The 115,343-nt window shown below is 42.3% G+C and carries 100 protein-coding genes, 3 tRNA genes, 1 other RNA gene and 1 pseudogene (2 of these 105 running past the window's edge); 54 read left to right on the forward strand and 51 right to left on the reverse strand.

Translation table 11 applies throughout. The features are described from left to right. Positions 1–855, reverse strand: the 5' portion of a protein-coding gene (locus AAEY88_RS06545; RefSeq protein WP_350560667.1) for a UDP-2,3-diacylglucosamine diphosphatase. It extends 12 nt beyond the left edge of the window; the window shows 855 of its 867 coding nt (coding positions 1–855); the start codon lies at positions 853–855; its stop codon lies off the left edge, out of view. A 46-nt stretch (positions 856–901) separates the two neighbouring features. Continuing rightward, on the reverse strand, positions 902–1,414 hold the full coding sequence (locus AAEY88_RS06550; RefSeq protein ID WP_350560669.1) for a peptidylprolyl isomerase: 513 nt from the start codon (positions 1,412–1,414) through the stop codon (positions 902–904). Positions 1,415–1,641: 227 nt separating this feature from the next. Between AAEY88_RS06550 and AAEY88_RS06555 the strand changes: the two genes are divergently transcribed. From AAEY88_RS06555 to AAEY88_RS06575, 5 genes are all read left to right on the forward strand, one after another. Continuing rightward, complete coding sequence (locus AAEY88_RS06555) at positions 1,642–3,369, forward strand: glutamine--tRNA ligase/YqeY domain fusion protein (RefSeq protein WP_350560671.1); 1,728 nt, start codon at positions 1,642–1,644, stop codon at positions 3,367–3,369. Between the two features lie 160 nt (positions 3,370–3,529). After that, positions 3,530–4,258, forward strand: a complete 729-nt coding sequence (locus AAEY88_RS06560; RefSeq protein WP_350560673.1) for a phospholipase D family protein — start codon at positions 3,530–3,532, stop codon at positions 4,256–4,258. A gap of 253 nt (positions 4,259–4,511) precedes the next feature. Continuing rightward, positions 4,512–5,150, forward strand: coding sequence for a peroxiredoxin (locus AAEY88_RS06565; protein ID WP_350560675.1), 639 nt, complete (start codon positions 4,512–4,514; stop codon positions 5,148–5,150). A gap of 272 nt (positions 5,151–5,422) precedes the next feature. Beyond that, positions 5,423–6,085, forward strand: a complete 663-nt coding sequence (locus tag AAEY88_RS06570; RefSeq protein ID WP_350560677.1) for a glutathione S-transferase family protein — start codon at positions 5,423–5,425, stop codon at positions 6,083–6,085. A gap of 373 nt (positions 6,086–6,458) precedes the next feature. Next, on the forward strand, positions 6,459–7,355 hold the full coding sequence (locus tag AAEY88_RS06575; RefSeq protein WP_350560679.1) for an META domain-containing protein: 897 nt from the start codon (positions 6,459–6,461) through the stop codon (positions 7,353–7,355). Between the two features lie 183 nt (positions 7,356–7,538). On the opposite strand, the gene ruvC is transcribed toward AAEY88_RS06575, so the two are convergent. After that, positions 7,539–8,123 (reverse strand): crossover junction endodeoxyribonuclease RuvC, encoded by a 585-nt coding sequence (gene ruvC / locus AAEY88_RS06580; RefSeq protein WP_350560681.1) that lies wholly within the window; start codon positions 8,121–8,123, stop codon positions 7,539–7,541. Positions 8,124–8,258: 135 nt separating this feature from the next. Between ruvC and AAEY88_RS06585 the strand changes: the two genes are divergently transcribed. After that, positions 8,259–8,885: an FxsA family protein gene (locus tag AAEY88_RS06585; RefSeq protein WP_350560683.1), complete on the forward strand. Its 627-nt coding sequence runs from the start codon at positions 8,259–8,261 to the stop codon at positions 8,883–8,885. Positions 8,886–9,180: 295 nt separating this feature from the next. On the opposite strand, the gene ssrS is transcribed toward AAEY88_RS06585, so the two are convergent. Then, positions 9,181–9,375: non-coding RNA, 6S RNA (gene ssrS / locus AAEY88_RS06590), on the reverse strand. Positions 9,376–9,706: 331 nt separating this feature from the next. Between ssrS and gpmI the strand changes: the two genes are divergently transcribed. Together gpmI and AAEY88_RS06600 are read left to right on the forward strand one after the other, a co-directional pair. Then, positions 9,707–11,350 (forward strand): 2,3-bisphosphoglycerate-independent phosphoglycerate mutase, encoded by a 1,644-nt coding sequence (gene gpmI, locus AAEY88_RS06595; protein WP_350560685.1) that lies wholly within the window; start codon positions 9,707–9,709, stop codon positions 11,348–11,350. 217 nt (positions 11,351–11,567) lie between these two features. Further along, entirely contained in the window at positions 11,568–13,073 is a 1,506-nt protein-coding gene (locus AAEY88_RS06600) for a S41 family peptidase (protein ID WP_350560687.1), read from the forward strand. 89 nt (positions 13,074–13,162) lie between these two features. Here AAEY88_RS06600 and AAEY88_RS06605 read toward each other — a convergent pair whose 3' ends face one another. The 3 genes from AAEY88_RS06605 to AAEY88_RS06615 all read right to left on the reverse strand — a co-directional run bounded on the left by AAEY88_RS06605 (position 13,163) and on the right by AAEY88_RS06615 (position 17,416). Beyond that, positions 13,163–14,851, reverse strand: coding sequence for a sigma-54 dependent transcriptional regulator (locus tag AAEY88_RS06605; protein ID WP_350560689.1), 1,689 nt, complete (start codon positions 14,849–14,851; stop codon positions 13,163–13,165). 73 nt (positions 14,852–14,924) lie between these two features. Then, on the reverse strand, positions 14,925–16,724 hold the full coding sequence (locus AAEY88_RS06610) for a HAMP domain-containing sensor histidine kinase (protein ID WP_350560691.1): 1,800 nt from the start codon (positions 16,722–16,724) through the stop codon (positions 14,925–14,927). 56 nt (positions 16,725–16,780) lie between these two features. Continuing rightward, positions 16,781–17,416, reverse strand: a complete 636-nt coding sequence (locus AAEY88_RS06615) for a response regulator (RefSeq protein ID WP_350560692.1) — start codon at positions 17,414–17,416, stop codon at positions 16,781–16,783. Between the two features lie 428 nt (positions 17,417–17,844). Between AAEY88_RS06615 and AAEY88_RS06620 the strand changes: the two genes are divergently transcribed. After that, a complete protein-coding gene (locus AAEY88_RS06620; protein ID WP_350560694.1) occupies positions 17,845–18,915 on the forward strand; it encodes a serine hydrolase in 1,071 nt (356 codons plus the stop codon). A 116-nt stretch (positions 18,916–19,031) separates the two neighbouring features. Beyond that, positions 19,032–19,715 carry a thiamine phosphate synthase gene (locus tag AAEY88_RS06625; protein WP_350560696.1) on the forward strand — a complete coding sequence of 228 codons (684 nt, stop codon included), beginning with the start codon at positions 19,032–19,034 and terminating at the stop codon, positions 19,713–19,715. A 180-nt stretch (positions 19,716–19,895) separates the two neighbouring features. Here AAEY88_RS06625 and AAEY88_RS06630 read toward each other — a convergent pair whose 3' ends face one another. Continuing rightward, positions 19,896–20,225 (reverse strand): TraR/DksA C4-type zinc finger protein, encoded by a 330-nt coding sequence (locus AAEY88_RS06630; RefSeq protein WP_350560698.1) that lies wholly within the window; start codon positions 20,223–20,225, stop codon positions 19,896–19,898. 361 nt (positions 20,226–20,586) lie between these two features. Between AAEY88_RS06630 and AAEY88_RS06635 the strand changes: the two genes are divergently transcribed. The 5 genes from AAEY88_RS06635 (at position 20,587) to ruvB (ending at position 25,761) form a co-directional block, all read left to right on the forward strand. Continuing rightward, a complete protein-coding gene (locus AAEY88_RS06635; protein ID WP_350560700.1) occupies positions 20,587–21,801 on the forward strand; it encodes a phosphoglycerate kinase in 1,215 nt (404 codons plus the stop codon). Positions 21,802–22,052: 251 nt separating this feature from the next. Then, entirely contained in the window at positions 22,053–22,451 is a 399-nt protein-coding gene (locus AAEY88_RS06640) for a hypothetical protein (RefSeq protein ID WP_350560702.1), read from the forward strand. 330 nt (positions 22,452–22,781) lie between these two features. Then, positions 22,782–23,819 (forward strand): class II fructose-bisphosphate aldolase, encoded by a 1,038-nt coding sequence (fba, locus tag AAEY88_RS06645; RefSeq protein ID WP_350560704.1) that lies wholly within the window; start codon positions 22,782–22,784, stop codon positions 23,817–23,819. A 182-nt stretch (positions 23,820–24,001) separates the two neighbouring features. Continuing rightward, a complete protein-coding gene (gene ruvA / locus AAEY88_RS06650; protein WP_350560706.1) occupies positions 24,002–24,622 on the forward strand; it encodes a Holliday junction branch migration protein RuvA in 621 nt (206 codons plus the stop codon). 158 nt (positions 24,623–24,780) lie between these two features. Continuing rightward, a complete protein-coding gene (gene ruvB, locus AAEY88_RS06655; protein ID WP_350560708.1) occupies positions 24,781–25,761 on the forward strand; it encodes a Holliday junction branch migration DNA helicase RuvB in 981 nt (326 codons plus the stop codon). A gap of 76 nt (positions 25,762–25,837) precedes the next feature. Here the strand turns inward: ruvB and AAEY88_RS06660 are convergent, their stop codons facing one another. The 5 genes from AAEY88_RS06660 to AAEY88_RS06680 all read right to left on the reverse strand — a co-directional run bounded on the left by AAEY88_RS06660 (position 25,838) and on the right by AAEY88_RS06680 (position 31,880). Continuing rightward, positions 25,838–27,250 carry an FAD-linked oxidase C-terminal domain-containing protein gene (locus AAEY88_RS06660; RefSeq protein ID WP_350560710.1) on the reverse strand — a complete coding sequence of 471 codons (1,413 nt, stop codon included), beginning with the start codon at positions 27,248–27,250 and terminating at the stop codon, positions 25,838–25,840. A 128-nt stretch (positions 27,251–27,378) separates the two neighbouring features. Next, positions 27,379–29,040 (reverse strand): AarF/UbiB family protein, encoded by a 1,662-nt coding sequence (locus AAEY88_RS06665; RefSeq protein ID WP_350560712.1) that lies wholly within the window; start codon positions 29,038–29,040, stop codon positions 27,379–27,381. A 61-nt stretch (positions 29,041–29,101) separates the two neighbouring features. Further along, complete coding sequence (locus AAEY88_RS06670) at positions 29,102–29,800, reverse strand: hypothetical protein (RefSeq protein ID WP_350560714.1); 699 nt, start codon at positions 29,798–29,800, stop codon at positions 29,102–29,104. Positions 29,801–29,868: 68 nt separating this feature from the next. After that, positions 29,869–30,975 (reverse strand): bifunctional demethylmenaquinone methyltransferase/2-methoxy-6-polyprenyl-1,4-benzoquinol methylase UbiE, encoded by a 1,107-nt coding sequence (gene ubiE / locus AAEY88_RS06675; protein WP_350560716.1) that lies wholly within the window; start codon positions 30,973–30,975, stop codon positions 29,869–29,871. 191 nt (positions 30,976–31,166) lie between these two features. Continuing rightward, positions 31,167–31,880, reverse strand: a complete 714-nt coding sequence (locus AAEY88_RS06680) for an FFLEELY motif protein (RefSeq protein ID WP_350560717.1) — start codon at positions 31,878–31,880, stop codon at positions 31,167–31,169. Positions 31,881–32,255: 375 nt separating this feature from the next. Between AAEY88_RS06680 and AAEY88_RS06685 the strand changes: the two genes are divergently transcribed. Both AAEY88_RS06685 and AAEY88_RS06690 read left to right on the forward strand, forming a co-directional pair. Continuing rightward, positions 32,256–33,986, forward strand: coding sequence for an ATPase (locus AAEY88_RS06685; RefSeq protein ID WP_350560719.1), 1,731 nt, complete (start codon positions 32,256–32,258; stop codon positions 33,984–33,986). Between the two features lie 804 nt (positions 33,987–34,790). Continuing rightward, a complete protein-coding gene (locus tag AAEY88_RS06690; RefSeq protein ID WP_350560721.1) occupies positions 34,791–36,398 on the forward strand; it encodes an inorganic phosphate transporter in 1,608 nt (535 codons plus the stop codon). Positions 36,399–36,530: 132 nt separating this feature from the next. On the opposite strand, the gene AAEY88_RS06695 is transcribed toward AAEY88_RS06690, so the two are convergent. Next, positions 36,531–38,174 carry an aminotransferase class I/II-fold pyridoxal phosphate-dependent enzyme gene (locus AAEY88_RS06695; RefSeq protein ID WP_350560723.1) on the reverse strand — a complete coding sequence of 548 codons (1,644 nt, stop codon included), beginning with the start codon at positions 38,172–38,174 and terminating at the stop codon, positions 36,531–36,533. A 492-nt stretch (positions 38,175–38,666) separates the two neighbouring features. Here AAEY88_RS06695 and msrB point away from each other — a divergent pair, with 492 nt between their 5' ends. The 5 genes from msrB to AAEY88_RS06720 all read left to right on the forward strand — a co-directional run bounded on the left by msrB (position 38,667) and on the right by AAEY88_RS06720 (position 41,646). Beyond that, on the forward strand, positions 38,667–39,092 hold the full coding sequence (gene msrB / locus AAEY88_RS06700; protein WP_350560725.1) for a peptide-methionine (R)-S-oxide reductase MsrB: 426 nt from the start codon (positions 38,667–38,669) through the stop codon (positions 39,090–39,092). Between the two features lie 121 nt (positions 39,093–39,213). Continuing rightward, entirely contained in the window at positions 39,214–39,702 is a 489-nt protein-coding gene (locus tag AAEY88_RS06705) for a glutathione peroxidase (RefSeq protein ID WP_350560727.1), read from the forward strand. A 380-nt stretch (positions 39,703–40,082) separates the two neighbouring features. Beyond that, positions 40,083–40,158 (forward strand) — tRNA-Val (locus tag AAEY88_RS06710). Positions 40,159–40,199: 41 nt separating this feature from the next. Next, a tRNA-Asp gene (locus AAEY88_RS06715) sits at positions 40,200–40,276 on the forward strand. A gap of 173 nt (positions 40,277–40,449) precedes the next feature. After that, a complete protein-coding gene (locus AAEY88_RS06720; protein WP_350560729.1) occupies positions 40,450–41,646 on the forward strand; it encodes a leucine-rich repeat domain-containing protein in 1,197 nt (398 codons plus the stop codon). Positions 41,647–41,890: 244 nt separating this feature from the next. Here the strand turns inward: AAEY88_RS06720 and AAEY88_RS06725 are convergent, their stop codons facing one another. Both AAEY88_RS06725 and AAEY88_RS06730 read right to left on the reverse strand, forming a co-directional pair. After that, positions 41,891–42,280 (reverse strand): DUF6122 family protein, encoded by a 390-nt coding sequence (locus tag AAEY88_RS06725; RefSeq protein ID WP_350560731.1) that lies wholly within the window; start codon positions 42,278–42,280, stop codon positions 41,891–41,893. 82 nt (positions 42,281–42,362) lie between these two features. Then, a complete protein-coding gene (locus AAEY88_RS06730) occupies positions 42,363–42,497 on the reverse strand; it encodes a hypothetical protein (protein WP_350560733.1) in 135 nt (44 codons plus the stop codon). A 166-nt stretch (positions 42,498–42,663) separates the two neighbouring features. Here AAEY88_RS06730 and AAEY88_RS06735 point away from each other — a divergent pair, with 166 nt between their 5' ends. Continuing rightward, positions 42,664–43,026 carry a hypothetical protein gene (locus AAEY88_RS06735; protein ID WP_350560735.1) on the forward strand — a complete coding sequence of 121 codons (363 nt, stop codon included), beginning with the start codon at positions 42,664–42,666 and terminating at the stop codon, positions 43,024–43,026. 102 nt (positions 43,027–43,128) lie between these two features. On the opposite strand, the gene AAEY88_RS06740 is transcribed toward AAEY88_RS06735, so the two are convergent. The 16 genes from AAEY88_RS06740 to AAEY88_RS06815 all read right to left on the reverse strand — a co-directional run bounded on the left by AAEY88_RS06740 (position 43,129) and on the right by AAEY88_RS06815 (position 57,641). Next, on the reverse strand, positions 43,129–44,421 hold the full coding sequence (locus AAEY88_RS06740; protein ID WP_350560737.1) for a hypothetical protein: 1,293 nt from the start codon (positions 44,419–44,421) through the stop codon (positions 43,129–43,131). A gap of 91 nt (positions 44,422–44,512) precedes the next feature. Further along, positions 44,513–45,382 (reverse strand): twin-arginine translocase subunit TatC, encoded by an 870-nt coding sequence (gene tatC / locus AAEY88_RS06745; protein ID WP_350560739.1) that lies wholly within the window; start codon positions 45,380–45,382, stop codon positions 44,513–44,515. After that, complete coding sequence (gene tatB, locus AAEY88_RS06750) at positions 45,379–45,735, reverse strand: Sec-independent protein translocase protein TatB (protein WP_350560741.1); 357 nt, start codon at positions 45,733–45,735, stop codon at positions 45,379–45,381. The genes tatC and tatB overlap by 4 nt, the downstream gene beginning before the upstream one ends. 59 nt (positions 45,736–45,794) lie before the next feature. Further along, on the reverse strand, positions 45,795–46,073 hold the full coding sequence (gene tatA / locus AAEY88_RS06755) for a Sec-independent protein translocase subunit TatA (protein ID WP_350560743.1): 279 nt from the start codon (positions 46,071–46,073) through the stop codon (positions 45,795–45,797). A gap of 84 nt (positions 46,074–46,157) precedes the next feature. Beyond that, positions 46,158–49,082, reverse strand: a complete 2,925-nt coding sequence (locus tag AAEY88_RS06760) for a copper-translocating P-type ATPase (RefSeq protein ID WP_350560745.1) — start codon at positions 49,080–49,082, stop codon at positions 46,158–46,160. A 147-nt stretch (positions 49,083–49,229) separates the two neighbouring features. Then, positions 49,230–49,505, reverse strand: a complete 276-nt coding sequence (locus AAEY88_RS06765; RefSeq protein WP_350560747.1) for a DUF5676 family membrane protein — start codon at positions 49,503–49,505, stop codon at positions 49,230–49,232. Between the two features lie 115 nt (positions 49,506–49,620). Then, entirely contained in the window at positions 49,621–50,274 is a 654-nt protein-coding gene (locus AAEY88_RS06770; protein ID WP_350560749.1) for an isoprenylcysteine carboxylmethyltransferase family protein, read from the reverse strand. A 142-nt stretch (positions 50,275–50,416) separates the two neighbouring features. Further along, on the reverse strand, positions 50,417–50,563 hold the full coding sequence (locus tag AAEY88_RS06775; protein ID WP_350560751.1) for a hypothetical protein: 147 nt from the start codon (positions 50,561–50,563) through the stop codon (positions 50,417–50,419). Positions 50,564–50,592: 29 nt separating this feature from the next. Next, complete coding sequence (locus AAEY88_RS06780; protein ID WP_350560753.1) at positions 50,593–51,936, reverse strand: APC family permease; 1,344 nt, start codon at positions 51,934–51,936, stop codon at positions 50,593–50,595. A 166-nt stretch (positions 51,937–52,102) separates the two neighbouring features. Continuing rightward, positions 52,103–52,588, reverse strand: a complete 486-nt coding sequence (locus AAEY88_RS06785) for a DUF305 domain-containing protein (protein WP_350560755.1) — start codon at positions 52,586–52,588, stop codon at positions 52,103–52,105. Between the two features lie 27 nt (positions 52,589–52,615). Then, positions 52,616–53,575, reverse strand: coding sequence for a copper resistance protein B (locus tag AAEY88_RS06790; RefSeq protein WP_350560757.1), 960 nt, complete (start codon positions 53,573–53,575; stop codon positions 52,616–52,618). Positions 53,576–53,602: 27 nt separating this feature from the next. Continuing rightward, on the reverse strand, positions 53,603–55,300 hold the full coding sequence (locus tag AAEY88_RS06795; protein WP_350560759.1) for a copper resistance system multicopper oxidase: 1,698 nt from the start codon (positions 55,298–55,300) through the stop codon (positions 53,603–53,605). Positions 55,301–55,423: 123 nt separating this feature from the next. Next, positions 55,424–56,062 (reverse strand): DUF411 domain-containing protein, encoded by a 639-nt coding sequence (locus AAEY88_RS06800; RefSeq protein ID WP_350560761.1) that lies wholly within the window; start codon positions 56,060–56,062, stop codon positions 55,424–55,426. A gap of 138 nt (positions 56,063–56,200) precedes the next feature. Next, positions 56,201–56,797, reverse strand: a complete 597-nt coding sequence (locus AAEY88_RS06805) for a cytochrome c (RefSeq protein WP_350560763.1) — start codon at positions 56,795–56,797, stop codon at positions 56,201–56,203. 95 nt (positions 56,798–56,892) lie between these two features. Beyond that, positions 56,893–57,165, reverse strand: a complete 273-nt coding sequence (locus AAEY88_RS06810; protein WP_350560765.1) for a hypothetical protein — start codon at positions 57,163–57,165, stop codon at positions 56,893–56,895. A gap of 149 nt (positions 57,166–57,314) precedes the next feature. Beyond that, positions 57,315–57,641, reverse strand: a complete 327-nt coding sequence (locus tag AAEY88_RS06815; RefSeq protein WP_350560767.1) for a hypothetical protein — start codon at positions 57,639–57,641, stop codon at positions 57,315–57,317. A 336-nt stretch (positions 57,642–57,977) separates the two neighbouring features. Here AAEY88_RS06815 and AAEY88_RS06820 point away from each other — a divergent pair, with 336 nt between their 5' ends. The 6 genes from AAEY88_RS06820 (at position 57,978) to AAEY88_RS06845 (ending at position 65,197) form a co-directional block, all read left to right on the forward strand. Continuing rightward, positions 57,978–58,730: a heavy metal response regulator transcription factor gene (locus AAEY88_RS06820; protein ID WP_350560769.1), complete on the forward strand. Its 753-nt coding sequence runs from the start codon at positions 57,978–57,980 to the stop codon at positions 58,728–58,730. 1 nt (position 58,731) lies between these two features. Then, entirely contained in the window at positions 58,732–60,234 is a 1,503-nt protein-coding gene (locus AAEY88_RS06825; protein ID WP_350560771.1) for an ATP-binding protein, read from the forward strand. A 338-nt stretch (positions 60,235–60,572) separates the two neighbouring features. Next, positions 60,573–61,202, forward strand: a complete 630-nt coding sequence (locus AAEY88_RS06830; RefSeq protein ID WP_350560773.1) for a DedA family protein — start codon at positions 60,573–60,575, stop codon at positions 61,200–61,202. Positions 61,203–61,365: 163 nt separating this feature from the next. Further along, positions 61,366–63,039, forward strand: a complete 1,674-nt coding sequence (locus tag AAEY88_RS06835) for a phosphoethanolamine--lipid A transferase (protein ID WP_350560775.1) — start codon at positions 61,366–61,368, stop codon at positions 63,037–63,039. 44 nt (positions 63,040–63,083) lie between these two features. Further along, positions 63,084–63,770 (forward strand): response regulator transcription factor, encoded by a 687-nt coding sequence (locus tag AAEY88_RS06840; RefSeq protein ID WP_350560777.1) that lies wholly within the window; start codon positions 63,084–63,086, stop codon positions 63,768–63,770. Positions 63,771–63,838: 68 nt separating this feature from the next. Then, the gene (locus AAEY88_RS06845) at positions 63,839–65,197 is read left to right on the forward strand and encodes a HAMP domain-containing sensor histidine kinase (RefSeq protein WP_350560779.1); all 1,359 of its coding nucleotides are present in this window, start codon (positions 63,839–63,841) and stop codon (positions 65,195–65,197) included. 66 nt (positions 65,198–65,263) lie between these two features. Here the strand turns inward: AAEY88_RS06845 and AAEY88_RS06850 are convergent, their stop codons facing one another. From AAEY88_RS06850 to AAEY88_RS06860, 3 genes are all read right to left on the reverse strand, one after another. Beyond that, positions 65,264–65,956 carry a DUF1345 domain-containing protein gene (locus AAEY88_RS06850; RefSeq protein ID WP_350560781.1) on the reverse strand — a complete coding sequence of 231 codons (693 nt, stop codon included), beginning with the start codon at positions 65,954–65,956 and terminating at the stop codon, positions 65,264–65,266. 54 nt (positions 65,957–66,010) lie between these two features. Beyond that, on the reverse strand, positions 66,011–68,719 hold the full coding sequence (gene mprF / locus AAEY88_RS06855) for a bifunctional lysylphosphatidylglycerol flippase/synthetase MprF (protein WP_350560783.1): 2,709 nt from the start codon (positions 68,717–68,719) through the stop codon (positions 66,011–66,013). A 152-nt stretch (positions 68,720–68,871) separates the two neighbouring features. Then, the gene (locus tag AAEY88_RS06860) at positions 68,872–69,678 is read right to left on the reverse strand and encodes a hypothetical protein (protein WP_350560785.1); all 807 of its coding nucleotides are present in this window, start codon (positions 69,676–69,678) and stop codon (positions 68,872–68,874) included. 320 nt (positions 69,679–69,998) lie between these two features. On the opposite strand from AAEY88_RS06860, the gene AAEY88_RS06865 reads away from it, so the two are divergent. The 7 genes from AAEY88_RS06865 to AAEY88_RS06895 all read left to right on the forward strand — a co-directional run bounded on the left by AAEY88_RS06865 (position 69,999) and on the right by AAEY88_RS06895 (position 78,127). Then, complete coding sequence (locus tag AAEY88_RS06865; protein ID WP_350560787.1) at positions 69,999–70,586, forward strand: PepSY domain-containing protein; 588 nt, start codon at positions 69,999–70,001, stop codon at positions 70,584–70,586. A 300-nt stretch (positions 70,587–70,886) separates the two neighbouring features. Then, complete coding sequence (locus AAEY88_RS06870) at positions 70,887–71,360, forward strand: diacylglycerol kinase (protein WP_350560789.1); 474 nt, start codon at positions 70,887–70,889, stop codon at positions 71,358–71,360. A 382-nt stretch (positions 71,361–71,742) separates the two neighbouring features. Further along, positions 71,743–73,077: a cytochrome c gene (locus AAEY88_RS06875; protein ID WP_350560791.1), complete on the forward strand. Its 1,335-nt coding sequence runs from the start codon at positions 71,743–71,745 to the stop codon at positions 73,075–73,077. Positions 73,078–73,227: 150 nt separating this feature from the next. Continuing rightward, entirely contained in the window at positions 73,228–74,829 is a 1,602-nt protein-coding gene (locus tag AAEY88_RS06880) for a flavin monoamine oxidase family protein (protein WP_350560793.1), read from the forward strand. A gap of 66 nt (positions 74,830–74,895) precedes the next feature. Beyond that, positions 74,896–75,552, forward strand: coding sequence for a c-type cytochrome (locus AAEY88_RS06885; RefSeq protein ID WP_407074430.1), 657 nt, complete (start codon positions 74,896–74,898; stop codon positions 75,550–75,552). A gap of 171 nt (positions 75,553–75,723) precedes the next feature. Continuing rightward, positions 75,724–76,407: a response regulator gene (locus tag AAEY88_RS06890; protein WP_350560797.1), complete on the forward strand. Its 684-nt coding sequence runs from the start codon at positions 75,724–75,726 to the stop codon at positions 76,405–76,407. Between the two features lie 100 nt (positions 76,408–76,507). Beyond that, positions 76,508–78,127 (forward strand): ATP-binding protein, encoded by a 1,620-nt coding sequence (locus AAEY88_RS06895; protein ID WP_350560799.1) that lies wholly within the window; start codon positions 76,508–76,510, stop codon positions 78,125–78,127. 40 nt (positions 78,128–78,167) lie between these two features. On the opposite strand, the gene AAEY88_RS06900 is transcribed toward AAEY88_RS06895, so the two are convergent. The 3 genes from AAEY88_RS06900 to AAEY88_RS06910 all read right to left on the reverse strand — a co-directional run bounded on the left by AAEY88_RS06900 (position 78,168) and on the right by AAEY88_RS06910 (position 83,621). Continuing rightward, entirely contained in the window at positions 78,168–78,425 is a 258-nt protein-coding gene (locus tag AAEY88_RS06900; RefSeq protein WP_350560801.1) for a DUF2164 family protein, read from the reverse strand. A gap of 432 nt (positions 78,426–78,857) precedes the next feature. Continuing rightward, positions 78,858–81,509, reverse strand: coding sequence for a restriction endonuclease-like protein (locus AAEY88_RS06905; RefSeq protein ID WP_350560803.1), 2,652 nt, complete (start codon positions 81,507–81,509; stop codon positions 78,858–78,860). 114 nt (positions 81,510–81,623) lie between these two features. Continuing rightward, the gene (locus tag AAEY88_RS06910) at positions 81,624–83,621 is read right to left on the reverse strand and encodes an MrcB family domain-containing protein (RefSeq protein WP_350560805.1); all 1,998 of its coding nucleotides are present in this window, start codon (positions 83,619–83,621) and stop codon (positions 81,624–81,626) included. 343 nt (positions 83,622–83,964) lie between these two features. Between AAEY88_RS06910 and AAEY88_RS06915 the strand changes: the two genes are divergently transcribed. After that, complete coding sequence (locus AAEY88_RS06915; RefSeq protein WP_350560807.1) at positions 83,965–84,648, forward strand: hypothetical protein; 684 nt, start codon at positions 83,965–83,967, stop codon at positions 84,646–84,648. A gap of 254 nt (positions 84,649–84,902) precedes the next feature. Here AAEY88_RS06915 and AAEY88_RS06920 read toward each other — a convergent pair whose 3' ends face one another. Beyond that, positions 84,903–85,034: a hypothetical protein gene (locus tag AAEY88_RS06920; protein WP_350560809.1), complete on the reverse strand. Its 132-nt coding sequence runs from the start codon at positions 85,032–85,034 to the stop codon at positions 84,903–84,905. A 162-nt stretch (positions 85,035–85,196) separates the two neighbouring features. Further along, positions 85,197–86,042, reverse strand: coding sequence for a hypothetical protein (locus tag AAEY88_RS06925; RefSeq protein WP_350560811.1), 846 nt, complete (start codon positions 86,040–86,042; stop codon positions 85,197–85,199). 546 nt (positions 86,043–86,588) lie between these two features. Between AAEY88_RS06925 and AAEY88_RS06930 the strand changes: the two genes are divergently transcribed. The 6 genes from AAEY88_RS06930 to AAEY88_RS06955 all read left to right on the forward strand — a co-directional run bounded on the left by AAEY88_RS06930 (position 86,589) and on the right by AAEY88_RS06955 (position 92,354). Further along, positions 86,589–87,581, forward strand: coding sequence for a DUF1852 domain-containing protein (locus AAEY88_RS06930; protein ID WP_350560813.1), 993 nt, complete (start codon positions 86,589–86,591; stop codon positions 87,579–87,581). Positions 87,582–87,779: 198 nt separating this feature from the next. Continuing rightward, positions 87,780–88,838, forward strand: coding sequence for a methionine synthase (locus AAEY88_RS06935; protein ID WP_350560815.1), 1,059 nt, complete (start codon positions 87,780–87,782; stop codon positions 88,836–88,838). A gap of 232 nt (positions 88,839–89,070) precedes the next feature. Continuing rightward, the gene (locus AAEY88_RS06940; protein ID WP_350560817.1) at positions 89,071–89,583 is read left to right on the forward strand and encodes a flavin reductase; all 513 of its coding nucleotides are present in this window, start codon (positions 89,071–89,073) and stop codon (positions 89,581–89,583) included. A gap of 199 nt (positions 89,584–89,782) precedes the next feature. Continuing rightward, on the forward strand, positions 89,783–90,607 hold the full coding sequence (locus AAEY88_RS06945; RefSeq protein WP_350560819.1) for a sulfite exporter TauE/SafE family protein: 825 nt from the start codon (positions 89,783–89,785) through the stop codon (positions 90,605–90,607). 376 nt (positions 90,608–90,983) lie between these two features. Beyond that, entirely contained in the window at positions 90,984–91,946 is a 963-nt protein-coding gene (locus tag AAEY88_RS06950; RefSeq protein ID WP_350560821.1) for an EamA family transporter, read from the forward strand. 267 nt (positions 91,947–92,213) lie between these two features. Then, entirely contained in the window at positions 92,214–92,354 is a 141-nt protein-coding gene (locus AAEY88_RS06955) for an SEL1-like repeat protein (RefSeq protein WP_350560823.1), read from the forward strand. Positions 92,355–92,804: 450 nt separating this feature from the next. Here the strand turns inward: AAEY88_RS06955 and AAEY88_RS06960 are convergent, their stop codons facing one another. Continuing rightward, positions 92,805–94,619 carry an NAD(P)/FAD-dependent oxidoreductase gene (locus AAEY88_RS06960; RefSeq protein ID WP_350560825.1) on the reverse strand — a complete coding sequence of 605 codons (1,815 nt, stop codon included), beginning with the start codon at positions 94,617–94,619 and terminating at the stop codon, positions 92,805–92,807. A gap of 217 nt (positions 94,620–94,836) precedes the next feature. Beyond that, positions 94,837–95,202, reverse strand: a pseudogene (locus AAEY88_RS06965) (transposase); the annotation flags it as partial. A gap of 219 nt (positions 95,203–95,421) precedes the next feature. On the opposite strand from AAEY88_RS06965, the gene AAEY88_RS06970 reads away from it, so the two are divergent. Both AAEY88_RS06970 and AAEY88_RS06975 read left to right on the forward strand, forming a co-directional pair. Further along, positions 95,422–96,471, forward strand: a complete 1,050-nt coding sequence (locus tag AAEY88_RS06970; protein ID WP_350560827.1) for a TRAP transporter substrate-binding protein — start codon at positions 95,422–95,424, stop codon at positions 96,469–96,471. Between the two features lie 208 nt (positions 96,472–96,679). Then, positions 96,680–97,843, forward strand: a complete 1,164-nt coding sequence (locus tag AAEY88_RS06975) for an iron-containing alcohol dehydrogenase (protein ID WP_350560829.1) — start codon at positions 96,680–96,682, stop codon at positions 97,841–97,843. Positions 97,844–98,129: 286 nt separating this feature from the next. On the opposite strand, the gene AAEY88_RS06980 is transcribed toward AAEY88_RS06975, so the two are convergent. Together AAEY88_RS06980 and AAEY88_RS06985 are read right to left on the reverse strand one after the other, a co-directional pair. Further along, positions 98,130–98,216 (reverse strand) — tRNA-Leu (locus AAEY88_RS06980). A 126-nt stretch (positions 98,217–98,342) separates the two neighbouring features. Next, positions 98,343–99,116, reverse strand: coding sequence for a ferredoxin--NADP reductase (locus AAEY88_RS06985; RefSeq protein ID WP_350560831.1), 774 nt, complete (start codon positions 99,114–99,116; stop codon positions 98,343–98,345). Between the two features lie 352 nt (positions 99,117–99,468). On the opposite strand from AAEY88_RS06985, the gene AAEY88_RS06990 reads away from it, so the two are divergent. From AAEY88_RS06990 to gspK, 7 genes are all read left to right on the forward strand, one after another. Beyond that, on the forward strand, positions 99,469–100,314 hold the full coding sequence (locus tag AAEY88_RS06990) for a TrmO family methyltransferase (protein ID WP_350560833.1): 846 nt from the start codon (positions 99,469–99,471) through the stop codon (positions 100,312–100,314). A gap of 124 nt (positions 100,315–100,438) precedes the next feature. Beyond that, on the forward strand, positions 100,439–101,227 hold the full coding sequence (locus AAEY88_RS06995) for a TatD family hydrolase (RefSeq protein ID WP_350560835.1): 789 nt from the start codon (positions 100,439–100,441) through the stop codon (positions 101,225–101,227). 186 nt (positions 101,228–101,413) lie between these two features. Then, on the forward strand, positions 101,414–102,103 hold the full coding sequence (locus AAEY88_RS07000; RefSeq protein ID WP_350560837.1) for a TetR/AcrR family transcriptional regulator: 690 nt from the start codon (positions 101,414–101,416) through the stop codon (positions 102,101–102,103). Between the two features lie 174 nt (positions 102,104–102,277). Next, the gene (locus AAEY88_RS07005; RefSeq protein ID WP_350560839.1) at positions 102,278–103,048 is read left to right on the forward strand and encodes a prepilin-type N-terminal cleavage/methylation domain-containing protein; all 771 of its coding nucleotides are present in this window, start codon (positions 102,278–102,280) and stop codon (positions 103,046–103,048) included. A gap of 3 nt (positions 103,049–103,051) precedes the next feature. Continuing rightward, positions 103,052–103,531 carry a type II secretion system minor pseudopilin GspI gene (gene gspI / locus AAEY88_RS07010; RefSeq protein ID WP_350560841.1) on the forward strand — a complete coding sequence of 160 codons (480 nt, stop codon included), beginning with the start codon at positions 103,052–103,054 and terminating at the stop codon, positions 103,529–103,531. Then, on the forward strand, positions 103,528–104,274 hold the full coding sequence (locus AAEY88_RS07015; RefSeq protein WP_350560843.1) for a type II secretion system protein GspJ: 747 nt from the start codon (positions 103,528–103,530) through the stop codon (positions 104,272–104,274). Before gspI ends, AAEY88_RS07015 begins: the two co-directional genes overlap by 4 nt. Positions 104,275–104,323: 49 nt before the next feature. Further along, on the forward strand, positions 104,324–105,376 hold the full coding sequence (gene gspK, locus AAEY88_RS07020) for a type II secretion system minor pseudopilin GspK (protein WP_350560845.1): 1,053 nt from the start codon (positions 104,324–104,326) through the stop codon (positions 105,374–105,376). A gap of 11 nt (positions 105,377–105,387) precedes the next feature. On the opposite strand, the gene AAEY88_RS07025 is transcribed toward gspK, so the two are convergent. The 7 genes from AAEY88_RS07025 to AAEY88_RS07055 form a co-directional block, all read right to left on the reverse strand. Next, positions 105,388–106,068 (reverse strand): TetR family transcriptional regulator, encoded by a 681-nt coding sequence (locus tag AAEY88_RS07025; protein ID WP_350560847.1) that lies wholly within the window; start codon positions 106,066–106,068, stop codon positions 105,388–105,390. A 104-nt stretch (positions 106,069–106,172) separates the two neighbouring features. Continuing rightward, positions 106,173–107,621 carry a deoxyguanosinetriphosphate triphosphohydrolase gene (locus tag AAEY88_RS07030; protein ID WP_350560849.1) on the reverse strand — a complete coding sequence of 483 codons (1,449 nt, stop codon included), beginning with the start codon at positions 107,619–107,621 and terminating at the stop codon, positions 106,173–106,175. Between the two features lie 245 nt (positions 107,622–107,866). Further along, positions 107,867–108,271, reverse strand: coding sequence for a hypothetical protein (locus AAEY88_RS07035; protein ID WP_350560851.1), 405 nt, complete (start codon positions 108,269–108,271; stop codon positions 107,867–107,869). Positions 108,272–108,477: 206 nt separating this feature from the next. Then, on the reverse strand, positions 108,478–109,569 hold the full coding sequence (gene ychF / locus AAEY88_RS07040; protein WP_350560853.1) for a redox-regulated ATPase YchF: 1,092 nt from the start codon (positions 109,567–109,569) through the stop codon (positions 108,478–108,480). A 180-nt stretch (positions 109,570–109,749) separates the two neighbouring features. After that, a complete protein-coding gene (locus AAEY88_RS07045) occupies positions 109,750–110,559 on the reverse strand; it encodes a phosphodiester glycosidase family protein (RefSeq protein ID WP_350560855.1) in 810 nt (269 codons plus the stop codon). A 62-nt stretch (positions 110,560–110,621) separates the two neighbouring features. Beyond that, positions 110,622–112,427 carry an FMN-binding glutamate synthase family protein gene (locus AAEY88_RS07050; protein WP_350560857.1) on the reverse strand — a complete coding sequence of 602 codons (1,806 nt, stop codon included), beginning with the start codon at positions 112,425–112,427 and terminating at the stop codon, positions 110,622–110,624. A gap of 290 nt (positions 112,428–112,717) precedes the next feature. Continuing rightward, entirely contained in the window at positions 112,718–113,554 is an 837-nt protein-coding gene (locus AAEY88_RS07055) for a helix-turn-helix domain-containing protein (protein ID WP_350560859.1), read from the reverse strand. Between the two features lie 181 nt (positions 113,555–113,735). On the opposite strand from AAEY88_RS07055, the gene AAEY88_RS07060 reads away from it, so the two are divergent. Continuing rightward, complete coding sequence (locus AAEY88_RS07060) at positions 113,736–114,920, forward strand: acyl-CoA dehydrogenase (protein ID WP_350560861.1); 1,185 nt, start codon at positions 113,736–113,738, stop codon at positions 114,918–114,920. Between the two features lie 246 nt (positions 114,921–115,166). Beyond that, positions 115,167–115,343 carry the 5' portion of a CaiB/BaiF CoA-transferase family protein gene (locus tag AAEY88_RS07065; RefSeq protein WP_350560863.1) on the forward strand. Its footprint extends 1,101 nt past the window's final position, so only the first 177 of its 1,278 coding nucleotides appear in the window; its start codon is at positions 115,167–115,169; its stop codon lies off the right edge, out of view.

Consider the following 115,343-nt stretch of genomic DNA (forward strand, 5'->3'; position numbering starts at 1 on the left):
GAAGTTAAATTCAACCAAATCAAACTCTGCCTCATCACTGTCTAAGTTATTATCACTACGGTTTGAACTTGCCTCTGTCGTAATTGCCCCAATAACAGCGCTGACCTTAGGCTTACGCGTTTCTTGATCGAGCAGTCGCCAATCACCAAGTACATAGCGGCTTTTGCCTTCATTGCTGCGATGAATCTCAGGGCGATGAGTATGACCGTGTAGTAGCGCGTCAAAGGTATAAAGTGCTTTGTTCACTGAGGCTTCGTTCACATCCATGATATACGCAGCTTTAGTGGTATTATTTTGCTGGCTTTTTTGGCGCATTTTATCCGCGATGGCCAAGCGTTTTTCTAGCGATTTATTGAGCAGATACCACTGGGTCAGACGATGACGCATTATTCTGCGGAAAAACTGATATTTTTTATCATCGGTACATAGCGCATCGCCATGCTCTAAACGGTAGCGTTGCTGTCCGACAGCTAAAGTATAGGGCTCAAGAATCAGCTCGCCACCAAACAGGTTACAAAATGGCTGGCCTAATAAAAAATCACGATTACCATGCATGACTAAAATCTCACAACCATCTACGCGTAATTGCTTTAGCTTCGCAACGAGGGGTGTTAGCCAATGCGTTTGTTGCAGCTCTTCTGATAATGTTAAGTAGGCATCATCACCAAGCCACACTTCAAACCAATCGCCTAAGATAAATAAACGCTTGAGCGCAGGCAAGGCTAGACAGTCATCAAGCAGCGCCAAAAAAGCCTGCACTAAGGCAGGCTCTTCAGGCGATAAATGCAAGTCGCTGATTAATAATTGCCGTACCTCATGAGGACGGGTTGTTATCAGATGATTGAAATTTTGCATTTATCATAATCCTAATAACTTATTAAAAATGGCTCGTTTAGACCATTTATTTAGAAACAATGGTCGCTGAGTTGATGATAACCGCCTCTTTTGGCACATCAGCATGCATGCCGAAACGACCAGTAGGAACGCCTCTCATTTTTTCGATAACGTCCATACCGCTCGTTACTTTACCAAAGACAGTATAACCCCAACCTTGCGAATTTTTGCCGGTATGGTTTAGAAAGTCATTGTCTTTGACGTTAACAAAGAACTGGCTAGTGGCTGAATGCGGGTCTTGGGTACGTGCCATAGCAACAGTACCTGCATCGTTTTTTAGGCCATTATCGGCTTCGTTTTCGACTGGTTTATTAGTGCCTTTTTCATTCATGTCCGCATCCATGCCGCCGCCTTGAATCATAAAGCCGTCGATGATGCGATGAAAGATGGTACCGTCATAATGACCAGATTTTACATAGTTTAAAAAGTTCTCTACGGTTTTTGGGGCTTTTTCTTCGTTAAGTTCGATAACGATCGCACCCATAGTGGTGTCTAGTTCTACTACTGGCATATCTACCATATTGTGATCCTTTCTAATTGCAGCACCTGAAGTGGCGCTGTGGTGAGTTAATGTTGTGGTTAGTCTAACGGCTTTTTTGTCGCCTGTCATGTATCAGGCTGTTAATGCATTCGCGAAACCTGATAGAATAACGCAACTTTAACCCTTCTTAATAACTTTTGAATTTTTCTATGATGCGTGATGGCACGCAACATAACCTGATAAATTTGCGTTAGGAGCGATACCCCATGAGTGAGCACTCAAACAATATTGAACAAAAAAACGATTTTATTCGCAATATCATTCGTGACGATGTCAACGCGCAAAAATACAAACAGATAGTCACTCGCTTTCCGCCTGAGCCCAATGGTTATCTGCATCTTGGCCACGTAAAATCTATTTGCCTAAACTTTGGTGTTGCTGAAGAATTTGACGGTATTTGTCATTTGCGTTATGACGACACCAACCCGACAGCCGAAAAGCAAGACTATATTGATAATATCAAAACGGATGTGAAATGGCTGGGCTTTGAGTGGGCAGGCGAGGCGTTACATGCTTCTAGCTACTTTGACCAATTACATGCTTGGGCCGTACAATTAATTGAGCAAGGCGAGGCGTATGTTGATTTGCAAACGCCGGCTCAAATCAAAGACAATCGTGGTTCATATAAGGAAGCTGGTACAGCATCTCCACAGCGTGATGCCAGTGTTGCGGATAATTTAAAATTGTTCGATGACATGAAAAACGGTAAGTTCGAAGACGGCAAAGCAGTATTACGCGCTAAGATTGATATGTCTGATGCCAATATGAATATGCGTGATCCGATTATTTATCGCGTGATGCATCAAGAACATCATCAGACCGGTGATAAATGGTGCATCTATCCGATGTATGACTTTGCTCATCCATTATCAGACGCGCTTGAAGGTGTCACCCATTCATTATGTACCTTAGAGTTTGAAGATCATCGCCCGTTTTATGACTGGATTGTTAATAAAATTGGCTTTGAGCAGCCGCCACATCAGTATGAATTTTCACGCCTAAATGTCGACCATACTTTGACCAGTAAGCGTAAGCTTAAGCAGTTGGTTGACGAAGGTATCGTTGACGGTTGGGATGATCCTCGTATGCCTACCGTTGCTGGCATGCGCCGCCGTGGTTATACGCCCGAAGGATTACGTGATTTTTGTAGTCGGGTCGGTATCGCTAAAGCCGATGGTATGGTCGATATGCGCCTGCTAGAGTTTAGTATTCGTCAATCGTTAGATACCACTACCGCACGTGGTATGGCGGTGCTAAAACCCTTGAAAGTGACTATTACTAACTTTAGTGAGGCCGTTAGTAGCTGGGAGTCTCAAAAAGCCGATAGCGTCACTGCGCGCTGGGATGATGAGTCGCAAACCTTATGGCTAACTCAGCCGAACCATCCGAATGTTGATATGGGCGAGCGTGAAATCCCCTTTACCGAAACGCTTTATATCGACCAAGGTGATTATGAGATTGAGCCACCAGCTGGTTACAAACGTCTATCACCAGAGAAACCAGAAATTCGTTTGCGTAATACTTATATATTAGCAGTGACCGAGCATGTTACTGATGATAATGGTAAGGTTATTGAGTTAGAAGCCACTATTGATCCTACAACGCTTGGCAATAATCCTGAAGGTCGCAAGGTTAAAGGCGTGATTCATTGGGTATCGGCCAGCCAAGGCATTCCAGCTACCGTACGTTTGTATGAGCCGTTGTTTAGCGTCGAAGACCCTAGTAGCGTGAGCGATGTACATGGTGCGCTAAACCCCAACTCTTTGACTGAGCTTGCAATAGTGGTTGAGCCATCACTCGCCAATGCCGATGCTGGCACTCGCTTTCAGTTTGAGCGTGAAGGCTACTTTATTAGCGATGCTATCGAGCACAGTAATGAGAAGCCAGTATTTAACCAAATCGTAAGCTTACGTGATAGTTATAAACCAGCTTAATTCATACAGCTTAGGGTTATGAGTTAAAACCTGACAATAGTAGTTTGCAAGCCCGCCCATTTCTAGTACGCTAGATGTGGGCTTTTTTATGAACAATAATAGATTATTCAATAAGTGATCATTAGTAATAATTATAAACCGTAAATTTGAGGACATACCAATGGCAAAGTTTCTGAATAGTAGTGGCACGACCTACCATCTAGAAGAATTGATTAAAAATGCGTCCGATCGCCTGATTATCATTAGTCCCTATCTAAAGCTCAACGACCGCATTAAAGAGCTGTTAGAAGACCGCAACCGGTTAAAGATCGATATTCGGATTGTCTATGGCAAAAATGACTTACAACCAGAAGAGATTAACTGGCTTAAAAACTTGACCTTTATCCGTACTAGCTTTTGTAAGAATTTACATGCTAAATGCTATCTTAATGAAAATGAATGCATCATTACTAGTCTCAATCTCTATGAGTTTAGCCAAGTGAATAATAATGAGATGGGTGTGCTGATTTATCGTAATGAAGATACGAAGCTATATGCTGATACCTACGATGAAGCCCAGCGTATTATTCGTATCAGTGATGAAGTACGGATGTCGTTTGAAAAGGTCGCCACCTCTGATGACAAAACAGTCAGTCCGGTCTCTGTTACTATTGATAAAGCGGCAGAAGACATTGCAAAGCCTAGCTATTCTAAATTGACCACAGCGAAGCTTGCTAAGGAGCTGGGATTAAAAACCCAAGAGTTAAATGACAAGCTGCTTGAAATGAGCTATCTGGAAGAAAAAGAGGGCGAGCTGGTACTGACTGATGCTGGTAGTGCTGCTGGTGGTATAAGCAAACGTGGAAAATTCGGTGATTTTTGTTTGTGGGATTCCGGAATGGTAATATAAACAATAAACATAAATTGAATATACTTGAGCTTAGTTACTTATCTGAAAAGGGAATAACAGCATTACAATCCGTCACAAGACATTCATAACCAGTTTGTTAAGATGAAATGAGCTTTTACGGACGTGGCTTTAGTTATTCGTTAAGTTATTAATTAATAGCTGAGTACGTCGATGATAATAATATAGCGCAATGACACATTTCGACACTAGCGTCGACATTAGCGCTCAAATACTGAAAAACAAGGACATAGTTATGGCACATTTACGTTTAGGTGACACTGCACCAAATTTTGATGCGAGTACGACAGAAGGTGACATTAATTTTTATGATTGGGCCGGGGATAGCTGGGTGGTTTTCTTCTCTCATCCTGCTGATTATACGCCAGTATGTACTACTGAGCTTGGCCGTACCGCAGCATTAGGTGGCGAGTTCCAAAAGCGCAATACCAAGCCTATCGCACTATCAGTTGATAACTTAGAAGATCATAAAGGCTGGGTTGGTGATATCGAAGAAACTCAAGGCACTGCTGTGAACTTCCCTATTATTGCTGATGCGGATCGCAAAGTAGCAAACCTATATGACATGATTCATCCGAATGCTGATAATACCGCTACGGTCAGAAGCGTATTCATTATAGATCCTAAAAAGAAAGTGCGCTTGACGCTCACTTATCCTGCCAGCTGTGGTCGTAACTTTGACGAAATCGTACGAGTGATTGACGCCATGCAACTGTCTGATGAATATAACGTCGCAACCCCTGTTGACTGGCAAGAAGGCGATGACGTCATCATTCCACCAAGCGTCAAAAACGAAGATATCGCTGCCAATTACCCTAAGGGTCATACAGAGATTAAGCCGTATCTACGTACGACTCCTGCGCCAAATAAATAAGTCATTAATTAACTTTTAAATTAAGCGCTAAGCTTTAATATAATGGTTACTACTTAAAAGCCCCATGACTTTACGTTGTGGGGCTTTTACGATTCTCCTATCATACGTTGATAAGCTTTTGCTATGATGAAGACAGTAGGACTTAGTATTTATATTTAAGGCAGCTATTTTTAACGTATTCATTTACAAAATATACTATCTTACTTGAAAACCACAATTAAAAATTATTAGTACTGAGTCGCTGCTTGATCCCCACTTACAAGGAGTTTGCCATGAAAAAACTATATTTAACTCGTACTGCGCCTAATCCACGTAAAGCGATAATATTATTGGCTTCAAAAGGGTTTGATATCGACGATATGGATGACATCGATGTAGTAGACATCGACTTTGGTGCTAATGAGCAGTTTTCAGATGCTTTTACTAAAATTAATCCTATGCAGACGGTACCGGTGTTAACTCTGGATGATGGGACAGTGCTCAATGATTCGCAGGCCGTCTGTGAATATTTAGATCGCGTCTATGGCGAGCGTTCGGTGATGGGTAACGATGTGGTACAGCGTGCTCAAGTATGTGCCATGCGCCGTATTGCTGAGTTTGAAGTATTGTATAACTTGATGCTAGCATTTCAGCACAGCCATCCTTCTAAAGCACGGCGCGTTGAGCAAGTACCAGAGTTTGTAGCACCTTCTGTTGCGCGTGCGATTAAAGCTTTGGCTTATTTTGAGACGATTTTAGAAGGTCATGAATACTTAGTTGGTGACCAGTTGAGTTTTGCAGATATTGTACTGTATCTAGGACTAGATTTTGGCAAAGCCCTAAAAGTGAATCCTAATAAGCACGGAGAAAATCTAGCGCGTTTTTATCAGATGATGCATGAGCGCTTTAGTATTGGGAAAATAGGTAAAGCTAAGCCAGTTGTAGAGAACGAGTAAAGTTACTAAGCCACCTGTTATGGTTATCATAACTTTCAATATACCTATTGTTTAAGAGTGACAGGTGGCTTTAATATTTGATAAACGTCTTTAATTTTAAATGAGAAATGGTTTTTGTATCCCTAATTAGTTTAGTTTAAGACCATCGAGAAATCAGCTTTATAAAATATAAAGCCAACCGTTAATGCGTTAAAGATGTGAGTCGTGAAATTAGACACTTCGTTACAACGTCTACAATTATCAAGGTTATAGTGACCACACAGTTTTGTATTATTGAAGTAATTTTGGAGATGAGATAAAACCTAAAAATTCGTTTATGTCATTTCTATCGGGCTCATAGCTTTTATAATTGGATGTGCAAGGTATAACTATTATGGATATAAAACCAACTTTAAAATTAGCTTTATTGCCTAGTTTGCTAGCGATGAGCCTAGCCATAAGCGCTTGTAACGACGCCTCGACGACTAATGAATCTGGGGTGGAAGGGGCTACTGCTGCCCGCGAGGTTGTGAGCACAGATGCAGCTGCTGAAGCGACCTCTGCTGCAACTGACAATATAACTACTGAGCAAAAAATGATTGATAATCTTTCCCAGTATCGTTGGACGCTTGCTACCGCTACTGATGGTAGTACCCAGCCGTTAACTTTGCTTATGGAGATTAAAGATCAAGTTACTTTGACCTTCAGTCAGTATCAAGGCCTAAATAATATTAGCTATAGTGTCGGCTGTAATACCATGGGCGCCGTTTATCAATTACAAGACCATACCATAACTATCGAAAATAGTATGAGTACCAAGATGATATGTGACGATCTAAATGCGGCTGAAAATCTCTTAAACAAATTGTTGCAGGGAGATAGCCAGCTAAGCTTAGCCGATGGTGAGCCGCCAATGTTGACCCAAGTGACTAGTGATGCGGTAACTTTAGTTTGGAGGGGCAAAATGACAGCGCAAGCAAAATATAACAGCAAAGGCGAGACGCTATTTTGGGCGGTGAATTCTGAGGTTACGCCTTGTACAGATAACAGTACGAAGATGTGTTTGCAAGTCAAGCCAGTGACTTATGATGAGCAAGGTCTGAAGACTAGCGAAGGAAAGTGGACTCAATTCGCAGGCGAGATCGATGGCTATCAGCATGATGGCAAGCACGATGAAGTCCTGCGTCTACAGCGTTATAAGCTTGACACTAACAATACGTCAGTCGAGGCATCAATTGAAAAATATGCTTATGTATTAGACACGGTGATTGAAAGCGCCGTTGCAAAGTAAACAATCATCACAAATTATGATATAAGCAAATAATAATTACCTAAGTTAAAAGCAGCCCAACTAAAAAACACGCGCCGTTCTTAATAAAGAGCGGCGCGTGTTTTTTATGACTGTTTAGAATATAACTGTCGAATAATTATAAATATTACTACGGAATATATATAAAATTACACGCATAAAACCTTAACGCAAATTCCCTAAATCCTCTTCGGTTAAACGCCAGCGGCCTTTTTTCTTGGAGGCACTGCGTCCACGCACGGCACCGTTGAGTAGCAGCTTATTCATAGAGTGGCTTGAGTGTGCATGACAAATGGCGCAGGCAAGACCATCGGCGGCATCTTGTTGTGGTACCACATCAAGGGCAAGAATTCGACAGACCATATCTTGGACTTGTTCTTTAGCCGCTGCGCCATAACCGCAAACGGCTTGTTTTATCTGGCGGGCAGTATATTCTGACACTTCTAAATCTAACGCTACCATCGCTGCGATTGCCGCTCCACGAGCCTGTCCAAGCTTAAGTGCAGAGTCAGGATTTTCTGCCATAAATATTTGCTCAATGGCAGTATAAATAGGCTCATTGGCATATTTGATATGGTGCTGCGTAATACGTGTTAGCCCATTAAAAATGCGCTTAAGGCGTTCCGGCATCTCTTTAGTGTCCGTGCGGATAGTGCCAGCATCAATATAGGTTAGTTTATCGCCCGTTTGCTGCACGATGCCATAGCCGGTCATACGTGAACCGGGATCAATCCCGATAATAATTGCCATAGTATTCCATATTACTTAAAAATAAGCCGTAAGTTTGATAGTATAGCAAGCCATCCCCATATACATTGCAAGTTAACCATTTTAATTTGCATAACGCTTAATTTCTTCAGTTTTTATTTTATAGGACGACACTTTATGGGTCAGATAGTTGGTATTGCCATTGTTTGGTTTATTATCGAGATGCTGCTCTGGTATTTAATTAGCCAGTTTATTAGTGGCTGGTGGGTATTTATTTGGTTTATCATTGCGGCTGTTATTGGATTCTCCTTTATACGTAAAGGCCTGGCTGCCCTCAATCCAATGGCGCAGCAAATGAAAGCTGGTGGCATGACGAATCCTTCAATGCGCCCACAAGAATCTACCATGATTAAAAGTGTTGCTATGGCCGCCGCTGGTATTTTATTACTGATCCCTGGAGTAATCAGTGACATGTTGGCGCTGCTTGTGATCTTGCCACCTGTACAAAAGAAATTGAAAGATATAGCAAATAACTACGTCATGAACAATCAGCAAAAGATGATGGAAATGATGGCCAAGCAAATGGGTGGCGGTCAAAATCCATTTGGCGGTGCTAGTGGTGGCATGGGCGGTGGTCAAAATCCGTTCGGTGGAGCAGGCGGTATGGGTGGTCAAAACCCGTTTGATAAACAGCAACAAAATTCATTTGGTAACGTTTTTAAGAAGCATACGACCGTTGATGGAACGGCCAAAAATGTACCCAAAGATGTGAAGAAAATTACTAAATCCGCCAATGATGAGTAGCGTATTGACGGTAAAGTAATAGGGATTACTTTACAGGCGTGATTGGGTAAAGATAAACAAGAAAACAGCTACCCTTGCGAACAATGGAATTGAGCGTTCTTTACCTGATTGTCATATAGTACTGTTTTATGTGAGTCACATAAAGAATAGCTAACCCTTTACCTTGTAGTAATAATGTCGATTAGATTAAATAAAAAAAGCCCCTTTCGTTGATAACAAAAGGGGCTTTTTAATACTGCATGGATGTATCACTTTTATAGCATTTTTGCTAAATAATAAGTAATAGTGCCTAAAATTAACAACCGGAGTGCCGCCGTAGAATGGTGACCCATGAACCGTGAAGTTCAGGGCGGATACGTCATTGCCTCGGCAGGTTTCCTGAAACACCGCAAGCGGTGCAGGCATACACAATAAAGCAATAGGTAGCGCATCCAGGTATAACATTATCGGCTCAGGGAATAACATCTACTAGCCAACACTCCAGAATAAATCCATCTTAACTAATGAAAACCCTGATTGCAAGTTCGATTTACAGATTGATACTTATTGATATTAGGCGTTTACTACCGTTTCATCAGTAGCTGATAAACAATAAGAAACCCCATTCCTTAACCGCTATTTTTTATAAAAATAACTAAATTACTATTTCAAATAGCTCTTAATAATGTTGAGTTTTCGGCTATTTTGAGATATGTGGTAATATAGAGGCCTTTATAACTGCCAATCTTAATTTTATATCTTTTAATACCAATATTTCATTCTAATGTTCTTAATTCTAATAATGCACGGTAGGCTTTCAATCACTTGAGGAGCGGTAATCTATGACCAGTACGCAGCAATCATCAGAGTCTATTGACGACAGTCAGATCAAACACAACAACAAGCAAAATAAAAAAGTGCCGCATGTGTTAATGATATTGGATGGCTTTGGGCATCGTGAAGATGATAAAGATAATGCCATTGCTGCCGCTAAAATGCCAAACTTAGATAAGATTTATCAGCACTATCCACATGGCCTAATATCAGCCTCAGGGGAAGATGTGGGTTTGCCTGAAGGCCAGTTTGGTAACTCTGAAGTTGGGCACATGAATTTAGGCGCTGGGCGCGTTCTTTATCAAGATTCAACTCGTATCACAAATGAGCTTGCCAATCGTGATTTTTATAAAAACGAAGCATTAGTAGGAGCAGTAAATGCCGCTAATGAGCTGGGCGGTAACGTCCATATTATGGGTCTGCTGTCTGATGGTGGCGTTCATTCGCACCAAGACCATATCGAGGGCATGTGCCATTCAGCATTAGTCCATGGGGCCAAAAATGTATTTGTCCATTGCTTCTTAGATGGTCGCGATACGCCGCCTAAGTCTGCGGATAAATATATTAATCGTTTACGTGAATATTTGAATAAGCTCAATGCTCACTATGAAGGCCGCGCCCAGATTGCCACTATTATTGGGCGCTACTATGCGATGGACCGAGACAATCGCTGGGATCGGGTACAAAAGGCTTATGAATTAATCACTGAAGGTAAAGCAGATCGTCTGTCAACTCGTGCAGATGGCGCGGTTCAAGCGGCTTATAAAGCACGCGAGACCGATGAGTTTATTAGCCCTACTACGGTGATTGGACGAGATGAGACCCCATATACCGTGAACGATAATGATGCGCTGATTTTTATGAACTTTCGTGCTGATCGTGCTCGTGAATTAGCGCAAGCATTTGTATTACCGGATCATGAGTTTTCAGGTTTTGCCCGTCATAAACGTCCAAAGCTTGCAGCCTTTGTGATGTTGACCAAATACTCAGATATCCTAGCCGACAATCCTAAGACCAGTATCGCTTATTATCCAACTGCATTGACCAATACTTTAGGCGAATACTTACAGGATCAGGGTAAAACTCAGCTGCGTATTGCCGAAACTGAAAAATATGCGCACGTAACGTTTTTCCTGAGTGGTGGCCGCGAAGCAGAATATAAAGGGGAGACGCGTATCTTAGTACCTTCTCCTGATGTAGCGACTTATGATTTGCAACCTGAAATGAGTGCGCCTGAGGTCACTGATAAGCTAGTGGCTGCTATTGAATCGGGTAAATATGATGTGTTAATCGTTAACTATGCTAATGGCGATATGGTTGGGCATACCGGTATTTTTGATGCTGCCGTACAAGCGGTAGAAGCATTAGACGTCTGCGTGGGCCGTATTGAGAATGTAGTACGTGCAGCAGGTGGCCATATGCTAGTTACCGCTGATCATGGCAACTGTGAGCAAATGCAAGACTATGAGAGTGGGCAGGTGCATACTCAGCATACCACTGAGCATGTGCCATTGATTTATATTGGTGATAAACATGTACAAGTACGTCGTGGCGGTAAGCTCAGCGATGTTGCACCGACGATTTTAGCCTTAATGGATATGACCCCACCCGATGAGATGACGGGTAAGAATTTATTGATTCCGGCATCATAAAAGGCAATAAAGCCAAGCTCTTGGTGAATGGATAGTTAAATCAAAGAAAAAGGAAGGATAGTGGTTGTTCTTCCTTTTTTGTTCGCGTTATTTTGTCAGGTTCTATTTGCAATACTATCCTAGTGCTTAAGGTAATCTTAATGCTATCTTATAGCAGCGTACTTTTTGCTTTGTTATAAAAATATTGTGTATTTTTATCGTTTATATGAGTCTTCTTATGCGTCTATCCTCTTTTATTCGACCCGCTTGTTCGGCTCATTCATCAAACCGATATGCTGCTTTTAAGCCTGTATTTATAGTTTGGCTGATAGGGATGGGCAGCCTAAGCATGCAGGCACAAGCAGCAACGACCACGTCTAATAATATTAATAACAGTCGCGACTTTAGTCCGACAGCAGACTTGGATCTTATCAGTCTATATGGTGATGATGTGCCAGTAAATAATGGCACCAATAACTTATCAAATACCGACGATATGCTGAATGCCGCGGATCAAACCGACGACTGGATAGATAACGCACCGGATACCAACGCACTAGTCGATGAATCAGATTATATAAATACTGACATTCCAGAAGAAGTTGCGCAGGTGTCTTTAAATGCTATTTCACCTGAGACGCTAAAGACATTTGTCTCTGTAGTAGACTTAGTGCGCCGTCAGTATGTTGATGCAGTTAATGACGAAGCGCTATTTAGTAATGCGATGAGCGGTATGTTAACCAAGCTTGATAGCCATGCTGAGTTCTTAGACGCGGAAGCGTATGAAAATTTGCGCGCCTTTACCGAAGGTGATGTTGGTGATATCGGTCTCAAAGCCATCTATCAGCCAAAGGTTGGGTATTGGGTCATTACCGAGGTAATTACTGATTCACCTGCCGATAAAAAGGGTATCGCCGTCGGTGATTATTTGCATCAAATTGATGAGTTTAAGCTTGATGAGGACAGACAGTCTCATGATATTGAGCAGCTGCTGACAGGTATTGCCGGCACTAAAGTGGATGTTGTCACCTCAAAAGCGGGACGCCGTAAACACACCACAACGTTACAGCGCAATAATAATCATCCACAAACCATTGAGACGCGGCTAGAGGATGGTATTGCTATTATTAAACTACCCGCTTTTCAAAATAATAGCCGCGAAAAAATTTTACAAAGTCTGATTGCTTTAGAAGCGCCCGTATCCGGAATATTGCTAGATTTACGCGATAATCCAGGTGGGGTACTAACCTCAGCGGTAAAAGTGGCCAGTTTATTTATGACCGATACGGATGTGGCGCAAGTAAAAAGTCGCCACAGCGAGCTGCGGACTTTGTCTACTCAAGGTACGGCGGTACTCAAGCCATTACCCGTTATTATCTTACAAAACCGCTATTCGGCATCAGCATCAGAAGTACTGGCAAGCAGCTTACAGACCCAAAAACGCGCTACTATTATCGGTGAGGTCAGTTATGGCAAAGGATCAGTACAGTCGGTAATACCACTGAATGATGAGCAAGCAGTTAAATTAACGGTGGCGCATTACCTGACCGCCACCGGCAACAAAATAGATAAAATTGGCGTACAACCGGATGTCACTCTATCTGGTAGCGAGAGTACCTGGGAGCGGCAAGCTCTCGATTTATTGCACCAGCAAGTACGCTCTTCAGGCATACGTTTCGTGCAAAAAGAAACTTTAAAAGAAGGCGCTGCTGAGAAAAAACCAGCAATAGGACGCCGTAGTTAGGAGCAACTATAAGGGTTTGTAAGCCAATAGTGGTACTGTTTGTTTAAACGGTTATTAGTGAGTTTTATGAATAACATGTCACCTAAAGACTACTCATTATCCTGCTTGTCGTCAATTTCTAACTTCTTCATCCGATAGCGTAAGGATCGAAAGGTAGTGCCCAGTAGTTCAGCTGCCTGGGTCTTATTCCAATCGGTCTTTTTAAGCGCCGTAATAATTAGACGCTTTTCTTGGTCTTGCAGATAAACTTCTAGGCCTTTTTGTGGCAAATCGGCTTCAGATGCGCTTACTAATGATGAGTTACTATTTATCTCCTCAATAAATGGCTGTTGCTGACGGCGGTCTCGATTATAGACAGAGGGTCCGTTGGTATGATTGGCGCTAGAAGTAGACGCTTGAATAGCTGATGAGTACTGTTGACTATGAGCACGATACGGGTGCAAGTTATCAATGGCTTGACCGTTAGTCGCTTTAGCGCTTTGCTTTGAGTTGTCCGGTTGTACTGGCGCTGACTGGTTATCTAGAGCAGTACTATCTTTAGTCGCTATATGTTCATCAGTAGCCATATCATCATTAGAAACTGTGTTTTCGTAATGATCAGTAAGTTCAGGCAGCCCTAAATGATCGCTATCAATCGTTGACGTTTCGGCTAAGGTTATCGCACGTTCAAGCACATTGCGTAGCTCGCGGACATTACCATTAAACTCATAGTATTGTAGTCGCTGGCAAGCTGCCTCTGTTAACTGTGGCGACGTATCTAATTGCCATTCCTCAGAAATTAGTGCCAAGAAGTGTTTGGCTAAGGCTGGAATGTCATCACGACGGGCATTAAGGGTGGGCAGTTTAACCTCAATGACGTTGATACGGTAATATAAATCTTGTCGAAATCTGCCACTTTGTACCAGCTGACTCAAGTCTTTATGAGTAGCTGATAAAATACGAATATCTACAGGCACTTCTTTAGTATCGCCGATAGCGCGTACGGTCTTTTCTTGAATGGCACGTAGTAGCTTAACCTGCATTACTAATGGTAAATCTGCAATTTCATCCAAAAACAGCGTACCACCATTGGCCTGTTGAAACAGACCTTGCTTATCAGCGACCGCGCCAGTAAAACTGCCTTTCTTGTGACCAAAAAACTCTGACTCCATAAGCTCCGAAGGAATAGCGCCACAGTTTACGGGTACAAAACTGCCGTCACGGCGTGGGCTCAAATCATGAATCAGTCTGGCTACTACCTCTTTTCCCGTTCCCGAAGCACCCGATAAAAACACTGGAGCTTGTGATCGCGCTAATTTTGTAATGGTATTTTTAAGAGTACGCATTACGGCTGAGTCGCCGATTAAACGACTGTCTAATAGCTGCTGTTCTAACGTACGCTCGGTAGTTGCTTGGGTCTCATTATTTTGTTGAGTAACGGTAACTTTGAGAGCGTTTTCAACCAATTGGCGCAAACGTGGTAGCTCAAGGGGCTTATTTACAAAATCAAAAGCGCCAAGCTTCAGGGCTTCAATTGCTAGATCCATGCTGCCATGTGCAGTAATGACTGCCACTGGTGTATTGGAGCTATTACTAATCTGCTTAACCAACTCCAACCCTGAGCCATCTGGCAGCTTTAGGTCAGTTAAGCAGAAGTTGTAAGTATTGTCTCGCCAATAGGCTTTGGCTTGCGATAGGGTATAAGCGACATCACTTTTAATACCCATTTTAGTTAAGGTGATTTGCATCAGCCGGCATAAATCCACTTCATCATCGACGACCAGCGCTGTTGCTGTCATATGTTACCTCGTTGGTGTTCAATTGGTACAAAATATTAAAAAGTAAAGTAATGGCATAAACGGGTTCTATAGCCTATTTCCCTATAAGCAGTGCCGTTTCTATAGCAGGTACAATCAAGCGAAAGCAGGTTTTTTTATGCTCGGGCACATACAGTAAATGAGCATGATTGGCTTCACAAAATGCTTGAGACAAATATAGCCCTAAACCTGTGCCTGCCTTATCGGTAGTAAAAAATGGATTGAATAAATGTTCTAAGTCAGCGGTGTCAACGCCCGAGCCATCATCTAAAACATCGAGTATAACATCGTTCTGAGCGGTATGAACTTCGATTTCTACATAAGCATGAGGGTGAGCGTAGCTGCTATGACGCAAGCCATTATTAATCAAATTTATTAAAACCTGTTCTAACTGCTGGGTATCAAACTGGATGATTGGCTCAGCATAAAGACGCAAAAAAACATCATGATCGCGAAAATAGCTGTCTAAAAACTTCGATAACCAAGGTGCAAGGGCTATTGATTGCTGATTAGACTGTTGCTGCCGAGATAGTTTTAATACGTCCTCAATAATTCGATTAACGCGTTTGGTCTGCGCAAATATCATGTTATACAGCTCATAATTCTCTGGTGTAGGGATAGATTTAAGCTCAGGGTCGGTAGCATTATCAGGGTCCGTACCGCTAGCTATTGGTGCATTTATATCCTCCATCAATAGCTGGCTAGCCTGTGAAATTGCAGCCAGTGGGTTACGGATTTCATGAGCGATACTGGCCGTTAATTGTCCAAGAGAAGCCAGTTTTAATTGTTGAGCGCTGGCTTGTTCACGGCGTAAGTCCTCAAGGAATATCAGTTGGCTGGCATCCTTTAGCGGAATGACCTGTATACGCAATTTACCTATAGTAGACGCCCTTGCAGCAGCGGGTAATTTATAAATAAAGGTGTGAGACTGCCCCGCTGGTACTGCCAAACAGCTAGTGAGTAATGCCGCATGCTGCTCAATAAGCTGCCGTTGAAAGTCCGCAAACGGATCGTTATAAGGTGATAATTGGTCTGTCATGCGCTCTTTTTGACCAATCGCGCTGATAGAATCTTTCTCGCTTATTGGGATCATATTAGAAAGAGATGCTTGCATTGCAGAGATGGCGAGCAGTTGATAGGTGGCTTGATTGGCGAGAACAATACGCTGCTTATCAATTACGATAACGCCGTTAAGCATCTGACTGATAACTTCTTGGTTGATCGTATTCAGGCGTTCTACTTCTTTTGCTTGCCGCGCTGCCATTTTCTCGACATGTACTAAGCGCTGCGAGATAGACCAGCTTAAAAATCCCACTATCAAAAAGCTTGCTGACATCAGCAGTGCGTCACCTAAGTTAGCCAAGCTCATACGATTTGCAATCGCATAAAAGAATTGCTGATAAATAACAAAAATAATCGCCAGTAAGGTGATAATCAGCGCATGTGAGCCCTGTAATAACATAAAACTTGCTGCCACTACCACCATATAAAGCATGGTGAGCTGTAGATCAGGTGCCCCATCGGTATATAGCAGTAAGCTTAAGATAATGACATCTAACGCCAACCCTAAAGCAAGTTGCCGCCGTGGCCGCTTCGATATTACAGAGAATAGCACTAGTAAAATCAAGCTCAACAGCACATAAAAAATAAGCGTAGTTTGCTGTAATAAGCTTGGTAGTGGAAAACTACTATCCGTTTTGACTGTGACATAGAACATCAACATATAAAATATACTGACAATCAGCCGATAACTGCTATAAATGAGTCCAAGCTTACGTAGCTGTGGGGAAGGCAAGGTATCAGCTTGTTGCAGATAGTTGATAATAGTGTTGATGGCTTTAGAAGCAGAGGTCATAAGAGGGCCGAGGGATAAATATTAAGTGTTTAAAAATATTTTATGCAAAACTATATTCAGGGCTGAATCAAGCCATGACGAATCGCTAAATGAGTCAATTTGACATCACTATCGACACCGACTTTCTCGTAAATACGGTAGCGATAGGTATTGATAGTTTTGACACTAACAAATAATTGATCGGCAATTTGTTGCGGGCTCTGACAATTAACCACCATCATTGCTACTTGTTTTTCGCGATCACTTAATAGCTCAAATGGTGAGGCGGCGTTGTCCGAGAGTAGCACTTCCGCCAGTTGTTCAGCGACATCTTGGCTAAAATAACGCCCTCCTTGGTAGACTTTTTTGACCGCTCGTATCATCTCATCAAGCGGCGTACCTTTGGTAATATAACCATTGACTCCAGCTTTAAGTAGCATCGATGGATAAGGTTGAGTAGATAAACTACTGACCGCCAAAATTTTAATGCCCATATTAAGCTGTACTAAGCGCTTGGTGGCTTCCAGCCCGCCAATATTGGGCATATTGACATCTAATAGCACCACATCAGGACTCAGTTGTTTGGCCAACTTAATTGCCATATCGCCACTGTCCGCTTCGCCCACAACTTCGATATCCGTGCTGTCAGATAACATACGGCTGATGCCCATTCGTACCAAGTCATGATCATCTACTACTAATACTCGAATCATAATTTTACTCTTTGCTGTCTAACAGAATAGTATGCTTTAGGGTAAAGTTACCCTATTAGCTCACGTTAATAGTTGATACTCAAATAACTAATATTTAAATATTTAGTACTTATTACAAGTACATTATTAGTGTCGCTATGTGTATACTAACGTAAATAGGTATCCCTTGAAATTATCGAATATTGCTCAATTGTTAACATATATTGCACAAACCCAAAGTGAATGTAGCAAAGTTTGCCCAAAGCAATAAAACTTTTATGAAATAGCTCCACCAGATTAAACTTAAACACAAATCATGATACACTAAAATTACAAAAACTATATACGAGTACTTCATAAGAGTACTTGCAAACGCATCCATAAACGCTACGTATTTGAATCGGGTTAAAATTTCTACAATTGACGCGATACGAGTAGCAGGGGGAAGAATGAAACAACTACCATTAACCAAACAGCAATTAATCGCTGCCATGATTTCGTTGAGTTTGGGCAGTGCTGCACAAGCCGCACTTACTATTAATGGTAGCGCTGATTCTAGCTCTAGTGCGCGTGTTAGCTGGGGCGGGGCCGATAGCCTATCTGAAGCCCGTAATATCATGTATAGCCCTAACGGCTCAGCCATTAAAAAAGTCGATAATGGTTCTGGCACTACCAGTATTACCAATGCTAATAGCTATGGTAGTAGTAGCAATAGCTATAAGACCACCTATCGCGGTAGTTTTGGTAGCAGCAATATGCTGCCGATCAGCACAGACTCACGCAGTGTAGCGGTCATTGACGCCGAAACAGGCGAGTCTATCTATGAAAAAAACGCGGACGCTGCCCGTCCGATGGCCAGTATTACCAAGCTGATGACGGCTATGGTGGTTTTAGATGGCGGCCTCGATATGCGTGAAGAAATTACGCTAGATCCGGAAGATTTCGTCGGCCCCAAACGCGCCAGCTCACGCTTAGAATCAGGTGATCGTATGAATCGTGCTGAGCTATTGTTAATGGCATTGATGAAATCAGAAAATCCTGCCGCAAAAAGTTTAGCGCGCAACTACCCAGGCGGCTATTCTGCTTTTATGCGTGCAATGAATAGTAAAGCTAAAGAATTAGGCATGAACACCGCCTTTTTTGGTGACCCAACGGGTCTTGATAAACGCAACGTTGCCTCGTCGAATGACTTGGTAAAAATGGTACGTGCTGCGGGCAATTATGATGTGATTCGCCGCTTCTCTACTACTAAGAGCTATGACTTCTTCGTTGCTAATTATTCTAGTGGTAACCGTACTTATAAAGCCAATAATACCAGTAGCTTAGTACGTTCAGGTGACTATCCCATTGGTATCTCCAAAACTGGCTTCATTAATGAGGCTGGACGTTGTGTGGTCATGGAAACGCGCGTTAATAACCGTCCTGCTATTATTGTCATCTTAGGGGCGAATAGTTCAGCCACGCGTTGGGGCGATGCTAAAAATATATTAAGTAGCCTTGCTACCCGCCGTACCGTATAGAAACAGTTGATATATCATTTGACAATGATTAAGTACTTAATGCACTATCATTTATAAAAGAAGGCTGTTATATGGCATAACGGCCTTTTTTTTGTCTTAAAATCAAGGACAGTTGAATGACTAAGTTAACAGCATCCGTATTAAAAACGCCGATATTAAAAGCGCCTAAACTTTATTTGCTCACTAATGATGATGAGTTTGAGCTGCTTTATGCCAAACTGGAGATCGCTTTAGCGACAGGACTGATAGGCCTATTACAAGTCCGGCGCAAGCAGATGTTGGCGCTGCCAGATGGTCAAGAAAAACTCTATAATGAAGCAATAAAAATAGTTGCTTTAGCCAAAGAGTACCGTGTTCCTGTAGTGATTAATGACGATATAACCATGGCAGCTAAGCTTGGCATTGGTGTGCATTTAGGTCAGCAAGATGGTGACATTAGTGAGGCCAAACGGCAATTAAACGTCGATCAAATTATCGGGCGTACCTGCCACGGTGATATTGAACTTATCGAAGCGGCACAAAACGATGGTGCAAATTATGCTGCAATGGGTGCCATATTCGTCTCCAGTACCAAACCTAATGCCAGTACTATTTCCCTTCAGCAGCTTATCGATGGCTGTCAGAAAAAGATTGATATTTGTATCATTGGTGGATTAACGGTAGAAAATATCAGACAACTGGCAGGTTTACCGATTAATTATATTGCGGTCGTTGGCGATATTATGGATTTACCAGTTGAAAGCATTGCGAAGCGCTGTCGACAGTGGCAGCAAGCTCTGAATGATTGGTCTGTCGTTTAAATGCGCCTTAAGTTTTTAAATTTATATTATAGTTAAAACCTTAAATAATTATTGTTTTGAACAATGATAACTTTGAACAGTTATAACCCTAATCATTGAAAAGCACGCAAAGTCATGCGCGCCTATCCCGCAAAAATTGAGAAAAGTAGGGTTTATAGTAAACCAACCATATCACACCATTTATTTTGCATGTTCCATACATAAGGTGGCGTAAGGAACGGCTTCCAAACGTTGTTTTGGTATCTCTTTGCCACATACTTCACATGCACCATAAGTACCATTTTCAATATGGCTTAGCGCGTCTTGAACATAGCTAAGGTTTTGTTGTGCTTCTGCCGATAAGAGTTGACGCGTATCATTTTGACGAATAGAGATTGCTTGATCTTCCCAATCTTTATTAAGCTCATCTTGTGGGTTTTGAATGTCATATTTTATTTTAGCAATACGGGTCTCATATTCTTCTTTGAGTTCTAACAGCTTTTGTTTGGCAGTGTCTAAGTCAATGCTCATTATAATCTCCTAATGGGACGTTGTTATTGTTTACTGCTCTATCATAGGGCGGGCAGCTATGGAGTACCACCACGAAATGTTACTGATCTTTTTGATTGATTTTGAGTGACTAAGTACTGGTAGCCGATGATAACTGTTGTTGTTTTAATGGCGATTTTAAAAAGCCAAAGTTACGTTATACTCGTGCCCAATACTCATTGGTCATTACCTACAAGATATGGGTAGAAAACTGATAGAATATAGCGCCTTTTGATTTTGCTAAAAAAGCCTTAACCATAAAAAGTAACTTATAAATACCACTTAACAAAGACAATACATCATAAATTAATAGATAGATTAATACATAGCATAGGAGCAGGTAATGAATTTTTTGCGTATGAGTGAGCTAACGTTAGCAGATAAAGTGGTGTTAATTCGTGAAGACTTAAATGTACCTATTAAAGATGGCAAAGTAACGAGTGATGCGCGCCTGCAAGCCAGTTTACCCACCATAAGAATGGCGTTAGATAAAGGCGCTGCAGTCATTATTTGCTCGCATTTAGGACGTCCAACAGAAGGTGAGCCTGAAAAGAGATATTCGTTAGCGCCGGTTGCTGACTATCTAACCGATAAGCTGGGCGCACAGTTGTCACAGCCGGTAACGCTTAACTGTGACTATCTTACTCAAGGCGTCACTATCAACGCTGGCGACGTGGTGTTGTTAGAAAATGTACGCTTTAATAAAGGTGAAAAGAGAAATGATGCGGTGCTAGCAAAAGCTTATGCTGATTTATGCGATGTGTTTGTGATGGACGCTTTTGGTACTGCGCACCGTGCCCAGGCATCAACTGAGGGTGTTACTCAGGCTATGCGTCAAGCTGACAAGACGGTTTGTGCAGGTCCGCTGTTGGCTGCAGAGCTTGATGCGTTAAGCCACGCACTTGAAAATCCTGCTCAGCCAATGCTGGCTATCGTTGGGGGCTCAAAAGTATCCACCAAGCTTGAAGTCTTGCACAGTTTGGCTGAGCTTTGTAGCCAAATTATTGTTGGTGGCGGTATTGCCAATACTTTTTTGGCAGCACAAGGTCACAATGTAGGTGCTTCTTTATATGAAGCAGATTTGGTTGAGACTGCACGGCAGATTATGAATAAAACGGATATTTTATTGCCTGAATATGTCGTAGTCGCTGACAAAAATGACATCGACTTTGCAGACTTTATCGGCTCATTGCAGCAAGCTTGTGCAACGGTTAAGGGCGTTAATAGTATTGGCGAAGATGATATGATATTAGATATTGCACCACAAAGTGCTGAAAAAATGGCGGAAGCCATTGCTAATGCTAAAACTATTTTATGGAATGGTCCGGTTGGGGTATTTGAAGTTGATGCTTTTAGCGCGGGTACTGAAATTGTAGCAATTGCAGTACAAAATAGCACCGGTTTTTCTATTGCTGGTGGTGGTGATACGCTCGCAGCCATTGATAAATACCAAGTAGCTGATGGCGTCAATTATATGTCAACGGGCGGCGGCGCGTTCTTAGAATTTGTAGAAGGTAAAATATTGCCGGCAGTGGCGGCATTACAGATTGAATCCTAGTAGCGGTGTTGCAGACTAGTTATCTAGTAACATTACGCGTACAACCTTGAGTCAGCATCTAAGGTAGGCTGTGAAAATAATACGGTGGCCGACACAGCTAAACTGTTAATTCAAAAGCGAATAGTCAACCGCCATTATTAAGCAGTTATTATTTGTTAATATACTAAAAATTACTATTGCATGTCTTATTTGCACTCTATAAAATAGCGCCACCATGTATTTTGACATGCATTATTTACAAGAGGTTTATTATGTTAAAACGTCATTTGTTACTTGCTAGCATTCTTGCTGGTACTTTTGCAGTCACTGCATGTAGCCAACAAACTGAAGAACAAGCGGATGCTGGCAACGTTGAAGCTGCTGCTGAGAGCGCTGGTGACGACGTCGCAGCGGATACTGAAGTTGCCACAGCTGAAGCTGAAGTTGCCGCTCAAGATGCGGGCGCTGAGCTTGCTGATGGTGCCCAAACTGCCGGTGCTGTCGCTACTGGTGCAGTAGTAAACACTGGCGAAGTAATCGCTGATGGCGCGAACAAAGCCGTTGAAGGTACTGCCGAAGCCGTTGCTAAAGGTGCTGAAAACGTTGCTGCAGGCGCAAATGATGTGGCTGCTAATGCAGAAGAAAAAGTTCCTGCAGATCAACAGTACTAATTTTACTAAACAGTTAATGCCTCAACACTTAACAAGCCTTGGTAATGCCAAGGCTTTTTTGTGTTTATCAGTCTGTGGATTTTATGGTTTGTTCGAGTCACTAATTTAAGTTACTAACAAGAAAACGGGTCAGACAAATAAATAGTCTTGCAACAGCTGCGAAGGGGTGACAAATTTTGCTATAATCACCACGCAATCAGGACTATCAAAAACAATTGAGTCTTTTATCGATCTACAGTGGTACCACTATTTTAAAGCAGTGGTTTTAGGCAATTGTTGCAAAACCTTGTAATCAAAAATCATTTTCAAAATCCAATCAGAGAGCGTTTTATGGCCTTAATCTCCTTACGTCAACTGTTAGATCATGCTGCTGAACATAGCTACGGTGTTCCTGCTTTCAATGTGAACAATTTAGAGCAAATGCGAGCGATTATGATGGCAGCTGATGCCTGCAACTCACCAGTGATTGTACAGGCCAGTGCCGGCGCGCGCAGCTATGCTGGATCGGCCTTTCTACGGCATTTAATCATTGCAGCTATTGAAGAGTGGCCACATATTCCAGTAGTAATGCACCAAGATCACGGCATGTCAGCGGCAATCTGTCAGCGCTCAATCCAGCTTGGTTTTTCATCAGTTATGATGGATGGCTCGCTCGGCGAAGATGGCAAAACCCCAATGGATTATGACTATAATGCTAGCGTTACTCGTGAAGTAGTCAAGTTAGCACACGCTTGCGGTGTCTCTGTCGAAGGTGAAATTGGCTGTTTGGGTAGTCTTGAGACTGGTATGGCCGGTGAAGAAGATGGTTCTGGTGCAGAAGGGGTGCTCGGTCATGAACAGCTTTTGACTAGCGCCGATGAAGCCGAGCAGTTTGTTAAAGATACCAATGTTGATGCGCTAGCGATTGCTATCGGAACCAGCCATGGTGCTTACAAATTTACGCGTCCACCGACAGGCGATATCTTGTCAATTGAGCGGGTAAAAGAGATTCATGCTCGTATTCCAAATACTCACTTGGTAATGCATGGTTCTTCATCAGTGCCACAAGAATGGCTAAAAGTCATTAATGAATATGGTGGTGAGATTGGCGAAACTTATGGCGTACCAGTCGAGCAAATTGTTGAGGCGATTAAACATGGCGTGCGTAAGGTCAATATTGATACTGACTTACGTCTAGCATCAACCGGTGCGATTCGTCAATATTTAGCGCACAATCCTAGCGACTTTGATCCGCGTAAATATTTTAAAGCGTCGATGCAAGCGATGTCTGATGTTTGTAGCAATCGTTTTGAAGCTTTCGGTTCTGCTGGTCAAGCCGATAAGATCCGTCCGATTAGCCTTGAAGGTATGGTTGATTTTTATCAATAAATCAATGAAGACGAGTAACTTATCGCTAGTCTAATTTAAAATGAATACAGCATGACTGGGAGAATTTTTTAAAGCCTCTGGAATGATAACATTGCACAGTAAGCAAAAAAATCTCTCCCAAATGCGCGAGTTAATAACTCTTATTTATTTTATGTCTCATTTTTTATAATAGGTAGTGAGTTATGATAGGACTGATTACTGGGCAAGTGCAGTACTTAATGGCACCGACTGCTTGTGTAATGACTGCCTCTGGCGTGGGTTATGATATTGAGCTGCCGTTACCCTCGTTTTGTCAGTTACATGTCGATCAACAAGCAAGTATCTGGACGCATTTTCATGTACGTGAAGATGCTCAGCTGCTTTTTGGTTTTATCGACCGTAAAGAGCGCGATGTGTTCCGGCAATTGATTAAGATTAATGGCGTTGGTGCCAAAATGGCACTAGCGATGTTGTCTGCTATGTCAGCGGCTGAGCTTAAAATGCATGTTGAGCAAGATTCTGAGACCGCATTAATGCGTATACCTGGTATTGGCAAAAAAACCGCTCAGCGCTTATTGATTGAGCTTAAAGACAAACTCAAAAATATTGAGGTTGATGATAGCTCCTTAGAGTTTAGCAGCCAGTCCGTCGCTGTATCTCATGAAGGCAGTATCGTTGCTGAGGTAGAAGGCGCACTGATCAGTTTGGGCTATAAAGAAAAAGAAGCCCAGCAAGCGATTAAAGCGGCGAAGAGTAATGGCCATGTTTTTGCAGATACGCAAGGGTTATTAAAAGCAACGTTGCAGCAGCTGTCTGGGTTTTAGCGCTGTTAAATTTAGTTTATTAAGACCTATCACCCTAAAAATAAGCGACACTATCTGTCGCTTATTTTTATTCTGTCAGTTACTTTATGGCGTTTTTGCATGACTTATCCATTAGGTTTGGTTATGCTATTTATTCCTTCTATATAATGATAAAACCTATGACCGAAGACCGTTTGATTAATCCGCTTGAAGGGGCAGGTGACGCTCCTGATGCTAACATTCGCCCCGCATTATTGGCTGAATATATCGGTCAGCCGGTGGTACGTGAGCAAATGGAAGTTTTTATCGGTGCTGCGCGCGCGCGTGATGAGGCATTAGATCATACCTTGATTTTTGGCCCGCCTGGTCTCGGTAAGACCACTCTAGCCAATATTATCGCTCGTGAGATGGGTGGCAATCTGCGTGCAACCTCTGGGCCAGTATTGGAGCGCGCCGGTGACTTAGCCGCGATGTTAACCAATCTGGAAGCTGGCGATATTCTTTTTATTGATGAGATTCATCGCCTGAGTCCCGTTATCGAAGAAATACTCTATCCAGCAATGGAAGACTTCCAGCTAGACATTATGATTGGTGAGGGACCGGCTGCGCGTTCTATTAAGCTTGATTTGCCGCCATTTACGCTGGTGGCGGCGACCACGCGGGCAGGATTATTGACTTCGCCGTTGCGTGATCGCTTTGGTATTGTTCAGCGTCTTGAGTTTTATAATGTCGTTGATTTGACTACCATTGTTAGCCGGGCGGCACGTTTGATGCGGGTACCAATGAGTGAGGATGGTGCCGTTGAGATTGCACGTCGTGCTCGGGGTACGCCAAGGATTGCCAACCGTTTATTACGCCGGGTTCGGGATTATGCGGAAGTGAGAGCCGATGGCCGAATCAACGGTGACATTGCTGCTAGTGCACTAGATATGCTGGCAGTAGATCGGCGCGGACTGGATCATCTAGATCGGCGTTATATTGAGATTTTACATGAGCGCTTTGATGGTGGTCCTGCAGGAGTCGAGGCGGTAGCAGCAGCGATGGCTGAGGACCGGGGAACACTTGAAGACGTGATTGAGCCTTATCTTATTCAACAAGGTTACGTGCTACGAACCGCTCGTGGACGGGTATTGACCCAGATGGCCATTGATCAGATGTAATAGCTTTTTCATAACACCCAATAAAAAAACCTACCATTGAAAATTCAATAGTAGGTTTTTTTTATTGGGTGGTTCACTATACCAATGGCTGTGGCCATATCTTACCAGGATTTAAGATATTCTTAGGGTCAAGGGCGGACTTAATCGCTTGCATCATAGCAACGGCATTGCCATGTTCTTGAGCCATATATTTTTGCTTACCCTGGCCGATACCGTGCTCACCCGTACAAGTGCCGTCCATTTCAATAGCACGCATCGCTAAACGACTAATAATACCGTCAGCGGTCGCTACTTCTTCTGGATTATTAGTATCTACCAATAATAAAACGTGAAAGTTACCATCGCCCACATGGCCAACGATAGGGCCGATCATGCCTGATTCTTCGACATCTCGCGCCGTGGCGCTGACGCACTCAGCTAAACGAGAAATAGGTACACAGGCATCAGTAGATAGGGCGCTGGCTTCTGGTCGTAGCGCGGAGCTGGCATGATAAGCGTTATGGCGCGCTTGCCACAAACGTTTACGCTCAGCCTCATTGGTATCCCACACAAAATCCGTACCGCCAAACTCCTCAATAATCTCCGTAAAGGTTTGCGCTTGTTCGCGGACACTGGCTTTGGTACCATGAAACTCAACGAACAATGTCGGGGTCTCAAGCAGATTGAGATTGGCATACTTATTACAAGCTTTGATCTGCAAGGCGTCGAGCAGCTCAATACGAGCAATCGGCAGACACATCTGAATGGTTAGCATCACCGCCTGACAAGCGTCTTCAATAGTCGTAAAATGGCACAGTCCGCTACCAATACTTTCGCTAATTCCAAACAGTTTGAGCGTGACCTCAGTGACGATACCCAGCGTACCCTCAGAGCCGATCATTAGGTGTGTTAAGTCATAACCTGCTGCCGATTTCTTAGCACGCGTACCAGTGCGAATAATGTCACCGGACGCTGTAACCACCTCAAGAGCGAGAACCACATCTTTCATGGTGCCGTAGCGCACAGCATTGGTACCGGAGGCGCGAGTCGCAACCATACCGCCAATACTGGCATTGGCACCTGGGTCTATCGGGAAAAATAAACCCGTATCACGCAGATAGTGATTCAATTGTTCACGGGTGACTCCAGGCTGCACTGTGACCGTAAGGTCTTCATTATGTACCTGCAATATAGCGTCCAGTGCATGCATGTCGATACATAGGCCACCATAAGGCGCGTTCAGCTGGCCTTCTAAAGATGAGCCAATACCGAAGGCAATCACTGGCATTTGATATTGATTGCAAATCTTTACTGCTCTCGCGACGTCATGTTTATCATGGGCGGTCAGCACTGCATCCGGTGGCTGATTGGCAAGCCATGTCATAGTATGACCATGCTGCTCACGTACGGTTGGATTAGTGCTAATCTGCTTGCCAAACTCTGCTTGTAGAGCAGTGATGGCGATGCTGTGATCAGAATTAGGTGGAGTACTGATTTGAGCAATAGACATAGATGACTTCTTTAGATATAGAGTATTTTTAATCTTAAATGACTTAAGCTGGGGTGGCGAATACTGACCGTATTGAGCTCATTATCAATTTATATAGGATATCAATAACAAGCAGATTTAAGTTTAATTTAAGCCAGTATTCGCCAAATGACTACTAGTACTGCTAAAACATAGAAAATAGGGGACAACCAGCTGACTACTTGGGTGGCAATGGCAATACCTGTCCCAAACCCTGCCAATGCTATCCAATCACGGCGGCGGTCATTAAGCATATCAGCGCGTATTTGCTGTATTTCACGCAGTTGACTGTCTTGCCGCGACCCTTGAGAGGCTAAACTTTGCAAACCCTGATCGAGCAGTTTGGGAATGTCAGTGCTGGATAATAAAATCTCTGGTAAACGCTCGCGCAACTGTTGCAAATTACGCATTGGATCCAGCTGCTCTTTAATCCAACCGCTCAAAATAGGCTTAGCAAGTGACCAAATATCTAAGTCAGGATATAAGTCGCGACCAAGCCCTTCGACATGGACTAAAGTTTTGAGTAGCAGCATGAGCTGCGGCGGAATACTCATATGATGACGACGGGCGATATCTAGTATTTGCATTAGTACGCCGGCAAAATCGATTTCATTAATAGACTTCTGCAACATGGGCCCAACGGTGCGCTGCATATCACGCATTAAGGCATGCTTATCGGTATTTGGCGGTATCCACCCTGCACGACTGACAATATCTACCAAAGCGGTGAAGTTATTATTCATGACCGCTAGCAGCATCCGCGCCACAATCAGCTGGTCGTTTTTGGATAAGGTACCCATGATAGCGCAGTCAAGACCAATATAGCGCGGCTCATGCCCCAAATCAACGGGCGATATATTATTGGGTAACGTCTTAACAGGCGGTGTTTCTACGAAAACATTCCCTGGATGCATATCAGCATGGAAAAAGTTATCACGAAATACTTGGGTAAAAAATATGGTTAGGCCTTTCTTTGCGAGTGCTGCGCGATCATAGCCGAGTTGGTCGAAGATTTGAATCTGCGAAATAGGCACGCCTTGAATGCGCTCCATGACCATCACGTTTTTGGCAGCGTCATAGACTTCTGGTACATACATCAATGCTGACCCTAAGAAGTTATTACGCATCTTCGTAGTATTGTCAGCCTCTAAGGTTAAATCTAACTCATTAAGCATCACTTGCCGATAGTCCTCGACAATATCAATGATATGTACTGCACGCGCCGCTTCTATACGTGCTGACACCCAATTAGCAAGTGTACGTAGTAGCTCAAAGTCCGCAATAATAGTGCTACGTATATCAGGGCGGACGACTTTTACCACCACTTCGCGACCATCATGTAGTGCGGCAGTATGAACTTGGGCGATGGAAGCCGCTGCTAAAGGTTTGATATCGAAGCGTGCAAACAGGGTCTCAATAGATTGACCTAGGCCCTGCTTAGGATCTTGGATTTGAGCGATAGCAATATCAGAGGCAAAAGATTTGACTTGATCTTGCAGCTGAATTAACTGCTCAATAATCTCAGGTGGCACCAGATCTCGGCGAGTAGAGAGCAGCTGGCCGAGTTTTAAAAATAGTGTGCCCATGTCCTCTAATGCGTACTTGATAGCATTTGGCTGATGCTTTTTGCCCCAAGCAGCGGGATGGAGCCGAATCAAACGTGCAAGCGGTTGTAGCTGCGGCGAGTCTTCAACAGAAAAATGGGTGTCAATCCGGTAGCTTGCTGCGATGCGCCAAAGCTCAAGTAGACGGGCACGATGAGATAATAGCATGGGCGATAAACAACTCTAAGTGGGTACTTTGGATAAATATGCGAATAAACGGATAGATGGATTACCTGTTATTGGTTAAGCGTGCTTGTTCGGCCTTAATGTGAGCCAATCTTGCTTCCTCACGCTCGACATCAGCACGCAACTTCAATAATTGCTGCTTTAAATCATCCGTTTGTGCTTTTTCGATAGGATCAGGAGCAGTATTACCTGCCACATCGTTGGCCCAATCACTGACATCATCAAAGGTGTGCTTGGCCGTATGGCGAAAACTACTTTTGAGCTGTGATATGAGCAACTGTAACTGGCTTGCCATGGGTTTACCAATAAGGGGCTCGAGCTGTCCGGCCACGTCGGGATCGAAGCCTGCTACTAATTGTTTCAGCTGCATCAATACTTTGTAGTCGCCAGCAATCGGTAAATTACCTTCAGCGCCGCGCATTAAGTTGAGTAATTGTGCAGGATTTTCAATATTAATAGTACAGTCCGGACTACTGCGACCAATCCGACCTCTATTGAGATCAGCGTATTGGCGTTCATCGTCATGCTGGCCACGCGGCTCAAATACGCTGTCTGTAGTGACTGGCTCAAAACGCAGGCGTTCATGATTGAATAAAATATCTAACTGTATCTCCGGCATGGTCATATTGAGCCGCAGTACTTTACCAGCAAGTGGTGTAAGACCGGCTTGAGTAATCTCATCACTAGCAATGGCCATATTAATAAGCTTTTCGGCGCCTGCCAAAAGTAATACCGTTAGCATAATACTCTCACATGTTGAATAGGATATGTGGTTATCACTCTTTAGTGATGGGCAGTGATGAGCGTTACTTAAGCTTTAAAGCCGCGATGTACAGCCACAATACCTGCTGTTAAGTTATGATAATCACAATTCTCAAAGCCCGCTTGCTCCATCATCTGTTTGAGCGTTTGCTGATCAGGATGCATCCGAATCGATTCGGCTAAATACTTATAGCTCTCTGAATCGTTAGCGACCAGTTTACCCATTATCGGTAACGCGGTAAACGAGTATAAATCGTAAGCTTTTGATAATGGCTCAAAGACAGGTTTTGAAAACTCTAATATTAATAGTCGACCACCGGGCTTAAGTACCCGATACATAGCGCGTAGTGCCGCATCTTTATCGGTGACGTTACGCAGACCAAAGCTAATAGTCAGTAGATCAAAGCTTTCATCGTCGAACGGAGCGAGGGTTTCCGCATTGGCGAGCACAAAATCCACGTTATTGCAGCCAGCATTAATCAAGCGTTCACGGCCAACCTCTAGCATCGCGGCATTGATGTCGGACAGTACTACATGACCGCTACGACCTACCTCACGGCTAAATACTTTGGCTAAGTCGCCCGTACCACCAGCGATATCGAGCACATGCTGGCCGGCGCGTACCCCAGATAAACTGATCGCATAACGCTTCCATAAACGATGAATACCAAATGACATTAAGTCATTCATAATGTCGTATTTTTTGGCAACTGAAGTGAACACATCGGCCACCCGAGCTTGTTTTTCTGCTTTATTAATCGTCTTATAGCCAAAGTGGGTCTCTTCTGCGCCATCAGTATCAGAGGTGTGTGGATTATTGATATCATCACGCTGGTTAAAGGCCGTTTGTTTTGCGGTTTGGGTATTAGGCTGCGCTGGTGCGCTGGTATTGGTAGAGCTATTTGGTATGGTTGTTTGTTGACCTTGCGGCGTACCTGTTGGTAGGTCCTGCACTTGAGTAAATTCAGCGGAATGGCTGCTATCGGTTGCGGTATTACTTGAAGTATCAAGTACAGGACTTTGACGCGCTTGAGCTTGTGCGCTGATATGTTGTTTGTGGACAATACTGTCTTTGACCAATTGATCTTGAATGTGGCCATTTGCGCTAGGCTGGTAATCTGGATTGGTGTTCTTATTGTTCAAGGCGTCAGTCATGGGATTATCCTGTTGCTTGTTTTTCAATGGTTATTTTGAGTTATCAATATTATCTGTTTTTATTGAAGTTTTTTTTGTTCATTGAGCTTTTTATTCATTCAGTAAAGCAACCAATTAAGCGCTAATATCAATGAACACTTAATTGGTTTGTTATGGTATTTGTTAGGTCATTTATGACACTATTTATTACGCTATGATACACCAAACACTTCTGTTTTGCCGTCATTATCCGATGCATGTACTTGATCAATAATCATCAGCTCAAGCGCGCAAAACGGATCAATAAAACCACTGACGCTATCAAGCGGACGCATGGCAATAAAGCCTGAATCAATAAAGTCATACAGCGGTTGATAGTTATGTCGATACGCAGTACCTTTAGCAAGAGCAAAGGCCTTTTGCAAAAAGAAAGAGTTAATATACTTATCAGTGCGATAGCAAACCTCTTTTAGATTACCAATTTGTGCTCGGCGTTCGTCATCCTCATTGACCGCGCGATAAGCGGCAAGCATAGTGTCCTCATTAACGGGTAAATCTTGCGCCATTAACCACTCAGCTAAATGCAAATCTAACTCAATCGCTAGAATAGCCGCCTGAATAGCCATGCTACCGGTTTCTAATGCAGACTCCTTAGCAAGACGCTCAAGTTTCTTGGCTTTAGGAAGAATACGTGCCAACTGTTCAGCTAATAGCTTAAACTCATCACCGCCATATAATTGAGTGAGAAAGTAATCGGCCATCAGTTGATTTTTTGGTTGTTCAAACACCTCACTGTGGGTACGTTGAATGCGAGCCCGTTGCCATGTTTGTACCTCACTGAGCCTAGCACTAAGCTCAGCATCTTGGTGATACGGTAGCGACCAAAAACGTTTCAAATGGTTTTGTAGCTCGGATAAAGCAGACATGGCAGGCAATCCTCTGTAAGTCAATATGGGTTGTTGAGCAAGGTAATTTTAAAATGGGGGTCGTAAAAGAGCGGCAGTTCTAAAGCTCATAATACTACCGCAAAAAACTGCTAATGAGCATCAATGTAAAGCATAGCACTATAGTAGGTCACCTTAAAAGAAAATAAGACAGAATACAAAGGTCAAACTGTTACATAGCAAGGTTATTAATGGGCTAGGGTAGTGACTGCTATGTTAATGGAGGTTAGTAGTTGAAGCGTTACCAATTTGATGACAAGGTTTTGATGTTTTTGCTATAACAAATACTATCATCGTTGTTAATATTAATGTATTAATAACAAGATAACCGCTAATCACAATATACTGGGATTGAGTATGTCCAAAAATAATAATTCTACAGAACAGCCATCACTGCAAACGGTGAGTGATCAATTCAGTGAGCAAGTGGTTCATCAACGTTTAACGCCCAATCCACTCAGTCCGTTTTCGATGGATAAGGATGCACTTAGATTGGCTCTAGTCACTGCTCAATATGCGCTGAAAGCAACACGGCAACAGGCGCCGCCGACTGCCAATAAGCCAACAGGGCTACTGGTGCTGGTTAATGGGATGGAGCAAGCAGGCAAGGGAACGGCAGTCAAACAATTACGGCAGTGGGTCGATCCGCGATTACTAAAGGTCGAGGCAACGATTGGTTATCCACCGCTGGCCCATCAGCCTATCTGGCAAGCACATACTAAGGCCATGCCGCGTCATGGTGATGTGATGGTTTATTTTGGCAACTGGTATGCTGACTTGCTCTATAACGTCATGCGTATCGCGGCAGAGATGACTTCTAGCGATGAGAACAAGAGCTCTGAGGATAAAGGGTCGAAAGGCAAGTCTTCAAAAAGCAAATCTTCTAAAGATAAGGTCTCAGCTAAACCCTTACCCATTGCTAAGTGGCAAGACTATTTGCAACAGCAACTTATTGAGCTGCAAGCCTTTGAGCACGATTTAGCAGCCAATCAAACCAAGCTGCTAAAATGCTGGTTTCATGTGGACGACGATACCTTGCGGGCACGTTTAAATGACGAAGCAGCAGATCCACAGTTTTTATATCAGATTGACTGGAGCGATGATGACGTTTTAGCCGCATTTAACCAGGTTGCCGCAACTTTGCTTCGGCAACAAGGCGACTGGGTTATTATTGATGGGGGCGATAAAGCACAAGCGACGCTCAGTTTTTGTCACGAAGTACTACAGGCGATGCAAGAGGCGCTAGTAAGTAGTAGAGCGCCTACTACGACTATATTATCGGCAGCCGATAAAGATACAAGTGCCAATCATAAACATTTAAATAATGAGTACTTAGCGTCTAGTCCAGTCGCTTTTGAACCCGTAAAGATTCCTAAGCAATTAACAGATATCAAAGATCCTGACTTAGATAAGTCTGACTATCATGATCAGCTGGCAGCCAAACAAGCGAAGCTTGCTGAACTGTTACGTGCGCGCGATGGTCGTCATATAGTCTTTGCTTTTGAAGGAATGGATGCTGCTGGGAAGGGAGGAGCAATCAAAAGGCTAGTAGCACCCCTCGATCCACGCGAATATCAGATTTACAATATCGGCGCACCGATGCTGTATGAGCTCCATCATCCGTATTTATGGCGATTTTGGACCCAACTCCCTAATGAGCAAACCGATCGTATGAGCCGCACCGCTATTTTTGATCGAACTTGGTATGGCAGAGTATTGGTTGAGCGCATTGAGCAGTTGGCAGATGCTCTTGAATGGCAGCGCGCTTATGACGAGATTAATCGCTTTGAGGAGGACTTGGTAGCAGCTGGGACTATCGTCATTAAATATTGGTTGGCCATCGATAAATCAGAGCAACTAAAGCGCTTTGAGGATCGGAGTGAAACCCCGCACAAGCAGTTTAAATTAACCGATGATGACTGGCGCAACCGTGATAAATGGACAGATTATGTACAAGCGGCGGCTGACATGCTGGCACGTACTGATACGGAAGCAGCACCTTGGTGCGTGGTTGCGACCAATGACAAGCGCCGTGCGCGTTTGGATGTTTTGGATCATGCTATTACGCAACTAAAAGAACGCTTATAAATATAGTCTGCCCGCTATAAAATTGCTGTGCCTTCTATAATTATTGTGGCTCTATAAAGTCACTACATTATCAGTCTCGTTCGCTGTCGCTGTTTTGATAAGCTAAATTTAGTCTGTGCTCGACTTTCTTATATTTATAAAGTTTTAGAGTGACTATGCTATTTTTATCAGCTAATTTATGTTTTTATAAGCTAATATATACAATTTTCTTTGACAATTCACTATGAATACTCATAATAGGGCGGGTAATAAGTAGAGGCGCTATTCCTTTATTTATTCTGACCGGCTCTATGGTATTAACAAGATATCTGGGTAATACATCTACAGTTACAAATCTTGCAGTATCATCATGCATCGTACACGTTTATTTAATATAATAGGCGCGTGATAGCCACTACTAGATAAGAAGATGATGTAAAAAATTCATTATTTATCTTGGTGAACCCGAGATTTTAGGCATCACAACTGACATCATTATGATCCAATCTATCATGATCAAATATTTAAGCCGCAAGATGCTCTAATCTAATGATTTGGCATTATCACTTGCGGCTTAATGGTATGTTTATATTGAAGGACGTGATTTTTATAGTACGTTTATATACGCAATACTCTTACAATGAGTGTAAATGGACGTTTAAGACGCTTTCAACCTATGTTTTAAAACAGTAACTCAACATAGTAATTCGAATAACCACGTTGCGCGCATGCTGCTTTGATGTCAGTTGGTTGACATCGCGTGAGTAGCAGCAACGTTATCAATCGCAAGTATCTTCAATCAGCTTACGCAGGGCGTATCAATTTATGGGTATTAGCAGCAGTTCTACAGAGCCGACCAAACAAGTGGGCACTATGAGAATCAATCTATTTTTTGCCATTCTACTGATTGGGATGACCGGCTATTTTTTATGGTGGGGACTTGACTACACCATGCATCAGCAGACCTTATTATTTGTTATTGCTACCGCTTTTGGTATCTTTATGGCATTTAATATTGGTGGTAATGATGTCGCCAATTCGTTTGGTACCTCAGTAGGTGCCGGTACTTTGACCATCCCGCAAGCACTGGGTGTGGCGGCGATATTTGAAGTATCAGGGGCAGTATTGGCTGGCGGTGAAGTTACTGATACCATTCGCAAAGGTATCGTTGATTTGGACGGTTTATCCGTCTCGCCCAATCAATTTATTTATGTGATGCTCTCCGCTTTGATTGCGGCGGCATTTTGGCTATTGTTTGCTACTCGTAAAGGTTTGCCGGTGTCTACGACTCACGCCATCATTGGCGGTGTGATAGGTAGCTCTATTGTCCTTGGCTATGATTTAGGCGGCAGCGCCATGGCATTTTCGACGGTCAATTGGGCGACCATTGGTCAAATTGCCATGTCATGGGTATTATCGCCCCTGTTAGGGGGATTATTAGCATATTTGCTCTATGGACAAATCAAGAAAAATATTATTGATTATAATGATAAGACCGAAGCACATATTGCTGAGCTAAAAACAGATAAGAAAGCACTAAAAGAAAGTCACAAAGAGTTCTTCGATAAGCTGTCAGAGTCAGAACAGCTGTCATATACCTCAGCGATGCTACGCGATCAAGACATCTATAAAGATGAAGATTGTACACTTGAGGATCTTGAAACTGACTATTATCAAAATCTCTATACGATTGATCGAGAGCGTACTGGCCTCGATACTTTAAAGGCACTAAAAAAATGGGTACCTATTATTGCCGCTATGGGCGGGGTTGTTATGACCTCGTTAGTGGTCTTTAAAGGACTCAAAAACGTCAATAGCAATCTTACTACCTTGCATGGCTTCTTATTTATGGGCATGGTAGGGGCGTTGGTTTGGCTTGCTACTTTTATCTATACCAAAAGTATCCGCGGTAAGCATAAAGAAGATCTCACCAAAGCCACCTTTATTATGTTTAGCTGGATGCAGGTATTTACGGCATCAGCATTTGCGTTCAGCCATGGCTCGAACGACATTGCCAATGCGGTTGGTCCTTTTGCCGCCATTATGGATGTGATTCGTAATAACGAAATAGCTTCACAGGCCGCTGTACCTCCAGCAGTAATGTTGACCTTTGGCGTAGCGCTTATCGTCGGTCTTTGGTTCATTGGTAAAGAAGTCATTCAGACGGTTGGTACTAACTTGGCAAAGATGCACCCAGCGTCTGGTTTTTCAGCCGAGTTGGCAGCAGCTGCCGTGGTAATGGGCGCATCGACTATGGGTCTACCCGTATCAAGTACCCATACCTTAGTAGGGGCGGTACTCGGTATTGGTATCGTTAATAAAGATACCAATTGGGCATTGATGAAGCCTATTGGGCTGGCATGGATAATCACCTTGCCTGTTGCCGCCACACTATCAGCGCTTAGCTATGTAATATTAAAACAAATTTTTTAAATAATTGTTTGAATCGTTAAAAGTGCCTCGATTCGACTTTCAACGATAAAGTAATCCATATTAGCAAATAGCATGAAAAAGCGCTTATCAGCATGATGCCGATAAGCGCTTTTTTGTGTTTGGGTTTAAGGTTTAATCGGTACCAAATTGCTGGCGTTTCTTCGCAAAGAAGCGATCTAAGTGATCCATCGCATCTTCCAAATCATGTAAATTAGGTAGGAATACCACGCGGAAATGATCGGGTGCATCCCAGTTAAAGCCGGTACCTTGGACCATTAAGACTTTTTCTTCAAGCAACAGATCCATCATAAATTGCATGTCATCTTTGATAGGATAAACGGCTGGATCCATTTTTGGGAAACAATAAAACGCACCTTGGGGCATGGTACAAGAAATCCCCTTAATCGCATTAAGACGAGAGATAGCCAACTCACGCTGCTTATACAGACGGCCTTTCTCTGAGGTCAGATCTCGCATACTTTGATAGCCGCCCATTGCCGTTTGGATTGCATATTGTCCCGGTACGTTAGAGCATAGGCGCATGGAGGCAAGCATATCTAAGCCTTCAATAAAGTCTGTAGCATGATGTTTTTTGCCTGATACCATCATCCAGCCAGCACGAAATCCAGCGATACGATGCGACTTTGATAGACCATTATATGATAGGACGAGTACATCGTCAGTTAAGGTGCTCATGGGTGTGTGCACTGCATTATCATAAAGTACGCGATCATAAATCTCATCAGCCATAATAATCAAATCATGCTGTATAGCAACTTCTATGATTTGCTGAAGAATATCGTCTGAGTACAGTGCGCCTGTGGGATTATTAGGGTTAATGACCACGATACCCTTGGTTTTACTGGTAATTTTGGATTTGATATCTTCAATATCAGGGTGCCAATTGTCCTCTTCATTACAGCGATAATGTACCGCTGTCCCACCTGCAAGGTTGGTCGCTGCTGTCCATAATGGATAGTCTGGCATGGGAATTAATATCTCATCACCATCATTCATCAATGCTTGCATGGTCATGACAATTAGCTCAGAGACCCCGTTGCCTAAATAGACATCCCGCACATCTACCGCAGACAGTAAGCCTTTTGATTGATAATATTGTAATACCGCTTTACGCGCTGCAAAAATACCTTGTGAGTCTGAATAACCAATGGCTTCAGGCAAGTTCATGGCCACGTCACGTAAGATCTCGTGCGGCGCCTCAAAACCAAAAGGTGCTGGGTTGCCGATATTGAGCTTCAAGATACGCTGACCTTCTGCTTCCATTTTATTAGCAGTTTGTAATAAGGGACCACGAATGTCATAGCACACGTTTTTTAATTTGTCGGATTTTTTCAATGAACTCATAGTTTTACCATCCATAGTATTATTTTGTGAGTTTGCACGGTCATCAGTTACTGTTACTGGGCTATTAGGTTGTGTGTCTGTTAGCAACGCGCCAGTGGCATTTTTACTTGTCGAATTGCTATTGGTGTTCAGATCAGTATCAATATTGATACTGCTATTGAGGTTGATATCAGTATGGTGGTCGCCGCGTAATAAATAGCCTTCGGTACAGCCTAAGAGGCGCGCTAGGGTCGGTAGCTTTGATGAGACGATACCATTAGTGCCACGTTCCCAATTAGAGATAGCACCACGGCTGACTTTTGCACCGGCTTCTGTCATCGCTTGTGCTAATTGCTCAGCGGTCAGTCCTTTATCGCGGCGCAGCTGTACTAGACGTTCCGCTTGTTTCTGTTTGCTCTGATCATTATCCATAATTATCTAAGCCTTTTATTTAATAAGTCTATTCTTAATAGCTAAGTACCGAATAAGCAGACTATATTCACCACCTAATGCAAGATATTATTGCATTAGGTGGTCAAATGCAAGTATTTTTTGACATCTATTTTGCAAGTTATTCTTGCATTCAATATAGTGCTATAAGGTTCTTCTAATTAGCTTTAATATTAACTTATAGGTTGTCTTCAAAGGCTATTTAGCTATTAAACACATCTTGTTTCACCACGTGTAGGTTTGGTAAAAATCAGCGTCTATTCATTGCATAGATAGGGACAGTTGCTATATCTTACTTATCTATCATGCGGTACAACGCTATTAGTAAATACCGGTAGTGGCTCTTGACTATTGGCTTATGACCAACAGATAAAGGGCATCGCTATCGTAAATTATTAACGATGAAATCGTAAACTGGTAGTGATAAAACCGTCATAGCAGATCAGATAATAAATAACCAAATAAGGATAAATCATGCAAGACAGCCAACTTAATAAAGAAGAAATTGCCCAATTAACAGATGCTGATTGGAAACAACGTCTGAGCGCCGATGAATATCATGTGATGCGTGAGAAAGGTACGGAACGTCCATTTACTGGTGTTTATAACGATACTGAAGATAAAGGTGTCTATCGCTGTAAAGGCTGCGGCGCTAATTTATTTGACTCAGCTAGCAAGTTTGATGCCAGTTGCGGTTGGCCGAGCTTCGATCAAGGTATTGATAACAGTGCTATTGATGAGCACGTCGATAATTCATTGGGCATGAGCCGTACGGAAGTGACATGTAGTAACTGTGGCGCACATTTAGGCCACGTATTCCCTGATGGGCCTCGTGAGACTACTGGTATGCGCTATTGCATCAATTCAGTATCTATTGATTTAGATAAAGAAAAGAAATAATCAGAAAATGATAATCGACAGCTAGTAGGGTAGTTAATCACATTTATTCTATTAGCTGCTGGTGTCTGTCAAACCCATTTAAATAAGTCGCCAACATAATTCATTATCTTAAGGATATCTGATGAGTACTATCTACGATTTTAGTGCCGAGCGTATGGACGGCACGTCACAAGCGTTTACTGACTATCAAGATCAGGTATTGCTGATCGTTAACACCGCCAGTAAATGTGGTTTTACGCCGCAGTTTGAAGGTTTAGAAGCACTATATCAACAATACAAAGATCAAGGTCTAGTGGTCATTGGCTTCCCTTGTAACCAGTTCGGTAGCCAAGATCCTGGTAGCAACGATGAGATTGGCGCGTTTTGTCAAAAGAATTATGGTGTGACTTTCCCAATGATGTCTAAAGTAGATGTCAATGGTGCTGATGCCCATCCAATCTTTGACTGGCTAAAAGAACAAAAAGGTGGGATGTTAACAGATGGTATTAAATGGAACTTTACTAAATTTCTAATTGGTAGTGATGGGCAAGTCCTCGATCGCTATGCGCCAACGACTAAGCCCGATGCAATTAAGGCTGATATTGAACAAGCACTAGCTCATAATAAGTAATAAGTTAGTCAGGTTATGCATTTAATATAAAAATATAAAGTCAGTAAAAACAACTGCTTGTCAGAATTAATAGCAAATAGCCTTAAAATAAGCTATAAAAGACCAGAAAATATTTGACAGGCAGGTGTAAATGTATATAATACACACCCACAGCAAGGGGCTTTAATTAGTTCTACGTTGTTAGAAATTCTCTTTAAGAGATTTGGATTATTGGCTAGAGAATGACTCCTTTGGTTGATGAAGCTCTAGAAAATTCTATTTAAAGAATTTTCTCTTGCGAAGCTAGAAAAGCAGTGCTTTTTTACACGCTTTAAGAAATCTTATTTAAAAGATTTCTCTTGCGAAGCTAAAATTGCAGTACAATTTTTTAACGCTTCTCAGGGTGATTAGCTCAGTTGGTAGAGCGTCTGCCTTACACGCAGAATGTCGGCGGTTCGAACCCGTCATCACCCACCACTCTTTTAGCGAAGTGGAAAAAGACGCTAAAAACGACCTAAGCAGCGGTAGTTCAGTTGGTTAGAATACCGGCCTGTCACGCCGGGGGTCGCGGGTTCGAGTCCCGTCCGCTGCGCCATATTTAAAACGAATTTAGACTTTCGAGTTTAAGCAAGTTTCGCCTCAAGTATTCATTTACTTGAGGTTTTTTTGTGTCTATAATTTTAAGTGTGTCATTGGTTTATAAGGGTTTAATTTTATATTGTACTAAAATATAAGAAATAGATTATTTTCTACCAAGGTAGTAAGATTATGACTCGAGATAATAACAAGAACTATCAAGAAGTTGCTAAAGCAAGTGCTTCGGGTGAAGTGCTAGCTATTGATGACAGTTGGATTGAGAAAATATGGGAATGGGCAGATAAATTTGAGTTGCTGGACTCTGAAGTCCCTCGTAATAAAGAAGTATTACTAGCCATAACCAAGCTAGAAATTTTAGAGCCTGATCTAGACGAACAGCACTCTAGAGATGTCTATAGAATGGACTATATACCTGATGAACTCACTTATCTTGCCAATCTTGTAGAAATAAATATTAGTGGTATCCATTCGAGTCATTTATCGCAGAATATAGGCCAACTCACTAATCTGACCAAACTTTCTATTAGCCATTCTAACCTTATAGCATTACCTGATAGTATCGGACAACTCAGTCACCTTACTGAACTCTTTATTGATGAAAGTCAACTTAAAGAACTGCCTGACAGTATCGGTCAACTTACCAACCTCAATAAGCTTTTTATTAGTCGCTGTCAGCTTAGATACTTACCCCACAACCTTGGGCAACTCAGCAGCCTTACAATACTTGATCTTGTGCATTGTAAGCTTAGAGAGCTGCCTAACAGTATTGGTCAACTCCACAAACTTGTTAAGCTCTTTATTAGCTATTGTGAGCTCAAACATCTGCCGGATAGCATGGGTCAACTCGCTAATCTTACTCAGCTCGATCTTATTCACTGTGAACTTAAATATTTGCCAGATAGCATTGGTCAGCTTATTAACTTAAATAAGCTTTATATTAATCATTGTGAGCTGAAAGAATTACCGAATAGCATTGGACAACTCAGTAACCTAACTGAGCTTTTTATTAGCCATTGTAAGCTTAAAGAGCTACCTGATAGTATCGGAGAACTCACTAATCTTACTAGGCTTGATCTTATCCACTGTGACCTCAGAGAGTTACCGGATAGTATTGGGAAACTGACCAACCTAATTGAACTTAATCTTATTAATTGTGAGCTGAGATATTTGCCTGAAAGTATTAGTCAGCTTACCAACCTAACTAAGGTTAACCTTACTGACTGTCAGCTTGAAGATTTACCTGACAATCTTACACAGCTCACTAATTTAGAATGGATTAATCTTAATGGAAACCCATTTGTTAATCTGTCTTCGAAGGTGATAGAGCATTTATATACTATAGATATAGTATGTGGCTGGGAGAAATAGTCGTACAGCTGATGGTACATTGCAATATATTTTGTTCAGTTTCAAAAAATACTGACCAACGCTGTCCGCGCTTTCTTCTTATAAACTCTCTCGAACTTATATTTACGTAGTCATTCAGACCTAAGTGTTGCAATTGCTACGCTATACCGGTGGCTACTGGTCTTCCATTATGCTTAATATGCCTCACTTCCCATTTTCTAAAGCTGCACTCATATACGAAATTTTTAGTGTCAGCACCTACTCTTTAACTCCGAATATTGCTACCCAACCACGCTACCAGCTCACGAGCAGCAGCCTCACTCAAACACTGTGGGCAATCAAGGTAAGTCATTACGCAGTCATTTAAATCAGTCAACATATGCAGTAATAATCCCAAACCAATTACCTTATAGGGCTTCGGTAAAAACAACATGCCCGCATACACTGCCATCGCATAATAAGTATGTAACGGATGAAAATTAATACTACAGCGATTGGGCGAAAAAATAGGCGTTGCTAGCAGATGATCTAAATCTACTAGCATGGTTGCGAGTAAGATCAAATATACTCGTTTATAGTCATTACGAAAAAACGTGTAGGCGATAATCAACGGCATACCAAAATGTAGAAAATAATGGGTAACAGTTTGAATCATCGCTTTTCCGATTTAAGAGGGTGTTTTAGAAAGTGTGCTAAGAGTAGCATACAAGCAAAAGCATATAATTACACCTGAAACACTAGCGCGAAACCACCCCTAATATACGGAAATTAGTCATCTGACTCTGATAAATACGCGCAGCAAGTAGCAGGCTACTCTGCCGTTGGGAGACGCCAGCAAACGGTGCCTCGGTCTGATAACGACGCTTGGACAAACATGGAATTGTCTTTATTGTTATAGATGTTTGTGGAGGAATTATGACTCTTGTCAGCCAATCGCGCCGAGCAGTGCCGTCAGCTGTGCTTACCTTGATGGTATGGAGCGTCAGTTTCTTTCTCCATTTTTTTTGGGAGATGGCATAGGTACCGTTTTTCTCCGGCATGGCCGAAGCGAGCCACTGGGATGTGGTCTGGCTTTGTACGCGCGCGACCGTCGGTGATGTCAATATTGCTCTTGGCGCCTACGCGCTAGTGGCACTGTTTGTAAAAGATTGGTTCTGGATTACACAGCCATGGCGTTTGCCGACTTTATCGGTATACCTTAGCGTCGGCCTGATTATGACAATAATCTTTGAGTACTGGGCAACTGGAGCTGGACAGAGGTGGAATTATAGTAATCTTATGCCTGAGATTCCGTTTCTGGGCATAGGTACGTTGCCGCTCGCTCAGTGGGTGGTCGTTCCGATGGTATTGATCTATGTCGTCAAATGGATGTTTCTGGGTTGGCAGGTCTCCAAGCAATAGAAGAGAGACAGCAGTTTTCTTTCATCCAGAGTGTAAACCGTTATGGACATCAGAACATTTAGCGAACTGATTGAATGAGCATGGCATTAATCTCGCCTACAATCACACTTGGAAAACTGGCGCAAATCCACCTCCTGGCGTACGGAAGTTGGTCGTCTGACCCTGATAAACACGCGCAGCAGGTAACAGCAGTTGTCCACCATACGTATAAAGACGTATGTCTACCTTCCTTGTTGTCACAGTGTCGTCAATTCTCAGTGATCGCTCTGTTGCAGGAACAAAGGTCTGTGCAATATAATCCTCATCCAGAATGTTTTCAAAAACGCGTCGAGTGAGCTTGCTGCCGCGGTAGACGCCTTTGCTTCCATAGCCAGCAACTGGCTTAAAGAATAGCTGTCGCCGAGTACGCCACAACTCTGCTGCGTCGTCTTTTGAAACCATCTGAGTCTTTGGTACAGACCTTTCAAGACGCCCTGCTGCAGCCTCATTCAGTCCCCAAGCGCGTAGCGTCTGCGGATCGGATAGCAAAGTCAGGTTTTGCTTGTTAGCCAAAATAGCATGTACGCGGGGATTGGGTGTCACCACCACAGCGCCTTCCAGATACGCACGCTTAAGCAGTACATGGTCAGGTTCTTCAAATGCGAAGTCGACCAGCCGATTATAAATCATATCGATTTTCTGGCCATGGGCTGTTAGCGTACCATCAACATATTCGAGCTCAGAAGGATCGAGTATCACGGTATCAATACCCCTAGCTTGGAGCAGTTGACGTGCTAACTGGAACTCCAAAAACATGAACTGATTCTTAGGGTCATTATCCACGATGGCTATTCGGTTGGGCATAGCAACAGCGGACTGTCGTTGCCATTCCTGTTTGAACATATCAAGCACCGCTTCCTCAAAACTATCCAGCATCTGATTGGTTGCAGCGCTTTGTTCGGAAGGGTTACAACAGCGTTTTTGCGCGCGGGCGAGCAGCACGTTCAGGAACGCGCCGCCGGCATTGGTATTGACCTCGATGAGCTGGGGGCCATCGCTACCCAAGTGAAAGTCATAGCCCATGAGAGCCCCTATTGGACCCGGATCGAAAGCAGCGATTTCTGGTGCCCACGATAGCACTTGCTCTTGATACGACGACAGTTCGGCAGCCAATTCGATTGCTTCGACGATTCGTTCCATCATCGCTATCTCTGTTTTGGGAACAAACACTGGTGTTGCTGAAAAAATATTATTAAGCTCGTCTGCTTCTATTGGCTCATTTTCAGTTTCCGCTAATTGATCTTGAAGGCTTGTATTGAGCGCTTTACGATTGAGAGTAATGCAATAGCACTCTTGATTAAGTCTATTTGCGAGACCGTCATTCGTTTTTTCGTTGTTGCTGGTTAGGTGTTCCATTTAAATCCCGTCGCTAAGTAGAGTACTCACGCTGACATACCCTAGTAAACAGTAAAAAATAAAAGAGATATTTTGCATGTTTAAGGTGATGCTAGTTACTTTCTGAAGTTTCACTTCCTGAGTCTAGAAGGGTACTTCTTTCCTCTTTGATTACTATTTTTGCTAAGAATAAACCCAGCTCAAACAATAGCCACATAGGAATTGCCAGCAACAGCATTGATACGCCATCAGGCGGTGTGACTACCGCTGCGACTACAAAACAGCCGACAATGATATAACGACGCTTATCTTCTAAGCTCTGAGTAGAAACGATTCCAATCATTATTAGTAGTAAGGTGACCACTGGAATTTCAAAAGTCAGTCCAAATACCATAAATAACTTTAGGGCAAAGTTTAGATAGCTGTCAATATCGGTCATTGGTATGACGTTTTGCGGAGCAAACATGATAAAAAATTTTAATACGCCTTTGAGTACGACAAAGTAGGCAAAAGCAATACCCGCATAAAATAGAAAAATAGAAGATAGCAGTACTGGAATAGCAATTTTTTTCTCTTTCTTATATAAGCCAGCCGCCACAAACGACCAAATTTGATACAAAATATAAGGCATTGCTAAAAAGGCAGCGACAAAGACCGCTAAGCGAATGGGTGCCATAAAGTTTGACGTTATGTCGGTGGCAATCATGGTTGAATTGACAGGTAACTGCGCCACCAATGGGTCTGATAAGAAGTTATAGAGCTCACGTGAAAAACCTGCCAATGCCAAGAATATAATTAAAACGGCTACGCATATTTTGATTAGATGCGTACGCAGCTCGATTAAATGTTCAGTGATGGGCAGGTCGCCAAGAGTATCTAACGTATTACTAGATTCGTCACTATGAGCAGTGTTTGTCGTCGTATTAAGCTCTGTATCAGCTATCTTTTCTTGTTGGATTTTTTGCTGTTTAAATAGACTCATTTATCTGCCTCCTGTTTAGTTAGCGAGGAGGAGGTATTCGGCTGATGTGAAGCGTCTACGCTTTGATTCTGTGACTCTTCAAATTTTTGCATACTACCGCGCATTTCTGCTATTTCACGCTTCATATCCGTCTCAGTCTGACGGATTTTTGCAAGCTCATTTTGCATTTGTTGGCGGGTCTCAGCCAGATCAAGCTCAGCCTCTATTTCAGACTGTAGAGTGGAGACCATGCGACGTATTTTGGCATACCATTGTCCAGCCGTACGCGCAGCCTGCGGCAGTTTCTCCGGGCCCAATACGATCAAGGCAATGACGCCAAACAAGAGTAACTCGGAAAACCCGATATCAAACATAACTGTCAAATATATTTATTAATATGCTATTGAGTGTCGCCATCTATATGCGGCACGCTTTATACTTTGCGCTTATCATCAGTTGTGACAGGGTCGATTTCTATATCATCAACCTGAGTACCAGCCTGTGTATTTAAATCGGTATCTGAAGTACTATTTTCATAGTCAAGCACACGATTCTTGCGAGCGTGCTCGGTTTCTTCATCTTTGACCGCTTCTTTAAAACCTTTCACCGCGCCGCCTAAGTCCTTACCCGCATTTTTGAGCTTAGCGGTGCCAAATACGACCACCACTACCACCAATAAAATCAGCCAATGTGTAATCGAAAAACTGCCCATAACATTATCCTTATATTTTGAGGTTTTGATTAATGAGACCAGTATTTATAACAGCGCTATAAAAATACTTTTATAGCGCTAAAATTAAAGCTTCAAACGACGCAATCGCAGCGCATTCCCAATAACCGATACCGAAGAGAGACTCATAGCAGCGGCCGCTATCATTGGACTGAGCAACAGCCCAAAGAATGGATAGAGCACGCCTGCCGCAAGCGGTATACCAAGCGCATTATAGAAGAATGCAAAGAACAGATTTTGCCTAATGTTGCGCATGGTTGAATGGCTCAGTTTATGCGCTCTGACGATTCCCATCAGATCACCTTTTACTAGGGTGATACTTGCACTCTCCATGGCCACATCCGTGCCAGTACCCATTGCAATACCGACATCAGCCTGTGCAAGGGCGGGCGCATCATTGATACCATCACCCGCCATAGCTACGACTTTGCCGCTGCTTTGTAGCTCTTTGATAATACGGTTCTTGTCCTCAGGGGAGACATCTGCGTGCACGTCGTCAATATTAAGTTTGCTAGCAACTGCTCTAGCGGTTATTTCGTTGTCACCTGTCAGCATAACCACCCGCAGTCCAGCCTTGTGCAGTAGTGATATTGCTTCGCTGGTACTCGGCTTGATGGGATCAGCGACTGAAATTAGACCAGCGGCTTGCCCATCTACGGCGACAAACATCACGGTTTCGCCATCTTTTCTGCGTTTGTCAGCGCGTTCCGAAAGCGCACTGTCAAAACTATCAAGGCGCTTCATGAATTTTGAGTTGCCTACCGCGACTTGCTTGCCATTAACCAGTGCCTGCGCGCCTTCACCTGTGGTTGAGCTAAAATCGCTTGCTTTGACCATATCGAGAGATTTTGCCTTTGCAGCATTGACGATAGCTTCTGCTAAAGGATGCTCGCTGGCAGTCTCTACCGCTGCAACGAGGATAAGCAGTTCATTCTCATCTAAGCCGCCAAGCGCTTCGATTGCGGTGAGTTCTGGCTTACCTGCGGTCAAGGTGCCTGTTTTGTCGACAACGATAGTATCGACTTTTTCCATACTCTCTAATGCTTCAGCGTTTTTGATAAGCACACCGTTCTGCGCACCTTTACCCGTGCCAACCATGATTGACATCGGCGTGGCCAGTCCCAGCGCACAGGGGCAAGCGATAATTAAAACCGCGATAGCATTGACCAATGCAAAAGCCATCGCTGGCGCAGGTCCGAATACCGCCCAAACGATAAAAGTGATGACTGAGCAAATAAGGACAATTGGCACGAACCAGCCCGCTACTTTATCAACGAGTTTCTGTATGGGCGCACGGCTACGTTGGGCTTCGGCAACCATCTTGACGATCTTGGACAATACTGTATCATCACCGACGTCGACCGCTTCAACCAACAGTGTTCCCGTACCGTTCACTGTGCCGCCGGTGACCGTATCGCCTGCTATTTTTGAAACAGGCAGTGGTTCACCAGTTACCATCGATTCATCGATGTTGCTATTACCCTCAAGTACCGTGCCATCTACAGGGAGTTTTTCTCCGGGTTTAACTCGCAGTCTATCGCCACTGATTACTTCGTCAAGTGACACTTCTGTTTCGACACCGTTCTTATCTACACGCCTTGCCGTTGGCGGGGCTAGTTCGAGTAGGGCACGAATCGCGCCAGAGGTCTGACTTCTGGCTTTCAGCTCTAAAACCTGACCCAATAGCACTAGCGTCGTAATAACCGCTGCTGCTTCATAGTAAACCCCGACTTGGCCAGTAGCGCCTCTGAAGCTGTCTGGAAAAATGTTAGGAAGAAAGGTGGCTACCAGACTGAAACCAAAAGCCGTACCTACGCCTACCGCAATCAAGGTAAACATGTTCAAGTTTCGACTTTTTATGGATTGCCATCCACGGACAAAGAAAGGCGCTGCGCCCCAAAGCACAACTGGGGTTGCAAGCGCTAGCTGAATCCATTGTGCAATCTGCCCAGAGGTATCGCCCTGAATAAGGCTGTCTAAATTTATACCTACCATGTCGCTCATGGCGTACAAAAACAGCGGTATGGTTAGCACAGTACAAATCCAAAAACGCCGCGTCATATCATCGAGCTCTGAAGTGTCTTCCTCACCAGCAGTGGCCATTTCTGATTCAAGTGCCATGCCGCATATTGGGCAACCACTATTCTCCACATCTCTGACTTCTGGATGCATTGGGCAGGTGTAAACGGTTCCGCTATAACCAGCGGGTACCTTATCGTACTTACCGCCTTTTACCGATTTTAACTCTGTATTCGACGTGCTGTGGTTATTGCTATGGCAGCTTGCATGACTGTCTTCTGTTTCAGCCATCTCGGCAACCGACTCTTCAGGTTTGAGGAACATATTACATAGGGGGCAGCGACTACCTTCAACATCTCTGACTTCAGGATGCATAGGACAGATATAAACGGTTCCGCTATAACCGTCTGGTACTTTGTCGTACTTGCCACCTTTTACCGATTTTAACTCTGTATTCGACGTACTGTGGTTATGACTATGGCAGTTTGCATTACTGTCTTCTGTTTCAGCCATCTCGGCAACCGACTCTTCGGGTTTGAGGAACATATTACATAGAGGACAGCGGCTGTCTTCAATATCTCTGACCTCGGGATGCATGGGACAGATATAAACGGTTCCGCTATAACCGTCTGGTACTTTGTCGTACTTGCCACCGCTTACAGACTTTGCCTCTGTATTTGAAGCGCTATCGTTATCACCATGGCAGCTTGTATGATCCTCTTTTGTGTCTTTATCAGTGGTCTCATCATTAGAGTTTTCAGGTTTGAGTGACATGCCACATATCGGACAGCCACTATCTTCAACGTCTCTGACTTCAGGATGCATAGGACAGGTATAAACCGTACCACTGTAGTTAATCGGCACTTTATCGTAAGTGGTATTCTTATTAGGTTCTGCGACCGTATTCACTGTATCGTCGCAGCAATCATGGTCTTCGTTCTCCGAAGTATTATTGGTCGTATCGTGTTTCATGATTATATTCCCGTTATTTATTATAATGATAGCTTAGGATTAGTTGCCAATTTTAATACTCTACAAGACTAATACATCGTTCCTTATTCTAAGTATAACTGACTTACCTGCGACCAAAGTTAAACGACCACGACCACAATGCACTTATCATGCTTTGGCAAACCAGCGATACAACGGCACAAACACAATCGCAAAATACCACCCATAAAGATAGGATTCGACAAGCCCGATTAGAAACCCTGACCATGTCAACCATTCAAAACCCGGTAGCAACGGTGCCCAAGCTTCATGCATACTTATCTGTTCGGGTGCAAGTAAACCAAAACCTATGCACAAAAGATAGCTTATGAGCAGAAACAAAGACAGGCTATTACCCACTGGAGCAATTCTGAGCACATTCACTGTTGACTTTAATTCGTTCATCTTGACACTCCTTAATAGCTGTGCAAAACATACTCTATGCAAGCTCACCGATAGTTTAATTATCCGCTTGAACTCTAAATATTTATGTGAGTTAACGCTTTACGCTAAGCTAACATTACTTTTTGACTTGTGAGGCGACAGCAAGCTGACGCCAACGTCCCCATCGAGGAATGAACATCGGCACTCGCCGTTTATAGGCAAGGTAGTCTTCGCCAAATGTTTCGAGCATATGCTGTTCCTCACGACGAGCTAGCCATGTATACACTAGTATAATCACTGGAAATAGGACGATTGAGAATAGCGTTGGCCAATGCACGACACCTTCCCCAAACAGCGCAATAAACAGCCCAGTGTACTGGGGATGTCGCACGTAGGCATAAAGCCCTTCAGTCATTAGGCTATTTTCGCCTCGTGCTTTATGGACTTGGCGCCAACCTTGAGCAAAAAGACCCACTCCTAAAAATGCAATAGCATAGCCAAATAGCATTGAGATCATCATGCCCGTCTCACCTAGACCAACAAGGGTTGACCATAAACTGGCACTAACATACTCGCTGTCCAGCCCAAAAAAACGAACTAACAAATAAATGGTGAGTGGAAAGCCATACATTTCTGCGTACAGCGCGATAATAAAAGCCTGAACGACACCAGCTCCAGCCCATTCACGCCAGTTGTTCGGAGCAAAATAACGATAGAAGAACCAGGAAATCAAAACAATAACAATTAGTGCGAGACCCCATGCTCCTGCATGATTAAATGATTCATTCATGGCTTACTTTCCCTGTTTTCTTTGTGCGTATCATACTGCATGAAATCACTCCTTGAAGACGGTGAGTAGAGGTTTAGACTCTGCACAACTGGTACTCGAACACCGTTTTTCTATTGCCAAATTTAGTTATTTAGTATCATGTTTAATCTGGTTTGCGCAGATATTTGAGAAGCGCCATAACTACCCATATGATCACAGCAAGAAATAGTAGCGCAAAAAACAAGCAGATAATCATCATTCCCCAGCCCATGCCCTGCATCATTGTTCCATTCATCATACCGTTCATCATAGTATTTTCCCTGAGTAATAGTATTAGTATTAATGGTGGTGTGCCAATGCATCTTTTTCGATAGCCTTTCTCCTCGCTGACGACTTGAGGTAAATCAGCTCAGCTGCAGCAATCATTACAATGGTGACAATTGCCACACCAATTACAAATGGATCTGAATTCAGCTTGATCCATACAAAGCCGCCAAGAACCAAGAGGTCAAGAAGTATTGCCACTGCCGGTACCCATATTACCGCTTTTATGTCTTGACGAAGGTATCGCAGAACGCCCCAATGAATGGCAGTATCCATGATTAGATAAAAAACAATCCCAAGCGCTGCAATCCGTGACAGATCAAACAATGTCGTGAAAGCCAATCCCAGCACTACGGTGTAAACGAGCGTGTGCTTCTGGATGCTTCCCGGCATTCCAAAATGGCGATGGGGTACCAGCTTCATTTCAGTTAACATGGCAAGCATACGAGAGACTGCAAAGATACTGGCAAGGAGTCCACCCGCAGTAGCTATCATCGCGATTGCCACCGTGAACCACAGACCATAGTCGCCGAGCGCTGGGCGTGCAGCGGCAGCCAGAGAGTAATCCTGAGTTTCAATAATTTCGGCAAGAGATAGATTGCTTGCTACAGCGAAACCCACAAGTGTATAAATCACTACGCAGATTGCAATCGAAATAACGATAGCCCGGCCAACATTACGATGTGGATCTTTTACCTCTGAGCCACTATTGGCTATCGTGGTAAAGCCCTTAAATGCCAGTATACCTAGCGCCGTTGCGCCAAGAAAGTTACCGACAGTACTCGTGTCTCCCAATGTGGAAGAATCAATCGCAAGACTATCGGCCAGCCATACACCTACCAACCCAAAGACGAGAATACCAACAATTTTTAGAATACCGATAAACGATGCGACCCCTTGGATCCAACGATTACTGAGTAGGTTAATCAGGAATGCAGCAAGAATAAGCGCTGCGCCAAGGACAGACACCATACGGCCACTGTCATCGCCGCCGAACAGCTGCATAGTGTATGATCCAAACGTCCGAGCCAAAAAGCTCTGCGCAATAACCATGGAAAAATACATTAAGAGTGCATTAAATCCCGTTGGCAAACGATCTCCGTATGCCTGATGCAGGTACATCGCAACACCACCAGCTGACGGGTAAGCATTAGAGATTTTAATATAGGAATAGGCACTGAAAGAAACAACGATTGCAGCAGCCAAAAAAGCCAAGGGGAAAAGTGAACCTGTCATCTGAGCCATCTGTCCAGTCAGCGCAAAAATACCGGCGCCAATCATGACACCGGTACCGAGCATAACTGTCCCTGATAATGTCAAGCTATCTTTCTGATAGCGAGTATCTCTGTTTTGCTCCATGCTTATTCAGCCTTCTATCGCTTTTTTCATTAATGAGATTTTAAATCTGCGGTGAAAAATAGCTTTTAATAAAAAGACCTGTATGGGTAGGCGTGCCACTTGATAGACAAGTAATTTTTGTATTTAGAGCACCTCTACAAACCTTATAATCGTGTAATCTAACTCATTATTTTAGCTCATCAATCAGTTGCTGCATCTCGCCAATTTCACGCTTTTGTGCTTCTATAATGCCATCGGCTAATTCTTGTACCCGTGGGTCTTCAATATCAGCACGCTCACTGGTTAAAATAGCAATCGAATGATGCGGTATCATGGCTTGCATCCAATCGACCTGATCGACGGTCGCTTGTGACCTGACACCCCAAAGTCCGACGGCAAACAGCACCACACTTACCCCATAAACCAGTAGATTAATCTTGGTTTTTTTATACATGTTAGTCATAAAGGCCAGCATAATTATAGCCATGCCTGCGCCCATATATAGCGCCATATAGGCTCTGGTCTCACTAAAATAAACATGATCCCATTGATAGGTATTAAAATACATCATGATGAACATCACGACAGTAGACGTTACAATCATCAAGGTGAACTTTAGATAAGGATTCATCTGCTTTTGATGATTCATATTACTTTGATTAGAAGTATTCATAATATGCCACCTTTAAGTTTGATAATGTTAAAACCAGAATTTCATACCCGCTGTCAAACTACTGCTATCGACAGATTCACTTGCTTGACGCCGTTGATCACGAGCGTCTCCGAGAGCCGTCTCATAACTCAAGCCAACATAAGGAGCCAGTTGGCGATTTAAGGTTTCGTAAGTGAGTCTAACTTCAGTATCTAAATCATTAAAGCCCTTGCTAATATGGTCGTCAATATCATCTTTACTAAATGCAGTCAGACCCACCTCTGGTATGACTACCCAATGCTGATTTAAACGCCATTCGTATTCTGCTCCAAGATCAAGCCTAATTTGACCGTCAGTATATAAATATGCTCTAGCATCCGTTTCTATAAAGTAAGGCATGGTACCCACAATGCCCGCCATGATGGCGGGTTTATCATTTTTGGTATCATAAGCAACACCGGCTTGACCATTCCAAAAAATGCTTAGCGGCTTCCAATAAGACAGTGATGTCAGGCTGTCGATCTCTTTATCCTCTTTGGTTTGGATATTGCCTTCACTACGTAAAAAAAGACGACTACCATCTGTACCATACCAAGCTTCTGTCTCATAATTAATCTGATCGTCATCAAACTGATAGCCTAAATCAGATACTGAAACGCCCCATAGTGGTAAGCTACCCATCATCATAGGTTTACCATAACGCCCGTAGGGGACACCGTTTGAGTAATCAGGACTTCGAGCATCTGGTGGGGCCTCGCCACCTTGCATACCAGACATATCCATCTCTGACATATCCATGCTGCTATGATCCATACCCGACATGTCCATCTCTGACATATCCATACTGCTGTGATCCATGCCCGACATGTCCATGCCTGACATATCCATGCCTGACATGTCCACGTCTTTCATAACTACGGATGGGTCAGCGGCATTAGCAAATGATGACGCTAGTAATACTAATGATGATACCCCAATGAATTGTAGACCTATTTTACGTATTCTCATCTTATTTCTCACATATCAAAGACTGACTTAAACAACGGCAACTTCTCTAAACATACCGGCTTCCATGTGATACAGCAGATGACAGTGCCATGCCCATCTGCCAGCCTCTCCTGTGACATCAAAGCTTATCTTTTGTGCGGGTTGCACCACAATGGTGTGCTTGCGTACCTGAAACTCACCTGAAGGCATGCGCAAGTCACTCCACATACCATGCAAATGCATGGGGTGATTCATCATAGTGTCATTGACTAAGGTGACGCGCACTCGCTCACCTGGCTTGATATTAACAGGAGCGGCATCCTTAAACATGACCCCGTCTAACGCCCAAATGTAACGCTCCATATTACCGGTGAGATGTATCTCAATCTCTCTAGTCGGTTTACGTTGCTCAGCGAATACTGCCTCATCGACAGAACGCAATTGACTATAGGTTAGTACGTCTCTATTGATTTTTCGCAGGTTTATGCCCGGATCATCAAGGTTAATACGCGGGCTATCTACGCGCATATCGCTCTTGAAATCGTATTCTGTTTTGGCATGACGGGCATCATAGCCATTTGTGCCCATTGCCCCCATCATATCTGCCATCGTTAGCCATTCAATCTCATCCATAGCAGGCGTTTCAGAACGAGCATTTTCGGAAGTGGCAAGCCTAGCAGAGACATAGCCTGAACGGTCTATATTCTGTGCGAATATGGTATGAGCGTCTTTGGTTGGGGTGACGATGACATCATAAGTCTCGGCAACACCAATGCGAAAATCATCAATATCAACGGGAGCAACATCATTACCATCCGTTGCAACTACTTTCATTTTGAGACCGGGTATTCGCACATCAAATATGGTTTGCGCTGAGCCATTAATAAAGCGTAGTTTAACCGGCTGTCCCGCTTTAACAATCTGTGCCCAGTTGGCTGCTGTTGTTTTACCATTCATAAGGTAGGTAAAGGTATTCTCGCCCGATAAGTCAGTGAAATCAGTGGGCATCATGCGCATCTTATTCCACATTTTACGCTCATCAAAAGCAGTTTTTATATCCGTCTTAGCAATGTCTGAAAGTAGCTTTTTAAAGTCCGGCAGATGATAGTTATCGAAGTCTGCTCGCTGTTTTAGCAATTTCAGCAAATTATGTGGATCACGGTGCGTCCAATCACTCAGTAAAATGACATGGTCTTCCGCTATAGGGTGGCGTTCCCGTCCTTTAGGCTCTATGACAATGGCGCCACGCATACCCGTTTGTTCTTGAAATCCAGTATGAGAGTGATACCAATAGGTGCCAGATTGTTTTAATTTAAATGTATAAGTAAAGGTGCTGTTTGCAGGAATGCCATCAAAACTAATGTTAGGGACACCATCCATCTCAAACGGTACTAATAGTCCATGCCAATGAATAGAAGTTGGCTCATCCATACGGTTATGGACACGTATCACGATTGTATCGCCCTCACGCATCTTTAACGTTGGTGCTGGCAGTGAGTCGTTGATGAGGGTCGCCATGCTCTTTTTGCCATTGACGATAACGGGCTGTTTACTGACGGTTAAGTCAAACTCATTGCCGGTTAACACAGGTACTTCATTCGATTTTTGATCGGTATTGACTGTAGCGTTCTGACCGCCTGATTTACCCAATGCACCACTGGCAATCGTAGGCAACATAGTCGCGCCCAATACTGCGGATGATCCGGCTAAGAAACGCCTGCGATTCAGTATATTTTTTTTATTCATAATGATGACCTAACTTAATCTATGAAATGGTGGTTAAGCTTATGTGTCTGATATTTCACTAGTACTCTAATAAATCATTAATACGTGAACTCAAACTCTATTCAAATCAAATCAAAACTAAAGCTATAGTTGCTGCTGGACGGACTCGATATCAGCATAAACTTCTGTGGTGCCGTCGTTATTAATCTGCATAACTTGATAAGGCATAAATTTGCCTTGATACTCCATACCCGGACTACCAACTGGCATACCAGGTACGGCAAGCCCAATCGCTTGTATAGGTGGATTTTCTAAGAACTGTGCCATATATTTTGCAGGAACATGACCTTCAAAGACATAACCATCGGTCGTGACTGTGGTATGACAAGAGCGCATTTGCTGTGGTACGCCATAACGATCTTTAAATAAAGACAGATCTTCAGGATGCTGCGTGGTTGCGCTTAGACCATTATCTTCTGCATGGCCTATCCACTCTTTACAACAGCCACAGTTTGGATCTTTATAGACCGTTGCGGAGACGTTTTTGAGTAACGCCGGCTGGGTGCTTGCGGGGGTCGTAATCGGTGCAACTTCAGCCTTTTGTACCGTTTGCGTAGCAGTAGAAGCTTCTTGCGGTGCTACTGTCTCTGAATCAGACGCACTAGTATTAGAAGGGCTACAAGCCGCTAGTGTTAACGACAGTGAAGATGTCACCACCAATAAAAGGACACGACCAGATAACCGGTTATGTCCGTTAGAAAATATGTTTTTATAGCGTCTCATAGAACTACTCCTAAACCTCTATTTTTGTCATTAACAATCTCAAAAATATTGCATTGCTCTGAAAGCTCAAAAACCTGATATACATGACCTTTAAAAGGGCAGTGACGTTCAGTATTGCACCTTTAAATCTAAAACTGGTTAATGCTGCATTCCAGATCCATCATTCGACATGTCCATCATGTCGTCATTAAGTGACATATCTAACATATCACTATCCAATCGAGTGGTGAGCATCGTGTATTGGTTTTCATCCAATTCAGGTAACGATCTTATAAAAGCCACCATCGCCCACATTCTATTGTCATCATGGGTTGCGCCCCATGCAGGCATTCCCGATGCCATGATACCGTGTTTAATCGCCCAAAAGCTTTGCTTTGCACCGTTCTCAGTTTGATAGCGCTCAACAACCTCAGCCTTGGTAAAATTAGGCGGATTAGGATATAAATACTCGCTAAAATCAGTTTTTTCAACCCCAGGAGACAAATGACAGCCTGCACACATATCTTTATAGTCTGCGCCGCCCGAGCTGATCATCTCTGCTTGTTCTAAATCTGGGACAGCGATATCTTTACTGGCACTTTCTATGGAACGATTGCGCGCGGTCTCCAAAAGTTTATACATCATTGGGTTATGCTCTTGGTCTGCTCCTATATTCACCATGCCACTGCTGACAACTGCGAAGCCCCCAACGATTGCTATAAATATGGTAAAGAGCACTCCCGATAAAAACTTCATCTATTTTCCTAAAAATTTATTTCCGTTAACTTTTCGCTATTATTTGAGAAATGCTGTCTTTTGACAGCGTTTATAATTTAACAGAGCTGAATCTCTTAGGACTCCTGTCCACTATTATTGTCACTAGTCACGCAGTGTTTTTGATGCATTTGTTTCATTTTACCCATATTAGCCATCATTGCTTTCATTGCTGGATCGTTCATATCCATCTTGCTGTGGTCCATTTTTCCCATCATATCCATATGTTTTTCCATCTTTTCACAGTTCATCTGATCCTTTTGCGCATGCATTTCTGGAGAATGTGCCATAGCAGAGGTTGAGACGACTAATGCGACAGCGGTTGCTATGATTGATTTAGATAACCACATAATTAATTCCTATTGATTGGATTAAAAGCTATTAAAGCTTAAGGCTATTTAAACTTAAGACTATTAAATCAGTTTAAATGATACCTTATTCATTCTGACTGGTAGATGACGCTAAGATTACAATGTTGTCATCTTAGCGTTTCTGTATTTTAATGTTGAACGTATTCATTTAATATGGCTTCAGCGTTCGTGTCACGATCGCGCCCATATTTATCTACAAAATACTCCTCAGATTGCAAATGTTGATCTTGATGCTGAATCTGACAGGCCACTCTGGCATCGACATAGCTTTTCATCTGGTTACTAGATACTTGTGCATCATTGTGATCTGCGTTTTTTGCAAAGCTAGTAACCGCATCACAATTATTGAGAACAGAGGCATCCAAGTTTGTAGTGTGCGCATTTGCAGCTGACATGCCGATTAGCACCGAAAAAGATAATAACGCGACATTTTTTAATGAACCATAACTTTTCATATCAAACCTTTTAGAAGATAAATAATTGGACATTTAAGCTGTATAACTACTGACAGCAACAACGCGTAGCAGCAATCCGCATCAAAGCAGAGCGACTATGTAGCGTTGGTTTAGAATACTAAATAAATACTGACAGCTGAATGACGGGGACATGACATGTTTGTTAGAAATAACACAACGTTGTCATTTTTCTACCATTAAGATCAGACATCAGGATATGTTCTTGTACAGAGGGCGCCGTTATAACAAAAGGCGTTTGATAAGTTTTATTGACGATAAGCTAATAACGCTGGTGATAGGCTATTGACAACTATAATAATATTAAGTGAAACGACTATGAAAGTGCTATTAGTAGAAGATGAATTGAAACTTGGAGAATACATCAAAAAAGGCTTAACCGAGGCTGGATTCATCGTTGATCATCATATGACAGGTCTAGATGGCTACCATGCGTTAATGACAGAAGAATTCAGTGTGGTGCTGATGGATGTGATGCTGCCTGACGTCAATGGTTTTGAGCTGGTACAGCGCTATCGAGCGGCTGGCAAGCATACACCGGTTTTATTTCTAACGGCCAAAGATGATTTAAGCGATCGAGTTAAAGGTATCGAAATTGGTGGTGATGATTATCTGACCAAGCCTTTTGCCTTTGCTGAGCTGATTGTAAGGATAAAAAGTCTGTTACGCCGTGCCAATCAAGCTGATTATAAAAGCTCTGTTATGCAAATGGCTGACCTAAAAATGGACATCGCCAAACGCACTGTACATAGAAAAGATACCGCCATTAAATTGACCGCAAAAGAGTTTGCTTTATTACAGTTTTTCTTAGAACGTCAAGGCGAGGTTCTACCGCGCTCTGTCATCGCCTCGCAAGTATGGGATATAAACTTTGATAGTGATACCAACGTTATTGACGTTGCTATACGGCGCTTACGGATGAAAATTGATGATGGGTTTGACCTAAAGCTGATTCATACCGTGCGCGGGATGGGCTATAAATTAGAGGCGCTAGATACTGGTACTGATAAAGATAGTACTGATAAAGATAGTACTGATAAAAATGGCATCGATAAAGATAACCTCAAATAAAATGAAATATAAATTCAAGAATCGACGCTGGCCCCTGTTATGGCGAACTGTTTTCTTACTAACGATATTTGTCGTCATCTCTCAAATTGTTATTTATATATGGGTTCAGCACTCTGTTAATAATCATTTTGAGCAAATGGATTCAGAAATTATTACCCATGCCGCCTTTAACCTACGTAAGCGGTTGATAATTCAGAATGACCAAACGGCGTCATCAAATCTGCCACCTTCATCGGTGCCAAACGACGCTGAGCATTTGCATTCTTCTTGGCTTGATTATGATTTAAAAACCTTAATATCTGATAAAAATGGACAACTGCTGTCAAGTGCGCCAAGTAGCTTTGCCGATGAGCTTCCTTTAGATTTTAACTTACTTGAATTACGGCAAATCCATCATGAGCAACAGTTTATATTGAGCATAAACAATAGAAATTACCGTGCCATTATTATTCAAAACAATCAGATGTTAGCGCTTATTATGCTGCCCATAGACGTTCATCATCAGTATTTATTACAATTTAACCGTCAGCTGAGTATGATATTAACGGCTATTACCTTGCTTTTGGTGTCCATAGCAGCATTAAGTGTCTATTGGGGATTTGCTCCTTTATCTACTATCGTCCAAAAGATGAAGGGTATTAATCCTGAACAGCTGCATGAAAGGGTAGTCGTCAGCAATATGCCTCGGGAATTGCGGCCTCTAGCTGAATCCTATAACTTAATGATGGAGAAGTTGGAAAGCAATTTTGAATCGTTATCGCGCTTCTCAGATAACATCGCGCATGAACTACGTACTCCGCTTGCAACCCTAAGCACCCAAACCCAAGTAATGTTAAGTAGGACAAGAGATAGCACTGAATACATCGAGCAGCTACATCATCAACATGACACCCTGGAGCAGCTATCTGCTCTGATTAATAACATGCTACTACTGGCAAAGACGCAGAAAGGACTGTCTGATTCCCAGCTCAATCGTGTTGATACCGAGTCAATGATTACCAACCTTATCTCTTATTATGAGCTGGTAGCAGAAGATCGTCGTATATTTTTTGAGAAAACAGGCGACTTCCAAGCAGTGCTAGGAGATGAAAGCTTATTACAAAGACTGTTCGCCAATTTGATGTCAAACGCCATTTATTATGCGGCAAGTGATAGTGTCATCACTATTGAGGCTTTCCTAGTCGAAGATGCTTCGTTCGCTTACAGCGTCACGAGTGATATGCAGAAGAAAAAGCGATCAGCGTTAAAGCCACATTCTGTAAAACCATATTCTCTAAAAATAGTGATTACTAATCGCTTGGATCAAGCATTGACTCAAATAGAGGCCGATAAATTATTTGAACGCTTTTATCGTCATGATAGAACGAATACGATGCACGCAGGCTCAGGTTTGGGTTTATCCATCGTTCAAGCGATTGCACGTGCGCATAACGGTCAAGTCAGTATTATTGTTAAAGATGAATATTACTTCCAAGTCAGTGTTGAGCTGTTGATAGCCGGATAAAAGTGAGCTAGATAAGGGGTAAAACAATTATCTAGGGATGTTGTATGAATATATGTTAAGTACGCCATTACCGCCACACTCGTCGTTATAATTTCTGAAGGGGCTAAACGTAGCGACAAGTTGGGCGCTAGTTGATAAAATATAAATAATACGCTCAATTCAAAATACATCTAGGTTTCTTTAGGTGAGTATGTGCAACTTGGGGTTTGATTCTAATATGATTTAATAACTTTGTTCTCTAATAAATAACTGTAATCATGTTGCTCATCTTAACTTTTCTTTAACACCGAACCTATTATACTGATGTCTTTCAGCCAATTATTAAACGAGGTAGCGCAATGAGTCAAATTAGCGAGTGGGTGCTAATTGTCATGGCAAAATTTGGCTACCTCGGTATCATATTTGCTATGTTTGCCGAAAATGTTTTCCCCCCTATACCCTCTGAAGTTATCATGCCAGCAGCAGGTTTTGCGGTGGCAAGAGGTGATCTAAATCTAATATTGGTCATACTAGCAGGGACGCTTGGCACCGTGCTTGGAGCATTACCTTTGTATTATTTGGGACGCTTGTTCAATGAAGAGCGTTTAATGACATTTACTAAAAAGTATGGCAAGTATGTGTTTGTTAAGTCTGATGACGTACTGGCTTCTAGTCATTGGTTTGATAAACATGGTAAAAAAGCAGTGTTTTTCGGACGCATGGTACCTGGTATTCGCTCGCTTATCTCAATCCCAGCGGGTATGAATAAGATGCCGATGCTCCCTTTTTTGGCATTGACTGCGCTGGGGTCGAGCATTTGGATAACGATACTGACGCTTGCAGGCTATCAATTCGGTAGCAACTATGAGGTTATTGAGGTCATACTAGCGCCGTACTCTAAGGTTTTCTTAGTATTAACTGTCGCTATTATCATTGGTTGGTTCATTAAACGTCGTCTGTCTAATCCACATAATATTAATAATATCTAATGCTAACAATTGCTCACTAACCCTCCAAATCTAATGATTTTTAGTATTAGATTCAAACGACTCATTTAATCAAACCCGCTTAACACCTTCTTAACGCCTTCTTAACGCTATAAGTGCTATCTTAAAGAACTACGTCCTTTTTAATTTCTTAAGAAGCCAGTATATGTTTAAAACCTTAGTTCCTGATGCAAACTTTGCCAAAGATAATACTGTAACCAGCATTAGCAAAAAATTCTACCATCGTGAGGTCAATCTTGCTTATCTTATTATGGTCGTTGCCCTATATCTCGTTGCTACTGCAAATATTGGCTTTTTTAAGCAAGTATTAACTGTCTATCCGCTTGCTAATAATATCGGCTTTATAGTTTCTCTCACTGGTTTATTGTTTGGACTGATGTGGTTGCTATTCCAACTGCTATGCTATCGACCAACGGCAAAGGTAGTATTGATTGCAATGGTAATTATCGCTGCAATCTGTGGCTATTTTACCGATGCCTACGGGACAATATTTGACCGTAATATGCTGGTCAATAGCTTGCAAACCGATCAAGCTGAAGCGATGGGATTGATGGCACCAAGCTTGATTATTCGACTGCTGTTGTTAGGCGTACTACCAGCTTTTATTATTAGCAAAATTCGTTTAAAACGTCCTTCTTGGCGTCGAGCAATATTGCAGAAGACAGCCACTTTGATACTGTCTATTGCTCTAATAGCAGTTTGCTTATTGCCATTCGGTGATCAGTACGCCAGCTTTTTTCGTCAACATAAATTAGTTCGTAGTTATACCAATCCAATTACACCTATCTATTCAGTTGTTAAGCTCGGTACGGATTACGTGGATGAGCTACGTCGTCCTGATACGATGACTGCTCACGCTGTAGATGCTAAGCGGACAAATGCTGTCGGCGATGCGAAGCCTAAGCTAATGGTATTTGTGGTAGGTGAAACCGTTCGTGCTGATCACATTGGCTTGAATGGCTATAAGCGCGATACGATGCCGCTACTTGCCAGCCAACCAGACGTTTATAGCTTTAAAAACGCGACTTCTTGTGGAACATCTACAGCCTATTCGGTGCCTTGCATGTTCAGTTATGCCAATAGAAAAGATTACAATGTCGATACCGCTGAGTATAACGAAAACGTGCTTGATACGTTAAATAAGCAAGGCGTTAATGTCATTTGGCGAGACAATAACTCTAGCTCTAAAGGTGTAGCAGACCGAGTGACTTTTGAGGACTATAAAACCCCCGAGGTAAATCCTAATTGCGATAGTGAGTGTCGAGATATTGGTATGCTCGATGGTTTTGATAAGTTAGTCAAGTCAGACACAGCACCAAAAGACACGCTAATTTTATTGCATCAGATGGGTAATCATGGCCCTGCTTATTATAAACGCTATCCCAAAGCGTTTGAGGAATACAAGCCGGTATGTATGACTAACGAGCTTTCAAAATGTGATGCTCAATCCGTCATCAATGGTTATGACAATGCGATTCGTTATACCGATTACTTTTTAAATACCGTTATCGATACGCTAAAACCTTACGAGCAAGATTATGATGTGGTGATGGTATATATTAGTGATCATGGGGAAAGTCTTGGCGAAAACAATATCTATTTGCATGGCCTCCCTTATAGTATTGCGCCAAATGCCCAAAAGCAGGTGCCCGTAATTATTTGGTCGCCCAAAGACAATAGTATTAATTCTGACAGTCTGTCTGATATGACCAATCAGCCAGTATCCCATGATTTTATTACGCCAACTTTACTGAGATTTTTTGGTATTACTACTCAAGAAGTCGCCTCAGAACCTGCCTTTTTTAAAACTACCAATTAAACTGTTTTTTATCCGACTCACGCTCTTTTTAGGTAGTAGCCATTATGTATAAAGTACTTATTATTGAAGACAACCCCGACATTGTGGCAAATATTTATGCGTTTTTTGAGCCCAAAGGATTTGAGCTGGACAATGCCCATAATGGGCTTAGTGGTTTGGCACTGGCAGCAAGTAATCGTTATGACGTGATATTGTTGGACGTGATGCTTCCGGGTATGGATGGTACCAAATTATGCAAAAAGCTTAGAGAAGAGTTGCATGATAAAACGCCGGTATTAATGTTGACTGCTCGTGACACTATCTTAGATAAGGTGGCAGGTTTTGATAGTGGTGCCGATGATTATTTGGTTAAACCGTTCTCACTGGTTGAATTAGAAGCCCGTATCAAAGCCTTGATACGTCGCCATCAAGATGAGCATTTTCAGCACAGCATTGAGGTAGGTGCCCTGTCTATAAATGTAGCTGAACATAGTATTAAAAGAGAAGGTAAATTACTAAAATTAACCCCAACAGGGTTCAAAATCCTGCATACGCTGATGAGTGCCTCGCCTCGAGTGATCAGTAAAACCGAGCTTGAAGAAAAGGTCTGGGGAGAAGATGTTCCTAGTAGTGACGCCCTACGTACCCATCTGCATAGTGTACGCATGCAGATTGACAAGCCCTTTGCGACGCCTATGATAATGACCGTACCTGGTGTTGGCTATCAGGTTATTGATCCTGATAACTTGTAGCCATGGGTAATGTGTTGTTAGTTAATTTAAATGATTTATTATCTTTTATACCTGAATAAGTACCTATCATGTTGAATATAGACTCCATCGCCAATAAATTTCGGCTGTCCTACCTGGTGTTTGCGATTTTGCTGTGCGCGACTTTCGTCAGTATTTTTTTGTATGCTGAGGTTAGGATGGAACAAGAATTGGTAAAAGGTCGTCTCTTGCAACAGTTAGAGCTTAGTCAAGAGAAGTATGGCGAACGGGCTCTTTATACGGCCGATCCGGGCATTAAGATTTATCATTACGATAGTGCCCCAGCAAACTTACAAGCTTTGGCGACTAAAACGGTACAAGAGATACCGGTGACGATAATCAATCAAACGGGTCAGATAGAGACTCAATTACACTTTTTTGCCTATCAACAAGACGGGCAAGACTATATTTTGACCTACTTAGAAGATACCGAAATGGTGATGGGAAACTATCCTGTTTTGGCAATCTTTGAACACTTAGAAGACATATTTGCTAATGCACTAAAAATTGCTGTCGTTTTAAGTTTACTAATTGCAGCTATATTCTCTCACCTATCTTCTAAGCAAATTATTAAGCCTTTATTAGATTTAAAGCAGGCGGTAGAAACGGATCATCAAAACTTAAACGAATTGACTCACTTACCCTCAGAAGTTGGGGTATTAGCAAGGGCAATAGATACTCAAAATCACAAGTTAGCGCAGTATTTAAAACGTGAGCAGCTATTTACAGGGGATGTCAGTCACGAGCTACGTACGCCGTTGACCATTATCTTGGGAGCCTCTGAGGTGCTCGCATCACAACTGGCAGATGATAATCGCTTGAGCGAATTCACCAATCGTATTAGCAATACTGCTAAAGAAACCTCTGAAACTATCAGTGCCTTATTACTGCTATCTCGTGCTCCTGAACAACTGGACACGCCGCAAACATCTATCAATGCGATTGCCGCCAGCGAGGTTACACGCTTAAAATATTTACTCCGGCATAAACCTGTGACTTGCACGATAGTTGCTGAGCAAGACTATATAGCGTACGTGCGCCCTGAACTGCTAAAAATGGCTTTGGGGAATTTGATAAAGAATGCCTTTCAGTACACTGATGATGGTGAAGTGGTGATAGCTATCGATGCCGACAAAATTACGGTAACCGATACGGGTCTTGGTATTCCAGAGATCATGATGCCGTTACTGTATGAAAGATTTGAGCGTTTAGACCATAACAAGACAGGCTATCAGACTGATGGCGATTCTAAACATCCTACAGGGTTGCATGAGCATTCTAATAATAAAGTGGAAGGTACGGGCTTAGGGCTTAGCATCGTGCAACGTATTATGACTCATATGGGTTGGCAGTTAACCCATCAAGCAAATAAAACCGGTGGCAGCACCTTTAGTATTTATTATAAGTAGGGTTTCTTATAAATAGCACATATAAATAAACTACCATCAAAAGGCTATACGGCTGTAAAGAACGCTCTATATATAACTGGCTATGATATTAATCAGCAAAGAGATAATCACCAAATTAAATACAAACGCGATGATGCTATGGAGGGTAGCAAGCTTTCTACCTGCTTTTGAGGTAAAAGCAATATCAGCAGTCTGGCCTGAAGTACCGATGGCGACTGCGCAATAAAAGAAGTCTTCAAACTTAGCGTTTTCTATTGTTTTGAACTCGTCGCTGCTGCACTTATCCTCAAGCGTCGCTTCAGGAAACATAAAAGGTTGGTTTACTCCTTTGCGTTGTTCAGAAAAATATAAATAAGCGTATTGCATGGCAAAAACGACTTGTATCATCAGCCAAGTGATAAAAATAGTACTTACGGTAAGCATAATAGTTAAGATACGTGCCATTCCCTGATAGTCTTTGCCAATCTGGGTTTGCCTCACGATAGCCAATAAACAGATCAAACTTGCGATACTGATTAGGCTTAAAATAATCACTTTGCCTTCATGGTTTTGGGTCAAATGACCATGAATAGTATTAGCACGCATCATAACAACGATACTGACAATGTAAATTAAAATGGCACTATCCCAGCCGATGATAAAACTGGTACTAAAAGAGACAGGCCATATAACCGCTATTACCAAACCGATAAGTGCCCCACTTATCAGACTGCCTAGCAAGCGCCAATGACTAAGAACCGTATCTGATGATATTGCCATAATATTAATCAAGCTTTATTAATTAGGATTTAGATCATATAAGTATACTGAGCGTTACTTTTTAACCAAGCTTCCAAGTCCACCAGAGATGAGTAATGTGGTATCTGTTAATCCTTTAATAGGTTTCATACCCGCTCGAAGTCCAGTTTCAATCCCTATGTAGCGCGGTTCCCAATGAGGGTTGTACTTTTCTTTAAAATTACGTAAGCCAGTAAAGTTATAGTAGGTCTTTCCATATCTATTAACCGTATTGGTAACATAGCGCCATCTTGGTCCAATAACTTCAGCCTCTGCTATAGTTTCAATGTGCTCATTTTCTACTGTATTTTGCTTAACAGCTTGTTGGACCTCATCCAAGATATCGTTTTCAACGACTGGCTTAGTCTGAGCTTCAAGCCCAGTAAACGGTGCCATACCTAAGCTAAACTGATGAAAACCTGCAACTTTTCCCCACATGAATAAATTCACAAACAAATAATCCATCATGTTTTTGATTTCTTTGCCCTCGTTATTATGAACTGCTTTATAGCGCATTAAATCAATGGACAGCTCATTATGCTGACCACTTTGCCAGATGTTGGCGAAGGCGACGATTTCGTTCTGATAGTTAACAACAGCACAATCAAAAAATTTTAGGTAGTCCTCATCAAAATACCCGAGTGAAAATCCTTTTTCTGCTGATTTTTTGTCCCCTAGCCACAGATCAGAAATTGCTTTTAAAGCATCAAGTGCTGCCGGAACCTGATCTTGTGGTATGACTTCAAAGCTCAGTCCGTCCTTTATACCGCGACTAACGATTTGACGAAATTTAGAGTGCTTGCGGCCTTGCAAGCTAAAAGTATCTAAGTCAACAATGGCTTCTTCACCGATTTTTAGTAGGTGTATGCCGTTGGCGTTGAATAGTTGACGATGTCTATTGCTGACTTCATAAAATACAAACGTACCGCCAAAGCTTTGACACAACTCGATGAATTTTTCGATTAAAGCGGCGAACTCACTCTCATCACCAATAGGGTCAGACATAACAATCCAGCTTCTACCTTGGGTTTGATACATAATAAAGCTGTTCGCAGAGTCACTAAATAGCAGTTGCTTGTCACCCAGTAAGCTTAAATTCGCAACTGAATAGGCAGATTGTTTGGTCACTTGCTCAGCTTTGGCAAGTTCCACTTGAGTGGGTAAGCTTGGTAGTGGTTTTTTAAACCTAATGAGACTGAACAAAGCATAGGCGATGGTTAATATAGCGAGCATAGCGTACGAGCGTAAAAAACGTGCCCCGCCATCTCCTGATACCGTCCACCATAGATCAGGGCTATAAGCTTCATGACGATGGACGTACATACCGACCCAAAATAGGCTGATTAAAAATACTGATAATAAAATGAGAGTTTGTGAATTTAGGCGTAAACTCGTTAAATTAGACTGATAGCTGAAGTATTTGCGGTTGAAGTAGGCCACTCCAAATAACAAAGTACAGATAATAGCGACTTCGATTTCTAGATGCTTGATGAGTAAAGTTACTATCGATGCGCCTAATAACCAGATTGAGATATGCCAAGCGCCGTTTAAACGTTGATACAGTCCACGAGCAAGTACTATCAAGGCAAAGCCCATAAGTGTATTTAGCAGATAGGACGCCTCGATAATAGGTATAGGTATAAACTCTCCTAATAGTAGTTCTCGGTCAGCATCAGGCGGTAGAATGCTCAGCACCAACATAGTCATACCTAAACCAGCGGTTGCCAAAGCAAGGAGCTGTGGCACCCATTTGCTAGGTAGTATTTTACGTTTTTCAGTTGAATTTATGCCTGAGCGTATATAGGCCTCATGTAAGACAAAAGATAATATCCCAAGCACAAAGGGAATAAAATAATAAAGAATACGAAATAAAAGCAGCACTGATAGTAGAGTGGTCTTATCTACCTTAGGTAAGGAGGCCACCATAGACAGCTCAAATACACCAAGACCCCCGGGTACACTACTAATAAGCCCTGCCACAATTGACTGTACTGAAGCTGAGAAAACCTCTAAAAAAGTTACCTGAACGTTTTTAGGTATCAGTATATATATAACCCATGCTACCAGAGCAATATCGATGACAGCAACGCTGATGAGCTTTATTAACACTGGGGCTGGAGGAAGCTGTATTCTCCATTGCTTAATTTGAAATACTCGACCCACCTTTCCAGCATAAATAATACTGGCGGTTATCAGTAATAAAACAACCACGCCAAATATTCTATACACAGATAGTGACAACGATGATAAAAAAGGTATTTTGGCAAATATTTGAGCCAGTATATGAGGGCTCAATATTAAAGAGGCGCTGATTACTGACATGGTACCGTAAGTAAACGCGAGTGATATTAATAAGATAATATTGGCAATCTTATCGCTGGCAATTCCTTTTTGACCATAATAACGAAAGCGTACAGCGCCTGCTGATAGCATGGAGATACCAATAGTATTCCCGATAGAAAATGCTGTAAGCGATGTATTTAATATCTTAGGATATGAAAGGTCGCTATTGATGTAGCGTACAGAAATCAGGTCATAAATACTCAATAGTAAATAAGCTAAGACAACAACAATAATGGCTTTGAGCATCGTTAATGGCGGAGTTGCCATAATAATAAATTTCATCTGCGCGACATCTAGAGTATGCGCCAGGTGATACAGAGACTTGGATGCCATAGTAAAAATTATGATGGCAACCAGTGCAATCAGCCAGTGCCACTTAATTTTTATTCTCATCATATTCATATACTTATCATTGTTTACTTAGGGTATGAATTGAGTCATGTTGATAACGCTAACTAAGCGCTTGAAGGTTTATATAAATTCGAGGTTAAAACTTATTGTCCATAAGATACATATAGCATATTTTTATAGTAAAGGTTATTTTAACTTCACATTCAGTCTTTATTTTGATCCCTTTTTTTATAGGTCTCGTAGCCAACTAGGCTCACAATCATCAATAAAAATATGACACTTATACTGGTGACTCCCAAACCCAACCCACCGTTTTTTATTGGTTGTGATAACCAATCACCAAGAGCTGCCCCTAAAGGGCGTGTCAAAATATAGGCCAGCCAAAAGCACCAGATGTTATTGAGTTTTAGACCATAAAATCCTGCTGTAATTAAGACAATGCCACTAGCAAATATAAAGGTAGAGGTTTGATAGCCAAGACCAAGCCCTTCTGCAAACCAGTCTCCTGCGGCAGTACCCAATGCAAAAGTAGCTAGGATAGCTGTCCAATAGAATAACTCACGAGGGAAGGTATCGATATGATGGATAGACAAGGTCCTTTCTCTGACGTACCAAATAGCGAATACCACTGCCAGCACAATACTAAAACCTATGGTCGAGACCGATAGTGGTATGCCTAGATTGTCGGTCATATTATCAGTGATAAGCGTGCCCAGCACACTAACAAACACTACGGTGAGCCAGTATTTCCATGGTACATACTCTTTGGCTTTTACCTGTATTGTCAAAACAAATACAAACAGTACGGTCATGATAAGGGAGGTAGTCGGCAACCCTAATTTAAAATTAAAGATCATAAAGTCGGCAGCCGTTTCACCAACGGTGGTTGACATCATTTTAATAAGCCAAAACACTACAGTGATTTCAGGCACTTTGTTGAGCATAGTGGCACGCTTAGACTGTTTGGATGCGCTATTGATTGGTACTAGCGTTTGATCATAGGTAGACATAGACACCTTCTTTTTTTTAAGGTCATTATGAAATAGCATGCTATTTTTGCCTGTTCATAAAATTATAATAACGACCTCATTATTAAGAAAGTGTTAAGACATTGTCCGTTGCTTATGTCGTATGTCTTGAATGACTAATTAAAACTGCTTCTCATTTGCTAATCTAACCACATAAATATTTTTAGTAGCTAATTAAATCCTTAATCTGCGCTAAGTTTCTCCTATGTCGTATTTCGTATTATAGGTTCATACCAACAAGGTCGCTGACGAAACCACTAAATGGAACGCCAGGTATTTACTTAATACAAAGGATGAATCTTATGAAAAACTTATCAGTGTTAACCAAATCAATGATTGTCGCCCTTACTATTGTAGGTGTTGGCGCAACCGCTATCGCAGCGCCTGTTGCCAACACCAAAGCAGCAACGAACTCAAGTGAAGCCGTCAGCGCCATGCAAAGTAAAATTAGCCTAGCGCAGGCAATCGAGATTGCCAAACAAAATGCTAAAGGCGATGTTGTTAGTGCTAAGTTTGATTATGACAACGATAAAAAAAGTACACGAACGGGTAAATATGAAGTCGAATTTGTATCTAACGGTACTGCTTATGAAGTAAAAATTGATGCCAATACCGGTAAAGTCCTCAAGACTGAGCAAGAAAAACTAGATAAAGAGGATATGGCTGAGTATAGCGCCATGAAACAAGCCAAAGTTACGCTTGCTAGCGCCATGCAAAAAGCAGCACAAAGTGTGAATGGTAAAGTAATAGGTGCTGAGTTCGAGCTAGAAAAAGGTCAGTCTGTTTACGATATCGAAGTTGTCAAAGGCAATCAAATCTACGATGTGAGCATAGATGCCAATACTGGAAAAGTCTTAAGCAGTCAAGTTGACGTAGAAGATGACGACTAAACAAGTTGTGTAATACTTCAAGGTTTAAGTACTAAGCAGCAACCGATATCTTGCTTTACGATAGTATCGGTTGCTGCTTATTTGTTTGTGTGGCGTTTAGACTTCAAACTTAGTGATAACTCGATCACAACTTCTTTAGATTAGTCGCTATCGTATTTAGCTGGGTTTTATACCTCAACGAGTCAATATTATCTTAACGTTTTCTTAATCTGCATTGACTTATACTCAAAGTATAATGAGTTTTTATACTGCTCAAAATCCACAGCATACCTTGATATTAATAACTATTAAGCATTCAATATGAGCAAAGTTAATCCCATTACTCTTGATGACGAACAGACCAGCCCTGACCCTGCAACCCAAACAACATCTAAGCAGTTGCTTGCACCCAATAGCTACGCGGGTCATGCTAAAGGTAAGAAGGGTCTCTCTCGTATTATTAAAGCCACCAGTTACTCTTTGGATGGTTTTAAAGCGGCTTATAAGTTTGAGGCGGCTTTTAGACAGGTTCTGTGGCTCAATCTTGTATTATTTATTGTGATTGTATTCACACCTTTTGACGTCAGCATAAAAATGATGTTGATAATTGCCTCTTTTTTGTCACTTATCGTGGAGCTATTTAATACGGGTATTGAAGCCAGTGTTGACCATACTTCAACGGACCAACACCCACTTGCTAAAATAGCCAAAGATGTGGGTTCAGCTGCGCAATTCTTAGCATTATTGCTCTTGTTCCTCTTATGGTTAATGGCACTATCAAGCGTTTTATATTGAGTAATACTTAGGTATGCCGCAAGTCAATGTACTTAACTATCATTGCGACACTGACATTTGAGCATCACCAATTAGATGTTCGTAGATGATAGGGCAGGGTATGGCACCATGAAACAAGCTCAGTTGAGTCTGACCCAAACGCTACAAAAAGTGATCCAAAATGTTGACGGAAAAATTATTGAAGGAGGGTTTGATTTAAATAATGAGTAGATGCACTCATTTGAAGCCTCATAATCTAATTGCTGATGTACCCTAAGACTACCTCTACTTTGGTTTTTGTAAAGAAATGCGCATAATGAGAAATTACGCAAGCAATCGCCATGAAATAGTTTTATTTTAGTAGAGGTTGTTCAACGTTGTTCGCCAGTCCCATGAGGATATTATGAAGCCAATTTCTATAATGTTGTCAGCACTTGTTATTGGTATGGTCTCTAGCGCTGTGATGGCTGATGGCGTTAGCCTGACTAACGCGACAAGCTTGCCCAATGTCAGCCCTGCCAATAGTGACTTAGCCAATCGCGGTGCTTATATTGCTCGTGCGGCTGACTGTATGGCCTGTCATCGTGAGGACTATAGCGGCGGCGTACCGATTGAAACACCTATCGGTAATATTTATTCAACCAATATTACTCCATCCGAGCGCTATGGTATTGGCAACTATACTGAAGCCGATTTGCAGAAAACATTGCGCAAAGGCCGTGCACCTGGTCATCAGATTTATCCTGCAATGCCTTATCCGTCCTATCATGGGATGACCGATGAAGATATCAGCGCTTTATTTGCTTATTTTCAAACCGTACCGCCAGTAGAAGCACCCCCTGAAAAGACCACTCACCTGCCTTTTCCATTGAACATTCGCACTTTGATGTTGGCTTGGAATGTTATTAACGTCCCTTCTACCGAAAACCGCACAGGTCTTACCCAAACCCAGCAGCGCGGTGAATATTTAGTCAATAATTTAGAACATTGCGGCACGTGTCACACCCCGCGAAACCTTACTCAGGGATTGGATAAGGACATGTACTTATCTGGTGCGCCCTTGGGTAAGTGGTATGCGCCAAACATCACTCCTGATAATGAAAGCGGTATCGGTCGCTGGAGCGAGCAAGATATCGTTACCTATCTGCGTACTGGAATGCTCGATAAGCGCGCCTATGCTGGTGGGCCGATGGCTGAAGCCGTCGCGCACAGTACCCGTTATCTAACAGACGAAGATTTGAGTGCAATGGCGGCTTATTTAAAAGTAGTTCCCATTATTCAGACGGACGATAAGATGATACCAGTGGATGTCTCACGGCTACCACGTCCGTTGAGTAGCTCGATTACTTATAATTTACTCGAGCAAAAAGACTATTTAGCACAGGCAAAAACCAGTGTTCTTTCTAATAGCAATCCTGATAACAGTAACTCGCCCAAATCTTTGTATCTTTCCACCTGCGGCAGCTGTCATGGCGTAGATGGCTACGCGCAACCTGATGCCCGTTACGCCTCTATCGTAGGGCTGAGTAGCATCCGCCGTGATAAACCTGACGCACTGATTAACGTTATTGCTTATGGTGCTAAAGGCGCTTTAAATACTGCGCCCAAGATGCCCGGCTTCTCTAAAGAGTTAAGTCACGCGCAGATTGCCAGTATCACCAATTATGTGCGTGTGAATTTCGGTGGTCATAGTCGTAGTGACGTCAGTGCCACTGATGTTAAACGCATATTAAAGTAGGTCTGAGTATTGAATCTAGCTATAAAAATGTAAATCACCAAACGTCATTCAGTAAATGCAAAGTACTAAACGTCAGTCACTAAATATAAGCCACTAAATATAAGCCACTACCTGCTCTCATGGACGAATACTCTATAACAAGGATATATAATGAACGACCTCTTTCAATCGCCCACACGAAGGCAACTGCTCTCTATGATTGGTAAGACCGCCGGGGCAACGGCAATGTATCAGGCGATGACTACTCTAGGATTTGCTTCCGAGTCTAGTTTTAAAAAAGAGATGAATCTGACGGGTGCGCCTGCTGGTGCCAGTATTGTTATACTTGGGGCAGGATTGGGCGGGCTTACCGCTGCTTATGAGTTACGTAAGGCAGGCTATAAAGTAACGGTACTTGAGTTCCAGAATCGTGGTGGTGGACGCAGTTGGACGCTAAATGGTGGTGATAAATATACTGAGCTTGGTGGTGGCGAGGTAACCTGCGACTTCAAAAAAGGCAACTACTTTAACGGCGGACCATGGCGACTGCCGGTTCATCATTATGCTGTATTCAATTATTGTAAAAAATTTGGTGTGGCATTGCAGCCTTTTACACAGACCAATGATCGTGCCTATTTGCATCGTACCACTCATTTTAATGGTGCGCCGCAACGTCTGGGCGAAGTTCAAAGTGACATACGGGGTTATGTCTCAGAGTTATTATCCAAAGCGGTTAATGTCGGTAGCCTCGATAGCACAGTAAATAAAGAGGACAAAGAAAAGCTATTAGAAGGTTTAAAAGGCTGGGGTGTTCTTGATAATAATTATCGCTATGTCAAGAGCCATGAAACCAGTAAGCATCGCGGCTATAGTGTCTATCCGGGTGGCGGGCTGATGCCTGAGGCCAAGCCTTCGACGCCAATACCGATGAATAAACTGCTAGATTCAGGCATGTGGTCAGACATTTATAGCAACTATACGATCTATGATCATCAACCCGCAATGTTTCAGCCGGTTGGTGGTATGGGCAAAATCGGTGATGCATTCACCCGCGCATGTCGAGATATGATTACGTTCAATGCCAGAGTCACCAAAGTTTATCAAGATGAGAAAGGCGTCACCGTCGACTATGTCGATAGTAACAATCCAGATAGCGCACCTAAAGCCATTCGTGCGGATTGGTGTATCTGCAATATTCCCCTATCGGTATTAACCCAAATCGATATTAACGTGTCAGCGCCAATGAAGCAAGCGATGGCGGCAGTCCCTTATGATAGCTCTTATAAAGTGGGCTTGGAGTTTAAGCGTCGGTTTTGGGAGGAAGACGAATGGATTTATGGCGGTATCAGCTATACCGATATGCCCATTTCTCAAATCTCGTATCCCTCCCAAGATTTGTTTTCCACTGGCTCAGGTGTACTGCTCGGCGCGTATGGATTTGGAGAAGCCTCTTATAAATTTAATACCTTAAATCCGAAAGAGCGTATTAATGCGGCACTAGAGTACGGTAAATATATTCATCCGCAATATACCAAAGAATTTCGCTCTGGTACTTCGGTAGCGTGGTATCGAATTCCGTGGTCACTGGGCTGCTATGGTATTTGGAGTGAATCAAGCCGCGATCAGTATTACGATACATTATGTGCGATTGATCACCGTATTGTGCTAGCAGGTGAGCATTGCTCGCATATTCCAGCGTGGCAAGAGGGGGCGATTTTGTCCGGTATGGATGCCGCCCAGCGCTTACATCAAAAAGCAAAAAAGCTTGGCTAGTAGACAGAAATAAAAATTAAGTAGGGGCAGTAATTAGTAAGAATAATAACGAACTTAGAGGTAATCATGGATATGATGAAACCAAACCCACTTATTATGGCGGTAATATTAAGTGTCGCAGGAACAATTACATTATCAGGTTGTAGTCAGTATAAAAAAGACCAAACCGCTCATACAACAGCTACCCTTGCCAGCCAGCAACAAGCCACGCAAATGATATTTGATAATCAAGCCAGCCGCAATAACGGGGCGTGGGGCGCAGTCTATATGACTAAAGAAGACCTTAAATCGCCACAAACCAATATCGTCGATGTCCGCTCGCTACCAACGATAGCAGAGGATGTTAACCTGCAAAAGTGGCTAGAAAAATTTGAAGGTAGCTTACAAGGTAAAACCGGCTTTATTACCACTAATGGTAAAAAGCTCTATGATGATTCTTGTGCTGGCTGTCATATGCAGGATGGTAAAGGCGCGCAAGGCGCAGGTTATTACCCACCATTGGCTGATAACAGTAAGATGCAATCAAAATATTATATCATTAGCGTTGTAGTCAATGGTCTGCGGGGTATGCCCTCATTTCATAGCATGATGAACGATCAGCAAATAGCTGCCGTCACCCAATATGTGCATAGTGATTTAAATGATTTTACGGATACGGTCACTGCTGATAATGTTGCACAGCTCCGTCATGACTTTCCGCCGGGTGCAGATCCAAGTGAATAAATAGGTGAAGCAGTAATACAGTATCAGTTAGAGATTTTTAGTTTAAACAGGTTACTATAGGCGAATCTAGATAATGTCGTTGCCAAGAAACCACGCGCAGATAGTACCTTAAATAAGGTTGACCCTGTAGCGGACTTATATGGATTTAACTATATCAATAAAGGATGACTCATGCGCGTGCTACTAGTCGAAGACGATTTGATGATTGGTGAGAGCCTTAGCGAGGCATTGCAAGATGAAGCTTATACTGTCGATTGGGTAAAAGATGGTCGTCAAGCTATCCTAACGTTAAAAGCGCAGTCTTATGACATTATTTTATTAGATTTAGGCCTACCCGAAATTGATGGTATGGGCGTATTGACCGCTATTCGTGATGCTAAAATCGACACGCCTGTACTGATTATTACTGCTCGTGATGATGTCAAAGACCGTATTGCAGGACTTGATTCAGGGGCAGATGACTATGTAGTTAAACCCTTTGAGCTTGGAGAAGTATTTGCGCGGATGCGGGTGCTCATTCGCCGTGCTCAAGGCAAAGCAGACAATCAGCTCACGGTTGGTAATTTACAGCTGGATACGGCACAAAAACGCGTCATGATGGATTCAAATCCTGTCGATTTAACCGCTAAAGAATATATGCTGCTCACCACTTTTATGCTATCTTCCGAAAAGGTCATGTCGAAAACTGAGCTTGAAGACTCACTATATGGCTGGGGCGGTGAGGTTGAAAGTAATGCGATAGAGTTTTTGATTCACAGTCTAAGAAAAAAGCTGGGGCAGGATAGAATCAAAAACGTGCGAGGATTGGGTTGGTATATCAGCAATAAGCTTAGCAACAATATCAGTGAACAATAACAGCAAGTATCAGTCAATAAACCCACTGCAAGCGCCGTAAAAAGATATCTATTATCTCTAATGTTCTATTATGCTTAAACCTTCTTCAAAGATTTATACTATGCCATCTATTCGCCAGCTCTTTAAATCTATGCAGTTTCAGCTGATCTTTTGGTCAGTTTTAGCGTTGCTGCTATTAGCAGTAGTCGCAGGGGGCTATGGGTTTTGGTACAGTTATAAAGAAATTAATGAATTTCAAGACGATAACCTAAAGAGTATGTCCGCTTTACTTGAACAAACGATTGATATTGGCGCATCTAATTCTAGGGCGTTACTTGAAACCAATATCCACTTTGATACCGATGAAGATGATGGCAGTATTACCGTCGATGTCATCAATACAGCGGCGCCAGCGCCCATAACCTATAGTTCATCCCATAGTAATAATGATAGTAATAAAGCGTCCAAACATCAAAGCAATGAAGATTTTGATGACATTACTTTAGAGCAGCTTCCTTTGATTCCAGTAGGGATCAGCACCAAGACAATAGACGATGAAGCATGGCGCGTCTATCGTAGTAATAGTGTAGATAGAGTCATCATAGTACGCCAGCGTACCGAGTTTCAAGATGACCTTGCCACGTCTAGTGCGCTGCAGTCCTTTTTTCCTTTAATTATCGGTATGGCATTTTTGATGTTGCTGCTACCCTTTATTATGTGGCGAATGCTGAAACCTGTGCGTCAGCTGCAAAGAGAAATCAGTCAGCGCCGAGAGACTGATCTAAGCCCTTTGGCCATTAACAATCTACCTACTGAGCTATTACCATTAGCGGAATCTTTAAATCGCCTGCTAGCACTGGTAAAGATTAGCATTGAACGGCAGCAACGCTTTATTGCTGACGCTGCGCACGAGCTGCGCTCGCCACTGACGGCGATCTCATTACAGCTACAGCGATTACAACGTATTCCTAATAATAATGCCGTGATGACTGAGGGTTTAGCCAAGCTTGCCATCCGCCTTACACGCAATCAACGATTGGTCGAACAGCTTTTAACACTGGCTCGTGCTGGGAATATCAACATTACAAGTAATGCCAAGCATGAGCCAGTATCTGTCAAAGCCATTATCGAACAAGTTATTGGTCTGTTAGTGCCAATTGCCGATAATAAAAATATAGCGTTGACCGTCGAATTGTTGGCGGAAGATCGCGTGAGTATGGATGAGACGTCATTGTTATTGCTGGTCAAGAATCTTATCCAAAATGCCATTATTTATACGCCAGATAATGGTCAGGTGGCAGTCAAACTCTTCCACCTCCAGCAACATTTAAATGATTCTGAAACATCAGTTTCAAATAGGCACTCTAGTTTTGGTACTCATGTGCTTAGCTCTGGAAAACTAAATAAATCTTCTAAACAATCAACTGACAGACTGATATTACAAATAATGGATTCAGGCACAGGCATTCATCCCAATGATTATGCGAGTGTGTTTGAGCCATTTGTACGACTCAGTCAAACTACCAAAAAATCCAGTGAAATTTTAGAGAAATCCGCCAATGTATCGCGGTCTGACAGCGCTTCGATGAATACTGACGGAATACACGGAACAGGATTGGGGTTATCAATCGTTAAGACAATTTGTAAGCAAGCAGATATTGATGTTTTTATGACTACTTCTAAGTTGACAGCGGCAAGTAATAAAGAAGAGTGGGGCCTATGTGTGACCTTGGTATTTTGATTGTACTAAAATATGCTAAGTATCGAATAACAGAACTTGCCTAAAGCGTTTGGTCTTTCTTAAAATTGTGCCTATCTTCTAAGAGGACCGTGAACTTCTCATATAACCAAGGCTCTATATCTTCAATCACTTGACTGTATAAATGGTGGCCTAAGATTTCAATGATGAAATCTAATAAAAATAGGGCGGTAAGATGGCCTATATCGACTTCAAACTCCTCTAACGTATACAGCTTGAGCTTCTCTAAAACCATCTTTTGGGCGTCATTAGATAACGTTATTAACTGATCTTTACTCATATAGTCAGTTCAAAAAAATAGTGTTTATCTGTTTTATAATTTTATCGGTAAACGAGGTCATATCCGTCTCGGTCGGCGATTGCAGGTTGAGGTTATGGGACTAAGAGCCTTTACCCAGCGTGACGTAGACAGTGCTGCTGTACACGAGCTTGCTGAAAAGATGGTTTCTATCATTAAAATTACTGCGTATAGATGTAGGTAGTATCGTAGAAATACACTGAAATGCAGTTACAAACGCCGCAGAAACCCATTAAAACGCACCAATATTATAGACAACTTTATCTGTTCTCATCGCGCTATAGAAAAAATGATGATATGCGTGCGCAGATTTTATCCTTCAAGGCCTTGGCCAGCTGGCGATAGCCGATAATATTTGCTTATCTACCAATAAACGTTCTGTATAACTGCATTAGTAAGGCAACTAATAAGTAGTTACAGCCAAGCATCTTCATAGACTTGACCAAGCGCATTAAATTCAGACGTTTCTTGCAAGTGGTTCAGGGTGGTGAGCTTCATTGAGTTTTTTAAAGGACGATGCGGTACTTTATAAATAGTATCTTTTAAGGTTAAGGGTTTATCCAATTCAAAGAGATAATAGAAGATATCGGAGTCTGAGTCTTTACCCGCTTGCTCTTTATTGATTTTATGCCTTGGTGAAAGAATAACGCTTTTAATTGGCCATATCATAGTAATTTGCTTGCTATGAGAATCCTGATCAGAAGTCATTGCTAGCGCAAGATAACGAATTTCATTAACGATATGCTGTTTATATTTACCCAAAAAAGTATCTTGAGGCAGGTGATACCATTGAGCCAAGCCGTTTTTAAAGTTATTAAGGTAGGCTGAGTCGCGTCCTTTTTGTGTTCCCAAAGCGATAGTCATGGTTAGATCTGGATAAAGCACTTGTTGCATACCAGAGTAAGGTATACGCGCAGCATCCTGTAAGTACAAATGCTCTTCAAGAACATAAGTATGCTGAGTGCGCTTATCATTTTGATAGGCTGCCTTTTTGCTGTTTACCTCGCTGCGACTTAGCTCATTATCTGTCAGTTCAATGTCCGTCATCTCAGTGGTTTTAGGCTGATTACTTATACCGTCACCAATCTGTTGGCGTAAAAAGCTTGATAGCCAATAGTGGCCATTATTACTATTGCTCTGGTCTGTTTGTAAGGTACTGGGTAATAATGCAAAAGCACCAATAGCGACTTCATTGATCGCCTTGCGATAGGGGTTGTCATTACTTATCTGATCAAAATGACCAGGATATAGCGCAAAGGCACCAAATACCGGACGGCTTTTATATTCGTCAGCCGTGTTTTGCTCTTTATTTCCTTTAACTGCTTTATCTTTAGTAATCCGAATTAAGGCATCACGATAACGGTGCATTTGGTTGATGGCATCGTCTGGTACAAAGTCTGTAGAGTCAGTATCAGTATCAGTGTTAGTGTTAGTGTTAGTGTTAGTGTTAGTGTTAGTGTTAGTGTTATCAAAGCGACTACTACTGGTTTTAATACGATACTTCGCATCGAATAACCAAATAAAGCGTTTATTACTGGGTTCAGGTAATGTTATTTCTAAGACGATATCGGGCTTTTGACTGATTAAGTAAGAGCGAATATCTGCGCCCCTTTTAGTGAAGACAGGCTCATGCGCTAACTTGGCTTTGACTCCATCATTACGCTCAAACTCAAACGCGCCAGCAAAGCCGTCTTTGAGCTGATATTCAAAGAAGTCATTAAGCACTAAGGTCGGCTGTTTTGAGGTTATATCGGTAAAGCCTAACTCATCGAGCAAGATGTTTCTTAAGGTTAAAAAGCACCAAACCTCATAGATTTCAGCGACCGACTTCATAGAGATATTAGATTGACTGTCAAATACATCTAGATAGAATTTTAACTCTTGCCAAATTCGGTATACTGCACTGTAGCCTACTTTTTGCTGTAGCACGAGTGACTCACGGCTACGGCCATTATAAGCACCGACGTCGGTCATAAAGCTCTGTTTAAGCGTTTTTTGTAGAGGCTGCTGCCATAGGCGCATCTCATCTAAAAAGTTATCAGACAACCGTTGCCTATCTGGCGCTTCATTACTTTGCCTAAGTTTACTTTCAAAATCCGCCAGTCGCTTTTTAGAGGTAGCCACTACCATTTTAATAAAACGATTCTCTGGCGTATCTACACTCAGCTGTTTTTTCGTGACTTGGTAGCGCTTATCGTATAAGCCATTAGTAAAGTCTTCTTTGATTTTTGTACCCAATCGCTGGGGCAATTTACCTTTTAAACGCACCGCTTTATTATAAGAGGTATGGGATTGTAAGCGACTGTGCGGTGCTTGATTAATGACTTTAAGGCCTTGTTCAAGCTGGGCGCGCAGATGGCTAAAATTAGCGAGCCATAATAATGGAAAGTAATTTAACGGCTGACTTTTAGCAACATCCTGTTCCGTTTTTTCAACTAGACTAAAGCGCCATAGCGGAAATATAGTATCAATCGCCTGATACATCGCTGGCAAGTCGTCATGTAGGCTCATTTTAGTTGGTAGGACTTCAAAGGCAATATGACTTTGATAGGTTTGACCGTCTTTTACATATTCAAGAGGCAGACGCAGCCAGCCGACATGGTTGGCCGTATTGATAGAGCCTGTCAAGCGAGCAGGGATTGAGCGGTGAGCCTTAACAAAGCGAAAGCTTTCATTGACCAGATAGCTACGATGGGTCAAATAAGCCTTTTCGACTTTATCCTTATTATCAGAGCCGTGTTCTTGAATACCCTCATTTTCAAAGAAAATCCATTCAAATTGATATTGAATGTTTTCAAAAAAGATAGGGGTGTCTATTTGAAGCTGGCCAGTTAGATTGGACTGATTAACCGTATCGTCTATATTAATCGGCTCACCCATAAAAGCTGCATCGACAATAGATAACGGTGGGGAAAAGCGAATGCTAGGCTTTTGATCTTGAGCAAGGGGGCTGATGGCTTGACGTTTATCTAAAGTGGACTGATAAGTGACTTGCCGTTTGGTAATATTACTACACCAAATAGACAGCTCAAATTGGGTAGTTTGTATCCGTAACAGTTCTGGCATGATAGCTCCATCAGTTATGCCGTATCAATTCCAAAAGCTTAGATTAGATATCAGCTTTAAAAGCTAATTCCAAAACTGATTCTAAAAGCTGGTACTAAAGGCGAACACTAAAAGCTAAGGCCAGAAGCTAGTAAAACCTGAACGCTGTAAGCGCGTTTGCATCCATGCTAGTTTCGCTTTACTACGACAAGCGATCCGCAATATGCGCTCATTATCGGCTTCCGCTATCTTTTCACGGTATAAGTCAGGACGGGCGTCGGCGGAGTTTTTCGGCTCGTTCCAGATGTCAGCAAGTTCTGTTTTTAATACCAGTGACAGCTCATCGAGTAATGACTGCGCGTTGCTGTTAGTGGTAGCGCTATTATTAACCGTCAGCTTATCGTGATCGCCTTCGATACGTGGCAGTACCTTACACATTAGGAAGTCATCCCAGACCGCGTGTAGCTGCCGATCAGTTTCTGGTTGAGTGCTGATAACCGCCAGTAATAGCTCGTTTAAGGCTCTGAAGGCCAGCTGAAACGGAGTATTATCAAGCACGGCATTAACAGACTTTAAAAAACCAATACTTCTCTCACCACTGCTATCGAGCGCCGGTAAAAATTCAACAGCCGCTTGCGCGTGGATAGGATAACTTAAGGTGTTAGGCCTTGCCGTTGGGGTAAAGAAATGATCAAAGTCATTGGGGAAAAACTCACCAAAATCGAAGCTCAATGCTCGATCGATAACTTTACGAGAGAAGCCATGAGTGGTTTCATCCATATTTACCGTGCCAGCAACGATTAAGTTAAAGGGAATACTTAACCCATGCTCACAGAATAAATCCCATTCTCTATCATATTTTGACTCGCCAAAACCTAAATCCCATTCTCTATCATATTTTGACTCGCCAAAACCTAAATCACTACGTAGCTTACTCTTGGCCTCACCAACCAATTGCTGGATAGTGGCTGATTTGAGCAGCGGGTCACAGCCATAATCAAAATCATCGCCTTGCCACTGCCATTCACGAGTTTCTAATACCGATAGATAGTCTGCAAAATACTGCTCAACAGGCGCTAGATTCATCTCATCTAGACATAGCCAATAGGGCAGAACCTCATCTAATTGGCCTTTTTCACCAGTTACTATTAGTCTGGTATCGGTATTATTATCATCTAGCTTAAGCTTTGCATCAATAATCGCTCGCCACGCTTTGGCGATAAATTGCAGCACTTCCGTAGTGACGTACTCAGCATCACCACTGACACTTAACCGCGATATGTAGCCCAATATGTCACTCGGCTCATGCCAGTCTGGACGAACTGAGGTTAGGCAATAGGTATCGCTAAGACTGCCTGTGGCTTTGGCTTGTTCACGGACAAAGCGAGTTTTACCCGTACCGGAAATACCGGCTAGTAGGAGGAAGGGTTTGGATAAGCAGGTTAAATCATGAGAGACAGGTTCTACAGTATTTTTAGGACGTTCGATTTTTTCTGGTGGTTCGGTTTTAGCGAATTTCTGTAATTCCATATCAATATCCAGCGCTTCCATTTTGCGGTAATAAGATAATAGTTCCAGTAAATCCTGTTTTAGAGTCTGGCTATCTAGCTCCATATTTAGGTCATAATACTTGGCGACTATATTTGCGGTTTCGTACGATTTACCTAATGAAGTATTCGCATGTAGGTCTATCTCTTTTTCACCCCAAATGTTTAGCTCAGGAAATTTTGCAAGTATGTATTCTTTGATTAGCTCAGTTCTAATGTCAGCTTTAATTTTACCGAAGCTTTTCTTAGGCTCTGTCGTTCCCTGCATTAAAGATAGATAGAAACCTGAACCATCGGCGTTAAATAAATAAACAGGATATATACCATCCTGAGTGGATTTTGTTATCTTAGGGTTGAGTATTGAAAGCCAAGGAACATTAGCCCAATTTCCAGCCCCAGCACTGGCTTTTATTAGATAGGTGTCATCGAAATCTTTAACAATAGTGGCTATTTCTTCCTTTAGATCGTTTCTCAAAAAGTTAGCTATAGGATGATTTGTAAAAGGTTCTTTAGTCGCTTGAACCCAATTAGATGTAAATTTCTCTAACTTTTCTGCAAGACTTATATCAACCATGAACTCATTCATCCAAAACTTAGCAAAATGTTAATTCTAATTTACTCATCAGTGTACACAATAGGCATGAATTAGGGGGAATAGAGAGCAAAATCGACTGATTTTATTTCTGAGTGTATTAACCTTAATATTTTAAGAAGTATGATTGTAAGTTCACATAGCGACACTTACTTTTTGACTTAGTATTTTCATAAAGTGGACTTATATATCTAAAAGTTACTGAATGAGAGATAATATACTTCATAGATTTTGACGCACTAAAGACACTTAAAAATAAAAGTGGGCTTAGAAGCTCCTATAGCTTTGTAGTAACAAACATCTAATAAATCTAACTTAAATAAAAAGGCAGTCCTGAATGACCAATAATAACCCATTTAACCTTGTATCCCTGAAGCCTACCGGCAGAAATGAGACGGATACCGCCAATACCTATTCTCCTGAAGACATGATTAAGATATACGAACAACAGTTCCTAACCCCAGTACCGGAAGAAAAGCTAACAGAGTTTTTACCGGCCCTAAAAGGTTTTTATGGTATTGATGCTAATACTTTAGATATTTGTGCGGTTGTTTTCGAAGCAATCGCTGATTCCTGTATCATCTATAATCATAAGTTAAAAGTAGGGGATTATGAGATATTAGGGGGCTTAGTAAAAGAAGAGCTTGAAGAAGAGGGCTCTGAAGATAATGACACACAAGCCTATACCCTAGAATGTAAGCGTAATTTTTTCATCAATGATATAGAACTGCCTTATCAGTTTAACTTGTTCATCCATGGCGATGGTTATTCTACTTTAACCAAAAAAGAGTCTTTATTAGAAAAAATATACTGGTTTGTAAGTGATGGATTCGAAGAGAATTTGTTAGGCGACCCTGAAGATAATGAAAGCTTAGAGTCCATTAATGAGCAGTTAGCAAGTGTAGGTATTCGGGAAATGGATCTGACTACCATCTATGAAATAGTTGACTATGTAGAAGACAGCATCATAGATGATGACATGGTAGAAGCACTTAATAAGCTATTAGATAATGCTGAATAGGATGATAGAGATTATCAAAAACAAGAACACTTGAAAGTAGAGGTTAACGGCTAAACTACCAGCAGAAAAACCTCATGAAAAAGTCACGCTTTACGACATTATCAAAGATACTCTCTTCTTTTCAGGCAGAAGTCACAAGTATTTTTTATAGAAAAACCATTTTTGGTGGTTGATACATTTTATAGAAAAACCATTTTTGGTGGTTGATACATTAAGAATGTTTTGATGAGAAATATTCCAAGCGTAAGCACCCGTTAAAGTGAAAATAAGATAGTCCCAATACGTAGTTCTTCAATCCCTTGGTTTTGTGCCAGCACATCTTTAGGTGTGCACAGCTGGCCGACAATGGTTGCATTAGTGTTAGTGATGGCAGCCTTATCTGTCAAGCTTTCTTGATGTATAGTGCTGCGAGGTATTTAGAATGACCGAGCAACTTATTAATGCCACGCCTTACAAGAAAAAGTATAACCTGTTTATATTAATAGGTTTGGAGGCAAGTATTGGACACGTAGTTATGGCACAAATATCAAAACTATATACTTAAAAGATTATTTAGCAGGCACAGTAGGCTTGGTCATTTGCTGAGCAACCTGATCAGGTTTAAAACTAGCGTTCATAGGTTTTACCCAAAGAACTTGTGGGTCAAGGTGTGTATCTCCATCGGATATTTTCGATTGTATAATAGCCATAGCTTCCAACGTTTTTAAAATACTGGTCTCATCAATTGCTGTATTTAACAATATCATTCCGCTATTATCCTTTAGCCTAATACCGATTGTATCGACATGCATAGTTCCTTTTAATTGATTCAGCTTTGCTGCGATACCTAAAGACATTAAGCTTCCTATGTTAATGTTAGCTTTATTTGTAGTGATATTTGCAGTTAACCTTAAGCCAATACCTACTCTGGCATCCCCAATCTTGGCTTTCGTAATTGGGTTTATTACGTCTTCTACAATATATGGTGTGTAATCCATAATAACTTTATAAGTGCCTTTTCCAACATTTGCGTCTGCAATTGGAAAAAAGATTTTCCCACTTGAATCAAGCCTACTTACGCTAATTTCAGACCTTGTATTACTCAGTAACTTTAGTATTTCTTTATTTTCTATCTGAGCCCAATCTTTAGTAAGATTGCTTTTAGCTTCTTTATCAAAATATGTGATTAGTGGTGATCTTAGTGGAGGATCCATAATTACCCACTCTATTGCGCTTTCTCCCTTTGCCAGAGGCTTAAGATACACAGGATCCACCGCTACTACAGTCGCAAAAGAAGTCTGATTAAAAGCCTTGGGGATACCTCTTATTGTCGAGCAACCAACTAAAAGCGTCGGAAGAAGAACAGCTAAATACAACGATTTCTTTTCAAGAAATTTTGCTGTTAGGTAACTCATAACAAACTCCTTTTGTTACGTTTGATAAATTCAACTATAAAGCACCACGTCATTATTAAAATTAATATATGTTTAAAATTGAGTATACACTTAAAAATTCTAAAAACACTTGTTTCAAAGTCAGATAAAAATTTAATTAATATCTTTAATTCACACCATAAAAAATGCCAATCATTCCCATAATAGACGTTATGGTAAATAACTTTAGACCCGAAAAATTCGTTTCAGAGTAGTGACTAGGTAGTATTTTAATTGTTTTCGATGTGTTTATCGGCTTAATAGACTTGTTCCATTAAAGTATGTGTCAAGCCACCTCCTAAGTATTTATCATTCATAAATTTAAAATATTTTACAGGCTTAATTTCTCATTAAGTGAGTCGTCAAAACTTCCGCTATCCATTCCTCTTTTATAGCATAAACTCACATACATGAATTATATTCATCTTTAGTTTAAATTGTATCGTTTTCATTCATGTATTGGTTCGGGTATGATTCATCTCATACAGAAATTTGGTTTATCTTGAATAAATAAGGTAGCAAATCACCATGAGTAAAGAATTTAGCTGTTCAATTAAGAGCATTCGTTTTGATGAAAACTATCATCCTGCAGACAGCACGCGTCTGACGACCAACTTTGCGAATTTGGCTCGTGGCGAGCATCGTGAAGAGAACTTAAGCAAAACGTTAAGAATGATAAATAATCGTTTTAACGCTTTGGCACATTGGGATAATCCGACAGCAGATCGTTATTCTGTTGACGTTGATATCATTTCTGTAGACATGGATATTGAAGGCAAGGGCAATGCATTCCCTGTCATCGAGACATTAAAAACAACGATTGTTGACCATAAAGATAATACCCGTATTGAGGGTATGATCGGCAACAGCTTCTCGTCTTATGTGCGCGATTATGACTTTAGCGTCGTACTGTCAGAACATCATAATAAAAACTCAGCATCACCAACCCCCGCGAATTTCGGTGATTTACATGGCAAACTGTTTCAATACTTATTGAACTCAGAGGCATACAAAGCCAACTTTAATAAAAAACCTGTGATTTGCCTCAGTGTTTCAAGCCGTAAAACCTATCACCGTACTGCCAATCAGCATCCGGTATTAGGGGTTGAATACAGACAAGATGACTATTCGTTAACCGATGACTATTTTCATAAAATGGGTTTAACGGTTCGCTACTTTATGCCTGCCGATAGTGCGGCGCCTTTAGCGTTTTATTTTGCAGGTGACTTGCTAGGTGATTACACCGATCTTGAGCTGATCAGTGCGATCAGTACTATGGAAACTTTCCAAAAAATATACCGCCCTGAAATTTACAATGCCAACTCTACAGCAGGTCAAGTATACCAACCCAGTTTGAAGTACCAAGATTATTCACTGACTCAAATTGTTTATGACCGTGAAGAGCGCAGCCAGATGGCGGTGACGCAAGGTAAATTTACTGAAGAACAGTTTATCAAGCCATACCAAGCTATTCTTGAGGAATGGGCTGCAGGCTATGATGTTAAAAAACACGCTGCCTAACTGACCGACATATACAGCCATTCCGATGTAAAAAAGATATAGTGAGCCTGGGATACTACTTTAACAAACGTTTTGCAACATCTGTCAACATAGACACAGCAAGCAAGAAAAATTTATCCCAGTTGCGCGTCAAGACACAATGTGTCTACTTTATTTAGTACCAACTATAAAAAATTAAAATATAGAAGATGAGTCAACATGACAACATTATTACCGACACCATTACTGACACCAACGTTATTACCAACCTCAACCGCTGGTAGCTTACCAAAACCTTCTTGGCTTGCAGAACCTGAGAAAATTTGGTCCCCTTGGGCATTAGAAGGTGAGCAACTGATTGAAGCCAAACAAGATGCTTTACGGGTGTCATTGCAGGAACAAATGCAGGCAGGGATTGATATTGTCAGTGATGGCGAGCAGACCCGTCAGCATTTTGTGACTACCTTCATTGAACATCTTGATGGTGTAGATTTTGAGAAACGAAAGACCGTAAAAATTCGTGATCGCTACGATGCGAGTGTGCCGTCAGTCGTTGGTGCTGTGAGCCGTCAAAAGCCTGTTTTTGTTGAAGATGCTAAGTTTTTACGTCAGCAAACCAATCAGCCAATCAAATGGGCGCTACCCGGTCCGATGACGATGATTGATACGTTGTATGATGGTCATTATAAAAGCCGTGAAAAATTGGCTTGGGAATTCGCCATCATACTCAATCAAGAAGCGCGAGAATTAGAGGCCGCTGGTGTTGATATTATCCAATTCGATGAACCAGCCTTTAATGTGTTCTTTGATGACGTCAACGACTGGGGTATTGCCACTTTAGAGCGTGCACTTGAAGGTCTGAAATGTGAAACAGCGGTACATATTTGCTACGGCTATGGCATCAAAGCCAACACCGATTGGAAAAAAACCCTGGGTTCAGAGTGGCGCCAATATGAGCAAGCGTTTCCGAAACTGCAACAGTCTAAGATTGATATTATCTCGTTAGAGTGTCAAAACTCACATGTACCAATGGATTTACTTGAATTAATTCGCGGTAAAAAAGTGATGGTCGGTGCCATTGACGTGGCAACCAATAATATTGAGACCCCTGAAGAAGTTGCCAATACGCTACGCAAAGCCCTTGAGTTTGTCGATGCGGATAAGCTCTATCCTTCGACCAACTGTGGCATGGCACCTTTGTCTCGCCAAGTTGCCCGAGGCAAGCTTGAGGCTTTAAGTGCAGGCGCAGCAATCGTTCGTAAAGAACTGACTGCCTAACATTTACGCTTCTCAATATACTGGCGTAAAATTTAGCTTTTGTAGGATGAGTTTTTAATTTGAATGATGCTTATTGAAGTCCAGTCGTTGAGGAAATTCTATGTAAAGAATTTCCCTTGCGAAACTATGAGCTAGGGAATAATAAAGGTCTGGGAGACCTTTATCCTAGTGCAAGAGAAAATTTATAATTTTCTAGAAGCACAATTTTTTAACGTTTCTCAGGATTGCAGCAATGATTAAAGATAGGATTGAAGCAACTGATTTTAGAAATGCAATGTCTTCGTTAACGACTGCGGTCAATGTTGTCACCACAAAAGGCACATCAGGTGTGCATGGCTTTACGGCATCGGCGGTTTGTAGCGTCACAGATACACCACCAACCTTGCTGGTCTGTATGAATCAGAGCGCTCGGTCACATGCCCATTTTATTGAAAATAAAACTTTAAGTGTCAATGTGTTAGGTGCACAGCATGAACCCATATCCAATGCATTTGCATCCAAATTGAGTTCAGAGGAGCGGTTTAAACACGGTTCTTGGACTGAATTAGCAACAGGTGCCCCTGTTTTAGAAGATGCGTTGGTCAGTTTTGATTGTGAGATTGAGCAAATACAGGAAGTTGGCACGCATAGTATTTTTATGTGTCGTGTTGTCGCCATCAAACACAGTCAACAGGATGAAAGTTTGGTTTATTTTAATCGCGCCTATTCTCGAGTGGGTCAAGTGGCTCAAATAGAAATCGCTTAAGTTATACCAATTCTGAGAGATAAACTAACTTTGTTAGACGAGTTGAGACTACTTGTTGTAGTGCTTGCACTCGTCTGCCGCGTTATCCTTATTTTCAGAAACGGTATTAATTGTCTAACTATTATCAAATTGCTATCAAACTATTTATTCTTAAACCATTCATCCTCAAACTTTCATCAAATTGTGAAGTAAATATCCCGTGGAATTAATCATTTTCTTAGTAATAGGTGCTCTAGCAGGATTTGCTGCGGGGCTCTTTGGTGTGGGCGGTGGAACGATTATCGTACCTCTGTTATTTATCGTCTTTACTCAAATGGGTTACAGTCCTGATAATATCATGCATTTGGCTTTAGGTACTTCACTGGCGACCATTATCGTCACGTCTATAAGCTCGTTAATGGCACACAATAAAAAGGGCGCAGTCCTGTGGCCCGTCTTTAAAAATCTGGCACCAGGCTTAGCGGTTGGCTGTTTTTTAGGGGCAGGGATTGCAGGACAGATATCTGGTCTTTATCTTCAGCTAATTGTTGGTGTGTTTTTACTTTGGGTCGCTTATAAGATGTTTATGGGTGGCAAAAAGCAAGTAGATACCAATATTAATGATACCGGTAGTGATAAGATAATACTTCCTTCAAAACCTAAACAATTAGCGGCAGGTGGCGTTATTGGTGTCGCTTCTGCCATTTTCGGGATTGGCGGCGGCAGCTTAACGGTTCCTTATCTCACTCGTTATGGTGTGGTCATGCAAAAAGCGGTTGGAACGTCAGCGGCGTGTGGCCTGCCTATTGCCATTGCCGGCGCTTTAGGGTTTATGGTTTTTGGGATGCAGCAGGAAGTAAATGTTCCCAATACGATTGGCTTTGTACACGTTTATGCCTTTTTAGGTATTGGTAGCATGAGTTTTTTTACCGCTAAGGTAGGCGCGAAAGTCGCTCATATGTTATCACCACAACTATTAAAAAAATGTTTTGCGGTGTTGTTATTCGTTGTGGGATGTTTTTTCCTTTATAAAGGGCTGCTTTGAGTATTCATATTTGCGTCTCTAAAATGCAAAGCTCACGAACTGAACTGCCTAAAAAGTACACAGTAAAGTACAATACCACAATCTAAATAACCCAAACTCTTGATATAAATACCATGTAGCTTGCGGTTCAAGTCTTAACTAGGAAACTGAATCGGATTGATGACCATTCGCGTGGTTGGTAACCGCAATAGGTACAACCGATAGGTCGAACTCCTTAAGAGCCGTCAATCCCGAACAGACTACATAAACTACTATGGACAAGGCTCATAAGAGCGCTGTGAGGGAGGCTAATACCGTATTAGTTTTATATGAGATTGACTATAACTCAACCAATTGATAAATCTAATAACCAGTCATGATTTTCTAGGCCAACTATATGACCCCTTTACATACCGCATTAGCTGTACTGGTGACCTTTATTTGGGGTGTGAACTTTACCTTTATTGCGTGGGGGCTTGAAAGCTTTCCGCCGCTGATGCTCACTGCCCTGCGTTTTTTCTTTACCGCCGTGCCACTGGTTTTTTTTCTCAAGCCACCCAAGTTTAACCGTACGTTATTCATCTATGCCATCGGTACGTTTGTCATACAGTATGCTTTTGTATTCACCGCCATACATTTGGGTGCGTCGGCAGGGTTGACGGCACTATTGCTACAACTTCAGGTTTTTATCACCGTATTGCTGGCGTATGTCATATTGGGTGAGGCAGTGAGTCGTATACAGATCATCGGTATGCTGGTCGGCGTACTGGGCCTGGGCGTGATCGTGCTAAACCTGGGCGGTGATATGCCTTTGGTTGGGTTTGTCTGCATTTTAATTGCAGCAATAGGCTGGAGCTTTGGCAACATTGCATCAAAGCAGGCATCAACGCAAGCCGCTATAAATGCTAGGCAGCAGGGATCTGGTGTGTCACTTGTTTCGCCTAGCACTGGGAAGAATAAGGTATCCGCGTTGTCTTCCCTAGCACTGGTGGTATGGGGCGGTCTGATCGCCTGTGTGATTTTGACCCTATCTTCTCTCATATTTGAGACTGGCGCATGGCAGGTGGCGACGTTTACGGAGGCATCGCTCAAGTCTTGGCTGGCGCTTGGGTTTATCGTATACACCTCAACTCTCATTGGCTTTGGACTGTGGGCGCATCTGCTTAGTCAAAATACCGCCTCCAAGATTATGCCGTTTGCGCTACTGGTGCCGATATTCGGTATGGCAACGTCAGTGCTGCTCACAGGGGAAGTGGTGACATGGTGGAAGATGCTGGCGATGATTTTGATCTTGTCAGGATTATTACTGGCAAATGTGAAGATGGGGTTGGGGAGAAAGCCCCAATCAGCCCAACATTAGCTGCTAATGTTCCTCTAAGAGCGTTTATGGTAAATGAAAATTACACCAAAAAAGTCACCACCCCGATAGCTCTAAAATATATCTGCTAATACGGCATTAACTTCCCAATATAATCCTCCAAATTAATAAGTAAAGACATGCCATGACATTGCTGCAGAATTCAGTCATACACAAGTTAATAGTTTTTCTAGTAGCAATGATTTCTTTATATCAGCCACAGCTGTGGATTTTAACCAAGTCCAACGATTCGCTAACCAAGGGCATGCTTTGGCTCAATCTGGTCTTGGATTGATGTACTACAATGGCGAAGGCGTGCGTCAGGATTATGCCAAGGCACGTGAATGGTTTGGCAAATCCTGTGATAATGGTTCTCAGGATGGCTTTGACAGCTATCGAATATTAAATTGAAAATAGGCTGCTAAAATTTCGTTGAATCTAAAAAATAAAAGGTAGAGAAAAACAACTTTATTTAGGTAGTCTAGAAATCACTTATTGGTATAAAGAAATAGACAAGACAAGAAAGTGTGTAAATACTAAGGTTATATCGGTCTGTTTGCAATAAGGTTATAACATCGTTGATATATAAAAGTCATAAGAAGTAAATAAGAAAAAAGTAAGGTTCAGAGTATCCTGAATTATATGTGAGTACCATTTAGACTAAATATTCATTTACACAGAAATCCTTTATCTACAATGTAAGCCATTAAAATCAAAACGTTGGCAAGAAATTTGTCTGCATAAGTAAAGCGACCTGTCAAAAATAGCTGACCTAATACAAAAATGGCCGTACTGAACCAAATCAGTACGACCATCAAACTTACCGTTTTTTATAAGTTACTCACAGCAGTAACGTTAAACTTACTCTAAGTGATGAACTTCTTGTAAACCATAAACAGGTGTCTCTACACCCTCCATTCTGGCTTTAAGCTGCAGTGATAAGTATTGAGAATAATGTCGAGACTGATGTAAGTTTCCGCCATGAAACCATAACGCCTGCTGCTGCGTTGGTTTCCACATATTTCTTAACTCACCTTCCCAAGGGCCTGGGTCTTTGGCTGTATCTGAGCCCATGCCCCAACACTTACCGACTTTATCGGCTACTTCTTGTGAAATTATTTTCGCAGCCCAACCATTCATGGAGCCAAACCCAGTGGCATACACAATTAAATCAGCTTCTAGCTCTGTGCCATCAGTTAGCACCACTGAATTAGGTTTGATATGATCAATACTTACTTTAGGTTTAAGCTTTATCTTACCTTCCGCTACAAGCTCAGAGGCACCGACATCAATATAGTAACCAGAACCTCGACGTAAATATTTCATAAAGAGACCGGTATGATCTTCACCAAAGTCGAGCATAAAGCCTGCATCGGTTAGTTTTTGATAGAAGTCAGCATCTAACTCTGCCACTTTACGATAGACAGGTTCATGAAATTGCGGCATAACTTTAAAAGGAATAGAACCGAAAGTCAGATCTGCCTTATAAGTGGTAATTCCTTTTTCAACGGCTTCTTCTGAGTATAAACCACCTAACACTTCATCCATCAGGGTGTTTGACTTAATAATATGCGTTGATGAGCGTTGTATCATGGTGACGTCTGCGCCATTTTCCCAAAGGGCAGCACAAATATCATGCGCCGAGTTATTAGCACCCAGTACCACACATTTTTTCCCTTGATAAGCTTCGCCACCTGGGTGTTGGCTAGAGTGATGTTGCTCTCCGGCAAAATCTTCCATACCAGGAATTTCAGGAATATTTGGTAACCCTGACATACCCGTAGCTATAACCAACTGTTTAGGATGCAATACTAAATGTTCACCTGCTCTGTTAACTTCGACATTCCATTGCTGTAACTCTTCATCAAAAGCAGCACTGATACATTCAGTCGATCCCCAATAGTTTAACTCCATAAGCTTAGTGTACATCTCTAACCAATCACCAACTTTGTCTTTTGGGGTAAATACTGGCCAGTTCTCAGGAAAAGGAATGTACGGCATGTGGTCGTACCACACAGGGTCATGTAAGCATAATGACTTATAACGGTTACGCCAGGTGTCACCTGGCTTCGGTTGCTTATCAATGATAATTGTTGGAACTTCGAGTTGCCGTAAACGAGCGCCTAGACCTATACCACCTTGGCCACCACCAATAACTAAGCAATAAGGCTGCTCGCTATAACCAAGATTTTTTTCCTCAAGTTGACGTTTTTCCAACCACGTCAAACGATCAGGGTTAACGCCGTGTTCAGCACCTTTTGGGCGTAATTGTTTACGCTTTTCAGGGAAGTCTTTGAGCTCAACCATAGTGGTTAATAATGTCCAAGCTTTACCGTTACGCAGACGTAAATGTCCATAGCCTTTCGCCACTTTGGTGTTAAAGGTTATCCAAGCTTCTATAACCCCATCATTTTCCACTGCTTCTTCATCAAGCTGCCAGTTATACGGTTCAGTAGTTTCTAAGGTATGTGAAAGCATTTCTTTAATTTCATCTTGCCCCTCTAGCGTTTTTATATTCCAGGTAAAGGAAACTAAATCACGCCAGTATCCTTCCGTTTCAAAATACCCAACCACTTTGTCTATATTTTTTGTGCGCAAGGCTTGATCAAAATCTTGCAGCCAATTAGTTACTTGTTGGCTTGCGGACAGCTTATGGTCTACTTTTTGATAAGTCATAAAAACCCTCTCCTTGGATATCTTTATTTGACCCTATTGCTGAACTCCATGTGCAGCAGTAAAAAACGTACTAAACAAGATGCTTTCCGAAGTAAAAAAAGCATAACCTGTTGATATAAATAAATATTTTATAAAAAATAAAAACAATATCTCTTTAGAAGAGTTATAGCCTTTAAAGACTATAACTCTTCTAAAGAGATATTGTCAAACCTGGTATATGGACGTTCTCACACGGCTCGGCCATCCAAATATCATGCAGTGCTTCTTTCACTTTTAGTTGCACCGCCTCGGGTAGTTTATTGAGCACATTGACTGTTTTATGCACCTAGCAGCGTTGTTGTTTGGTTTGTGGATATATCTTGCTTAGTGCTTTCCAGAAGACACAGGCGATCATCTAGGCGGACCACGTCAAAAGGTACCCGTAGTACTTATCACTGAGGTCTCTTTGCTGCCATTCTCGGTGCTCATCAATCCAGCGTTCTTTAGGCCTAGAGATGGTGTTAGATGACAAACCTTTAGTATTGTCGCCTAGCACAGCTGCTAAAGCTTCTTGATAGTCACTTGTGGAAACACCTTTTGTATATCGTAAAATGATTTGAAAGCTATCATTATAGCTGCTAATTTTGAACCGTATGTTTAATTGTAAATAGTCGTCTAAACTTGAGTTAATAATAATAATTCGTAAATATTATAGAGAGTTAGCTATTGATCATTACTAAATATAATTCGGAAAACATTTAATGTATTTAGCTGATTGATAAGTGACCCTTATCCTTCTAATAACTATCAAAAGGAATTGATAATGAAGTTTGCTCCTCTTTTCTCTATAGCAGCGCTTGCAACCGTTAGTTTGTTTGGTTGTTCTAACCAGTCTGATAATAGTGATACTGCCTCCTCTCAAGAAACCACTGTTCTGCGTTTTTCGCATTTTTATCCAGCGACCGCTGATGTTAATCAACAGATCTTTGAACCTTGGGCTAAAAAAATCGAAGCAGACTCTAACGGGCGCCTCAAAGTCGAGGTATATCCATCGGCAACCCTTAGTACAGAAGATACGGCTTATGAGTCCACAGTAAAGGGAATGATTGACATCGGCTCCCAAGTCCAGGGTTATACTAGTGGACGTTTCCCACTGACTCAAATTGCAGAACTTCCAGGCTTGTCTAACTCATCGACGCAAACGGGTTGCATGCTCCAAACCCTTTATGAAAATGGTACCATTTCTAGCGAATACGAAGACTCGCATCTACTCTTTATGTTCGCTACTGGGCCTGGCACTCTACATACTACCGACAAGCTTATTCGAACCCCTGAAGATATGGAGGGTATGCGTATTCGCAGGCCTTCTGCTGTAGCCGGTGACATTATTGAAAGTATGGGTGCCTCTCCTGTAGGCTTGCCTGCAAACGATATATACACGTCTCTACAGCGCGGTGTCGTTGACGGTTTGAGTTTTCCATGGGAAGCGATCACGACTTTCAAACTTGATGAATTAACCAAATACCATACCAATATCCCGTTCTATAGTTCTGCTCTGATGATGACTATGAATAAAGATAAATATGAAAGTTTGCCTGATGACTTAAAAAAGGTAATTGATGACAACTCGGGGATGGCGCTTACTAAAAAAGTCGGAAAAATGTGGGATAAGACTGATTTGCTAGGCCTTCAAGCTGCTAGAGATAGAGGGGATGAGATTGTCAATATACCCGACCCACTCAATGATCCAGACTGGAAAGGACCTCTTTTAAAAGGAACCCAAAAATACCTTGATGATGTAACCGCATTAGGACTTGATGCCGAAGGTGTTTATAAAAAAGCCAAAGCTGCTAGTGCTGCCTGTAAGGTTTAATTCGTCAGAGGCGTGCCAGGTTATTTTATAATGTGACAATGCGAATAAATGTAGATTAGAGTCTGATGAAGTGAATAACTAAACACTATAAGTATTTAATGTTAACGAATACGATTTACTTTATAAGAAGGTCACATCTACATAAAAGCGACCACTATTAGAATTTTGATGCTTCACAGAATAAGAAATAGACACAAGGAAGAACACCATGTCAGGGATTGAGTTTTATACTAACGGACATATTGTCAGTGACACTGACAGTATGCGCCAAAAGCTAGGAGCGCTAGCCAAACAGTACTCTGCCACATCAGCCATTATCGTCACTGACGCTGGTATCTCGCAACTGGGTTACGTTGATATCGCACAGCAGTCTTTACAAGAAGTGGGCGTTGAAGTCGTGGTTTTTGATACCGTCGTTGCTGATCCACCTGTTGAGGTCGTTAACGACGCCATTACACTGGCCAGAAGCAATCACTGCGACTTGGTTATTGGTTTGGGCGGTGGCAGCTCTATTGATACGGCAAAAATTGTCGCTTTATATCCCAATGATTTCGAATCAGTCACTAATATCTTAGATCTTGATTTAAGCGGCTTTAAGAAGTTACCGCTGTTCGCGATACCCACCACTGCCGGCACGGGTGCAGAAGCAACTTTCGTATCAGTCATAACCGCTAAAGATGGCAGTAAAAAGGCCATCTATACGCCTAAAATTCTACCGGATGTTGCGATCTTAGATGCGACGCTCACGCTCAAACTACCCCGTCATATTACAGCGGCGACTTCGCTTGATGCGATGGTCCATTGTATTGAAGCTTATACCAGTCGTACTAAGAAAAACCCGATTTCAGATGCCCTAGCCGTTAAAGGCTTGCAAATGCTGTGGCATAATTTTGAACGAGTACTGGATCAAGGTGATGATATAGAGGCGAGAGGTGAGATGTTATTAGGTTCATCGCTGGCTGGTATCGCTTTTGTCAATGCGTCAGTCGCGGCTGTCCATGGACTCTCCTATCCGCTCAGTATTAACTTTCATATTCCTCATGGTCATGCCAATGCGCTGGTCATGTGCTCGGTATTTACTTTTAATTTGCCAGAAGCAGCACCTATGTATGCAGAACTGGCCCGCGCCGTCATGCCGAACCAAACCTCGACTATGACGGACTTAGAGGCGGCAAGTCTATTTATACATCAATTAAAGAAATTCTTAGAGATGAGTGGCCTTAAATATCGTTTAAGCGAACTCGATATTACAGAAAAAGATATTCCAGCACTAGCGGACATCGTTATCAATACTTATGCGCGGCTGATTGCGACCAATCCCAAGGATATGACAGTAGAAGAGGTGACGACGATGTATAAGGACATACTCTGATAGACCCAATATACCGTCCTAAAATGTGTCAACTTATTTTAGGAGGGATAAAGTTGAAACAGCTGATAGAAGCGTTTCTTTAGCCTTTGCTTTAGCGACTTCCGTATTGGTCAATGGGTTAGTAATGCGAGCCATGACAGTAATTTCATTTAAGATAAACAGTAAAAAGGGTCATTACCGCTTAGTTTACTGTTAAAAATCTCAGTTTGCTATAGACGACTACGGACACAAAAAAGCCCAAACGCTTATCACGTATGGGCTAATTGAACTTACTCGGACTACTGTATGGTACCGGTGGTCGGACTTGAACCGACACGCTTTTAAAGGCAACGGATTTTGAATCCGTCATGTCTACCAATTCCATCACACCGGCGTGTTAGGTAACAATGTTGGTACTGCTAAACATTATTGAATTGGGCTACAGGGTTAGCTGTATAGGCTGCATATTATAACAGCCTAATTTTGAGGGTCAAGAATTATTTATTATAATTATCTTTTTCTAACCAACAAAAGCACGTTCGACCGCATAGTCCGCTTGTACACCCATACGTGGTGAGACTGTCAGCCCAAAGTCGTCTAAAATATCTGACACCTCGGCATTGAAAGGCATACTACCGCAGATCAAGACGCGGTCATCGTCTTTATTGATCGGTGGTAAGCCAATATCTTCAAAGAACTTGCCAGATTTCATCAAGTCAGTGATACGGCCCGTGTTTTTAAAGTCTTCACGAGTAACAGTAGGGTAATAAATAAATTTTTCGCGGAATAATTCGCCAAAGATCTCATCATTAGGTAACTCATTTTCGAACATGTCGCAATAGGCCAAATCATCTATATAGCGAACGCCATGTACCAAAATTACTTTTTCAAAGCGCTCATAGACTTCAGGATCACGAGCTAATGCTAAGAATGGCGCAAGGCCTGTGCCTGTTGACAGCATATATAAATTTTTTCCTGGTAGTAGATCATCTAATACCAGCGTGCCCGTGGGCTTTTTACTGACCAATAACTCGTCGCCAACTTTAATATGTTGTAGGCGTGAAGTTAAAGGACCGTCTGGAACTTTAATAGAAAAGAACTCTAAGTGCTCTTCGTAATTAGGGCTAGCAATCGAGTAAGCTCGCAATAGTGGCCTGCCATCAACGACGATACCAATCATTGCAAACTCACCGTTACGGAAGCGTAAGCCATCGTCGCGCGTAGTTTTTATGGTAAATAGAGCGTCATTCCAATGATGAACCTCTGTGACCGTTTCGGTGCGAAGTTTTGACATAAAGTCCTCGTTGATTAATCGTTATTTGCGTAAATAGAATAGGGCTAAAGCTGTTAATAGTGTTTTTATAGAGAAACATTTTTATAAAGACCTATTTTACCATTATTTCTAGGCCCGTTTAGACTTGATAAGTCCCTAGCCATCCCAGCACCACATAGTTCACATTTAACTGATACATGAATGCAAGTTATTCTCAATAAATAATATTATTCATCATAACAAACTTTAAAATAAAAATCCGCCAAGCAAGCTCTCAGTAGCATGATAAAATGGAATATCGTTAGCGACATATTTTGCATAGGCTGTCGTATTGGTTTTTTATAGACTTATTTGTTAATAAGGAAGCAGGGTTATGCCTTGTCATGTTGCGCCTATTATTGGCTACCATCGTGCGCCATTGTCACAGAAATTTGGTGCCCCAAGGCAGCCGAATCTAGTGGCGTTGACTAGTGTCATTGAGATGCTTGCTCCTTATGATACACCAGCGGCATTTGTAGGATTAGAAGCATTTAGTCATATTTGGATCAGTTGGCAGTTTCATCACAATTATTTAAGTAAAACCAATCATCTAAATGAAATGAACCCTTCGGATAAAGCAAATGTAGCAACTGACGGTAATGTTAACGCGACGTTTCGCCCGCAAGTACGACCACCAAGGCTAGGTGGCAATCAAAAAATAGGGGTGTTTGCCAGCCGTAGTATGTATCGTCCTTCTGCTCTGGGGCTATCGGTGGTCAAGCTTGAGCATATTGAGGTAGTAGAGGGTAAAGTGCTACTGATTATTAGAGGCGCTGATATGATTGATGGGACACCAATTATCGATATCAAGCCCTACGTGGCTTATAGTGATGCGATCAGTGTTGCCCATAGTGGCTTTGCAGCCGATGCGCCAACAGTGTTAACGGTAATGATGTCTGAACAGGCCCGAGATCAATTTATAGAAATCATCGACGCAGGTCAGGATAATAATCGCGAGAAAAGCGCTACTGTGTCAGCCATTATTTATAAGAGGCAAAAACAACTAATAGCGTCTGACATTGAGCTTATAAAAGCCTTAATTGCCCAAGATCCGCGCCCTGCGTATCGCCGTGAGGAATTACATACAGGGTTTGTGATGCGTTATAAATCTGTTGATGTTAGCTTTGAGCGGATAGAAACCGGCCAATTACAGATAACGGCGTTTAAAGAAATTGCTTAATTTTGGTTTTATCATTATTTTTAAATGAAGAATGAAGTCCTTGTCAAAGAGCCCCTCTTGAAAAACAGCCTTGCTAAGGCAATTAACACTCTTATTAATACAATTATTTATTACGAGATTATTTATGTTTACTGATAGCCACTGCCATCTTAATCGTTTAGATTTGACTCGCCATGATGGTGAATTAGCTGGCGCAATTGCCGCTATGAAAGACGCCAATGTCACCCGTGCGATGGCGATCATGTGTGACTTTGCTGAGTACGATGAGATTGCTCATATTGTCAGCACGTATGGTGATGAGACTTTAAACCTAGGTATGAGTGTGGGTATTCATCCTTGTGAAGATATTAGCGTGTTACAGTCAGCAACTATAGAGCGGCTGATCACGACTGCTGATGCTGATCATGTCTGGGCAATAGGCGAGACTGGGCTGGACTATTATTGGTCAACCGAGAATAAAAATGAGCAGCAGGCCAGCCTTGCCCGTCATATCCATGCCAGCCAAAGCCTCAAAAAACCGCTTATCGTGCACACTCGTGAAGCCAAGCATGACACCATTGATATTTTAAAGGCAGAAGGTGCTGAACATGGCATCATTCATTGCTTTACTGAAGATTGGGATACCGCAAAGCGTGCATTAGACTTAGGGTTTTATATCTCATTTTCGGGTATTGTCAGCTTTAAGAGTGCGCAAACCATAAAGGATGCGGCGCAAAAAATGCCTAAGGATCGATTGCTGATTGAGACTGACAGTCCTTATCTTGCGCCAGTACCTAAGCGTGGACGGCCGAATGAGCCTGCCTATGTGCCGTATGTAGCAAGTTGCCTCGCCGATTTATATGGGTGTAGTGCTGAAGAAGTCGGAGCCCTGACCGCAAAAAACTTTGAGAATTTACTAGCACAGTATCATTAAAATCGTTATGCTATGACCAATCAGTCATTTATTGAATGTACGTGTTAAGCGGCTAGTTATTTGTATGGTACCGATCAGTGGAGTGACTCGTTATGGCTATGGTACGGTCATATTATAGTCCGTATCGACGTACTAATTATTGCACTGTGGCCATCTGCTTAATATTGTTAGATTCTAGGAGAGATCATGAGTCGTCAGCACCAGTTTAAGGCACGAGAAGAGAATATCTTAGCGATGGCTGAGCAACTGCTGCTAGAGTCTGGCAATGGTGATATCACTTTGGACAGTTTGGCTGATCAGCTTGACTTGGCTAAAGGCACACTATATAAGCATTTTTCTAGTAAAGATGAGCTTTATTTACGTATTATTATTCGCTACGAAGAACAACTTTTTGAGATTAATCGTATTGATGACTGCCCATCAGCAGGGGTGGCGCGTATGATATTTCAGCAGTTATTCAATCCGCAAAAAGCCATGCTTTTGAATCAAATCGAAGAGCGACTGGCTGCCTCTGTGACCGGTTTGAATCGCTTATTTGGTGAGCTGTATGATATTCGCCGCCAGCGTATGAAGCGTTTGATTGATATTGTCAGTGCTCATCTAAAAGATGAGCGCAGCAGTTTGAGTACTCGTGATTACCTATCTTCTATTTGGGCGATGGGTCAGGGTGGTGCCGGACTACTGAATTCTAGCTTTTATCAGCGTTACTTAGGTCGTCGCGATACCTTGCGTTATGCTTTGGTTATGCAGATGTTAGAGTTGCCCAGTCATTATCCTACTTATGCACCTGATCAAGAAGTAATGGATGAAGATATGCAGGAGTTGGTAGAGCAGATTGATACCGAGTCAGAAGCCCATCGCAATGCCACTTATTAATATCTAAAAAAACCTAACCGGTGTAGTCTACATCGGTTAAAATCTCAAACGTTAGGTTTTATTTCAGCGACTGATTGCATGTTAATAATCAGTTTTTCACTTAATAAATAGCCCTTAACGTTTGCTAGTTATCCTTGTGATTTTACCCCCTACGACAATGATAATAGGTGCCCTATGCCGGTTACTGCCAAAGCTCAGTCCAGCTCAGCGCCTTGTTCACTTCGATGCTCATTTCGATATTCGCCTCATCCTAATTATTGTCAACAACTGACCTTTAAGTCGCTATCAAGAGTGGCCCACACGCAGGCAGGCTTTACGCTGGTTGAAATTGTAGTGGTGGTAGTTATCATATCGATATTTGCAGGCATGATAAGCTTATCAGTCGGTAGTAGTAACTCTCGAAAGAACCGCGCCTTTTATGAACACTTTACTGATTCGCTAAGTTATGTGCGCCTGCTCTCTGCTGAGCGTCTGCAGCCGATGGGGCTGAGCCTGCAAGCAGACAAACAAGGCCAAGTCACGCCAGTTATTGTCACCTTATCCAATCCTTATATTAATTATCAAAATACTGCCATATCAAACAATACTGATAGTAGTCCCAAAAATTCAATGGAGCTTTCAACCAACTTATTAGCCGCTAATACCGACAAACTACCAACACCAAGCTGGGCACTTGAGCCAGAAGTAACGTTACCAGCGCTGCCTGCTGGGGTCAGTATCAGTATTCAAAGCCTAGATGCCAGTAATATGACTGGTATAAATAGTTCAGTAGAGCCGCGAGCATTGCAGCCTTGGTTTACTGGGCAAACGGTACCGCAACTATTATGGTTCGGGACTGGGCAGGCTACGCCGGCAACCATAGAAGTACGGTATCAGTCGCGTTTGGTTGGTGAGGTTATTACCATTATGCCTGATGGTAGTATGACGATCGGGCAGGGGATATAGCTGATGAGCGTTCTTTCTAAGTCGATAAGTCAGGCACCAAAATCGTCTGTCACTGGCGGCAACCGTGAGGGTGGATTTACGTTGATTGAGGTGATGGTGGCGCTAGCGATTTTAGCAGTGGTGGCGGTGGCTGCTAGCCGTGCCAGTAGTGCTTATTTAAACTCAGTCGATGTGTTGCAAACACGAACGCTTGCGCACTTTGTAGCGCAAAACGCAGCTGCTGATCTACGTATTCAAGAGACTTGGTTGACCGCCAACCGTACGCAAAAGTTCAACAGTCAAGGTCGTGATTGGCAAGTAACGATGACGGTTGCTGATACCCTAACTCCAGCACTAAAAGAGGTGAATATCACGGTTGCGCCTATTGTTGATAATCAAGCACATACGGTCGTTACTGATATTAATATAATGCTAAGTAATACTGAGCAAGAAATTGGCAGTTTGGATTTGGCCAGTTTAGGATCCTCTAGAGGTGAGCGGTGAGGCAGCAGCAGGGTTTTACCTTACTTGAGCTGATGGTAGCGATGGCGATATTTGCGATGTTAGCGGTTGCTGGCTGGCAAGTGTTTGATGGCGTTAACCGAGCGCGCGAACGGGCGCAGTACCACGCGGATCAGCTGGCCGTATTGCAGTATGCGTATTTGCAATTGCAACAAGATATGGGGCAAATTATTGATTATCAAGCGCCTGCTGAGCAAAATTTTGGCGTCAATAATACTACCAATACGCCAAACCCAAATGGCAATAACAATAATAATGAAAACGATAATACCGGAAAGAATAAGCAAGCCCTACCTATCTCCGTTGAACCTTTTATGAGTTTGGATAGTGAGCATGTAGACTTTGTGCGCTTTGCAGATCCTGATCCGCGTTATCAAAGTAGCCCTAGCCTACAGCGTGTTGAATATATCTTTGCCGACCAGCGTTTGATTCGTCGGCAGTATACTAGTATTCAAGGGGGACGTGATAGCATCAGCTTAGACACCGTACTGCTTGAAGGGGTAAGTGCTGGGCGCTGGCAGGCTTATTTGCCCGAAATAAGCCTGAAGTTCCCCAATAGAGATAGCGGTAATAATAACAGCACTAACAATAATAACTCAGCGGTAGGACAAACGGCTACTCGCACTACTGACAAATCTGAAATTATTCTGCTACCCAAAGGGATAGGGGTGAGCTTTACTTATCAAGACATGCCGATCACATGGCAATGGGCGCTGACCCCATAAGCGCTTCTTTACAACTGTAACGACCTAATAAAATAAGACACTTATGTCAATGACAGCAGACTCTCAGCGCGGTGTGGCACTTTTGACCATTTTACTTTTGGTGGTCAGTATTACTGTGGTCGCAGGGGCGATGCTGGCCAGTCAAAAGATTGCGATCCGCCGTAGTGGGCTACTCTTTAATCAAGACCAGCTACTACAAGATATTGATGCCGGTCAGCAGTTAGCAATGACTATGATTCGTGCTGATAATAAACTGAACGATACCGACAGTGCACAAGACATTTGGGCGCAGCCTCTGCCACCTTATACTTTAGGCTCGCATACCATCACCGTTGAATTACGTGACGAAGCCAGCCGTTTTAATATTAATAATCTCTATCATAATGGGGCGACTGATAGCGCTGCTCTCACCGTATTCCAGCGCTTATTGAGCCAGCTAAATCTGGAGCCCGATATCGCGATTGCGGTGCTTGATTGGCAAGATACGGATAACGAGACTTACAAAGACGGCGGCGATGAAGGGGTAGTCTATGCGCGGCAGGCAGGAAATTTAGCAGATAAAACCTTACCTAATCAGCCGTTTGCGAGTGTTGAACAATTGCAAGCAGTTCGCGGAGTGAGCGCTGAAGTGTTAGCAACCCTGCGACCTTATATTACCGCTGTACCTTATTATTTACCGATTAATGTTAATACCGCAAGTCCCGTGGTGCTGGCAGCGTTGGTAGAGGGTGCGACTGCTGAGCAGATGCAAGCACTGACTGATTTGCGCGCTCAGCAGACAGTTGGGTCTATCGATAATTTATGGCAACTGCCGCAGTTGAGCGTTCTCAGTACGGAGCAGCGTCAGGCAATAGAACCCTTATTAGCAGTTGATAGCCAAGCATTTATGGCACTTATTATTGCTACAGATAGCGCAAATATTGGCGAAGCGCGGCAACGTTATGCAACCGTTTTGATTAGTAAAGCGGACGTCAATAATAATAGTGGCAATGCCAATAATAATCCCAACCCTAATAGCAATAACGATGATAACAGTATGGGCAGTCCTAAAGTTATCAAAGTGGTATCGCAACGTTTATGGGCGTTTCGGCCTAGTTTTTAGCATTATAAAGTTTAATCACTAAGGCGAGTCTCTTCACTAGACTTCCAATTGTAGGCGCCATAAAACAGCATTTGTGCTTGGCGGATACAATTATGTAGCATCAGCTGCTTTTCATCTTCGATTTCAGCCAAATCAACTTCATCATCATGATCTTCACAATAAGTTAGCTCCAGCCAATCGATAATCCAAGAAAAGAACATATTTATCCCAGCTTCAGACAGTAGCCGACGATCATGATCATTGATATGAGCAAATGCAGGCTGTAGCGCCAAGTCTTCTCCTAAAATTTTGCCATGCATTTTTATCAAATTATTGATAGCTTTACGCACCGCTTCTGAGCCCCCAAAGCGTTCGCTAACCAAAAACTGCCAATAACGTGGCTGTGCGCTGATGGTCTGCAAAAATAGCTGGATGCTTTTGGCAATTTGTCGGTCAAAGCTACGTTTGCGCCCAATTTGTAGGCTGTCGCTCAATATAGCTAGCGTACCGCCTAATTCCTCAACCACTAACGCCTGACCCAAGGATTCCATATCATCGAAATGGCGATAAAATGCCGTCGGTACCACACCAACCTCACGGGTCACTTGTCGAAGGCTAATGGAGCTAAACGATTGGCCGGTCATACAGAGATCCAGTACGGCATTAAAAAATGCCCGCCGAGTCTGAAGTTTTTTTTGTTCGCGACTGCTCATAATATTTCAAAATTATCCAATAGACGTTTATCATACTCATTTCAGCGCAAAAATACGAATGAAAACCTTATCTGTATGAAGTAAAGGTAATTTTTATACCCTACTTAAACCATTGTGCCCCAATGACCTTGCAATTCTTGTGCCAATCTATAAGCTTCATGGTCGTTCATACCTGTAATAAAATCTAAAATATTGAGAATGTTATGATAAATGTTATCTGATAATAGGTGTCGATGTTCAGTAAGGTGGGGTTGTAGTAAACTAAGCAGCCGCTGTTGTTCAAAAGACATAGGCGCGGTTTGTAATTTTTGTATCGGTATCCAGGCGAGTGGCATAAAAGAATCGAGCAGCCGATGCAAGCACTGATTGGCCATGAGCTCCATTCTTACTTTACTGGGATGGTTAAATATTTTCTCACGTGCCAATTGCTTGGCCTCATTGATACCGTTTTGAACATTCCTATCACAATGGGCAAACAAACTACCGGTTAGGGTTCCTGCTAGCATGGCATCGGCATTGGCCACAAAGGCATCGGTGACGGTATTGACCAAACGCATCATTGCCCGTGCACGTAGTGACGCTAAACTTTGCCTAACGGATATCTGTGGTGGCAGAATAATAGTAGCAGGGCGCTCGCCAATCAGCTCATAAAGTATATTCGCCACCTCGGTATAACTGAGCATATTAAGATGAACGCCATCTTCTAAATCTATCAGCGCATAGCAGATATCGTCTGCCGCTTCTAGCAAATAAGCGAGCGGATGACGAGCAAAGCCATCGTGATACTCTGAGCGCGGCAAATTCAAGCAAGCTGCTAACTCTTCTAATTGCGTAGCTTCACTATAAAAACAGCCAAATTTCTGTAAATCAGTCATTGCCGGTATTGTCTGGTTATGATTAACATCAGATTTTTTGACGTGAGAAGGGTTGCTATGCGTTGCTAGCCATGGATATTTCATAAACGCGCCTAGAGTAGCGCAAGTGAGACGCATACCACCGGTATCAGGATGATGCTCATTGCGCACCAATAACCGAAACCCTTGAGCGTTACCTTCATAGGCTAGAACATCCAAGCGTTCATTTGTACTTAAATGCTGCAATATTATCTCGCGCTCAGGATGCAAAAACCAGTCACGAATGGCATATTCTCCGGCATGACCAAAAGGCGGATTGCCAATATCATGGGCTAAGCAAGCTGCTTGCACAATCACCCCAACATCGGCGGGTGTGACTCCCGCTGGTAAGCCGTTTGGCAATTTATCATGTAACTTTTCTGCTGCCATCATTCCTAATGAGCGCCCAATACAAGATACTTCCAATGAATGAGTTAAGCGCGTATGAATACCCAATTGATTGGTCAGCGGATGCACTTGGGTTTTTTGATTGAGCTGGCGGAAGGAGTGTGAAAAAACCAAGCGATCATAGTCTTTATGAAATTGGGAACGTGTGGTTTCAATAGATCTAGAGTTTTTGGATGAACCAAGACGCTGCGAATTTAACAGATAAGACCACTGGCTAGTTAAAGATGGTGAGGACGTTAGATTGCCTTGCATATTGAATAATATCCGAGACTAGAGTGACCTCTAGCATAGCAAAATAGCATCCTTGGTACACCACCTAGAAGGTTGTATTTTTAGAGCATTGTATCTTCTCAATCAAAGATCAGGAAAAATCCAACATTGCCCTGTGAATAGGTTTAAGACTTCAGATCATGACAGTTGAATAGTACTTTTTCTTTTTCGATAGGAATATTGCTATCTAAAGTTTTATTAATCAAAGTAGCGTCATCTCCATCAACCTACCAAATCAATCCAGCATTATCATTAATTCCATATTCTGTTTCATAGCTCATCATTGTCGTTGAACTAGATATGGCTGAACTGGCTACGACTGGACTGGGCGTTAGATCATATTGAATACCATCAATTAACAAATGGGTGCCGTTTTCGTCAGCTGGTATATCAGTGGGTTTTTCAGCTGGTGCGGCATAATGTGCTTCAATAATTTGCTTAGAGCCACACTCATAAGTGGTCATGGCTATAGCTTGATGGTCATGATTGCGTTCATGTTCACTCTCATGTTGGTCATGGTCGTGACCTTCAACGTCGGTAGTATGGTCATGGTGCTCATCAGGATTTTCACTGTCCCCTAGAAGCGCTTCAGAACCTTTTTGACAGCCACCTATTAAAAGAGATAAAGACAACAGGGCCGCAAAAGATTTAGGGTTATCCATAGATAGTAGGGAGTGTATAAAGTGAGCTCATTATAGGTTAAGAAAATGACAATACTATATATATGTAATGTTATAATATAACACATGAAAGATATAAAAAAACCAACGAAAGCTAAAATCGTTGGTTTTTAAAATTATTATCATTCAAAAAAGTTAAAAGAGTAACTGTCTGGTCGTTAGACGTTGAATCTAAAGTGCATCACATCGCCATCTTGGACGATATAGGTTTTACCTTCTAAACGTGATTTACCGGCTGCTGCTGCGCCTTTTTCGCCATTACACTCAATAAAGTCGTCATAAGCGATAACTTCAGCACGAATAAAGCCGCGCTCAAAGTCAGTATGAATGACCCCAGCAGCTTGAGGCGCAGTCGCGCCGATAGCAACGGTCCAAGCGCGTACTTCTTTCACACCAGCAGTAAAGTACGTCTGCATATCAAGTAAGTCATAACCGCCGCGAATCACTTGATCAAGACCGGCCTCTTCCATACCCATATCTTCTAAGAAATCTTTTTTGTCATCTTCATCGAGTTGAGCAATCTCAGATTCGATTTGATTGCATAGTGCAATGACAATCGACTCATCACCAGTCGCATAGTTGCGTACCGCATCAAGATAAGGGTTATTCTCAAAACCATCTTCGCTGACGTTAGCGATATACATGGTAGGCTTAAGAGTAATAATGCCATAGCTTCTGATCAGCTTCTTCTCATCGGTATCGAGGTTTGCCGCGCGCGCTGGTTGTCCTTCAGCTAATAGCGGCTCGATTTTTTTAAAGACATCTAACATCGCTTGCGCGTCTTTATCGCCACCTTTGGCTTTTTTGCCTAAATTATGCATGGCACGGCTAACGGCTTCAAGATCGGCTAAAGCCAGCTCGGTATTAATGATTTCGATATCATCAATCGGGCTGATGCGACCATCAACGTGCACCACGTTATCATCATCGAAGCAGCGCACCACATGGGCGATGGCATCGGTTTCACGAATATTAGCTAAGAACTGGTTGCCCATGCCTTCGCCTTTTGAGGCGCCAGCAACGAGACCAGCAATATCAACAAACTCCATGGTAGTTGGCAATACGCGCTCAGGCTTGACAATATCAGCCAGCTTCTTTAGGCGTAGGTCAGGTACAGGAACGATACCGGTATTGGGATCTTTGGTGCAAAAGGGGAAGTTTTCAGCGGCGATTCCCGCTTTAGTCAAAGCATTAAACAAGGTGGATTTACCCACGTTTGGTAGGCCGACGATACCGCAGTTAAAACCCATAATGGTCTCTCAATAAGTTGGTTTAATATGAAATTAAAATTGGGCGTATTGTAGCAAAAATTACCGACTTGCGGTTGTTGTTCTGTTTGAGTTTTTTATGGTTATTGAGGTTTAGAGCTTTTAAGCGGGCAGGGTGTGATACTAAAGATCGCTTTAGCTGACGGCTCTAGGTCAACCTCCTTATTTTGTCTCAACCACACCAATTATCACACCCATTTCCTTTTTATCGTGCTTATCGATTGTTGGTGCGTACAGTGCTGAAGCAATACCACCATCTAAAAACAGAGCGTTTGGGCAGTGCAGCTCCTCTTTAAAAAGTGTCGCAAATTGATAAAAATTGACAGGCTCATTACTATTCACAAACTGTATGCTGCCATCTGTACAGACGCCAGCGCCATTACGGAACTTAAACGAGGTGCTATCTAGATTGAACTTTGGATGGATGGTGTCGTTGATGACTAGCATCGGCCCTGATTGAGTGGCAAACCAAGGCTGTGCTAACCCTTCTTCAAGTTGCTGTTTTAGAGCATAACTTTCAGTAATTTGTACGTTACCAGCTTTATCCCACCACATCACCCCATTGGGCAGTAGGTGAAAATTACCGCCACCTTTTTTAAGGTTTAATGACAATATCTCTTCACCTTCGATGACCGTATAGCCAATCGGAGCATAGCGCTCATTATACATACCCGCATTCATCGCAAAGGTAAGGGTTTGCTGCGCTGGTAAGGCGGCTAATAAGTTATCAAAGGTGAGAAGCGCTGTTTTGTTATCTGCTTTTTGCCAAAATAGCGCTAGCGAATAGCGGGAATCGGTTAACGCATCCGCATCAATACGACAAGCACTATAGGAGAAAGGCGACGCTTGCGTCTGACACGACCACTCTTCCGCAGTATTGGATGTATCAGTAGTGAGCGGCTGGCAAGCACTGAGGCTTAGAGTAAGCGCCAGCACAGACATAGCAGGTACAGCAAAAGTAAAGCAGGTCATCAATTACTTATCTTCTATAATAATAGGGAGATGGTTTATAGGATGTCATGTCCTAATACCCTTTAGTTATTTATGTGCGGCAGGTCGCGAAAGGTATTATTGACATTACCAATTAGCCTGCCACCATTGATATCATTTTCCGCGCCTGCAGTGGTTGTCTCTACTGTTGGGGCGTTGGTTTCTTTGCCCTTGTCCCGCGAGTCTTTATTATAGGCAATCAGCGCATCGTTATCTGCTAAGAAAGTATCAGGGTTGGCCATTACCCACATCTGATTAAAAACATCCGCGCGGGCACTGTGATCCAGTAACGCGCCTTTATCGGTAAAGTAAAAGAACTTTGATAGCAGTTTAATCTGCCCATCATCCAAACGCCGAGCAATATGATAGGGTTGTAGCTGGCTAGGATGTTGTAAGCCAACCGCGCCAACGATACTGGCAAGTGATTTAACAGTGTTCTTATGAAAGTTTGCCACGCGCTCAGCTTTGCTAGGGACGTCGAGCGCTTTTTGACGATAAGGATCTTGAGTGGCAACCCCAGTAGGGCAGGTATTGGTATGGCAGGAGCGCGACTGAATACAGCCAACCGCAAACATAAAACCGCGTGCCGAGTTACACCAATCTGCGCCCAAGGCAATTAAGCGTGCAATATCAAAGCCGGATACGATTTTACCACTCACGCCAAGCTTAATTTTGTCACGGATACCGGCGCCCACTAAGGTATTGTGTACCAATAAGAACCCATCAACCATTGGCATGCCGACGTTGTCCATAAATTCTACAGGAGCCGCGCCAGTACCGCCTTCTGCGCCATCAATAACGATAAAGTCAGGATAGTTATCAGTCTCAATCATGGCTTTGACAATCGCCATAAACTGCCATGGCTGACCAATACATAACTTAAAACCAACAGGCTTACCTGCTGATAGCTCACGCAATTGCTGCCAAAATGCGACCAACTCACGCGGGGTACTAAAAGCTGTATGCGAGGATGGGGACACGCAGTCTTGACCCAGTGGCACTTGGCGAGTATCGGCAATTTCTTGAGTAATTTTTTCTGCGGGAAGTACGCCACCTTTACCAGGCTTGGCACCTTGTGACAGTTTAATTTCTATCATTTTGACTTGTGGATCGACCGCTTTTTCAGCAAAAGACTGCGGATCAAAATTACCCTCGTCATCACGGCAACCAAAGTAGCCGGTACCCAGCTCCCAAATCAGATCGCCACCGAACTTACGATGATAAGGACTGATCGCACCTTCACCGGTATCATGAGTAAAGCCGCCCATCTTTGCACCTTGATTGAGCGCCATAATGGCATTGGCGGACAGACTACCAAAGCTCATTGCCGAGATATTAAATACTGACATATCGTGCGGCTGCTGACAACGCTCGCCACCAACGCTAATGCGAAAGCTTTTATTCTCTAAGGGCTGACTGATCGCCGACTGTAAAAACCACTCTTTACCATGCGCATATAAGTTATCAAGGGTACCAAAAGCATTGGTGTCGCTAACATTCTTGGCGCGTTGATAAATCAATGCTCGCTGCTGGCGTGAAAACGGTACTTGTTCTTTGTCATTTTCTAGCAAATATTGCCGAATCTCAGGTCGAAAATCCTCAAGCACGTAGCGAATATGACCGGCAACGGGATAATTGCTCAATATGGCATGCTTGGTTTGTATTAAATCATAAATGCCCAAACCCACACCCAAGCCACCGAGGACGATGAGCCACCAATTAAACAATAGCAGACCGGCTAAAAACAGCAAAATTGCTGCGCCAAAGGTACTGTAACGCAGTAACACACCGACTAGGTAGGGAGCGTTAGTATTTGGCTTAGGGTTTAAATTGGTACGAGATTCGGGCATAGCAACACTCAACTATAAAACATAGAAACTAAAAAACGTGGCAATCATTAAATTAAATAATGAAAATAATAGGGTAGCGACTGCTTCGATAGTGACAGTCGACAATGCTATTAATAAGCCACGCATATAATGTGACTATAATATCATGGGTTAAGGACAAATTGAGTAACGGCTTGCTAACGCCGTTGCTATAGATTAATGAGTATCGGCAATAGTCGACATGTTCATAGCATTATCTACCTAGTTGCCAGCTGTTATTATTGGCAACTAGGTATCAATCAATCGCGACTCTAAGTACCGCGCCCAACCCGCTCTGCAAGTGCTTGCAACTTCGGTACTATCATTGCCACGTATTCTTTGGCTTGCCAATTTGACCGAGGAACACTGGCATTTAATGAATAGGCATAATGTCCAGTCGTTACATCAAAAACACCCACTGCCACCGCTAAAATATCCGTAGAAAACTCCCCATCAGATAGCGTATAGCCATGGATTTCATAATAGGTTGATGCATCAATTAATGCCGTTTGCGCTTGTTGAAACTCAGCGTCAGGTAAGCACGTTTGTAAGTTAGCCATTATTACCGTTTGCCGAGTAAGCGAGCTTGCCGCATAAAAGGCACGTCCAATAGCGGTTCGCGCAACGGGTACTGCTGAGCCGATTTGCAGGTTTACTGAAAGACGAGCAGGGCTACGGCAACAAGCCAAATAACGCATTTCTCCTTCGATTTCTGTCGCTAGATTTACCGATACTTCATTTTGCGTGGCAAATTGGCGTAATAAAGGTTCAGCGAATGCCACCACATCATGACGACTCCAAGCTTGCGCACTAAGTCGTACGGCGCTGCTGCCCAATTGATATTGTCCCTGCGCTGTTGTGCGTAAAAATCCAAGCGTAGACAAAGTATAAATCAGACGGGTAACAGTTGCTTTGGGCAACGCTGTAAGCTGACACAATTGCTGATGGCTAAGATGTTCATGATGTTCAAATGCGGCAAGTAACGTGAGTCCGCGGCCAAGTGCAGTGACGAATTGTCGATCATCAGCCGCTTTGCTGTGGGTAAGGGCAGCGTTCATTTGTTCTAATAGTGGCGCTGCTGCTGTGGTTATTGGTAAGTTTTTTGTCATTTTACAGCCGTAATTCAGGATAAAGGTTTACAGCAGACATAAATTCTGCTTAAATGGTTTTATATTATGAAACTAAGTTTCGCACAGCGGAATAAATAATTCAAGTATTAAATAAGCGTTAACTATTAAGCAAATCAAATACTACTTATTAGTCAGGACGACTGACACCAAGGAGCACAACATGGCAAAATCTAGCAGCCCACGTTTTGATTGGGAAGATCCTTTTTTATTGCGTGATCAGTTGACTGATGAAGAACGTATGGTTATGGACACAGCTCACCAGTTCTTTCAAAAAGAGCTGATGCCAAATATTATTGAAGCCAACCGTAATGAGCATTTTGATCGCAATATTATGCGTCAAATGGGTGAGATGGGGCTGCTTGGGGTCACTATTGATGGCTATGGCTGTGCTGGCATGTCGAGTGTCGCATACGGTTTAATTGCCAAAGAGATTGAAGCGGTAGACTCAGGTTATCGCTCGGCTATGAGCGTACAGTCAAGCTTAGTGATGCATCCCATACATGAATATGGTACTGAAGAGCAAAGAGAAAAGTATCTGCCTAAGTTGGCTACTGGTGAATATGTCGGTTGTTTTGGTCTGACTGAACCGGACTCAGGCTCAGATCCATCATCAATGTCAACGCGTGCACGCAAAGTTGATGGCGGTTACGAGATGACAGGTAGCAAAATGTGGATCACTAACAGTCCTATCGCCGATGTATTTGTGGTGTGGGCAAAAGATGATGAAGGCGACATTCGTGGCTTTATTCTAGATAAAGGCATGAAAGGCTTATCAGCGCCTAAGATTGAAGGTAAATTTTCACTACGCGCCTCAGTGACTGGTGAGATCGTCATGGATAAAGTGTTTGTCCCTGAAGCCAATGCTTTCCCAGATATTCGTGGCCTTAAAGGTCCGTTTGGCTGCTTAAATAAAGCCCGTTATGGCATTGCTTGGGGCACAATGGGTGCGGCTGAGTTCTGCTGGAAAGCATCGCGTCAGTATACCCTTGATCGCAAGCAGTTTGGACGTCCATTAGCAGCCACCCAGTTGGTACAGTTAAAGCTTGCCAATATGCAAACTGAGATTACTCTCGGTTTACAAGCGGCGCTACGTGTGGGTCGTTTGATGGATGAGGATAACGCAGCGCCAGAGATGATTTCATTGATTAAGCGTAACAACTGTGGCAAGGCGCTGGATGTTGCCCGCGTCGCCCGTGATATGCATGGCGGTAATGGTATATCTGATGAATATCATGTTATTCGTCACGTGATGAACTTAGAAGCGGTCAACACTTATGAAGGAACGCATGATATTCATGCCCTTATCTTAGGTCGTGCGCAGACTGGTATCCAAGCATTTTCTTAATCTGCTCTTTCTATAAGCTATTTTTTGCAAACGCTTAGCAATGCTTCAATAAAACCATTGCTAAGTACAGATTTTAAACGACAAACGACCATTACTATTTAGCTTTCGATTAAGCATTCTATAGTGGTCGTTTTTTGCGATTTGTTACTCAGAAATATCTCGATAAGTAACATTCAAAAATAAAAAATAGTAAAACACGTCAAGTAACGTGCCAAAAGCTAAGGGACTATTAGATAGGGAACTATTATGACCACAATATCATCGCAGACAGAGCAACCGCAGTCTATCAACACTGTTAATAGCAATTCCAATAGCAATGATGCTAATAATAACGCTCCACAAGGAGCATTAGACGGTATCAAAGTACTGGATTTATCTAGAGTATTGGCAGGGCCATCCTGTACTCAAATCTTAGCTGATTTA

The sequence above is a fragment of the Psychrobacter sp. CAL346-MNA-CIBAN-0220 genome, from assembly GCF_040309805.1.
In the GTDB taxonomy this organism is placed as follows: domain Bacteria; phylum Pseudomonadota; class Gammaproteobacteria; order Pseudomonadales; family Moraxellaceae; genus Psychrobacter.

Excerpts from the sequence above, each read along its gene's own strand:
- AAEY88_RS07050 (WP_350560857.1), bottom strand. The coding sequence starts at position 112,427 with ATGCCCGAATCTCGTACCAATTTAAACCCTAAGCCAAATACTAACGCT.
- AAEY88_RS06835 (WP_350560775.1), top strand. The coding sequence starts at position 61,366 with ATGTTTAAAACCTTAGTTCCTGATGCAAACTTTGCCAAAGATAATACT.
- AAEY88_RS06720 (WP_350560729.1), top strand. The coding sequence starts at position 40,450 with ATGACTCGAGATAATAACAAGAACTATCAAGAAGTTGCTAAAGCAAGT.
- AAEY88_RS06695 (WP_350560723.1), bottom strand. The coding sequence starts at position 38,174 with ATGGATAATGATCAGAGCAAACAGAAACAAGCGGAACGTCTAGTACAG.
- AAEY88_RS06995 (WP_350560835.1), top strand. The coding sequence starts at position 100,439 with ATGTTTACTGATAGCCACTGCCATCTTAATCGTTTAGATTTGACTCGC.
- AAEY88_RS06550 (WP_350560669.1), bottom strand. The coding sequence starts at position 1,414 with ATGGTAGATATGCCAGTAGTAGAACTAGACACCACTATGGGTGCGATC.
- tatB (WP_350560741.1), bottom strand. The coding sequence starts at position 45,735 with ATGTTTGATATCGGGTTTTCCGAGTTACTCTTGTTTGGCGTCATTGCC.
- AAEY88_RS06880 (WP_350560793.1), top strand. The coding sequence starts at position 73,228 with ATGAACGACCTCTTTCAATCGCCCACACGAAGGCAACTGCTCTCTATG.
- AAEY88_RS06970 (WP_350560827.1), top strand. The coding sequence starts at position 95,422 with ATGAAGTTTGCTCCTCTTTTCTCTATAGCAGCGCTTGCAACCGTTAGT.
- AAEY88_RS06735 (WP_350560735.1), top strand. The coding sequence starts at position 42,664 with ATGGCCGAAGCGAGCCACTGGGATGTGGTCTGGCTTTGTACGCGCGCG.
- AAEY88_RS06565 (WP_350560675.1), top strand. The coding sequence starts at position 4,512 with ATGGCACATTTACGTTTAGGTGACACTGCACCAAATTTTGATGCGAGT.
- msrB (WP_350560725.1), top strand. The coding sequence starts at position 38,667 with ATGCAAGACAGCCAACTTAATAAAGAAGAAATTGCCCAATTAACAGAT.
- AAEY88_RS06615 (WP_350560692.1), bottom strand. The coding sequence starts at position 17,416 with ATGATTCGAGTATTAGTAGTAGATGATCATGACTTGGTACGAATGGGC.
- AAEY88_RS06680 (WP_350560717.1), bottom strand. The coding sequence starts at position 31,880 with ATGTCTGCTTTATCCGAGCTACAAAACCATTTGAAACGTTTTTGGTCG.
- ubiE (WP_350560716.1), bottom strand. The coding sequence starts at position 30,975 with ATGACTGACGCCTTGAACAATAAGAACACCAATCCAGATTACCAGCCT.
- tatA (WP_350560743.1), bottom strand. The coding sequence starts at position 46,073 with ATGGGCAGTTTTTCGATTACACATTGGCTGATTTTATTGGTGGTAGTG.
- AAEY88_RS06985 (WP_350560831.1), bottom strand. The coding sequence starts at position 99,116 with ATGTCAAAACTTCGCACCGAAACGGTCACAGAGGTTCATCATTGGAAT.
- AAEY88_RS06790 (WP_350560757.1), bottom strand. The coding sequence starts at position 53,575 with ATGAGAATACGTAAAATAGGTCTACAATTCATTGGGGTATCATCATTA.
- AAEY88_RS06910 (WP_350560805.1), bottom strand. The coding sequence starts at position 83,621 with ATGAATGAGTTCATGGTTGATATAAGTCTTGCAGAAAAGTTAGAGAAA.
- AAEY88_RS06785 (WP_350560755.1), bottom strand. The coding sequence starts at position 52,588 with ATGAATACTTCTAATCAAAGTAATATGAATCATCAAAAGCAGATGAAT.
- AAEY88_RS06605 (WP_350560689.1), bottom strand. The coding sequence starts at position 14,851 with ATGACAGCAACAGCGCTGGTCGTCGATGATGAAGTGGATTTATGCCGG.
- ruvA (WP_350560706.1), top strand. The coding sequence starts at position 24,002 with ATGATAGGACTGATTACTGGGCAAGTGCAGTACTTAATGGCACCGACT.
- AAEY88_RS06935 (WP_350560815.1), top strand. The coding sequence starts at position 87,780 with ATGACAACATTATTACCGACACCATTACTGACACCAACGTTATTACCA.
- AAEY88_RS06620 (WP_350560694.1), top strand. The coding sequence starts at position 17,845 with ATGAAACAACTACCATTAACCAAACAGCAATTAATCGCTGCCATGATT.
- AAEY88_RS07055 (WP_350560859.1), bottom strand. The coding sequence starts at position 113,554 with ATGACAAAAAACTTACCAATAACCACAGCAGCAGCGCCACTATTAGAA.
- AAEY88_RS06950 (WP_350560821.1), top strand. The coding sequence starts at position 90,984 with ATGACCCCTTTACATACCGCATTAGCTGTACTGGTGACCTTTATTTGG.
- AAEY88_RS06585 (WP_350560683.1), top strand. The coding sequence starts at position 8,259 with ATGGGTCAGATAGTTGGTATTGCCATTGTTTGGTTTATTATCGAGATG.
- AAEY88_RS06885 (WP_407074430.1), top strand. The coding sequence starts at position 74,896 with ATGGATATGATGAAACCAAACCCACTTATTATGGCGGTAATATTAAGT.
- AAEY88_RS06815 (WP_350560767.1), bottom strand. The coding sequence starts at position 57,641 with ATGAAAAGTTATGGTTCATTAAAAAATGTCGCGTTATTATCTTTTTCG.
- AAEY88_RS06795 (WP_350560759.1), bottom strand. The coding sequence starts at position 55,300 with ATGAATAAAAAAAATATACTGAATCGCAGGCGTTTCTTAGCCGGATCA.
- AAEY88_RS07060 (WP_350560861.1), top strand. The coding sequence starts at position 113,736 with ATGGCAAAATCTAGCAGCCCACGTTTTGATTGGGAAGATCCTTTTTTA.
- gspI (WP_350560841.1), top strand. The coding sequence starts at position 103,052 with ATGAGCGTTCTTTCTAAGTCGATAAGTCAGGCACCAAAATCGTCTGTC.
- AAEY88_RS06940 (WP_350560817.1), top strand. The coding sequence starts at position 89,071 with ATGATTAAAGATAGGATTGAAGCAACTGATTTTAGAAATGCAATGTCT.
- AAEY88_RS07045 (WP_350560855.1), bottom strand. The coding sequence starts at position 110,559 with ATGACCTGCTTTACTTTTGCTGTACCTGCTATGTCTGTGCTGGCGCTT.
- AAEY88_RS06625 (WP_350560696.1), top strand. The coding sequence starts at position 19,032 with ATGACTAAGTTAACAGCATCCGTATTAAAAACGCCGATATTAAAAGCG.
- AAEY88_RS06760 (WP_350560745.1), bottom strand. The coding sequence starts at position 49,082 with ATGAAACACGATACGACCAATAATACTTCGGAGAACGAAGACCATGAT.
- AAEY88_RS07025 (WP_350560847.1), bottom strand. The coding sequence starts at position 106,068 with ATGAGCAGTCGCGAACAAAAAAAACTTCAGACTCGGCGGGCATTTTTT.
- AAEY88_RS06990 (WP_350560833.1), top strand. The coding sequence starts at position 99,469 with ATGCCTTGTCATGTTGCGCCTATTATTGGCTACCATCGTGCGCCATTG.
- AAEY88_RS06665 (WP_350560712.1), bottom strand. The coding sequence starts at position 29,040 with ATGCTATTATCTCATCGTGCCCGTCTACTTGAGCTTTGGCGCATCGCA.
- ychF (WP_350560853.1), bottom strand. The coding sequence starts at position 109,569 with ATGGGTTTTAACTGCGGTATCGTCGGCCTACCAAACGTGGGTAAATCC.
- gspK (WP_350560845.1), top strand. The coding sequence starts at position 104,324 with ATGACAGCAGACTCTCAGCGCGGTGTGGCACTTTTGACCATTTTACTT.
- AAEY88_RS06915 (WP_350560807.1), top strand. The coding sequence starts at position 83,965 with ATGACCAATAATAACCCATTTAACCTTGTATCCCTGAAGCCTACCGGC.
- AAEY88_RS07030 (WP_350560849.1), bottom strand. The coding sequence starts at position 107,621 with ATGCAAGGCAATCTAACGTCCTCACCATCTTTAACTAGCCAGTGGTCT.
- AAEY88_RS06840 (WP_350560777.1), top strand. The coding sequence starts at position 63,084 with ATGTATAAAGTACTTATTATTGAAGACAACCCCGACATTGTGGCAAAT.
- AAEY88_RS06685 (WP_350560719.1), top strand. The coding sequence starts at position 32,256 with ATGTCCAAAAATAATAATTCTACAGAACAGCCATCACTGCAAACGGTG.
- AAEY88_RS06555 (WP_350560671.1), top strand. The coding sequence starts at position 1,642 with ATGAGTGAGCACTCAAACAATATTGAACAAAAAAACGATTTTATTCGC.
- AAEY88_RS06740 (WP_350560737.1), bottom strand. The coding sequence starts at position 44,421 with ATGGAACACCTAACCAGCAACAACGAAAAAACGAATGACGGTCTCGCA.
- AAEY88_RS06900 (WP_350560801.1), bottom strand. The coding sequence starts at position 78,425 with ATGAGTAAAGATCAGTTAATAACGTTATCTAATGACGCCCAAAAGATG.
- AAEY88_RS06765 (WP_350560747.1), bottom strand. The coding sequence starts at position 49,505 with ATGAACGAATTAAAGTCAACAGTGAATGTGCTCAGAATTGCTCCAGTG.
- AAEY88_RS06725 (WP_350560731.1), bottom strand. The coding sequence starts at position 42,280 with ATGATTCAAACTGTTACCCATTATTTTCTACATTTTGGTATGCCGTTG.
- AAEY88_RS06960 (WP_350560825.1), bottom strand. The coding sequence starts at position 94,619 with ATGACTTATCAAAAAGTAGACCATAAGCTGTCCGCAAGCCAACAAGTA.
- AAEY88_RS06930 (WP_350560813.1), top strand. The coding sequence starts at position 86,589 with ATGAGTAAAGAATTTAGCTGTTCAATTAAGAGCATTCGTTTTGATGAA.
- AAEY88_RS06570 (WP_350560677.1), top strand. The coding sequence starts at position 5,423 with ATGAAAAAACTATATTTAACTCGTACTGCGCCTAATCCACGTAAAGCG.
- AAEY88_RS06850 (WP_350560781.1), bottom strand. The coding sequence starts at position 65,956 with ATGGCAATATCATCAGATACGGTTCTTAGTCATTGGCGCTTGCTAGGC.
- AAEY88_RS06670 (WP_350560714.1), bottom strand. The coding sequence starts at position 29,800 with ATGCTAACGGTATTACTTTTGGCAGGCGCCGAAAAGCTTATTAATATG.
- AAEY88_RS06705 (WP_350560727.1), top strand. The coding sequence starts at position 39,214 with ATGAGTACTATCTACGATTTTAGTGCCGAGCGTATGGACGGCACGTCA.
- tatC (WP_350560739.1), bottom strand. The coding sequence starts at position 45,382 with ATGAGTCTATTTAAACAGCAAAAAATCCAACAAGAAAAGATAGCTGAT.
- ruvC (WP_350560681.1), bottom strand. The coding sequence starts at position 8,123 with ATGGCAATTATTATCGGGATTGATCCCGGTTCACGTATGACCGGCTAT.
- AAEY88_RS06805 (WP_350560763.1), bottom strand. The coding sequence starts at position 56,797 with ATGAAGTTTTTATCGGGAGTGCTCTTTACCATATTTATAGCAATCGTT.
- mprF (WP_350560783.1), bottom strand. The coding sequence starts at position 68,719 with ATGAATATGATGAGAATAAAAATTAAGTGGCACTGGCTGATTGCACTG.
- ruvB (WP_350560708.1), top strand. The coding sequence starts at position 24,781 with ATGACCGAAGACCGTTTGATTAATCCGCTTGAAGGGGCAGGTGACGCT.
- AAEY88_RS06860 (WP_350560785.1), bottom strand. The coding sequence starts at position 69,678 with ATGTCTACCTATGATCAAACGCTAGTACCAATCAATAGCGCATCCAAA.
- AAEY88_RS06775 (WP_350560751.1), bottom strand. The coding sequence starts at position 50,563 with ATGATGAACGGTATGATGAATGGAACAATGATGCAGGGCATGGGCTGG.
- AAEY88_RS06630 (WP_350560698.1), bottom strand. The coding sequence starts at position 20,225 with ATGAGCATTGACTTAGACACTGCCAAACAAAAGCTGTTAGAACTCAAA.
- fba (WP_350560704.1), top strand. The coding sequence starts at position 22,782 with ATGGCCTTAATCTCCTTACGTCAACTGTTAGATCATGCTGCTGAACAT.
- AAEY88_RS06640 (WP_350560702.1), top strand. The coding sequence starts at position 22,053 with ATGTTAAAACGTCATTTGTTACTTGCTAGCATTCTTGCTGGTACTTTT.
- AAEY88_RS06780 (WP_350560753.1), bottom strand. The coding sequence starts at position 51,936 with ATGGAGCAAAACAGAGATACTCGCTATCAGAAAGATAGCTTGACATTA.
- AAEY88_RS06560 (WP_350560673.1), top strand. The coding sequence starts at position 3,530 with ATGGCAAAGTTTCTGAATAGTAGTGGCACGACCTACCATCTAGAAGAA.
- AAEY88_RS06635 (WP_350560700.1), top strand. The coding sequence starts at position 20,587 with ATGAATTTTTTGCGTATGAGTGAGCTAACGTTAGCAGATAAAGTGGTG.
- AAEY88_RS06870 (WP_350560789.1), top strand. The coding sequence starts at position 70,887 with ATGAGCAAAGTTAATCCCATTACTCTTGATGACGAACAGACCAGCCCT.
- AAEY88_RS07000 (WP_350560837.1), top strand. The coding sequence starts at position 101,414 with ATGAGTCGTCAGCACCAGTTTAAGGCACGAGAAGAGAATATCTTAGCG.
- AAEY88_RS06865 (WP_350560787.1), top strand. The coding sequence starts at position 69,999 with ATGAAAAACTTATCAGTGTTAACCAAATCAATGATTGTCGCCCTTACT.
- AAEY88_RS06895 (WP_350560799.1), top strand. The coding sequence starts at position 76,508 with ATGCCATCTATTCGCCAGCTCTTTAAATCTATGCAGTTTCAGCTGATC.
- AAEY88_RS06690 (WP_350560721.1), top strand. The coding sequence starts at position 34,791 with ATGGGTATTAGCAGCAGTTCTACAGAGCCGACCAAACAAGTGGGCACT.
- AAEY88_RS06845 (WP_350560779.1), top strand. The coding sequence starts at position 63,839 with ATGTTGAATATAGACTCCATCGCCAATAAATTTCGGCTGTCCTACCTG.
- AAEY88_RS06610 (WP_350560691.1), bottom strand. The coding sequence starts at position 16,724 with ATGACCTCTGCTTCTAAAGCCATCAACACTATTATCAACTATCTGCAA.
- AAEY88_RS06575 (WP_350560679.1), top strand. The coding sequence starts at position 6,459 with ATGGATATAAAACCAACTTTAAAATTAGCTTTATTGCCTAGTTTGCTA.
- AAEY88_RS06820 (WP_350560769.1), top strand. The coding sequence starts at position 57,978 with ATGAAAGTGCTATTAGTAGAAGATGAATTGAAACTTGGAGAATACATC.
- AAEY88_RS06770 (WP_350560749.1), bottom strand. The coding sequence starts at position 50,274 with ATGAATGAATCATTTAATCATGCAGGAGCATGGGGTCTCGCACTAATT.
- AAEY88_RS07005 (WP_350560839.1), top strand. The coding sequence starts at position 102,278 with ATGCCGGTTACTGCCAAAGCTCAGTCCAGCTCAGCGCCTTGTTCACTT.
- AAEY88_RS06905 (WP_350560803.1), bottom strand. The coding sequence starts at position 81,509 with ATGCCAGAACTGTTACGGATACAAACTACCCAATTTGAGCTGTCTATT.
- AAEY88_RS06975 (WP_350560829.1), top strand. The coding sequence starts at position 96,680 with ATGTCAGGGATTGAGTTTTATACTAACGGACATATTGTCAGTGACACT.
- AAEY88_RS06810 (WP_350560765.1), bottom strand. The coding sequence starts at position 57,165 with ATGTGGTTATCTAAATCAATCATAGCAACCGCTGTCGCATTAGTCGTC.
- AAEY88_RS06890 (WP_350560797.1), top strand. The coding sequence starts at position 75,724 with ATGCGCGTGCTACTAGTCGAAGACGATTTGATGATTGGTGAGAGCCTT.
- gpmI (WP_350560685.1), top strand. The coding sequence starts at position 9,707 with ATGACCAGTACGCAGCAATCATCAGAGTCTATTGACGACAGTCAGATC.
- AAEY88_RS06600 (WP_350560687.1), top strand. The coding sequence starts at position 11,568 with ATGCGTCTATCCTCTTTTATTCGACCCGCTTGTTCGGCTCATTCATCA.
- AAEY88_RS06800 (WP_350560761.1), bottom strand. The coding sequence starts at position 56,062 with ATGAGACGCTATAAAAACATATTTTCTAACGGACATAACCGGTTATCT.
- AAEY88_RS06830 (WP_350560773.1), top strand. The coding sequence starts at position 60,573 with ATGAGTCAAATTAGCGAGTGGGTGCTAATTGTCATGGCAAAATTTGGC.
- AAEY88_RS06875 (WP_350560791.1), top strand. The coding sequence starts at position 71,743 with ATGAAGCCAATTTCTATAATGTTGTCAGCACTTGTTATTGGTATGGTC.
- AAEY88_RS06825 (WP_350560771.1), top strand. The coding sequence starts at position 58,732 with ATGAAATATAAATTCAAGAATCGACGCTGGCCCCTGTTATGGCGAACT.
- AAEY88_RS06660 (WP_350560710.1), bottom strand. The coding sequence starts at position 27,250 with ATGTCTATTGCTCAAATCAGTACTCCACCTAATTCTGATCACAGCATC.
- AAEY88_RS06925 (WP_350560811.1), bottom strand. The coding sequence starts at position 86,042 with ATGAGTTACCTAACAGCAAAATTTCTTGAAAAGAAATCGTTGTATTTA.